We start from the raw sequence: 115,343 nt of genomic DNA on the forward strand, positions 1-115,343 counted from the left end.
CCACCGCGTGCAGCTGCGGCCCGAGGCCGAGCTGGAGGGCGTGACGGCCGAGAGCGTGCTCGACACCGTGCTCGCGTCCGTCCCCGTCCCCCGCTGAGGCGTCGCTCGTGGCCCTGACGTGGCGCGCCGTCGTGCTGGCGGCGCTCGGGATCGTCCCCGTGCTGCTCGTCCCCGTGCCGGGGACGGTGCTCGTGTGGACGCTGCTCGTCGTCGCGCTGTGCGTGCTCGACGCGGCCCTCGCGGCGTCCCCGCGGCGCGTCGCGATCGAGCGGCGCGTCGCGGGCTCCGTGCGGCTGACCGACGCGACGGCGTCCCGGCTCACGCTGACGAACCTCGCCCCGCGGCGGCTGCGCGCGCTCGTGCGCGACGCGTGGCCGCCGTCCGCGGGGACGCAGGTCAACCGGCACGCCGTCGACCTGACGCCGGGCGAGGCGACGCGCGTGACGACCGTGCTCGTCCCGACGCGCCGCGGCGAGCGCGTCGCGGACCGCGTGACGATCCGCTCGTTCGGCCCGCTGCGGCTCGCCGCGCGCCAGGCCTCGATCCCCGTGCCCGGGCGGCTGCGCGTGCTCCCCGAGTTCGCGTCGCGACGCCACCTCCCGAGCCGCCTCGCGCGCCTGCGCGAGATGGACGGGCGCGCCGCGGTGCAGGTGCGCGGCGAGGGCACCGAGTTCGACTCGCTGCGCGAGTACGTGCTCGGCGACGACGTCCGCTCGATCGACTGGCGCGCGTCGGCGCGCGGCCGGGACATGGTCGTGCGCACGTGGCGGCCCGAGCGCGACCGCCGCGTGCTCATCGTCGTCGACACGTCCCGCACGTCGGCGGCGCGCGTCGGGGACGCGCCGCGCCTCGACGCGAGCATCGAGGCGGCGCTGCTGCTCGCCGCTCTTGCGGGGCGCGCCGGGGACCGCGTCGAGCTCGTCGCGTACGACCGCACCGTGCGCTCGCGCGTCGCAGGGGCCGCCGGGCCGCGCCTCATGCCCGCCATGGCGGACGCCCTCGCGCCGCTCGAGCCCGCGCTCCTCGAGACCGACTGGCCCGGCCTCGTCGGCACCGTCCACGAGCGCCTGTCGCAGCGCGCGCTCGTCGTGCTCCTGTCGACGCTCGACGCCGCCGCCGTCGAGTCCGGGCTGCTGCCCGTCGTCGGGCAGCTCACGGCCAAGCACCAGGTCGTGCTCGCCGCGGCGGGCGACCCCGAGGTCGCCGCCCTGCGCGACGACCGCACCGGGACCGCCGAGGTGTACGACGCCGCGGCCGCCGCGCGCGGCGAGATCGAGCGCGCCGCCGTGACGACGGTCCTGCGCCAGCGCGGGGTCGAGGTCGTCGACGCCCTCCCCGACGACCTCGCCCCCCGCCTCGCCGACACCTACCTGGCGCTCAAGGCGGCCGGCCGCCTCTGAGCCCCCGCCGGGGGGCAACCGAGCCGGAGCCGGTGGTCGCGCGAGGTAGAGCCGCGGTCGCACGAGGTAGAGGCCCGGTCCCACGAGGTAGAGCCGAGGCCGCGCGAGGTAGAGGCCTGGTCTCACGAGTTGAGGTTCCCCGGGTTCGCCGAGCAGGGATCCCGGCTCCGTCTGCGGCGCCGGGCCACCTGAAGCGCCCGGTCGGGCGCCACGACCATCCGGTCGGCGCGCAACCCGTCTGAGGTGGCACGACGTCGTCGTCCCTTCGAGCGTGGGCAGGCCCACCCCGGGCGACCACGGCTCTACCTGGCGGAACCACCGCTCTACCTCGCGGAACCACCGCGCTACCTCGCGCAACCCACGCCTCTACCTCGCGCAACCACCGCTCTACCTCGCGCAAACCACGCCTCTAACTCGCGGAGCTACGGCTCTACATCGGGAGACCAGGCCTCTACCTCGCGGGAGGTGGTTCCGGGGCCCTCTCCCCCGACCGTCAGGGGCGGGAGGTAGGGTCGTCCAGCACGTCCATCCCGACCTCAGGAGACTCCCGTGGCCTGGCAGCCGACCGACCCCCGGCAGCGCGTCCGGCGCAACCGTCGCGTCGCGATCATCGTCGTGGTGGCGCTGCTCGCGACGTTCCTCGTCCCGGCGCTCGCGATCGTCCTGTCCTGACGGGCCGATGGCCGACGAGCGGTTCGGGCCGCGGCTGAGCCACGACGACCTCAACCGGGCGCTGCTCGCGCGCCAGCACCTCGCGGCCCCGCGCGACGCGACCGTGCTGGACGAGGTGCGCCACCTCGTCGGCCTGCAGTCGCAGGTCCCGTCGTCGCCGTACCCGGCGCTCTGGTCGCGCCTGGCGGGCTTCGCGCCGGACGACCTGGGCGACCGCCTGCTCGACCACCAGGTGGTGCGCGTCGCGACGCTGCGTGGCACGGTGCACCTCGTCGCGGCCGACGACGCGCTCGAGCTGACGGCGCTCGCCCGCCCCGGTCTGGCGACCTACCTGCGGTCGCGGAACCAGCACGGGACGGCGCTCGCCCATGTCGACCTCGACGACCTCGAGCGCGCGGCGCGCGACCTGCTCGCGGACCCGCTGACGTCGGTCGAGCTGGGGCTGCGCCTCGCGGAGCGCTGGCCCGACGTCGACCCGAAGCACCTCGCGTACGCGGCCCGCTGCCTGCTCCCGCTCGTGCAGGTCCCGCCCCGCGGCCTGTGGGGCGCGAGCGGCACGGGCACGACGACCACCTGGACGACGGCGCAGGCCTGGCTCGGGCGGTCCGACGACGCCCTCGACGCCGTCGCGCACGGCACGGACCCGGACGCGACGCTCGCGGCGCGCGTCCGGCTCGTGCGCCGGTACCTCGCGGCGTTCGGCCCGGCGTCGGTGGCGGACGCGCAGCGCTGGGCGGGCCTGACCCGGCTGCGCGCCGCGGTCGACGTGCTGCGACCGGAGCTCGTGACGTTCACCGGCCCGGCCGGCACCGAGCTCCTCGACCTGCCCGACGCGCCGCGCCCACCGGGCGACGAGCCCGTGCCCGTGGTCCTCGCGGGCGACTTCGACAACCTGCTCCTGTCCCACGACGACCGCACGCGCGTCCTCGGGGACCTGCCGGTCACGAGCGTCGTGAGCGTCAACGGTCAGGTCGCGGCGGCGGTCCTCGTCGACGGCCGCGTCGCGGGCGCCTGGACGGCCCGCCCGGCGGCACCGGCGGCGCGCAGCGCCCGAGCAGCGACCGCGAACACCCCTAGCGCCCGAGCAGCGGCCCCGGCCGACGGGACGCGCCCGGTCGACGGGACGGACGTCGTCGTGCACGTCGAGGTGCGGCCCCTGCGCGCACGGAGCGGCCCCGGCGCGTCCGGCGGCGAGGCGCCGAGCCTCGCCGACCGACTGCGCGACCCCGCGGTGCGCGACGAGGTCGTCGCGCGCGCCGAGGACTGGGTGCGGTGCGGGTGGCCGGACGCGCGGGCGCGCGTCGTCGTCGACGGCTGAGGCATCGTCGGTCAGGCCGCGACGGGGGCCGTGTCGCCCGCGTGGTCGGCCGTGAGGTCGCCCGTCTCCCCGGCCCGGACCGCGCGGCGACCGAGCACGATCGTGTAGACCCAGAACGCCGCGAGCGCGACCGCCCCGATCACGATCTTGAGCCACCACGGCAGCTCCGACCCGGTGACGAACCCCTCGATGACGCCGGAGACCGCGAGCGCGATCGCGAGGCCGATCGCGACGGTGACGAGCGCCCGGCCCTCCTGCGCGAGGGCGCGCGAGCGCGGCAGGGGCCCGGGGTCGATCCACGCCCAGAAGATCCGCAGCCCGGCGGCGCCGGCGACGAAGATCGACATGAGCTCGAGCAGCCCGTGCGGCGCGATGAGCTGGAGGAAGAGCGCGAGCTCGCCGTGCGCGGCCATCATGCCGCCGATCGAGCCGATGCCGACCGCGTTCTGGAACAGGACCCACACGGGGAACACCCCCGTGATCCCGAGGCCCACGCAGAAGGCCGCGATCCGCGCGTTGTTCGTCCACACGACGGCGGCGAAGTCGACGCCCGGGTCGTAGTAGGACGCGAACGCGTCGTTCACGTACTCCTCCTGGACGCTGGGCGGGCCCATGGAGGCGAGGCCCTCGGGCGTGGTCGCGACCCAGACGCCCGCGACGAGCGCGACGAGGAGGCACGCGGCGGTCACGCCGACCGACCACCACCGGATCCGGTAGAGCGCGGCCGGGAGGGACACCGTGAGGAACCGCACGACGTCGCGCCACGCGGGTTCGTGCGCCCCCGCGATGCGCGTGCGGGCGCGCCCGAGGAGCACGGACAGGCGCGAGATGAGCACCGGGTCCGGCGCGACGGAGCGCACGGTCGACAGGTGCGTCGCGACGGACTGGTAGAGCCGGACGAGCTCGTCGGCCTCCGCGCCGTCGAGCGTGCGGCGGCGGACGAGCGCGTCGAGGCGGTCCCACTCCGCGCCGTGCACGTCGGTGAAGGCGTCGAGGTCCACGACCGATACCCTGCCACACGGGGCGTGCCGCCGGTGCGCCGACCGACCGGCGGGCAGGACCCGCGACGGCGAGGACGGGAGCGGGCGTGCGCGAGGGCATCGTGATCGGCGAGGGCGTGGTCCTGGACGCGCGACCGGCGTCGTTCGTGACGCGCGGGCTCGCGCTCGCGCTCGACCTGCTCGTCGTGCTCGTGTTCTTCGTCGCGACGCTCTTCGTACTCGGCGCCTCGCTGGGCTCGCTCGAGCTCGACCTGGTCACCGCGATCCTCATCGCGTTCTCGGTCCTCGTCATGGTCGTCATCCCGACGACGGTCGAGACGCTCTCGCGCGGCCGCTCGCTCGGCAAGCTCGCGCTCGGCATCCGGGTCGTGCGCGACGACGGCGGCCCGGTCCGGTTCCGGCACGCGTTCCTGCGGGCGCTCGTCGGGGTCGGCGAGATCTGGCTGACGTTCGGCTCGGTCGCGCTCGTCGCGTCGCTGACGAACGACAAGGGCAAGCGGCTCGGCGACATGGCGGCGGGCACGTACGCGATCCGGGTGCGGGGCGGGCGACCGACGCTCGCCCCGCTCGCGATGCCGCCCTACCTCGCCGCGTGGGCCGCGCACGCCGACATGCGCCGGCTGCCGGACGGCCTCGCGCTGGCCGCCCGGCAGTTCCTCGGGCGCGCCGACCGCCTGCACCCGGCGTCGCGCGCGCGGCTGGGCCAGGAGCTCGCGGGGCAGGTCGAGCGGTACGTCGCTCCGGGCCCGCCGCCCGGCACCCACCCCGAGACGTTCCTGCTCGCCGTGCTCACCGAACGCCGCGACCGGGACCGCGCGACGGCCCACCGTGCGCAGGCCGCCGCGCGGGAGCAGGCCGAGCTGCTCCACCGGCTCCCCTACTCGGTGCCCGACCCGACGCGCTGACGCGCGCGGCGCCCCGTCGGGGCGTCCTCGAACCGCCCGACGGCGCGCGCGATCCCGACGAGCACGAGGGCGAACGCGCCGAACCACACGGGCCGGCTCGCCCACCAGTCGGCGCCGCCGACGGCCGGGAGCTCCTGCCCGAGCACCACGAGGACGACCCCGACCACGACCACCATCGCGGTGAGGTGCCACAGGTACACGGTCATCGAGCGTCGCGCGAGACCGCGCACGACGGACCGCCCCCGGCCGTCGGCCCAGCGCACGAGCGGTCCCCGCGCGGCGAGCGCGAGCGCGACGAGCGCGACGGCGTGCAGCACGACGGGCGCGGTCGGCGGCCCGAGGTTGGAGATGGCGTCGCCCGGCATGCCGATGAGCGAGACCGGGTAGGGCCCGACGGCGACGAGCAGGGCGGCGAGGGAAGCCGCGGCGAGCCCGACGGCCACGAGCACGCGGGGCCGCGGCACGACGGCGACGGGGACGACGCGGCCCCGGCGCACGACCCGCAGGCCCGAGCGGGCGTCGGCATAGAGGAGCCCGACCGCGTAGGGCACGGCCCACACGAGCACCACGTTGACGAGCGCGAGCCGCTCGAGCCCGGCGCCGAACCGCAGGGCCTCGACCGCGAGCGGGGCCGCGGCGAGCCCGGCGACGGCCCACCAGCCGGCGGCGTGCAGCGCGCGACGCAGGAGCGGCGTGAGGACGACGAGACCGAGGTAGACCGCGAGGAACCACAGGAGCTGCGGCGCGAGCGTCGCGAGCGAGCGGACGGCGTCGGCCGGGAGCCCGACGGCCAGCAGGACGCCGACGGCGACCACCCACGCCCCGACGAAGACGGCCACCGGCCGCAGCAGGCGCGGCAGCCGGGCGCCCGCGAGGCGGACGCCGTCGGCCAGGTCGGCGACGGCGCTCGGGCGGGTCACGACCCGGCCCCGGGCCGCGGTCCCACCAGGGCCGCCGGCACGCCGCAGCCCGTACGCCGCCGAGGCGCCCGCCGCGAAGAACAGCAGGGCGAGCACCTGGAGCACCCACGTCACGGCCCACCCGGCGCCGTGCGCGAGGGCGTTCCCGATCCGGAGCTGCTCGCCGTCCCACGTCGCGTCCGCCATGAGCCAGTGCACCGTGAGGACGCTGAGGGTCGCGACGGCGCGCACGGCGTCGACGAACACGTCGCGCGACGGGCGACGCGGTCCCTCGCCCGCCGCGGCCGCCGCGCCGGGCCGGTCCGGGCGCGGGGCCGGCGGGCCGCCGTCCCGGGTCCGGCGCGAGGCCGGGAGGACGGGCGACGACGCGCGGGGTCGGGCGGGGGGTGGCGACAGGACGGCCACGGGATGCTCCTCGGTCGGCAGGCCCGGGAGGTCTCCCGGTGCTCACCAGTCTGGAAACATCCCGTTCGTCCCGGTACGGGACGGTCCCCCGACCGCGTCGCGGTCGTCCACCGAGGTTCCGGGGGGTTGTCCCCCGCCGCTCGGACCTGGAGTCGCTGAGACCTGGAGGCGCTGAGAGCCGCTCAGACCTTGAGGTAGCGCAGCACCGCGAGGACGCGGCGGTGGTCGCCGGCGTCCTGCGGCAGCCCGAGCTTGCCGAAGATCGAGGTGACGTTCTTCTCGACCGCGCCGTAGGAGAGGAACAGGGCCTCCGCGATGGCGGAGTTCGACCGGCCCTGCGCCATGAGCTCGAGCACCTCGGTCTCGCGCGGCGTGAGGCGCGCGAGACCGTCGTCGGACCGCGACGCGCCCATGAGCTGGCTCACGACCTCCGGGTCGAGGACGGTCTGGCCCGCGGCGATGCGCGTGAGCGCGTCGACGAACTCGCCGACGTCCGCGACCCGGTCCTTGAGGAGGTAGCCGACGCCGCGCGCCCCGCCCGTGAGCAGCTCGCTCGCGAACCGCGTCTCGACGTACTGGGAGAACAGCAGCACCCCGAGATCGGGGTGCGCCGCGCGCAGCGCCAGGGCCGCGCGCAGCCCCTCGTCCGTGAACGTCGGGGGCATGCGGATGTCGACGACGGCGACGTCCGGCAGCGCGTCCTGCGCCGCGAGCCGCGCGACCTGCGCGACGAGCTCGTCGCCGTCCGCGACCGCCGCCGCGACCTCGTGGCCGCGGCGGGTGACGAGCGCGACGAGACCGTCGCGCAGGATGGCGGAGTCCTCGGCGATGACGAGCCGCATGGTGTCCTTCCGGTCGGGCGGGCCGGGCGGCCCGGGCGGGCGCGGTGCCCCGGGGACATCCTGCCCGACGCCGTCCCGCCACCCGGGCAGGACCGTCCCGTCCGTGCGCAGCACGTCAGACCCGGACGGGCAGGAGGACCGTGACCACCGTGGGCCCGCCGACGGGGCTCGTGAGCTCGAGCGAGCCGTCCACGGAGCGCACGCGCTCCGCGAGGCCCGCGAGCCCCGAGCGGTGACCGTCGGAGCCCGGCTGCACGACGCGCGCGCCGCCCTGGCCGTCGTCGCGCACCCGCAGGCGCAGGCGCGCCCCGCGGCCGCTGCCCTGGCGCTCCACGAGCACGTACACCCCTGTCGCGCGCGCGTGCTTGACGGCGTTGGTGACGAGCTCGGCGACGCAGAAGTACGCGATCGACTCGACCGCGGGGGCGAGCCGGCCGGACGCCTCGACGGCCGGGTCGACGTCGACCGTCACCGGCAGCGGCGAGCGCGCCGCGAGGGTCTCGAGCGCGACCGCGAGACCGTTGTCGAGCGCCGGCGGGTGGATGCCGCGCGCGAGCTCGCGCAGCTCGACCAGCGCCTCCTTGGTCGACGAGTGCGCGAGGTCGACGAGCTCGAGCGCGTCGCCCGCGTCACCGCCCGCCGCGAGCTGCTCCTTGGCCTCGCCGAGCTGCATCGCGACGGCGACGAGGCGCGCCTGGGTGCCGTCGTGCAGGTCGCGCTCGATGCGGCGCAGCTTCGCGTCGGCGTCCTCGACCGTGCGGCCGCGCGACTCCTCGAGGTCGGCGACGCGCAGGCTGGACAGCGTGGGGCCGAGCAGCGCCACCGTGAGCACGCGGAAGAGGTGGGCGAACGCGCGCGTGACGTGGGGCCAGACCCAGAGGAAGAGCGCCCCGACGAGCACGAGGCCGAGCTGGCGCGCCGGGGTGTCGACGTACCAGTCGACGCCGATCTGCGCCCCGCGGTGCCACGTCCCGTCGGCGGCCTGCTGCAGCGGGAGCCAGCGCGACCAGATCCAGTGCGTCGTGCCGCCCAGCCCGACGGCGAGGAAGACCGTGCTCACGACGAAGGACAGGATGGCGAGCGGGAACGTCACGAGGAGGAAGAGCACGGCCCGCCACCCCGTGCCGTCACCGATCCCGCTCCACAGCGTGCTCCAGAAGCCGCGGCGGCGCGTGTACGGGGCGGGGGCGGCGACGTCGACCCCGAGCAGGGACCGCGCGAGCGACCGGTACATCGAGCCCCAGCCGCGCCCGCCGACCACGACCCACCCCGCGACGACGAGGCCCAGGACGGGCACGATCATCGCGACGAGGAAGACCACGGAGAACAGCCCGTAGGAGAACGCGAAGGGCGCCAGCAGGAGCGCGAGCGAGAGGTACCCGTACTCGCGCCACGTGCGCCCCGCGAACGGCGCGCGCGCGAAGCCGACCCGCTCGCGGTGGTCCACGTACCGCGGGTCGGGCTGCGAGCCCGCGAACGCGCCCGGGACCCCGGGCGCGGCGGCCACGGCGGACGCCGAGGGGTCCGACGACGTGGCGGGCGTCGACGGCACCGCGGAGGGGTGCGGCGTCGGCACGACCGCGTCGGGCGCGCCCGGCGAGGGCTCGCCCGCGGGCACGACGCTCGGCTGGTCAGGGGTCACGGCAGTCATGGTGCCAGTCTGGGCGCGCGCGTGCGGCGACGACAGGGTGGCGTCCGCCGCACCCGGGTGGGGACAACCCCCGTGCCTGCCGTCAGTGCAGCAGGTACTTGACCGCGATGACCACGCCGCCGAACGCCGCGGCGAGCAGCGTCTCTCCCACCAGCAGGCCTCCGCGCGCCCCCGCGCGGTACGCGGCGAGGAACCCCACCACACCGAGCAGGACGACGGTGAACCACACCGCGACGAGGGCGGCGCCCTCGGCGTCGAGCCCGGCCGCGAGCGCCACGAGGTACACGACGATCCCGGGGAGCGCGCCGAGGAGCACCCCGACGTTGGACCGCAGCGCGACGACCGTGCGGCCCCACAGCGAGTGCCCGGTGTCGTGGAAGCGTCCGCTCACCGCGTCCACGTAGCAGTGCGCGAGCCAGTAGCCCACCGCCACGAGGGTCGTCGCGAGCACGACGCGGTCGCCCGTCGGCGCGTGCACGCTGGAGACCGCCATGACGAACCCCGCGACGATCGCGCCGTACAGGAGGTCGTGCGGGGGCTCGCGCTCCCAGCGGTCGCCCACGCGGTGCCACAGCGGCCGCACCCGGCCGGGCGGCGGCTCGTCGCGCACCTCGTCGGCCGGCCCCGACGTGCCCTCGCCCGCGGGGGGCGAGGGCACGACCGGCGTGCGCTCGTCGGACGACGGGTCCATACGACCTCCTCGGCGCGTGCCGGACGACTCGGGTCGGTGCTCAGTAGCGGTAGTGCTCCGGCTTGTACGGCCCCTCGACGCGGACGCCCAGGTAGTCCGCCTGAGACGGCGAGAGCTCGGTGAGCCGGACGCCGAGCGCGTCGAGGTGCAGGCGCGCGACCTTCTCGTCGAGCACCTTGGGCAGCCGGTAGACCTGGCGCGCGTAGGCGCGCTCGCGCCCCTCGCGCGCGGCGGCCGTCGCGTCCTGGTAGAGCTCGATCTGGCCGATCACCTGGTTCGAGAACGAGTTGCTCATGACGAACGACGGGTGGCCCGTCGCGTTCCCCAGGTTGAGCAGGCGGCCCTCGGAGAGCACGACGACCGAGCGGCCCGCGGGCTGGCCGTCGGGGCCCGGCTCCGCGAACGTCCACTCGTGGACCTGGGGCTTGATCTCGGTGCGCGACACCCCGGGCACCTCGGCGAGGCCGGCCATGTCGATCTCGTTGTCGAAGTGGCCGATGTTGCCGACGACGGCCTTGTCCTTCATCGCGACGAGGTGCTCGGCGCGGATGACGTCCTTGTTGCCCGTGGTCGTGATGAAGAAGTCGGCCTCGCCGAGCACGTCCTCGATCCGGGCGACCTGGTAGCCGTCCATCGCGGCCTGGAGCGCGCAGATCGGGTCGACCTCGGACACGATGACACGCGCGCCCTGGCCGCGGAACGCCTCGGCCGCGCCCTTGCCGACGTCGCCGTAGCCCGCGACGAACGCGACCTTGCCGCCCATGAGGACGTCGGTCGCGCGGTTGATGCCGTCGGGCAGAGAGTGGCGGATGCCGTACTTGTTGTCGAACTTCGACTTGGTGACCGAGTCGTTGACGTTGATCGCCGGGAAGAGCAGCTCGCCCGACTCGGCGAGCTGGTAGAGGCGGTGCACGCCCGTCGTCGTCTCCTCGGTGACGCCCTGGATCTCCTGCGCGATCGTCGTCCAGCGCAGCGGGTCGGCCTCGAGCGCGCGGCGCAGCACCCCGCGCACGACGTTCATCTCGTGGGTGTGGTCGGGCTCGCCCGGGAGCGTGTCCGGCGGGACGACGCCCGCGCGCTCGTACTGCAGGCCCAGGTGGACGAGCATCGTGGCGTCGCCGCCGTCGTCGAGGATGAGGTTGGGCGACTCGTCTCCCGGCCACACGAGGATCTGCTCGGTGCAGTCCCAGTACTCCTCGAGGCTCTCGCCCTTCCACGCGAACACCGGGACGCCCTGCGGGTCCTCGGGCGTCCCGTGCGGCCCGACGACGACGGCGGCCGCCGCCTCGTCCTGCGTCGAGAAGATGTTGCAGCTCGCCCAGCGCACCTGCGCGCCGAGCGCGACGAGCGTCTCGATGAGGACGGCCGTCTGCACGGTCATGTGCAGGGAGCCGGCGATGCGGGCGCCCGCGAGCGGCTGCGAGTCCCCGTACTCGGCGCGCAGCGCCATGAGGCCGGGCATCTCGTGCTCGGCGAGGCGGAGCTGGTGGCGGCCCGCCTCGGCCAGGGACAGGTCGCGGACCTTGTACCGGCCGGGGATCTCGTCGAAGCCGGGGGTGGCGCCGGAGGTCGGGGCCTGCGCTGTGGTGGACATGGTTCTCCTGTGCGTTCTCGGTGCCGGCGGAGCCGGTGGTACCGGCTCCGCGGTGGCTCCCGATGACTGGTCGGTTGCTGCGCTGGGGGCTCCCGTCCGCGCGGGACGGGACCGCGGCCCGCCCGGCACCAGCGTACCGAGGACGACGCCGTCCGGCCGGGGCGCGGACCACCCGCGCCCGCAGCTCCACCGTTCGTCCGGCGCGCGCGCCCGGGCGCGCGCGTAACACGAACGCTTGACCATCTCAAGATCACGAAGGGATAACGATCCCGGTTCCGCCGTCATCCGCGCCATTCCAACGATGCTCGGTCAAGAATCGTCCTGGAATCGCCCCTGGCGCGGGGGTCCTGGGTAGAAGTTGAACCTCGAATCAGGCAGGGTGGGCGCGAACCGATTGACATCGGATCAGCGTGAGGCCCTGTGTGCGCCGGCCCCTGCGGGGGCAACCGGCCGGACGCGCCACCCCAGGGAGGACGTCCTCGCACCCGGGGCCTCCTGCCGTGCCCTCTCGTCGAGCGCCCGCACCCGGGTGCTCCGGAGGGGCGTGACGCTGGTCCACGACCGGAAGGTGGCGACACCCACCGCATGACAGCTCTCAGCACACCCGTGCCGACCGACCCGGCCGCGCACGCCGGCGCCGCGACCGTCGGCACCGACGAGCGCGCGACCGCGCTCTCGGTCCGCGACGTCTACAAGGTCTTCGGGCGCCGCCCCGTCGAGGCGATCCGCCGCCTCGAGCAGGGCGCGAGCCGCGACGACGTCAAGCCGCTCGGCACCGCCGCGGTCATCGACGCGTCGTTCGACGTGAAGCAGGGCGAGATCTTCGTCGTCATGGGCCTCTCGGGCTCCGGCAAGTCGACGCTCATCCGCATGCTCAACGGGCTGTGGAAGCCGACGTCCGGGCACGTGCTGCTCGGCGGCACCGACCTCGCCCAGGCCGACGCCAAGCAGATGCGCGCGCTGCGCCGCAAGCACGTGTCGATGGTCTTCCAGCACTTCGCGCTCCTGCCCCACCGCACCGTGCTCGACAACGCCGCCTACCCCCTGGAGATCCAGGGCGTCGGCAAGGCGGAGCGCCGCGAGAAGGCCCGCACCGCGCTCGGCCTCGTCGGGCTCGGCGGCTGGGAGGACTCCCTGCCCTCGCAGCTCTCCGGAGGCATGCGCCAGCGCGTCGGGCTCGCCCGCGCGCTCGCCGCCGACACCGACGTCCTGCTCATGGACGAGGCGTTCTCCGCGCTCGACCCGCTCATCCGGCGCGAGATGCAGGAGCAGCTCCTCGAGCTCCAGCAGACGCTCGGCAAGACGATCGTCTTCATCACGCACGACCTCAACGAGGCGATGCACCTCGGGGACCGGATCGCCGTCATGCGCGACGGCCGGATCGTGCAGATCGGCACCGCCGAGCAGATCCTGTCCGACCCCGCGAACGACTACGTCGCCCAGTTCGTCGCCGACGTGGACCGCACGCGCGTCCTCACGGCCTCGTCCGTCATGGTGCGCCCCGCCGTCGTCGTCCCGCTCTCCGGCGGTCCCCGCCAGGCGAGCCGCACGATGCGCGAGGCGCAGGTCTCGGCCGCGTACGTCGTCGACCGCCAGCGCCGCCTCCAGGGCGTCGTGCGCGACGAGGACGCGGTCGCCGCCCTGAAGAAGGGCCAGGACAGCCTCGACGGGCTCGTGCGCCAGGGCGTCGCGCCCGTCTCTCCCGACACCCCGCTCGCGGAGGTCTTCGCCCCCGCCGCGGAGTCGCCGCTGCCCGTCGCGGTCACGGACGAGCAGGGCCGCCTCGTCGGCGTCGTCCCCCGCGTCACGCTCCTCGAGGCCATGGTCCCCGGCGACCAGCCGAAGACCGGCGAGATCGACCTCGGGCAGACGCCCGTCGTCCAGGACGCGGCGGCGGAGGGCTCCGCCCCGCTCGCGGCCGCCCCGACGGAAGGCGGTGCCGCGTGAACGACACCCTCGTCCCCCGCATCCCGCTCGGCGAGTGGGTCGACGCCTTCGTCGGCTGGGTCACCACCACGTTCCGCCCGCTCTTCCGGTTCATCAAGGACGTCCTCGTGGGCGTCTACGACGGGCTCGACGCCGTGCTGTCCGGCCCGCCGTTCTGGGTCGTCGCGATCGCCCTCGCCGCGCTGGCGTTCTTCGTCAAGGGCTGGCGGCTCGCGGTCGGCACGCTCGTCGGCTTCGTCCTCATCGCGGGCGTGAACCAGTGGGACAACGCGATGGACACCCTCGCGCTCGTCCTGCTGTCCGCCGTCCTCGCGATCGCGATCGCGATCCCGCTCGGCATCTGGGCCGCGCGCAACGACCGCGTCTCCGCCGTCGTGCGGCCCGTGCTCGACTTCATGCAGACCATGCCGGCGTTCGTCTACCTCATCCCGACGGTCGTCATCTTCCTCACCGGGCCCGTGCCCGGGATCATCGCGACGATCGTCTTCGCCATGGCGCCCGGCGTCCGGTTCACCGAGCTGGGCATCCGGCAGGTCGACAAGGAGGTGGTCGAGGCCGGCCAGGCGTTCGGCTCGACCCCCGGCCGCATCCTGCGCCAGATCCAGCTCCCGCTCGCCCTGCCCACGATCATGGCGGGCGTCAACCAGGTCATCATGCTCTCGCTCTCCATGGTCGTCATCGCCGGCATGGTCGGCGCCGGCGGCCTGGGCGAGGACGTCGTCGCCGCGCTCCAGCGCGTCGACGTGGCGCTCGGGTTCGAGGCAGGCCTCGCCGTCGTCATCCTCGCGATGTTCCTCGACCGCGTAACCTCCGCGCTCGGCGACCGCGCCCCCGTGGCGCGTGCCCTCGCCGCGGCGCGCGTCTGACCGCGCCACCCACCGTCCCCGGCCGCATGCCGGGACCCCCTCCCACGCACCGTCGTGGGGCACCCCGACCGGGCCTCACGGCCCACGGAAGGAACGCATGACCCCCGCACGCAAGCGCACCACCCGCACCGCCGCCGTCGCCGCGACCGCCGTCCTCGGTCTCGCGCTCACCGGCTGCGCGTCCGACTCCGGCTCGGGCGGCTCCGGCGACGGCGCCTCCTCCACCGGCGAGGACGAGACGTCGGTCTCCATCGGCATCCCGTCCGGCTGGGACGAGGGCATCGCCGTCTCCCACCTGTGGACCACCATCCTCGAGGACGAGGGCTACGACGTGTCGACGCAGACCGCCGACGTCGGCGTCGTGTACACCGGCCTCGTCGGCGGGGACTTCGACCTCACGCTCGACGTCTGGCTGCCCTACACGCACGCGTCGTACGAGAAGAAGTACGGCGGCGAGATCACCGACCTCGGCTACTGGTACGACGACGCCAAGCTCACCATCGCGGTGAACGAGGACTCGCCCGCGCAGTCCCTCGAGGACCTCGCGGCCATGTCCGACGAGTACGGCAACAAGCTCGTCGGCATCGAGGCGGGCGCCGGCCTGACCGAGATCACCCAGGACCAGGTCATCCCAACCTACGGCCTCGAGGACATGGACTACTCCATCTCCTCCACCCCCGCGATGCTCGCCGAGCTCAAGGGCGCGACCGACGCCGGCGAGAACATCGCGGTCACGCTGTGGCGCCCGCACTGGGCCTACGACGAGTTCCCCGTCCGCGACCTCGAGGACCCCGAGGGCGCTCTCGGCGAGGCGGAGAAGATCCACATGTGGGGCTCGGCCGACTTCGAGGAGCGCTACCCGACGCTGACGAAGCTGCTCGGCGCGTTCTCCCTCGACGACGAGCAGCTGTTCTCGCTCGAGAACATGATGTTCAACTCCGACGAGTACGCCGACGAGCAGGCCGCCGTCGAGGCGTGGCTCGAGGAGAACCCGACGTTCGTCGACGACCTCAAGGAGGCCGCGGGCGTCTGACGCCTCGACCACCCGCGCTCCGACGGACCCGGCAGGGCCCGTCCCGGACGGGCTGCGGTCCCGGTTCGCCGCAGCCGTGCGGGCACCCTCGGTGCCCGACGCCGAAGGCCGGCTCCCTCGCGGGGGCCGGCCTTCGGTCGTGCGGCGGGACGCGGCGCCCTCAGAGCTCGCGCGCGTCGTCCTCCAGCAGCACCGGGATACCGTCGCGCACGGGGTACGCGAGCGGACGCGCCGGGTCGGTCGAGTGCAGCTCCGGCTCGCCGGAGGGGCTCGTCCCGTCCACGAGGCGGGCGCCCGTCACCGGGCACCGCAGCGCCTCGCGCACCCAGGGGTCGATCTGCAGGCTCATGCTCGCTCCTCGTCGTCGTCCGTGCGCACGAGCGACAGGACGTCGTCGCGCACCTTCTCCATGATGTCCTCGTCAGCGGCCTCGACGTTGAGCCGCAGGAGCGGCTCCGTGTTGGACGCCCGCAGGTTGAACCACCACTGCGGGTGGGAGCCCCAGTGCGAGACCGTCAGGCCGTCGAGCTCGTCGACCTCGACGGGGCCGGCCCCCTGCTGCGTCACGTACGCCTCGACGACGCGCGCACGCGCCGCCGGGACGTCCGCCACGGTCGAGTTGATCTCCCCCGAGGCGACGTAGGGCTCGTACATCTCCGCGAGGTCGGACAGCGCGTGCGGCTGCGACCCGAGGGCGGCCAGGACGTGCATCGCCGCCAGCATCCCGGTGTCCGCGAAGAAGAAGTCGCGGAAGTAGTAGTGGGCGCTGTGCTCGCCCCCGAACACGGCGTCGTGCTCCGCCATCTGCGCCTTGATGAACGAGTGGCCCACGCGCGTGCGGACCGTGCGCGCGCCGGCCGCCCCGAGGAAGTCGGGGACGGCGCGCGAGGTGATGAGGTTGTGGATCACGGTGGGGGTGCGCCCGGCCTCGAGCTCCTTCGCGACCTCCCGCAGGCCGACCAGCGCCGTGACGGCGGACGGGGAGACCGGCTCGCCGCGCTCGTCCACGACGAAGCAGCGGTCGGCGTCGCCGTCGAACGCGAGCCCGAGGTCGGCCCCGTGCTCGACCACGGCCGCCTGCAGGTCCACGAGGTTCTTCGGGTCCAGCGGGTTCGCCTCGTGGTTCGGGAACGTGCCGTCGAGCTCGAAGTAGAGCGGGACGACGTCGAGCGGCAGGGCGGGCAGTCCCGCCCCCGTGCCCAGCACGGCCGGCACGGTGTGCCCGCCCATCCCGTTGCCGGCGTCGACGACGACCTTGAGCGGCCGGATCCCCGACAGGTCGACGAGACCGCGCAGGAACGCCGCGTACTCCGCGAGCATGTCGCGGTCCGTGACGGTGCCGGGCTCCTCGGCGGCGGGCGGGAGGCCGTCGTCCAGGTACCCCTCCGCGAGGGTCCGTACGTCGATCAGGCCCGAGTCCTGGCCGACCGGGCGCGCGCCCGCGCGGCACAGCTTGATGCCGTTGTAGACGGCGGGGTTGTGGCTCGCGGTGAACATGGCCCCGGGGACGCCCAGCACCCCGGACGCGTGGTAGAGACCGTCCGTCGAGCACAGCCCGATGCGCGTCACGTCGACCCCCGCGGCCGTGAGCCCCGCGGCGAACGCGTCGACGAGCTCCGGGCCCGAGTCGCGCATGTCGTGCCCCAGCACGGCGCTGGCCCGCGTGCCCGCCGGGGCCTCCGGCAGCACCACGGCCCGCGCGAACGCCGCGCCGACGGCCCGGGCCACCTCCGGGTTCAGCTGGTCCGGGACGGTACCGCGGACGTCGTACGCCTTGATGAGGTGGGAGAGGTCGGTGCTCACGCGACCCACCCTATCCGCGGGTGCACCGCGTGCGACGGCGACGGCTGCTGCGCGGGCTACTGCCCGGCCGCCGCGTACCGCTCCTCGGTCCGCGCCTTCGCCGGGCGCCACCACTCCTCGTGCTCGCGGTACCAGTCCACCGTCCGGGAGAGACCGTCGCCGAACGAGGTGAAGGCGGGCTCCCACCCCAGCTCGGTCCGCAGTCGCGTGGCGTCGATCGCGTAGCGCAGGTCGTGCCCCGCACGGTCGGCGACGAGCTCGTAGTCGTCGCGGTCGCGGCCGAAGATCTCGAGCAGGTCCTGGACGACCTGCAGGTTGGACCGCTCGCCGTCCGCCCCGACGAGGTAGGTCTCGCCCACGGCACCCCGCTCGACGATCGCCCACACCGCGTCGTTGTGGTCGTCGACGTGGATCCAGTCCCGCACGTTCGCACCCGCCCCGTAGACCTTGGGACGCCCACCGTCGAGCAGGTTGGTGATCTGCCGCGGGATGAACTTCTCGACGTGCTGGTACGGCCCGTAGTTGTTGGAGCAGTTCGAGATCGTCGCGCGCACGCCGAACGAGCGCACCCACGCCCGCACCAGGAGGTCGCTCGACGCCTTCGTCGAGGAGTAGGGCGACGACGGGTTGTACGGGGTCGTCTCGGTGAAGCGCGCGCCGTCGTCGAGCTCGAGGTCGCCGTACACCTCGTCCGTCGAGACGTGGTGCAGCCGCACGTCGTGGCGGCGCACCGCCTCGAGCAGGGTGAACGTGCCGAGCACGTTGGTCCGGACGAACGGGGACGGGTCCCGCAGGGAGTTGTCGTTGTGCGACTCCGCGGCGAAGTGGACCACGAGGTCGGCCTCGCCCACGAGCCGGTCCACCAGGTCGGCGTCCGCGACGTCGCCCTCGACGAGCTCGACGCGGTCGCGCACCGGGTCGAGGGACCGCGCGTCCCCCGCATACGTCAGGGCGTCGAGCACGACCACCGCGGCGTCGGGCCGCGTCTCGACCGTGCGATGCACGAAGTTCGCCCCGATGAAGCCGGCGCCGCCGGTCACGAGCACCCGCACAGCCGACCTCCTCGATCCGTCCTCCTGGCGCGGCGAGTCTATCGACGGCGGGCCCCGGCCCCGGGGTCCGCGGCGGCATTTCACCCGCCGCGGCACGGGGCTGTCGTGAGAGCCTGCCGGGATGAAGGGGATCGTCCTGGCAGGAGGAGCGGGCACGCGCCTGCACCCGATCACGCTCGGGGTGAGCAAGCAGCTCCTGCCCGTCTACGACAAGCCGATGGTGTACTACCCGCTCTCCACGCTGCTGCTGGCCGGGGTGCGGGACGTGCTCGTCATCACGACGCCGCACGACGCCGCCGCGTTCACGCGCCTGCTCGGCGACGGCTCGCAGTTCGGCATCTCCATCTCCTACGCGGTGCAGGCGGAGCCGAACGGGCTCGCCCAGGCGTTCGTGCTCGGCGCGGACTTCCTCGACGGGGACTCCGCCGCGCTCGTCCTCGGCGACAACATCTTCTACGGGCCCGGCCTCGGCGACCGGCTCCAGCGGTTCGCCGCGATCGACGGCGGCGCCGTCTTCGCCTACCGCGTCTCGGACCCGACGGCGTACGGCGTGGTCGAGTTCGACGGGTCGGGACGCGCCCTGAGCATCGAGGAGAAGCCCGCGCACCCGCGGAGCAGCTACGCGGTGCCGGGCCTGTACTTCTACTCGGCGGACGTCGTCGACGTCGCCCGCTCGCTGCGGCCCTCGGCGCGCGGCGAGTACGAGATCACGGACGTGAACCTGCACTACCTGCGCGAGGGCCGGCTCCAGGTCGAGGTCCTGCCGCGCGGGACCGCCTGGCTCGACACCGGGACGGTCGACTCGCTCCTCGACGCGAGCGACTTCGTCCGCACGATCGAGAACCGGCAGGGCCTGAAGATCGGGGCCCCCGAGGAGGTCGCGTGGCGCCGCGGGTTCCTCGACGACGACGGCCTGCGCGAGCGTGCGGCCGCGCTGGGCCGGTCGCGCTACGGCACCTACCTGCTGTCGCTGCTCGACGCGTGAGCGCCCGGGGACGAGGCTCCGGCGAGCACGCCGGCCGCTGCGACGACCCAGCGCTCGCGCCAGTCGCCGACGGGCTCGACGCCGGCCCGGCGCAGCGCCTCGTGACCGAGCACGGACCACGCCGGCCGCGGCGCGGGGCGCGCGGACGCGGCGCTGGGGACGGGGCGGACGATCGCCGGGTCGAGCCCGGCCGCGGCGACGACCTCGCGGGCGAGGTCCCACCAGGACGCCCGGCCCTGCGCCGTGCCGTGGTAGACGCCGCCCGGGGCGGAGGACCGCACGAGCCGCACGAGGAGGTCGGCGAGGTCGCGGGCCCACGTCGGCTGCCCCACCTGGTCGTCGACGACCTCGAGCGCTCCGCGCTCGCGCGCCACCCGGGCGATCGTCCGCGGGAAGCACGCGCCGTGCGCGCCGTAGAGCCACGCCGTGCGGACCACGAGGGCGTCCGGGTGCTCGGTCCGCACGGCCCACTCCCCGGCGGCCTTCGTCCGGCCGTAGGCGGACCGGGGCGCCAGCGGCGCGTCCTCGGCGTACGGCACCCCGACGGCGGCGGGCCCGCCGTCGAAGACGTAGTCCGTCGACACGTGCACGAGCCGGGCCCCGTGGCGAGCCGCCGCGCGGGCGACGTGCTGGGCCCCGACGGCGTTGACGGCGAAGGCCGTCGCCTCGTCCGCCTCGGCGGCGTCGACGGCCGTGTACGCCGCGCAGCTCACCACGACGTCCGCACCGGCGAGCGCGCGCGTGACGGCGTCCCCGTCCGTGACGTCGAGCGCCGCGCGGTCGAGCGCGCGCACGGGCTCCCCGCCGGCGCGCAGCAGCGCCACCACCTCGGTCCCGAGCATCCCGCCGGCCCCTGTCACCGCCCACCGCACCACGACCACCTCCGCACGGCACCCTACCGAGGAGCACCATGAACGTCCGTGAGCTCACCGTCCCCGGCGCGTGGGAGCTGCTGCCGCGTCAGCACGCCGACGACCGAGGGGTCTTCCTCGAGTGGTTCACGGCCGCAGCCCTGCGCGAGGCGACAGGGCGCGACCTCGACCTCGCCCAGGCGAACGCCTCGGTCTCGAGGGCGGGCGTCGTGCGCGGGATCCACTACGCCGACGTCCCGCCCGGGCAGGCGAAGTACGTGACGTGCGTCGCGGGGTCCGTCCTCGACGTCGTGGTCGACCTCCGCGTCGGGTCGCCCGCCTTCGGGCGCTGGGACGCGGTCCTGCTGGACGCCCACGAGCGCCGCGCCGTGTTCCTCCCCGAGGGCGTCGGGCACGCGTTCATGGCGCTCGAGGACGGTGCGACCGTCGTCTACCTGTGCTCGAGCGGGTACGCCCCCGAGCGGGAGCACGGCGTCGACCCGACCGACCCCGAGCTCGCCATCGAGTGGCCGGCCACCGGCCCGGACGGGCGCGCCCTCGTGCCGTCGTTCTCCGCCAAGGACGCGGCGGCGCCGTCCCTACGGGAGGCGCTCTCGGCGGGAGCCCTCCCCCGTGCGGACGAGGTCGACGCGTTCGTCCGGACGCTGCAGGCGTAGGTCAGTCGGCCTCGGCGCGCAGGACCCGCAGGTGCCCGCGGCGCCCGACCTCGGTGACGTCCGGCGGCTCCGGCTCGGTGCGGACCTTGCCCGCCTCCCGGACGGCGTCGGCGAGCGCCGAGAGGTCGTCGTCGCTGGGACCGGTCTCGACGAACTGCGGCGACAGGCGCACGACCTCCCAGCCGCGCGGGGCGGTGAGCCGCTCCGCGTGCTCGGCGCACAGGTCGTAGCTGTGCGGCTCGGCGAGGTGCGCGAGCGGGCCCAGGACCGCCGTGGAGTCGGCGTAGACGTAGGTGAGGGTCGCGACGGCGGCACGGACGCACGCCGTGCGCGAGCACTGCCTGACGGATCTCACGGCCTGACTTTACGCCTTCCGGAGGGGTCCTGGGGACGGCACACGCCGCCCGCCTCCGGCGGAGGCCGACTAGAGTCGGGGTGTGCGTGGCAACTCTTCGTCCCCCGGCTCGCGCCCCGACCCGGCCGGCGCCGGGCGCCGGGCCCGCGACCGCTGGTCGCGTCGCAGCGCCGTCACCCCTCCCCCGGTCTCGTTCGACGAGCTCCTCATCCCGCCGCGCGCCCCCGGGCCGGGCGGCCACGGACCGGTGCCACGACGGCGCGACCGCCGGGGACGCGGCATCCGAGGTCCTCTCCTCCCGCCGACCGCGCCCGCGAGCCGCACCCGCGCGGAGAAGTTCGACGACGTCGTGCTCGACGTCGTGGAGCGCGTGCAGCGCTCGTGGGCGAAGCAGCTGCGCGGTACGGAGTTCGCGGTGGAGGACGTCCCGCCGTCGGACCCGGCGCCCTGGGAGGACGGCGGCGTGCCGCTCGGCCGGTGCTTCCCGGCCGAGTCGGGCCAGCCCGCCCGCATCGTGGTCTACCGGCGGCCCGTCGAGGCGCGCGCGTTCGACGCCGAGGACCTCGAGGACCTCGTCCGCGACGTGCTCGTCGAGCAGGTCGCGCACCTGCTGGCCCGCACCCCCGAGGAGATCGACCCGCGCTACAGGGGCGACCGCTGACCGTCGCCTAGCGTCCCAGCCCGGCCGTGTCCGACGCGCGGACCGCGACCTCGTGCGCGGCGGGCGCGTCCGTGACCGGCAGGAGCACCGACACGAGGCTCGGCAGGCCGTCGCCCTCGTCGCCGCTCGTCGGGCCGGCGCTCGCCGTGAGCGACCAGACGGGGAGCAGGCCGTCGTCCTCCCCGACGACGTCGACCGTCACCGCCGCGGGGACGGCCTCGGACCCCTCCGCCCACACCGTCGCCGGGTCGAGAGTCTGCGTCGTGCCCGCGCGGAGGGTCAGGGTCGTCGTGCCCGCCTCCGCGCCGCTCTCGTCGTAGACGCGCACGAGGAGCTCGAGCGAGCCCGTCGGCTCGTCCTCGTCGGCACGCGCCGCAGGGACGGCGGCGAGCGTGAGCGCGGAGGACGTGCCCGGGACGAGCGCCACCTGACCGGCGGGAGACGTGTCGTCGGTGGACCCGGCGCTCTCGTCGGCGCCCTCCGCGTCCGTCAGGGACGGCAGCGGTCGCGCCGCGACCCAGGCGCGGTCGTACTGCCGCTCCTCGTGGAGCAGGTCGGGATCCGGCTCACCGCGGCGGTCGACGGACGCACCGCCGACGACGGGGACGTCGGCGTGCACGGAGACGGCGTACGCGCCCGCGGGCAGGCCGCCGAGCGACACGTCCGTGACGACGCCGGGCGCGAGCGCGACCTCCTCGGCCCCGCGCAGGGGCACGGCGCCGTCCTCCCCGTACACCGTGACGCGCGCGGTCCCGGCCTGCTCGCCGGGGGCGAGCAGGCGCAGCTGCGGCGCGTGCGGGTCGTCGACCGCCTCCCCGACGCTCGTGACGCCGGCCAGCGCGAGGTCCGTCGTCGGCTCCCCGCCCGGGACGACATGGTCGACGCCGAGCGGCACCAGGCCGTCGAGCGTCGAGTGCTGCAGGTACGCCGACACGAGTCCGCCCGACGCGGCCACGTGGACGACGAGGCGGCGCTGCTCGGGAGCCGCTGCCTCGACCAGGGTCACGACCTCCTGCCCCGGACCGACCAGCTGCTGCCCGCCCCCGGAGAGCGCGACCTCGCCCCCCTGCCCCCAGACCTGCACCTGGACGACCGCGGGCGTGAGGCCGGGGTTCTGGAGCACGAGCTGGGAGCTGCTGCCGATCTCGGTGCTCCCGCCGACGAGCCACTGGCTGATGCCCGGCCGCGTGCAGCTCGCCGCGGCGAGCCCGCGCAGGTCGCCGTCGGTCGTCACGGAGCCGACGGACGCGGCCACGCGCGGCGACGAGTCCTGGGCGGGGCGCACGGTCAGGACGGTGCCGTGCGCGGGGTCCTGGACATCGCCCACGGTGACGTCGGCGCCCGACCCGGGCGCGAGCTCCTGCTCCTCGAGGTCGCCGCCGTCGAGAACGCCGAGCCCGGCGGCCCCCTCGCCCTCGACCACCGCGCGCAGCCGGCTGGACGTGCCGACCGGGGCGGGACCGAACTGCGCGTCACCCACCGTCTCCGGGTCGGTGAGCCGCGCCGGTCCCGGGCAGACCGAGACCTCTCGGGCGGGCTCGACCGTGACCTCCTCGACCGCGTCCGCCGGGGCCGGGGCCGCGGGCAGGAGCGCCGCGCCCGTGCCCCCGAGCACGACGACCGCACCCACCGCCAGGATGCCGACCAGCCCGGCGCCCGTCGTCGTGACGCGGCGCACCACCGCCCGGGCGCGCCCGGGGCGCGCGTCCGTCTCCGGAGCCTCGTCGGGGCTCGTCCCGTTCGTCGTCGTCACCGTTCCTACCTCGTTCCCGCGCGACGGCGCCGGACCGGCACCGCGAGCAGCACGTACACGACCAGGGTCACGCCCGCCGCCGCCATCCAGCCCGACCGGTGGTCCGCGGCGTGGTACACCTCGAGCCGCCCGGCGTCGGCCCCGAGGGCGAAAGCCTGCAGCCCGCCGGTCGTCGCCGGGTCGACCGCCGCCAGCGGGCGGCCGTCGAGCGTGGCGCGCCACCCGGACGACGCGTCCTCCGCGAGCACGACCTGCCGGTCCTCGGCCCCCTCCGGCACGGTCGCGACGACCGGGCGCAGCGCCTCGCGGTCCGCGGCCAGCGGCTCGACCCCCGCAGCGGACTCGACGCGCGCCCACGACGGCTCGCCGCCCTCGGGCACGACGCGCCAGAGCAGCGCTGCCCGGCCCTCCGTCATGCGCTCGAGCCCGGGCACCATGTCGAGCCGGGCGACGAGCTCGGCCCGCGCCTGGTCCTCCGGCGCGGACGCCGGCAGGAGCACCGCCCCGACGCCCAGACGGCCCAGGCCGCCGGCGACGTCCGCCGAGGTCCCGGAGACGAGCTCCGCGACGAGCCGGGGCAGCTCTCCCTCGGTCACCGCGGGGTCGGCCGCCTGCCACGCGTGCACGACGGCCGACGAGTCGACCGTCTGCGGACCGTCCGAGCGCAGCGCCGCGTACTCGACGACGCCACCCGGCCCGTGCTCCAGGGTGAGCACGCGCGCCTGGCGCGGCGAGGACTGCATCTGGCGGCCGACCGGCGGCACGACCGGCTCGGTCGTGGCCACGACCGAGCCGACCCGGGCGTCGTCCCGGTCGAGCACGCCCACGGTCCACGACGCGGCGCCCCCCAGGGGCAGCAGGGTGACGACCAGGGCGAGCGCGACGACGGCGCCCGAGCGCCAGGCCGGGGCGCCGGCACCGGGCCACCGCGGGACGCCGACGAGGGCGGCGCCAAGCAGGGCGAGCAGCGCGAGCGACAGCCCGGCGCCGGGCCACCCCGTGACCGGGGCGTCGGGCGACACCCCGGCGGCCACGACGGTCGACCCGGCGAGGACGGCGGCGGCCAGCCCGAGCGCCGCGACGAACCACGCCCCCACGGCCAGACGCCGGCCGCGCAGCACGGCGAGCACGGCGAGCACCACGACGACCGCGCCGGCGGCGAACGGAGCCCAGCGCGCGAGGAGCTCGCCCGCGCCGCTCCCGTCGAGCCCGAACCACGCCTCGGGCGCGGTCGGCAGCCCCAGGAGCTGCTGCCACGGCGCGGCGGGCGTGGCCGCGACCGGCGCGCCCGGGTCGGCGAGCAGCAGCCGCCACCCGCCGTCGCCCGCGGTGCGGGCCACGTGCACGAGGAACGGGGCGAAGAGCACGAGGGCCGGCACGGGGACGAGGGCGAGGTAGCGGCGGTGCGCCCGGACCCCGAGCGCCACGACGACGAGCACGACCACGCCGACGGGCAGGAGCACGGGCGCCCCGGCGACGGCGACCGCGAACAGCAGGCCCGCGGTGGCGGCGGCCGCGAGCGACCCCGGCTCGCGGCGCGCAGCCCGGCGGACGACGTCCTTCGTCGGGGGCGCGACGACGTCGAGCCGCTGGAGACCGAGCGCGCGGACGACCGCGAGCGCGAGCCACGGGAGCGTCGCGTGCACGAGGACGGCGCCGACCCGGCCGGCACCCACGGCGGTGAGGAGCGCGGGAGCGGCGACCCAGACGAGCGTCGCCCAGGCGCGGAGCGGCACGGAGCGCGTGACCGCGCCCGCGGCGAACCACGCGCCCAGGCCGGCCGCGAGGAAGCACGCGGGGACGAGCAGGTTCACGGCGGTCTGCGTGGCGCCGCCGGCGAGCAGGGACGCCGGGACCAGCGCGGACACGAACGGGTCCGCCGGCGCGGGTGCGCCGAGCCCCGTGGTGACCCAGCCGGTCGTCGCCGCGCGCCACACGTCCCCGAGCGTCCCGGTGGCCGGGAGCAGCGAGCCGCCCACGAGCCGACCGCCCGCGAGGAGAGCCCCTGCCAGCGGCCCGAACACGACGGCGGTGAACCCCGCCAGCCCCACGGCGGCTCCGGCGAGCCCGGCCCGACGCCGCACCGCGAGGGCGCGCAGCTCGCGCCGCTCGATGTCGGTCGGCGCCCACGCGGTGCGCCGCTGCTCGGCACGCGCGAGGCGGCGGTCGCGCCGCTCGACGAGCACCTCGCGCCACGTGCCGCGCAGCGGGCGCAGCGCCCGGCGCGGGAGCGTCCGGGTCCGGCGCGCCACGCGGCGCGCCCGCACGACGGGCCCGACCCGCACGAGTGCCCACAGCGGCGCGAGCAGCTCGTCCCGGGCCTGCCCCGGCTGCTTGACGAGCAGACGGAACGCGGCGTGGAAGGGTGCGCCGACGACCATCGCGAGCGCGACGAACGGGAGCCACGGCGCCGCGACGCCGACGAGCCGCGCGTGGAGCTGGGAGTGACGGCGGGCCGCCGAGGACGCGTCGGGGTCCGGGGCGGGGAGCGCCGTCGTCCCGCGCCGACGCTCGCGCAGGCCGAGCAGGGACGCCTGCGCGTGCCGCACCACGGCCGACGGCACGACGACGACCCGGTGCCCCGCGAGGCGCGCCCGCCGGCACAGGTCCAGGCCGTCGCCGAACGGGCCGAGCTCGGGGTCCGTGCCGCCGAGCTCCTGCCACACGGCCCGCCGCACGAGCGCCCCGGCGAGCCCGACGGCGAGCACGTCCTCGCGCACGTCGTGCTGCCCCTGGTCGACCTCGTCCTCGTCGATGCCGGTCAGGCGGCGCCCGAGCGGCGTCGTGGTCACGCCCACCTCGACGAGGCGGCTGACCGTACCCGGCTCGAACGGCGCCGCGACCTGCGCGTCGGTGCCGGGCACCCAGCGCTCCTGCTTGGGGCCGGCCACCGCGACCGCGCTCGAGTGCTCGACGGCCCGCAGCAGCTCGGCGAGCGCGTCGGGCGCGGGCGCGGAGTCGTCGTGCAGGAGCCAGAGCCACGTGCCCGGCTCGACGTTCGCGAGCGCCGCGTCGACCGCGTCGCCGAACGAGCGGGCGCGCGGGGCCGCGACGAAGCGTGCGTCCCCGAGCTGCAGGCCCTGGTGCTCGCTGCTGGCGTCGCCGATCGCGGCGTCGACGACGACGACCTCGTGCGGGCTCGTCGTCTGGGCGCGCAGCGCCTCCAGCGTGTGGGCGAGGAACGGGGTGCGGCCGCGCGTCACGACGACCGCCGTGACCGTGGTCACGACGGGGAGCGCGCCGGTCACGGCGGCGACGATCCCGGGTGCCGCGACGACGCCCGGCACGGCGGCGGCGCGCGCGGCGGCCCCCGGCGTGACGTCGCCGGGACGGGCGCTGCGCGCGGACGTGGTGAGGTCGGAGGAAGTCATGTCCCGTCGATCATGCGACGGACACGGCTCCAGGCGCGGCATTTGCGCGCCCCGGTGTGGCGGGTGTCGGCCACCCGTCACGACGCTGCTCGTCGGCGACGCCGACGAACCCTCCGGGCCGGGGCCCGGTCGTCAGACGACGCGGCGCTTGAGCTTGCGGCGCTCCCGCTCGGAGAGCCCGCCCCAGATGCCGAAGCGCTCGTCGTGCTCGAGCGCGTACTCCAGGCACTCGGCCCGGACCTCGCAGCCCGTGCAGACCTTCTTCGCCTCGCGCGTGGACCCGCCCTTCTCCGGGAAGAAGGCCTCCGGGTCCGTCTGGGCGCACAGCGCGCGCTCCTGCCACCCCATGAGCGAGTCGTCGACCGGCTCACCGAAGAGCGGCAGCACCGGTGCCACGCGCTCCACCTCTCGCTCAGCGTCGGAGGGGAAGACCCCGCCCGTCCCGTCCAGCATGTTCCACATTGCTCGCCCCTTCATGCCGTTCGCCGGGCCTCGAGCGAGAACCAGGCAGGAAACTGCATTGAAGAAATTACACGCGTGTCATCCGCGGGCGTCAAGCCGAAATGTGATAGCCCCGCGGAGGCGGCGGGTGAAACCATCACATCTCGGGTGTCGATATCAGCACCCTAGGGTGGTGTCCATGGTGTCCGCTCCCCACGCCCCCGCCCCTCGCGGCGACCGCCCCACCCACGTCGCTGACCTGCTCCGACTCGTCACGCGCGACCCCGGTCGGCCCCGGCTCACGTGGTACGGGGACGACGGCGAGCGCGTCGAGCTCTCCGGCGCGGTGCTCGAGAACTGGGTGAACAAGACGACGAACCTGCTCGTCGAGGAATTCGACGCCGGTCCTCGAACGCAGGTCGTTCTCGATCTTCCCGTGCATTGGCGGACCGTCGTCTGGGCGTTCGCTGCATGGCGCGTGGGAGCGACCGTGGTCCTGACGGACGAGAATGCCACCGGTGCGAGCACGCCGCACGCCGACGTGGTCGTCACCGACCGCCCGGACCGGTGGACGGCGTCCGGCGCGGAGCTCGTCGCCGTCGCGCTTCCTGCCCTCGCCCGTGCGTTCGACGGCGCGCTCCCGGCCGGTGCGATCGACGCTGCGTCGGCGGTGATGACGTACGGCGACCAGGTCGGGTGGGTCCCGCAGGTCGAGCCCGCAGCACCGGCGTGGGTCTCCGGCGCCGGCAGCGCGGCGCACGAGGAGCTCGTGCCGCGCACCGGGACCGCGCCCGGGGCGCGGACGCTGGTCACTCCGGGCGCGGGCTCCGCTACCCTGGGGGCGTGCCTCGCGGTCCTGGCCGACGACGGGTCGGTCGTCCTGGTCTCCCCGAGGTACGCGCGACGGCTCCGCACGGACGAGGACGCGGCGCGGCGCCTCGCCACGGGCGAACGGATCGACGCCGAAGCGCACGTCGACAGGGACGCCCCCCAGCCGGACCGACCCCGGTCCCCGACGACCTCGACCTGAAGCAGGGGAGCATCATGCCCGTCCGTCGGATCGGCCCTCGGGCTGCCGAACTCCTCACCAGTCTCGGTGTCGCCGTCGGCGTCATCGTCGCCGCCGTCCTCGTCAAGGCGTTCGACCGGATGTTCGGGTTCTGGGGGGACAACGCAGAGTCGTTCGCCCCCCTGTGGCACCACCTCGGGACGGAGCTCCGCGCCGGCCGCTGGCTGCCGATGGACCCCGCCGGCTGGGCCGGGGGCAACTACGTCGCCGAGGCGGCCTACGGCGTGCTCAACCCCGTGAGCCTCGCCAACTTCGTCCTGCTGTCCGGCTTCGACGACCTCGCTCGAGGGATCTTCGTCGTCATGACGGAGTTCCTCGCGCTCCTGGGCGTTGCCACCTACCTGCTCGCACGGTCCTACGGTGCGGCGCGGGGCCCGGCGGTGAGCGTCGGTCTGGCCATGCCGCTCGCCGGCTTCACGCTGTTCTACGGTGCCGGCAACTGGGCGTCCGGCCTCATGGCCACGACCTGGGTGGTGTGGTTCTGGTGGGCCGCGCACCGGTACTCCCGCGGCACCCTGAACCCGCTCGTCGCGTTCGCGTTCGGCGGGCTGGCCGTGACGGTCGGCAACCCCTACGCGATCCTCGGCATCCTCGTGGTCCTGGCGGCCCTGGCGGCGGACCTCGTCGTGCGGCGGCGGTGGTCGACGCTCGGGCGTCTGGTGGTCCTCGGAGCGAGCGTCGGGGCGCTTGCCGCCGTCGTGTACCTGCCCCTGGTGGGGACGCTCGGGGTGACCGTGCGTCAGGCTCCCGAGGCCGTCTCCAACGACGGGTACATGGTCCCCGACCTCCAGGACCTCGCGGGCATGAGCAGCCCCTCCTACCTGCCGTCCATGCTGGCGTGGTACTCCCGCTCGGACTACGTGCCCTCGACGTACCTCGCGTGGTTCGTCCTCCCGCTCCTCCCCTGGCTCCGCTGGGGAGCGGCGCGAGCACTCGGCAAGCGTCTCGTAGGACCGCTCGTCTTCACCTCGCTCATGCTCCTCCTCACCGTCGGACCCGCCCAGATCTGGCTTTTCCGGTGGCCCATCCGGTTGGTCGAGTACACGTACGTCGGGGTCTGCGTGCTCTTCGCAGCGCTGCTCTCCCTCGGTCTCGCGCGCTCCCACCGGGGTCTCCGCGCCGCGCTCAGCGCGACCGTGGTCGCCTTCGGTTTCTTCAACGCCTGGGCCGTCACGCCGCAGGACTGGACCGTGCACCTCGCGTTCGCCGGCACGGTGCTCGCGCTCGTCGCGGCCGCCGTGCTGGTCGCACGCCGCTTCGGGGCGCGCTGGGTCGTGGTGCCCCTCGTCGCAGGGTGCCTCGTCGTGGCGCCGGCGCAGGCGTCGCTGTTCGGGTGGAGCCACCAGCAGCTCGGCGTCGCCGCCGACCGCGGGGCGGCGCACGACCTCACCGAGCTGCGCGCCGCGACCGCGCCCTACCGAGGAGCGGTGCTGCAGCTCGGCTCGATCGAGGCGCTGGAGCCCGGTTCCAGCGCCGTGCGGGAGGGCCACCTCGTGTTCGGTCATCAGGGCGCGGCGGCGGGACTGGAGACGCTCGGCCGCTACACCGGCATCGACTTCCCGTCCTTCACGTCGCCGCTGTGCATGGACTACCGCGGCGGCACGGGCTGCGCGAGCCTCGCGGAGCGCCTGCAGGACCCGGTCGAGGGCGGCTACGACGCCACGCTGCTCGATGCGCTCGGCGTGGACACGCTCGTCTACAGCAAGGCCTCGTTCGAGCCGGAGGAGATCGTGCGGCCCAGCGGCTGGCGCGAGGTCGTGGACGACGCCGACCGTGTCGTCTTCGTCCGTCCCACGCCCGCACCCGACGTCACGGCCACCCCGTCGGAGGAAGTCGTCTCGGCCGAGGCGACGACGGCCGAGGACGGCTCCGTGCACGTGCGCGTCGTCGCCGACAGAGACGGGACGGTGCTCCTCGACCGGCTCGCGTGGCCGGGGTACGGCGCTCAGGACGGCGAGGGTCGTGCGCTCGCCGTCCGCGAGGGGCCGTACGGACTCCTCGAGGTGAGCGTCCCCGCCGGGACCACGGACGTCACCCTGTCGTTCCGCAGTCCCGGGCTGACGACCGGAGCGGCGATCGCCGCCGGCGGGCTCCTGGCGGCTCTCGTGCTGGCCGTCGTCCACGTGCTGGGCGGCCGACGCCGGGCCCGCCCCTTCCCGCCCGAGGACGACCGGGTCGTGCCCCCTCAGGCGGTGACCGAGTCCAGCTCGTCGACGATGTGACCGGCGATCTCGAGGGCGCACGTCGCGGCGGGTGACGGGGCGTTCAGCACGTGCACCTGGCGCGACGTGCCCTGGACGAGGAAGTCGTCGACCATCGTGCCGTCCCGGCGCAGCGCCTGCGCGCGGACCCCGGCCTCCGCCGGGCTCAGGTCGTCGACACCGATGCCAGGGACGAGCTCGGAGAGGCTGCGCGCGAAGGCGCGCCCCGAGACGGACCGCAGACCCTCCTTCACGCCGGCGGCGACGTTGCGCGCCGCGAGCCTCCACAGTCCCGGCCACGCGAGGGACCCGGCGAGCTCCTTGACGTCCACGTCACGCCAGCGGTATCCCTCGCGCGCGAGCGCGAAGACCGCGTTCGGGCCCGCGTGCACGGACCCGTCGACCATCTTCGTCAGGTGCACGCCGAGGAACGGGAACGCCGGGTCGGGCACCGGGTAGATGAGTCCGTTGACGAGGTAGCGACGCTCGGGGACGAGCTCGAAGTACTCGCCTCGGAACGGGACGATGCGCGCCTCGGGCTCGAGCCCGGAGGCCGCCGCGACACGGTCGCTGTAGAGGCCCGCGCACGCGACGAGCGAGTCTGCGCGGACCTCGCCCCGGGTCGTCTCGACCACGACGCCGTTCGGCTCCGTCCGCGCGGAGACGAACTCCGCGCCGTAGCGGATCTCGCCGCCCCGCTCGAGGACGAGGTCGAGCATCGCCCGGCACACGCCGACGTAGTCCACGATCCCGGTGCTCTCGACCCGGAGGGCGCGCACCGCGCGGACGTACGGCTCGTACTCGCGTGCCTCCTCGGCCGAGACCACGCGAGCGGGGACGCCGTTCTCCACCGCCCGCGCGGCCAGACGATCGAGCTGGGCGACCTGGTCGTCCGAGGTCGCGACGACGAGCTTGCCGCAGATGTCGACCGTCACCCCGTGCTCGCGCGCGAAGGCCGTCATGGACTTCGCGCCCGCCACCGACATCCGCGCCTTGTGCGAGCCCGGCGTGTAGTAGAGACCGGAGTGGATCACGCCGGAGTTGCGCCCGGTCTGGTGCGCCGCGGGCCGCTCCTCCTTCTCGAGGACGACGACCTCGTCCCCACGCCGCGAGAGCCTCTCGGCGACGGCAAGACCGACGATTCCCGCACCTACCACTACGACTCGCGACATGACGACCCTTCACCGACGTGACTGACGCGGCGACGGGGGCGGGACGGAGTTCCGTCAGCCCGTGACAACTCCGTCGCGCACGGTCAGGGTACCCCCTTCGAACCGCTGGGTCGTCGTCCCGCCGGTCGTCACGGCCTCGGCGACCGGAACTCCGAGACGACCCGCGTAGCCTCCCCGGTCCGACCAGCCGCGAGCGACCGCCGCCGGCACGAGGAGAGCGCCCGTCGTCGGCGTCCACGCGACCTGCGCACCTGACGAGAACGAGCTGTACCCACCGGCGCGCCCGGCGTAGTTGACCGGCTCGGAGACCGGGTAGCCCGGCCCGCGGGTCCCTCCGGCAGCACGCCACCGGTCACGGATCGCCCCCCACACGGTGTAGGTCGCGCCCGACGGGGCGGAGACCGTCGTCACGCCGGCGGCCAGGTCGATCTCCCACCCGCTGCCGTCCGCGGTCCGCTTCTGGTCCGTGGTGGGGTAGCCGAGGCCGTTCACGCCGCCGCGCCCGTACCAGTAGTGCCGTACCGGGCCGTGGATCACGTGCGCACCGGTCGACGCCGTGGCGAGGATGGTGCCGCCGCCCTCGAACTCGGCGAACGTCCCGACGCCGTCCCCCACCGGTCCCTCGGACCGCGTGGGGTAGCCGAGGAGACCCGTGGCTCCCCCGCTGCGCCACCACGCGGCGCGGACACCGCCGGTCAGCGTCCTGGCCCCGGTGGTCGGGGTCCACAGGACGGAGCCCCCCTTCTCGAACTCCACGAAGAGACCTCTGCCGTCCCCGACCGGGGACTGCGTCCGGTTCGGGTACCCGAGGGTTCCCGTCGCACCGCCCGTCCGCCACCACTCCGAGCGGAGCGCCCCCGAGATCGCGGCGGTGCCCGTGGTCGGCGTCGACAGGAGCGAGCCGGTGCTCTCGAACTCGATGAAGACTCCGCGGCCGTCCCCGACGAACCGCTGGGAGGTCGTGGGGTAGCCGAGCCAGCCCGTCGCGCCGCCCTCGCGCCACCAGCCCCGGCGGAGGTCACCGCCGATGGCCTGGCTCCCGGTCTGCGGGCTCCAGACGACGCTCGCGTCGGCGCTGAACTCCTGCGCGCGCCCTCGCCGGTCGCCGACGTCGAACTCGAAGCTCCGCGGGAACCCCATGCCGGTGAACCCCGACCCGGCGAGCCAGCCCGGTCGGATGCGCGGCGAGATCGAGTGCACCCCCACGCCGGGCTCGTACGTCGCGCTGAACCCGTTCGTGAAGTACGCGGCCGACCCCGTACCGACGTCGGACTCGAGCTGGCCCACGTCGCCCCACGTGCGGCCGAGCGCCTGCCAGTTGCTCCAGATCTGCGTCTTGGCCGCGCCGGTCAGCTCGCCGACCCGATTCCGGAGCCACGGGAGGATCGAGTACCCGGCGTTGCCCGGGCAGGACGTGTACGCGACGTCCCGGTGCGCCAGGATCCGGTAGATCCGCACCCCCGTACCCGGTGAGAAGCGGGAGGTGGAGTGCCCAGGGGTCACGTAGGTCGAGACCTCCCACGGGTCGAACAGGTAGGACCCGCCCAGCCGCCACGCGATGATCCGGGCGACCGACTCGCGCAGCGCAGCCGACGGCGCGACGGAGGAGTAGTCGCCCATCATCGAGACGCCGAACGTGCCGGAGTTGAACCCGCCCGCGTGCGCGGCGACCGTCGCCATCGTCAGTCCGCCGAAGCGGCCCTCGAAGATCTGCCCGTACTGGTCGACGAGCACGTTGTAGCCGATGTCGCCCCAGCCTCGCGACTGGGCGTGGTAGGCGTAGATCCCGCGCACGATCCCCGGCGACTGGGCAGGGGTGTAGCTGTTGGACCCGGCGGTGTGGTGCAGGACGGCGGCCACCGTCGTCTGCGCGTACTGGGGGGTCCACGTCATGAGTGCCGGGTCGGCGCCCCACTGGGCCCGCGAGATCACGGTCGGGGGCGCAGGCGCGGTCCCCGTCCGCAGCGGGCCTGCCAGGGCGGCCGAGCGGCCTGCGCTGCTCCCCCGGGACCCGACCAGCTGCACGCCGGGAGCCTGGGCACCGAGCTGCTTGTCGACGTCGGTGACGTCGGTCGAGATCGCCGCGACGTCGAGGCCTTCCGCCATCGGGCCGTCAGGCCCCCACGCGCGCACCTCGACGCGAGCGGCCCCGCCGGTGAACCACGGGTCGGTGCCGCCGCCGTCGCCGTCGGGGTCCTGCTCCGGCTCCAGCGCCGTCCACTCCGACCACTCGTCGTCCGCACCCTGGGCCCGGACCTCGACCCGGTCCGGCGACACGGTGCCCTTCCACGTCACCCCGACGATGGTCGCGCCGTCGACGTCGACCGCCCGTGCGGGGACCGCTCCGAGCACCGGTGCGTCCTGTGCCGCGGCCACCTCGGCCGAGACCTGCGCGTCCGGTGCGGCAGGCTCGTCGGCCGGCACGACCGGCGCGTCGCCGAGGTCGAACGCCGCGACGTCGGTGCTCGCGTCCTGCTGCGCGTCGACCGCGGGGTGCGTCACGTCACCCGGGACGGCCACGGTGACGTTCGGTGCCGGGCCCTGCGCCGTCGGCGCCGCCGACGCGGCGCCAGCCGTCGTGGGTACGCACAACGCGGCGCACAGCACCGCCCCTGCCGTCCTTGCTGCCAGCATTCCGTTACCTGCCCCTTCGGCGGACGCCGTGTCCTGCCCCTCGGCAGTCTAGGCAGCGCCCCGCGTCTCCGCAGGTCGGGAGCGGTGCCGGTCAGTCGATGCCCGGATCCCCGTGGTAGTGGCCGAGACGACGCTTGGCGACGACCGCGAGGCCGGCCGCACCCCCGGCGGTCATCAGGTCGGCCACGGTGAAGAGCAGCCGGGATACCGTCGCGTAGGCCACCGCGGCGGGCGTCCCGACGAGGGGTGCCAGCGCGGCCACGATGACCAGCTCCCTGACGCCGGCACCGGAGGGCAGGATGAACGCGAACAGGCCGGCGAGCATCGCGAGCGCCATCACGCCGGCGCACAGCAACCACACCGACGGACCCACCTCGGCGCTCGAGCGCGCCAGGAGCCAGAGGTGGGCACCGCTGCACAGGTACGAGCCGAGAGCCCAGGCCAGGGAGGCCAGCACGGTGCGGTAGGAGACCGGGTGGTCGGGGCGCGGGCGGCGCAGGATCTTGAACCCGAAGCGCGCGGCGGCCGTGAGGATGCGCGGGTGCAGGCAGATCAGCGCGACCGGCAGCATGAGGTAGAGCCAGTAGAGCCAGGAGAGGTCGCCGTTCTCGCGCACGATCTCCGGGACGGCGAGGGCTCCCGCGAGCAGGGCCGCCACGATCGTCACGGCGATCGAGAAGAGCGTCCCCGCGAAGACGCGCGCCCGCGCCAGCCCGGCCTTGCGGCCCAGCTCGAGCTGGAGCACGTAGGCCCAGACGGATCCCGGCAGGTACTTGCCGAGCTGCCCCACGAGGAAGACCTGAGCGCCGCGCCCGGGTCCGATCGGCTTGCCCAGGTCGTCGACGAGGACCTGCCAGCTCATCGTCGCGCACCCGATCGACGCGACGACAGCGACCAGCGAGAGGACGATGGACCAGGGAGAGATGTCGCGCAGGTACGGCAGCACCTCGTCCCAGTTGGTCCACAGGTAGAAGACGGCCGCCCCGACCACCGTCGCCAGGAGCACGTACCGCGCGACGTTGAGGATCTTGTCGCGCGCCCGCGGCTCGGCGGCGGGCGCGCCGTCCTGCGCGGGTGCGGCCGGCGGGGCCGGCTCCGTCGACGGGTTCTCCGGCGCGAGCTCGGACACGTGCTCGCGGTCCAGGGCGTCCTCCATCAGACCGCCTCCCGAATCTCGCGGGCCGCCCGCTCGAGCGACGACCGCACCGGTCGGGTCGGCGCCGCCGCACGCCATGCCGCGCGGTCCGCGGCGATCGCGTCGAGGCCTGCCGCGTCGTCCAGCAGGAGGTCGCCGTCCGCGTAGCGCGACGCGAGGAGGTCCGCCACCTCGGGCGCGGCTCCAGCCCTGCTCAGGCCGACGGCGTTCACCCCGTGCAGGCGCGGCGGCACGCCGAACACCTTCGTCCACGGGGGGACGTCCCCCGTCAGCGCCGTGCCCATGCCGACCATCGCACCGGGGCCGATCACGCGGCGCTGGTGCACGACCGCGTTCATCCCCAGGGTCGCGCGGGACCCGATCGTGCAGTGACCACCCACGCTCACGCCCGCGGAGACGGTCACGTCGTCGCCGAGCTGGACGTCGTGGGCGAGGTACGCGCCGTTGAGGAGCCAGCACCGGGCGCCGACGACAGTGCGCCGCGCGCTGCCCTGGTGGATCACGACGCGCTCGCGCAGGACCGAGTCCGCACCGATCTCGACACCCTGGTGCTCGAGGTCGCCCGTCCAGGCGGTGTTCTGTCGCAGGGACGCGATCTCCGGCGGCGCACCCACGCTCGCCCCCGCCCCGATCCACACCCTGTCGCCCACGCGCAGCGGGCCGAACAGGGTGACGTACGGGCCGAGCGCCACGTCGGCGCCGAGCTCCACGCCTGGTCCGACGTACGCCGTCGGATGGATGCGGGGATGTCCCTGGTGGGTGGTCACGGTACTCCTTCAGAACGAGGTCGCCGACGAGAATCCCCCTGGCGCCTCAGGACTCGTGCACTGCGTCGAGGGGCCGTTGGTCCGTCCCCAGCAGCGTCGTACGGGTGACTAGGATGGGGCGGACGGCAACTGACCCGGGTGATTCTACCCAGGAGCCGGGGGGCACCGACGTAGGCGCCCCACGCATCGCGCACCCGGTGACGTCTGAGCGTCGACGCCCGTAGAGGACCGTGGAAAGTAGGCATGATCGATGATTCCGATTTCCGTCGTGCGGCTCAGCCCCCAGGCAGAGGAGCTCGCCGTCGACGTCATCCGCTCGGGCACGATCGCCCAGGGCCCCAAGGTCGCCGAGTTCGAGCGGCGCTTCGCCGAGCTCGTCGGGGCTGAGCACGCCGTCGCCGTGAACAACGGGACGACCTCGCTCGTGGCCTCGCTGCAGGTCCTCGACCTGCAGCCGGGGGACGAGGTCGTCACGAGCCCGTTCACCTTCGTCGCGACGCTCAACGCGATCCTCGAGGCCGGGGCGACGGCGCGGTTCGGCGACATCTCCACGGACGACTTCAACCTGACCCCCGAGTCGGCGCGCGCCGCGGTGACGGACCGCACCAAGGTCCTCATGCCGGTGCACCTGTACGGCCAGACGGCGGACATGACCGGTCTGGGCGCGCTCGCCGAGGAGCGCGGGCTGCGCATCGTGGAGGACGCGGCGCAGGCGCACGGCGCGACGTTCGAGGGCCGCGGGGCCGGGACGTTCGGCCTGGGCAGCTTCTCGTTCTACGCCACCAAGAACCTCACCACCGGTGAGGGCGGGATGATCACGACGAACGACGCGGACCTCGCCGACCGGCTGCGGGTCCTGCGCAACCAGGGGATGCGCCAGCGCTACCAGTACGAGGTCGCCGGCCACAACTACCGCATGACCGACCTGCAGGCGGCGCTCGTCCTGCCGCAGCTCGACTCCTACGGCGACAACCTCACCAAGCGGCGGGCGAACGCGGCACGGCTCACCGAGCTGCTCGGCGACGTCGACGGGCTCGTCCTGCCCCAGCAGCTCCCGGGGCGCGAGCACGTGTGGCACCAGTACACCGTCCTGCTCCCCGAGGAGCGCGCGGAGCACCGCGAGAGCATCATCGAGCGCCTGCGCGACGAGCACGGCGTGGGCAGCGGCGTGTACTACCCGAAGACGGTCTACGACTACGACTGCTACCGCGACCGCGAGGACGTCGTCATCGGTGACGCCCCCGTGGCGGACGCCGTCGTCCGTCGTTGTCTCTCGATCCCGGTGCACGCGTACCTCTCCTCGGAGGACGTCGAGACGATCGCCGACTCGCTCCGGAAGGTCCTCGCCTGATGGCGGCGCCGAAGCTCGCCCTCGTAGGCGCGGGCTCGATGGGGCAGAACCACGCCCGCGTGATCGCCGCCTCTCCGCGTGCCGAGCTCGCGCTGGTGGTCGACCCGCACGAGCAGACGGGCCGCGCCGTCGCGGAGCGCTTCGGGGCCCGCTGGGCGCCGGACACCGACGGCCTCGCCGGCGTGGACGCGGTGGTGGTCGCCGCCTCGACGGAGTACCACTACGACATCGCCAAGAACGTCATCGAGGCGGGCCGTCCGCTCCTCGTGGAGAAGCCCGTCTGCCCCTCGCTGGAGCAGACCGAGGAGATCCTCGCGGCCTCCCTCGCGGCCGACGTCCCCCTGATGTGCGGCCTCCTCGAGCGGTACAACGCCGCCGTGATGGTCGCGCTGTCGATGGTCGAGCAGCCGCACCTGATCCGCGCCGAGCGGCACTCGCCGTACGCGCCCCGGATCAAGACCGGTGTGGCGTGGGACCTCCTCGTGCACGACGTCGACCTGGTGTCGCGGTTCTTCGGGAACGCCGATCCTCGGTCCCTCTCGGTCGAGGTGGGCCACTTCAGCCCGCAGTCGGCGCCGGGTGCGGAGGACGTGATCGAGACGTCCATGCGGTTCGACGGCGGCGGGATCGCGACGGTCTCCGCGAGCCGGATCGGCCAGCGCAAGGTCCGGACGCTCGTCATCCAGGAGCTCGACCGCATGATCGAGGTCGACCTGCTGCGGCGCGGAGTCACCGCGTACCGCCACACCACGATCGAGGAGGCGCGGGACGGCGGCCCCGGGTTCCGTCAGGCGACGGAGATGGAGGTGCCGGAGATCGTCGGTGCCGAGCCCCTGGTCACCCAGCTCAACCGTTTCCTCGACCTCGTCGAGGGCACGGCCGACGCCGAGGAGGAGCGCCGCTCGATCCTGCCCTCGCACCGGATCGTCTCCCGGGCGCTGCAGGCGAAGGCGGACGCCGCCACCGAGGCGGCACTTCAGGCCTGACCGGTCTCCTGACGCGCGAGAGGGGCGCACTCACACGCGGTGTGAGTGCGCCCCTCTCGTGTACGCAGGCCCGTGTCGCGTCAGCCCTGCGTGAACTCCGGGACGCCGTCAGGGCCGAACGCGACCGAGGCGACGCGACGCGCCGGGACGCCCGCGACCACGGTCCGGGCAGGGACGTCCTTGGTGACCACCGCTCCCGCGCCGATCACCGCCTCGTCCCCGATCGTGACTCCCATGTTGATGACCGCCCCCGCGCCGACGAAGACGCGGTCCCCGATCGTCACGGGCGCCCGGTCCACGGTCGGGTGGCGACGTCCGCTGACGCAGCGCCGTGCCGACGAGTGGGTGTAGATCTGGACGCCCGACGAGATGTCGCAGCCCTCCCCGATGGTGAGCCCACCGGAGCCGTCGATCACCGTGAACGCGCCGATCCACGTGCCCTGGCCGATGGTCGGCTCCCCGACGATCCACGCGAGCGGGTTGTACGGGTTGGCGGGCAGGCCGGCCCGGTCCTCGGCCAAGGTCAGCCCCCGATGCGGATGAGCTCGGTCATGCCGTCCTTGACGTTGATGGTCGGCTCGAAGCCGAGCACGTCCTTCGCGCGCGTGGTGTCTGCGGCACGGCGGCTCACGAGGACGTCGCGCGGGTTGAAGATCGGCTCCACGTCGGCGCCGACAGCGTCGATCAGGATGCGGGCGAGGTCCGCGATGGACGTGTCGATGCCCGTCCCGACGTTCACCGGCACGTTGTCCTTCTCCGCCTCCATGGCGAGCACCACGGACCGCGCGATGTCGTGGACGTGGATGAAGTCCATCGACTGCTCGCCCTTGCCGTCGATGACGGGCGGCTCGCCGTTGCGGATGCGGTTCACGAAGTGGTTGATCACCGACGTGTAGTAGGCGGTGGTCTTCTGGCCCGGTCCGTAGACGTTGAAGAACCGGAGCGCGATCCACGACAGCCCCGCGCGGCGCTGGTAGTACCCGAGCAGGTCCTCACCGGTGCGCTTCGAGATGCAGTAGGGCGTGAGCGGCGAGAGCGTGTCGTCCTCGTGCATGGGGAGCTTCTCGGGGTCGCCGTAGACCGACGCGCTCGACGCGAAGACGAGCCGCTTCACGCCGTGGTCGGCCGCCGCAGCGAAGACGTTGTGCTCGCCGATGGTGTTGATCTCCATCGACTCGTACGGGTCGGCCTGGCTCTTGTTGATCGAGACGGCGGCGAGGTGCACCACGTGGCTCGCACCCTTCATCGCCGCGTGGACCGCCCCGCCGTAGCGGATGTCCTGGTCGATGAGCTCGACGTTGCCCCGCTCGGCGAGACGCGCGACCGCGTCGCGGTCGCCGCGGAACATGTTGTCGAAGATGCGCACGTCGTAGCCCTTGTCGAGAAGCTGCGAGACGACGTGCAGGCCGATGAACCCGGCACCGCCGGTGACGAAGGCCGTGCGGTTTTCAGACATGGATGAAGAGCTCCCTCAGTGGCGGTGGTTCGGTGGGCTTCTGGTCAGCGACGAGTCGTCGCGGCCGTCGAGACGACCTCGCGGACGACCTGCGCGACGTACTCGACGTCGTCGTCCGTGAGGTTGGCGTGCATCGGGATGGCGATGTGCCGGGCGAACAGGTCGGCCGACACGGGGCACGCCTCCGTGGCGCCGTAGAGCGGCTGGACGTGGCTCGCATAGGTGCCGAAGTTGCAGCCCACACCACGCGAGCGCAGCGCGAGCGCGACGGCACCCCGGTCCAGCCCCGGGTCGAGCGTGAGCACGTACGACTGCCACGGGTGGGTCCGGTCCTCGAGCTCCACCGGCAGGGTCACCTGCTCCAGGTCACCGAGCAGCGTGGCGTAGCCCGCGGCCGCCTTCGTCCGGTTCTCGAGCAGCTGGGGCAGGCGTCGGACCTGCACGCGCATGATGGCCGCGCTGATGTCGGACAGGCGGTAGTTGTAGCCGAGCTCGTCGAAGGACGGCACCGGGAGCTCGGTCGAGGCGTCGCGCACGATCGCCGGCGCGATCCCGTAGGTGTGGAGCTTGCGCGCGTGGTCGACGAGGTCGGCGCGGGCGCTCACGAGCGCGCCGCCCTCCCCCGCCGTGATGCCCTTGCGGCCGTGGAAGCTGAAGGCGGCGACGTCGGCGAGGCTCCCGGCCGGGCGGCCCTTGTACGTCGCGCCCGCGGCGCACGCCGCGTCCTCGACGAGCCACAGGCCGTGCTTGTCGGCGATCGCACGGAGCTCGTCGTAGTCGGCCGGCTGCCCGAAGACGTCGACCGCGACGATCCCGACCGTGCGCGGCGTGATCGCCGCCTCGACGGCTGCGGGGTCCATCGACCAGATGTCCGGACGAACGTCCGCGAAGACCGGCTTGGCGCCGGTCCACATGACCGAGTGCCCGGTCGCGGGGAAGGTGTAGTCGCCGACGATGACCTCGTCACCCGGCCCGGCCCCGAGGGCGAGGAGCGCGAGGTGGAGGGCCGACCCGCAGTTCGACGTCGCGAGGACGTGGGGCACCCCGGCGACCTGGGCGAAGTCCGCCTCGAGCCCGAGGCAGGCGGGCCCGGCTCCTGAGAGCCATCCGGACTCGAAGACGCCTGCGACCGCGGCAAGCTCCTCCTCTCCGACGGTGGGCTGGCCGAGTGCGACGTTCCGTGTCATGTTCCTCCTAGGTCCGTCGAAGTCTACCAACGCCCACGCCGCGCAGCGGCCCGCGACGGCGCCAGGGCGTGTCAAGGAAGGTTGCTCATGGTCGTGGGTCGTCTGACGAGGGCGCTCGTCGTGCTCGTCGCCAGCATCGCGTTGCTCCTCCCCCTCTCCGGACCGGCCGCGGCGGACGAGACCGCGGTGCCCGACGCCGGTGGGAACTTCGAGCTGTGGGGGCACGGTTACGGCCACGGTCGAGGGCTGTCCCAGTGGGGCGCGCGCGGCGCCGCCTCGCTCGGGCAGTCGTCGGCGCAGATCCTCGGGTTCTACTACCCGGGGACGATTCTCACGGGGCAGCCGGACGAGCCGATCGTGGTCCGGCTGTCGACCGGCAGGTCCGGGGAGGTCGTCGTCGACGGCGAACCAGGGCTGGTGCTGCGCTGGGGCGGAGGCGACCTCCCGCTCCCGACGGTGTCTCCCCGGGGCAGCGCCGTGCTCAGCTGGCGCCTGGTCCGCCAGGGCTCCTCGGACCTCGTGCTCGACTACGTCGACGCATCCCGCGCGACGTGGGAGCGGTACAGCCTGGTCCCGGGCGTTTGGGGCACCTTCTACGCGGCGGACGGCGCCGTGCGGCTCGTCCGGCCGTCGTACGACCGGCGCGAGTACCGCGGCGGGGTCGGTGCCACCGTCGACAAGGGGGCGCTCGTCACCGTCAACATCGTCCCCCTGGAGAGCTACCTCCTGTCGGTCGTCCCTGCCGAGATGCCGTCGAGCTGGCCGGCCGCGGCGCTCGGGGCGCAGGCGGTGGCCGCCAGGACCTACGCGAGCCACCAGCGTCAGAACGCCGGGGGCCAGATCGACACGTGCGACACCACGGCGTGCCAGGTCTACTCCGGCAGGGCGTCGTACACGATGAACGGCACCCTGACGGCGACGCACGAGGCCGCCGCGACGACCGCCGCCATCGCGGCGACGTCGGGCAACGTGCTCATCACCGGGGGTCCTCGCAGCTACGCCTTCACGCAGTTCTCGGCGGCGAACGGAGGGTGGACGGCCGCGGGCTCGTTCCCGTACCTCTCCGCCCGCCCCGACCCGTACGACGGCGTCGTGCCGAGCACCGCGAACGCGTGGACGGCCGTCGTCTCCTCCGCCTCGGTCCGGTCGGCCTACCCGACCGTCGGCACTCCCACGCGCCTGACCGTGCTCGGGCGGTCGGGCAACGGCCGCTGGGGCGGTCGCGTCACGCAGGTGCGCGTCGAGGGGACGGCCGGGTCGGTCACCGTCACCGGTGACGCGTTCCGGTCGGCGTTCGGGCTGCGCTCCACGTGGTGGGCGGTGGCGGGCGGCACGCAGGGCAGCGGCGGGGTCGTCGCCGACGTCACCGGCGACGGCGTCCCCGACGCCTACGGCCGCGACGCCACGTCGGGCACGCTGTCGTTCTACCCCGGCCGCGCCGACGGGACGTTCTCGCCGCCGCGGGTGGTCGGCTCCGGATGGGGGATGCACGACTGGATCGGCTCGCCCGGCGACGTCGACAAGGACGGTGTGCCCGACCTGTACGCGCGGGAGCGCAGCACCGGCACGCTCTGGCTCTACGGACAGGCCCGCGACGGCCGGTCCACGTCCCGGCGTGCTGTCGGCACGGGCTGGCACACGGTCGACATGATCGTCGCCGCGGGCGACGTCACCGGCGACGGACGGCCCGACCTGTACGCGCGGACCACCATGCTCGGTGACCTGCTGCTGTACGCGGGCCGCGCCGACGGGACGTTCGACCCTCCGCGGACCGTCAACTCCGGGTGGCACGCGCTGGACGCCGTGGTCTCCGTGGGCGACGTGACGGGCGACGGACGACCGGACCTCCTGGGGCGGCTGCGCTCGAACGGGTCGCTCGTGCTCTACCGCACCGGGCCCGGCGGGACCATCCTCGACGCGAAGGTCGTCAACTCCGGCTGGGGAGGGTTCGACCTGCTCGCGGGGTCGGCCGGCTCGGGCGGCTCCGCGCTCCTCGCTCGGGAGCCTGGGACCTCAGGCGGCCTGCTGCGCCGCTACCCGGTCGGTCCGGGCGGGACGATCCTCCCCGCCGGGCTCGTGGGCAGCGGGTGGGACCTGCACTCCGCGATCTCCTGATCAGGCCTGCGGGGCGCCGTCGCGGACGGCTGCGGCGCGCCCCGCACGCACGACGTCGCGCACGACGAAGACCGGACGCCGACGCGCGTCGTCGCCGGCGCGCCAGACGTACTCCCCCACCACACCCAGGGCGACCATGTTCGCGCCGCCCACGGCGAGGACCAGACCCGCCACGAGGGCGATCCCGGCGGGCGCCCCCGGGAAGAAGGCCAGCACGAGGGACGTGAGGAGCGTCAGCGCCCCCAGGGCGCCGAGCGCCAGCCCCGCCGTGGTGAGCCAGCGGACGGGCGCGAAGGAGAACTCGACGAACGAGTCGACGACCAGCTTCACCTTCTTGGACGAGGTCCACTTGCTCACGCCGTGGGGGCGCGGGAGCTGCTCGAAGAACACGCGGCGCTGCTCGAAGCCGGACCAGGCGATCATCGCGAGGACGTTGCGGTTGTTCTCCGGCATGCGGGTGATGACGTCGATCACGCGACGCGTGACGAGGATCTGGGACGGGCCCTCGGCCGGGTAGGTCGGGACCGTCGACGAGCGGTTGAAGACCTTGGAGAAGGTCTGCGCGAACGTCTCGGACGGGCCGCGACGCGTCGCGCGGACCGAGCGCAGCCCCCACACGACGTCGGCACCCGACCGCCACTCCTCCACGAAGCTCGCCACCGCCGAGAGCGGCTCCTGCCGGTCGGCGCTGAGCGTCAGCGCCGCGTCGCCCGTGCAGTGCGTGAGGCCCGCCGTGATCGCGGCGTGCGAGCCGAAGTTCCGGGAGAGCGACACCACGAGCGCCAGGTCGTCGTCGCGCAGGTGTGCGCGCACGGCGTCCGCGGTGCCGTCGGTCGACCCGTCGTCGACGAGCACGAGCTCGATCTCCAGGTCGTCGTGCGCAGCAACGATGTCTCGGTAGAAGTCGACGATCTCGCCCGCGCTCTCGTACTCGTTGAGCGCGGGGATGATCAGGCTCAGTCGGCCTGCCGTCGGGTTCATGGTTCTCCGTCCTCGTGTCACGCTCCGCCTCGGGCGCCGTGCCATGGTAGCGATCGTCGCCGGTGCTCGACGACGGCCCGACGGGCCGGGACGCCCTCGCCCGGAGGCTAGACTGTCCGACCGAGCCCGTGCCAGACCGCCCCCGGCGGTGGAACCGCTTCCTGGAGGATGTGCTGGAATGAGCGTCGTCGCGCGCCCTGGACGACTTCGACAGTCCCTGCCGGCGGTGCTGACGCCGCTCGTCACCGTTCTGCTCGGGGTGGTGGCCGCGTGGCGGGGCAACGACTTCTTCTACGACGGCGACGCGCCGGAGTCGTTCGTCCCGCTCTGGCACCACTTCGGCGAGCAGCTGCGTGCCGGTGTCTGGCCGCAGATGGACCCGGCCGGGTGGATGGGCGGGAACTACGCCGCCGAGGCCGCCTACAGCCAGTGGAACCCGGTGATCCTGGGGAACTACGTCCTCACGTCGTTCTTCGACGACCTCGCGCTCGCCGGCGCGGTCGTCGCCATCGAGATGCTCGTGCTGCTCGCGGTGTGCACCTATCTGCTCGCCCGGTCCTACGGGGCCGGGTCATGGCCGGCCTTCGCCGTCGCGACCGCCCTCCCGGTGTCCGGGTTCACCCTCTTCTACGAGGCGGCGGGGTGGCCGGCGGGCCTCGCCGCGTTCGTGGGCGTCACCGCCTTCTGGTGGGTCGCCCACCGACAGGTCACCCGCGGCGGCTCGCCGCTCTTCACGTTCGTCGTCGGCTTCCTCGCGATGACCACGGGCAACCCCTACGCAGCCCTCGGGCTGGTCGTCGTGCTGGCTGCTCTCGGCGTGGAGCTCCTGATCGCGCGCCGCTGGCAGGGGCTGGTCTCGCTGGTCGTCACCGGCGCGCTCGTGGGCATGACCGCGTGGCTCGTCTTCGGTCCCCTGCTCGGCACGCAGGACGTGACGTCGCGACAGGAGCTGGCACGGATCGCCAACGACACCTTCATGGTCCCGGACCTGGGTGACATCGCCGGGTCGAGCACCGCCTCCTACCTGCCGTCCATCACGAACTGGGGCGGCGCCCTCGTGGAGCAGCTGCCCTCCGTGTACCTGGCATGGTTCGTCCTGCCGCTCCTCCCGTGGCTGCGCTGGGGGGCGCTCGGAGCGCGCCTGCGCACCGCGCCGAGCCTGGCCGTGTTCGGCCTCGTCTTCGCGGTCATGGCGCTCGGGCCCTCGAACTTCTGGCTCTTCCGCTGGCCGCTGCGCGTCATCGAGTACCTGTACCTCGGTGTCCTCGTGGGCCTCGCCGTGGCGCTCACCGCGGGGCTGGCGACGTCGCACGCCCGCGCCCGTGCGCTGGGCAGCCTCTCCCTGGTGCTCCTGGGCGCCTACCTCGCCTTCGCGGTCCGGCCCGAGGACCAGCTGCGCCACGTCGCGGTCCTGGTCGTCACGCTCGGCCTGGTCGCCCTCGCCCTCCGTGTCGGCCGCCGCTCGACCGAGCAGCTCGCCGGTGTCCTGGCCGCGGGCACGCTCGTCTTCACCTTCTTCCAGACGTCGGTGTTCCCCAGCGACGGGAACCTCGGCACCTATCCCCCGTCGTCCGTGAGCGCGATCCGTGCGCAGGCGGACGGGTTCCGGGGCACGGTGCTCCAGCTGGCGAACCAGGGGCAGGCGACGTCCGAGTCGATCGAGTCGGCCCAGGTGCTGTTCGGCAACCTGCCCGTGGTCTCCGGCCACGAGTCCGTCAACCGCTACACGGGCATCGGCTACCGCGACTTCGCGAACGCGCTGTGCATCGACTACAAGGGCTCCGTCTGCCCCGAGGCGCTCGAGAAGGCTCTGCGCCCGGTCCGCGGCACGGAGGGGAACCTCCTCGACGCCCTGCGGGTCGAGACCCTCGTCCTCCAGCAGACGCAGTTCGAGGAGCAGATCGCGGACGGTCCGCCGGACGGCTGGCGCGTCGTGGAGGAGGACGACGAGCGTGCCGTGTGGGAGCGGATCGACCCCCTGACCCTCCCCGGGCGCGTCTCGGGCACGACGGGCGACCTCGAGGTCACCTCCTCGGACTCCTCGTTCGCCACCGAGACGGTCTCCGTCAGCGGCTCCGGGACGCTGACCTTCGCCCGCCTGGCCTGGCCCGGCTACACCGCGACCGCGGACGGCGACGTGATCCCGATGAAGGTGAGCCCGGAGGGGCTGCTGCAGGTCGACGTCCCCGACGGCGCCGACCAGGTGACGGTCCAGTACACGACGCCTGCGGTGCGTTCGGGCGCGATCCTGGCAGGGCTCGCTCTCGTGCTCGCGCTGGGTCAGTCGGTGGCCCTGGGCATGGTCCGGCGCCGCCGCCGCGTCGCGCCGTCCTCGGTCCCCTCCTGAGTCGTCCTTGGTCGTCCTGAGTCCTCCCGCGTCGGCCCGCGTCGACCCCTGAGCGGGGGGGCGTGGACGACGGGCGCTCCTCGGTCCGCGCCACCCGCCGCGCCGAGGGCTTCCCGGAGCGGACCGTCGCGTCCTGTCGCCAGCGTCCGGCTGCGCCCGAGGCGGGTGGTCGAGGGCGGCCCCGGGCCTCAGCCCGTCGCACGGGGAAGCCAGGTCCCCGAGCCCAGGCGCCGCGAAGGGGCGCAGCTCGTCGTCCACGCGCCGACGGGAGCGCACGGCTCGACGCGTGTCGGGGATCGCACGGCGACGAGCGACGGGGCCCCGCGCGTGGCGGGTGTCGACCCGGCGGCGCGCAGCACGACGACGCCGAGCGGCCCACCCGTAGGCGGACCGCTCGGCGTCCTCTGCCGGCGTCGTCCCCGGCGTCACTCCGTCAGTGCGACGACCTCATGCGCTCGACGATCTCCACCGTCGGCCCGTCCCCGGTCAGCACCCCGCCCTCGAGGAGGACGCCCCGGTCGCACAGCTTGGCGACCATGTCGAGGTCGTGGCTGACGATCACCAGCGTGCGTCCCTCGTCGCGCAGCGAACGCACGCGGTCGAGGCACTTGCGCTGGAACGGCTCGTCGCCCACCGCGAGGATCTCGTCGATGAGGAACACCTCGGGGTCGCTGTGCACCGCCACCGCGAAGGCGAGCCGGAGGAACATGCCCGAGGAGTAGAACTTCACCTCGGTGTCGATGAACCGCTCGATCTCGCTGAACGCGACGATGTCGTCGAACCGTCGGGTGATGTCCTCCTCGGACATGCCGAGGATCGCACCGTTCAGGTAGACGTTCTCCCGCCCGCTGAGGTCCGGGTGGAAGCCCGCACCGACCTCGATGAGCCCGGCGACCCGGCCGCGGGTCCGCACGGTGCCCCGGTCGGGCTTCAGCACACCGGAGATGAGCTTGAGCAGCGTCGACTTGCCTGACCCGTTGAAGCCCAGGAGCGCGACCGTCTCGCCCTCGTCGATGGTCAGGTCCAGCGTGCTGAGCGCGACGAACTCGTCCGCCAGACGCTGGCGCCGGATCGACGACATCGCGAGCTCCTTGAGGGAGCGGTTGTGCCGGAGCGTGAACGTCTTCTCGACGCCTCGCACCTCGATGCTTGACACCATGTCCTACAGCTCCTGTGCGAAGCGCCCCTCGAGACGCTTGAAGACGGACTGCCCGGCGAACAGCACCAGGAGCGAGATGACGAGCCCTGCGACCGCGAACAGCCACAGGTGCGGCGGCATCTCGACCGTGCCGCTCGTGGTCCCCGGGTACCAGAACGCGTAGTGGAACAGCTCGACCGCCGCGGTGAGAGGGTTGAGCTGGTAGACGACGAACAACCACTCGGGCACGACGTCGCGCACCGCCTGCCACGGGTACAGCACCGGGCTGAGCCAGGTCGCGACCATGACGATGAGGTCGACGAAGTTCTCGGCGTCGCGGTAGAACACGTTGACCGCGCCGAACAGCAGTCCGAGACCCAGGGCGAGCACCGCGACGATGCAGAAGCCCAGCAGCCCCGCGCCCAGCTCGGCGGCGTTGGGACGCCAGCCGAACAAGATCGCCCCGACGAGGAGCACGAGCAGCTGCGGGAAGAAGTGCACCGCGGAGACCCACAGCGACGAGACCGGGAACAGCTCGCGCGGGAGGTAGATCTTCCGCACGAGCGCGGCGTTGCCGACGACCGAGCGCGTGGCGTTCGAGAATCCCTCGCCGAAGAAGTTGACGACGACGATCCCCGAGAAGAGGTAGACGGCGTAGTCCTCGACCCCCTTGCTCAGGCCGAGGAACAGCCCGAGCGCGAGGTAGAAGACGATGAACTGGACCGCCGGCTTGACGTAGGACCAGAGCATCCCGAGGACCGAGCCCCGGTAGCGGACACGCAGCTCCTTCTTGACGACGAGACGCAGGAGGAACCTGTGCCTGACGACGTCGAGGAGCCCGTGCCCGCGACCGGGCTCGACCAGAGGGCGCTCTTCTGCGGCGGCCGTGCTCACCGCTGTGCAGGGGGGTTGGCCGCGAACGTGCGCTCCCACTCCTCCACCGAGGTGATCACGGGAAGCGCGTCACGGTAGGCGCTGCGGAGCTCGGCCCATCGTGCGAAGAGCTGCGCGTGCAGCTTCAGACCCTCCGTGAGCATCTCGCGGACGACCCGGGGGTCCCGGCGGTGCCAGGACGCACCCGTGCCCTCGGCGTTGGACACGATGGCGCTGTCGTACTGCGACAGCCGCCACCAGCGCGCGTCCTGGTGGGACACGAGGGTCTGCGGGCGGTCGGCCCGCTCGTCGTCGACGGGCACGACGATCTGGCGCACCATCGTCTTGGCCGCCCACGGCACGAGCGCCACCCGGCTCGGCATCTGGACCCCACGGCCCTTGTTGCGCGGCTTGCTCGGCGCCGGCGCCGGGAAGGCGTCCGCGTCGGGCGCGTACCGCGCGTCGCTGAAGTCCTGCACCATGCCACGGATCTCGGGCAGCTTGGAGCCGATGATCCCGTGCAGCTGCTCCGGCCCGGCGAGCACGTCGCGCATCGCCATGAGTCGTCCGCGCTCGGAGAAGTACTGCATGGAGATGAGGTGCTTGACGTCCATGTACGTCGACTCGCGGAGGACGCGCCCACCGCGCTCGTACAGGGAGTACAGGAGGGTCGTGATGAGGCGGTTGCGCTCGTGGAAGTACGCCTGCCACCCGACGAGGTCGTCCTTGTCCGCCCACGAGACGTGCCAGACGGCCGCACCCGGCAGAGAGACGGTCGGGTAGCCGTGCGCACGAGCGCGCAGACCATACTCCGCGTCGTCCCACTTGATGAAGACCGGCAGCGAGAGCCCGATCTCGCGGATCACCTCGACCGGGATCAGGCACATCCACCAGCCGTTGTAGTCCACGTCGACACGGCGGTGGAGCCATGGCGTCGCACGCAGGCCCGAGGATCCGAAGTCGTGGCCGTTCTCCATGTCCGCGTGCGGGAGCCCCGGCTGGATGCGCCACGGCTCGACGACCTCGCCGAAGGTGTGCAGCACCGACCGGTTGTACATGTCGAACATGTGCCCGCCGACGATGGTCGGCTTGCGCGTGAAGTCCGCGAAGCTCACCAGCCGAAGGATGCTCTCGGGCTCGAGCACGATGTCGTCGTCGAGCAGGATGACGTAGTCGCTCTTCCCCGACTGCAGCGTCTCGTACATGCCGCGGGAGAAGCCGCCCGAGCCGCCGATGTTGCCCTGCTCGACGAGCTTGAGCTGCGGGCCCATCTCGGCCTCGAGCTCCGGGAAGCCGTCCTGGTCGCGCACGCGCTGGGTGCCCTGGTCGACGACGATCAGCTCGTCGAGGATCTCGCGCACCTCGGGGCTCTCCGCCACCGTCCGGATGGTCTCGAGGCAGTAGTCCGCGCGGTTGAACGTGGTGATGCCGACGCTCGTCGTGCCCTCGCGGCGGGCGGCCGCGTCCACGGACCACTCGGCGTGGGAGAGGAGCAACGGCTCCGCCCCCCCGATCAGGTCGAACCAGTACCAGCCGCCGTCGCCGAACTGGGCGAGCGAGAGGTCGAGGTCCGTCGTCGTGTCGCCGGACACCTGGACCGACGTGACGCGCTGCTGGACCCCGCGGGCGTTCGAGCGGTACACCGTCACGGAGCCGGGACCCGAGGTGGCCACGGTGAGGCGGACGGACTCCACGACGGTCCAGCGGCGCCAGTAGCTGGCCGGGAAGGCGTTGAAGTAGGTCGCGAAGGAGATGCGGCGGCCGGGGCGGACGAGCATGGAGAAACGCCCGTTGATGTCCTGCGACCGGACCTGCTCGCTCGAGCGGGAGAACGAGTCGCTCTGCTGCGACCGGCTCCACAGGGACTCGAGGTCGGTCTGGATCTGCCGAGCCCGCATCTCGCCCGCCTCGACGTACAGCGGGAGGCTGTCGGAGTCGGCCTCGATCGGGAGGATCACGCGCTGGACGATCCGGTGCTCGACGCTCTCGGCCGCTTCGTCCGTCGCGGTCTGCTGGGTCTGGGTGCTCATGCGTCAACGCCCCCGCTCTCGATGCTCGTCCCGCGGGCGAAGTGCGGAGCGAGCTTGTTGTCGACCATCGACAGTGCCGAACCGATGGCCATGTGCATGTCCAGGTACTTGTACGTGCCGAGCCGGCCGCCGAAGAGGACGTCCTTCTCACCGGCCGCGAGGTCGCGGTACGCGAGCAGGCGCGCACGGTCCGCCGCCGTGTTCACGGGGTAGTACGGCTCGTCCGCCTTCTCCGCGAAGCGGGAGAACTCCCGCATGATCACGGTCTTGTCCGTGGGGTAGTCCCGCTCGGGGTGGAAGTGCCGGAACTCGTGGATGCGGGTGTACGGCACGTCGGCGTCGGCGTAGTTCATCACCGGGGTGCCCTGGAAGTCGCCGACGGGGAGCACCTCTTCCTCGAAGTCGAGCGTGCGCCACGAGAGGTCGCCCTCGGCGTAGTCGAAGTAGCGGTCGACCGGACCCGTGTAGACGACCGGCACGTTGCCGACGACGTTGCCCTTGCTCACCGGCTGGGACTCGTCGAAGAAGTCCACGCCGAGCCGGACCTCGATGTTCTTGTGGTCCGCCATGCGCTCGATCCACGCCGTGTAGCCGTCGACCGGCAGACCCTCGTGCGTGTCGTTGAAGTAGCGGTTGTCGTACGTGTAACGCACGGGCAGCCGGGAGATGATCGACGCCGGGAGGTCGCGGGGGTCGGTCTGCCACTGCTTGGCGGTGTACTCCCGGATGAACGCCTCGTACAGCGGTCGGCCGATGAGGGACACGCCCTGCTCGTCGAGGTTCTCCGGCTTCTTGTCCCCCAGCTCCGCCGAGAGCTCCTTGACCAGCGCCCGCGCGGCGTCCGGTCCGTGCGCCGACCGGAAGAACTGGTTGATCGTGCCGAGGTTGATCGGCATCGGGAAGACCTCGCCCCGGTGCGTGGTGTACACGCGGTGGACGTAGCTCGTGAACGCCGTGAAGCGGTTCACGTACTCCCACACCCGCTCGTTGGAGGTGTGGAAGAGGTGGGCGCCGTACCGGTGGACCTCGATCCCCGTCGACTGCTCCGGCTCGCTGTAGGCGTTGCCGCCGATGTGGCTCCGCCGATCGATGACCAGGACCTTCCGGCCGTGCTCCTCGGCGATCCGCTCAGCGACGGTCAAGCCGAAGAAGCCTGAACCCACGACGACAAGATCCGCGTCCACACACACTCCTCAGTTGGTTTTGCAGCCACCAAAGCCTAGCGTGCAGGCGGCGCGCGCTCGGACGCCGGGGTCGGGGGCCGGCTTCCCTCACCGAACCTTCACCTCGGGCGCCCGCTCGGGCGGTGCACCGGGCCCGCAGGTGCCGTCGCGCCGGTGGCCGGGGCGTCGGTCCTCGGACGACGCCCCTGCTCGCTCTCATCCCCCGCCGTGCTTGCGGTGGGTGTAGGCCCCGTAGGCACGACGACGCACGGCCTCCGGCACGAGCCGGTAGCCCCCGCGGACGACCGAGTTCCGCAGCTCCTGGGCCGGGGTCGTGATCCCGATGCTCCGCAGCCGACGCTGGAGCTCGAGCTCCGAGCGCAGCAGCCGTGTCCCCCCGCGACGGGAGTACGACCCGGCACCCACCCGGTAGAGGACGAGCGGCTCCGGGACGTTGGCCGTGGCAGCACCGCCCGCGATCATGCGGGCGAACAGCCAGTAGTCCTCCATGAGCGGGAGGTCCTCGTAGCCTCCGGCCGCGGCGACGGCCGACCGGCGGTAGACGACCGACGGGTGGTTGAACGGCGAGCGGAAGCGGACGGCGCGCTCGATCTCCGCACCGGTGAGCGGCGGGACCCGCACCAGGTGGCCCTCGGCGACGCCCTCGTCCTCCGACTCGTCCTCGAACTCCTCGATCGCCGATCCGACGATGTCCAGCCCCGACTCGACGAGGGGAATCTGCCGCTCGAACCGGGCCGGACGGCTGATGTCGTCGGCGTCCTGCCGGGCGACGATCTCGTGCGCGCAGCGCTCGAGGCCCGCCTCGAGCGCGAGCGCGAGCCCGACGTTCCGCTCGAGCTCGACCAGCTCCACCGGGACCGGCGACCGGGCGGGCAGGGCCGCGAGGAGTGCGCGGAGCTCGGGGCCGACGGGACCGTCACGCACGATGACCACCTGCGCCGGCTGCCGGGTCTGCTCCGCGGTGACCGACTCGAAGGAGCGGCGGAGCTGCGCGACGACGTCCCCGCGGTAGACCGGGAGCAGCACCGAGAACGGGGCGCTCACCGTCCCCCCGTCCGCACGCCGTCCTCGATCGCGACGACCTCGTCTCCCCAGGGCGTCGCGCCCGCCAGCACCTGCGACGTCGGACGCGGGCCGCGCACGAGGCCGTCCCGGAGGCCGCGCGCGGCCGAGCGCACCAGGACCGAGCGCCGCGACGACCGGGCGAAGGTACGAGCCCACCGCCGCGCGGACGACCCCGCGTACAGCACGCGCTCCTCGGGTGCGAGAGCGGGCGAGCGAAGCAGCATCCAGAGCTTGTTGCGCACCTCGTAGTAGAAGCGCTCGCCCGGGTCGACGTCGGTCGCGCCGAAGGTCCGTGTCCGGTGCTCCACGACGGAGCCGGGGACGTACAGGCCGGTCCCGTGCCGCAGGAGGCGGCACGAGAACTCGAAGTCGTCGTTCCAGATGAAGTAGTCGGCGACGGGCAGCCCGTGGTGCCGGACGGCCCGGGCGTCGACCAGCATCGAGACGAAGGACGACGACCGCACCGGGAGCGAGCCGGCCTCCGCCGCGCGCGACAGGGCGCGGGGCGAGGCTCCGGGCCTCGTGCGGGGAGTGTTCATCGGGTGCTCGCGGCCGTCGTGCCAGACGACGCGGCTGCCCAGGAGCGCGACGGGCCCCGGGTAGGCAGCCCTCGCCTCGAGGAGCGCCTCGAGCGCACCGGGCAAGGGGATCGTGTCGTCGTCCATGAGCCAGACCAGGTCCGCGTCCATCGACTCGACGGCGTGCGCTATCCCGGCCGCGAAGCCGCCCGCGCCGCCCGTGTTGCGCGACATCTCGAGGACGGTCGCGCCGACGGGGTGCTCGCTGGCGACGACGGCGGAGTCGTCGTCCGAGCGGTTGTCCACCACGAGCACCGCGTCGACGGCGCGCGTCTGCCCCGCGAGGGCGTCGAGCGACTCGACGAGCAGGTCGCGCCGGTTGTACGCCACGACCACCGCGACCACCCGGGGCTCGGCGGACACCCCACCCGTTCTCGACACGACGAGCAGGCTACCGGACCGCGACCGGGCTCCAGCGCCGCCCCGGGGCGCCGGGCCGTCCGCCTGCACAAGTCCTCCACCACCCGCGCTCCGCGCGGGCGCCGCGCCGTTGCAGGGGCGGCCTATGCTCGACTCCCGTGACATCCCGCACCCGAGCCCAGGACCGCGCCGCGGCAGCCTCCGCGCCGCCGCGCGGGCCCGCGCACGCGCGGACGCTGCGCACCCACCGGGTGGCACGCACCGTCGGCATGGTGGCGACGGCGGTGCTCGCGTTCGGGGCCGTCGGGGGGGCGACGGCGCTGACGAGCATCCAGGGCAACATCACGTCGTCGAACGCGCTGGAGCTGGTGGAGGACCGGCCGGAGCAGACCGTCCCCGACCCCAGCGACCCCAACGCCGGCAAGCCGCTCAACGTCCTGGTCATGGGCTCCGACGCACGCGGAGGGGAGAACGGCCACGAGGTCGAGGGCGTCGAGGGCATGCGCTCGGACACCACGATCCTCGTGCACGTCTCTGCCGACCGCTCGCGCGTGGAGATGATCTCGATCCCGCGCGACTCGCGCGTCGACGTGCCGGCGTGCACCACGACGAACGGGAAGAAGACCGCGCCGGCGAACACGCGCTTCAACGCCGCGTTCGCCGACGGGGCGACGGTCGGCGGGGACGTCGACTCCGCCGCGGCGTGCACGGTGCAGACCGTCGAGAGCCTCACCGACGTGTACGTCGACGGCTTCGTCGTCGTGGACTTCGCGGGCTTCCAGAACATGGTGACCGCGATCGGCGGCGTTCCCATCTGCATCCCCGAGGCGATCGACTCCCCCAAGGCCGACCTGCAGCTCGCCGCCGGGTGGCAGACGCTCGACGGCGCCCAGGCGCTCGGGTTCGCCCGGGCACGCTACGGGGTCGGAGACGGGTCGGACCTCAGCCGCATCGGCCGCCAGCAGCAGCTCCTCGCCGCGACGGTCAACCAGGTGCTGTCGAAGAACCTGCTCTCGGACCTCGGGCAGATCTACGGGTTCGTGGACGCGGGCACCAAGTCGCTGACGATGAGCGACAACCTCTCGTCGATCCCGAGCCTCGCCGGGCTCGCCTTCAGCCTCCAGGGCGCGACCAGTGGCAACATCACCTTCATGACCGTTCCGAACGCGCCGGACCCGCGGGACCCCGACGCGAAGGTCGTCTGGACCTCGGAGGCCGACGAGCTGTGGGCGAAGGTGCGCGCCGACGAGCCGATCGTCGCGCCCGCTGCACCGGCCTCCCCGCCGGCGGACGACAGCGTGACCGACGCCCCGCCGGTCACGGAGGGAGACGACGCCCCCGCGCCGGACCCGGCCGCCACCGACCCGGCGCCGGTGCAGTCGAAGGAAGCCGGCAAGGAGGCGTTCTCCGCCGCCGACCAGACCTCGCAGTGCGGGTGACCCCATGACCGACCCACGCGACCCCCGGTCCTTGCCGCCGAGCTTCACGCCCCAGGGCGGTCGCTCGCCCCGGCCCTCGTCGGCCGACGACGCGATCGCCGTCGGGAACAGCGGTCGCCCCCGGCCGCCGGCGCGGTCGGTTCCCGACGACGCCGTCCGGGCCGAGCCGCGCATCCGACGTCAGTCGTCGCGAGAGATCCCGGTGACCCCGGCTCGCAAGGGGACGCCGCCGCCTGTGCCGCCCGCCGGACGCACGCGCTCCCGGAGCGAGCCCGCCGCGACGGCGCTGCCTCCGTCCGTCGCACCGGCGCGCTCTGCCGAGCGCTCGGCACCCGCTCGCGTCTCGTCGTCCCCGCACGCGAGCGCACGCGCCGCGACCGCGAGCCCGGGCCGTTCCACGGCGGCCTCTCGTCCGCGCCCGGCCGGGCCCGGCGGTCCGGGCGGCGGGCGGCCCCCGTCGGCCCTCGGGCCCTCTCGTCGCGGCGGCTTCCGCGTCCGCAAGGGCCGCGTCGTCGGCCTCGTCGCCGGCGTCGTCATCGTCGCGATCCTCGCGTGGCCCGTCGGCCTGCTCATCTGGGCCAACGGCAAGATCCAGCACGTGGAGGCGCTCTCCGGCGCTCCCGGCACCGCCGGCAACACCTACCTGCTCGCCGGGTCGGACGCGCGGGGCGACGGCATCAGCGAGGACGGCACCGAGGGCGCGCGCACCGACACGATCATGGTCCTCCACGCACCCCCGAGCGGCCCGGTCGCGCTCATCAGCCTGCCGCGCGACACGTACGCGGAGATCCCGGGGAACGGGTCGAGCAAGCTGAACTCGGCGTACTCCTGGGGCGGCCCGGCGCTGCTGGTGCAGACCGTCGAGCAGCTCACCGGTCTCACGGTGGACCACTACGTCGAGGTGGGGTTCGGCGGTGTCGAGGGGATCGTGGACGCCGTCGGCGGGGTCGAGCTGTGCCTCGACTACGACGTGGACGACCCGAAGAGCGAGCTCGTCTGGACAGCGGGCTGCCACGTCGCCGACGGGCACACGGCGCTCGCGTTCTCGCGGATGCGGTACTCCGACCCGAAGGGCGACATCGGGCGGGCCGAGCGCCAGCGCCAGGTCATCGGCGCGATCAGCTCGCAGGCCGCGAACCCCAGCATCCTCTTCCGCCCGGGCGACCAGGTCTCGCTCCTCGACTCCGGGCTGGGGGCGCTCACCGTCGACGAGAAGACCGGCGTCGTGGACCTGGGCAAGCTCGCGCTCGCGTTCCGCAAGGCCAACGGGCCGGACGGCATCACCGGCACCCCACCGATCTCGAACCCCGACTTCCGCCCCGGCGGCAACCTGGGGGCGACCGTGCAGCTCGACCCCGAGACGGTCGGCCAGTTCTGGGTCGACATCCGCGACGGCAACCTCGCACCCGGCCAGGTGGGCGGGCTGCCGCAGTAGCGGACCACGGACGGGGTCAGAAGACCGGCAGCACGTCCCGCACGCGTTCCTCGAGCACCGGGGCGATGGAGCGGACGTACGCCTGCGTCAGGTGGTTGTTGTCCCGATAGACCATGCGATTGCCCTGCACGTAGGGACACACCCCGTCGAAGCACACGATGTCGTTGAGATCGACGAGCGCGACGTTGGCGGGCAGCTCCATGTCGTCGGCCGGGCTCCGCACGTCGAGCACGCTGGTCGCCTCGACGGCGCAGACCGTCGGGTCGTTGCTGACGGCGACGCAGTCCGGAGCCGACTCCAGCAGCCACGGCGTGTCGCGGAGGGCGACCACCTGGACGCCCACGGCGTCGAGGGCCTCCCAGGCCCGCACGTACCCCGGCGGCACGAACTCGTTGCCCGGGATGCTGTCGTCGTTCCACGAGTACCGCGTCCCGATGGTGAAGACCGCGTCGGGCGGCGACTCGACGAGCTCCTCGACCACCTCGGTGTTCCAGTCCCGGCAGGACTGCCACGGGTTCTCCTCCGGGGTGTCCAGCGAGAACGGGCACCCGCCCTTGAGGTAGGTCACGACCCGGAACCCCGACACGGAGCCGATCCCGGACAGGGCGTCGACCCACTGCTCCGCGTGGGAGTTGCCGACGACCGCGACGACCGTCCGCGCCGTCTCGTCGCCGTAGGTGCACCGCACCACGGTCGTGTCCTCGTTGTAGGTGACGCACTCGTCCCGTGTCGGCAGCGCCACGTCGAACGGTGCGGTCACGGGGTCGGGGACCGGCGTGGCGTCCTTCTCGACGGAGAAGACCCCTGGCGCGGCCACCTCCATCGCCCCCGGGAACCCCTCGAAGCTCGCGGTGTCCACGGTGCTGAACGACCGCCGTTGGATCTCGAGCTGGCCGAACCACCCCAGCGGCAGCGCGACGGCGAGCGCGGCCGCGACCGCGACCGCGACTCGCAGGCCGCGCAGCCCGTCGGTCCGGGGACGTGGCGTGGCCGAACGGAGCGGGACCTCGACCCAGCGCCGGGTCGCGTAGGCGAGCGCCCCGGCGACGAGCAGCACCGCGGTGCCCGCGAGCCACCCCACGGGCCGGTCGCGCACGACGATCGCGAACACGAGCACCGGCCAGTGCCACAGGTAGAAGGTGTAGGCGTAGCCGCCCGCCCGCGCGACGGGCGTCGACGCGAGGAGGCGGGAGACGGAGCCCCGCGGGAGCCGTCCGTCGGACGTCGCACCGGCGAGCACGACGAGCGCGGCACCGGCGACGGGCACGAGCGCCGCGGGGCCGGGGAAGGACGAGCCGCCGTCCACGACGAGACCGGCGGCGAGCAGGACCGCGACGCCGACCCACCCGCCGACGACGCTCCACCCGCGCGAGACCCGCGCGCGCACGACCGCGAGCGCGAGCAGCGTCCCCGTGAGGTACTCCCACAACCGGGCGAAGGTGTCGTAGTACGCGAACGACTGGTCGAGACGCACGGAGACGAGGGCGTAGAAGAACGACGCGACGGCGAGGACGACCACCGTCGCGTGCACCGCCGAGAGCCGAGCGGGCGACGCCCACCGACGGGTGCACCACCAGACCGCGAGCAGCAGGAGCGGGACCCCGACGAAGACCTGGCCCTGGACCGACAGCGACCACACGTGCTGGAGCGGGCTCTGCATCGCGTCCGCGGCACCGTAGGTGTGCTCGCCGACGGCCAGCCGCCAGTTCTCCACGTAGAGGAGCGAGGCGAGGGTCTCTCCCGAGACGTCGCCCCACCGGGTACGCGGCAGCCACACCATGCTGGCGACGAGCACCGCCGCGAGCACGACGACGAGAGCCGGCAGCAGGCGCCGGGCAAGCCGGGGTAGATAGTCGCGCAGGCGGACGGGCGCCCCCCGGGCGAAGCTCCGGAGCAGTCCCCCGCCGACGAAGAACCCCGAGAGCATGAGGAAGACGTCCACGCCGCCGGAGACGCGGTGCACCCACACGTGGTAGACGGCGACCAGCAGCACGGCCACGGCGCGCAGGCCGTCCAGGTCGTGACGGTACCCGGCCGTCGCGGGCGCACCGGCCCCGCGAGGCCGCGCGTGCCGGCGCACCGGCGCGACCGCACCGCTGGCGCGGGCCTCCGAGAGGCCGGCGGCCCAGGGGGGTGGGGTCATGCTGGTCATCCTTGTCGAGGGGGCGGCGGCCTCGCCGACGCGTTCCCCCGGCGGGCGCACCGCACCCGCTCCTCGCGTCGCCGAGGATCCGTTCGAGGCTACCCGGTCGGCGCGCGTGCCCCGAAACGGACCACGCCGGTGGCGCCCGAGGCTTCAGAGGCCGGAGCGCGCCGCCCGCAGTCGCGCACCCTTGGCACGAGCCTGCTCCCCCAGGTCTGCCTGGAAGGCCACCATGCGCTCGCGCAGCCGCGCGGCGTCGTCGTCGGTGCCCGCGGCGAGGATGCGCGCGGCGAGCAGGCCCGCGTTGCGCGCGCCGCCGACGGACACCGTCGCGACGGGGACGCCCGCGGGCATCTGGACGATCGACAGCAGCGAGTCCATGCCGTCGAGGTGGCGCAGCGGCACCGGGACGCCGATGACGGGCAGGGGCGTGACGGCGGCGAGCATGCCCGGCAGGTGGGCCGCTCCCCCGGCGCCCGCGACGATCACGCGCAGGCCGCGCTCCGCGGCGGTGCGGCCGTAGTCGATCATCTCGACGGGCATCCGGTGGGCGGAGACGACGTCGACCTCGACGGGCACGTCGAACTCGGCCAGCGCGTCGGCGGCGGCCTCCATGACGGGCCAGTCGGAGTCCGACCCCATGACGATGCCGACGACGGGGTTCTGGCTCATGCGCGCTCCTCGCTCGGGTCGGTCGCGGGGCGCTCGCCCCGCAGGGTCGCGGCGGCGGCCAGCGCCCGGCGCCGGACGTCGTCCAGGTCGTCGCCGCTCACGTTGACGTGGCCGAGCTTGCGCCCGCGGCGCACGCCCTTGCCGTAGAGGTTGACCCGGGCGTCGGGGAACGCGGCGAGGACGTCGGGCAGCGCGTCGGTGAGCTCGTCGAAAGTCGAGCCGAGGACGTTCGCCATCACGGTCCAGCGCGCGGTCGCCGCGGTGTCGCCGAGCGGGAGGTCCAGGACGGCCCGCAGGTGCTGCTCGAACTGGCTCGTCATCGCGCCGTCGATCGTCCAGTGGCCGGAGTTGTGGGGACGCATCGCGAGCTCGTTCACGAGCACGCGCGGGCCGTCCTCCCCCGCGACCTCGAACATCTCGACCGCGAGCACCCCCGTGACGCCGAGCCCCTCGGCGATCCGCACGGCGGCGTCGCGCGCACGCTGCGCCTCGCCGTCGGTCAGACCGGGCGCGGGCGCGATCACCTCGGCGCACACGCCGTCGCGCTGGATCGACTCCACGACGGGCCACGTGCGCACCTCGCCCCGCCCGTCCGCGCCGCCGCTCGGGCGCCGGGCGACGAGCACGGCGAGCTCGCGCGCGAACGGGACCTTCTCCTCGACGAGGAGCTCGGGGCCGTCCGTTGCGGCGGCCTCGATCCACTCCGCCACCTGCTCGGGGCCGCCCTCCGCGGCCGAGACCACGCGGACGCCCTTGCCGTCGTACCCGCCGCGCGCCGTCTTCACCACGGCCTCGCCCCCGACCTCGGCGAGGAAGCCGGTGAGCGCTGCCCGCGCCGCCGTCGGGTCCGTGGGGAGCGCGGCCCAGCGCGGGCACGGCACGCCGAGCTCGGTGAGCCGGCGCCGCATGACGATCTTGTCCTGGGCGTGGACGAGCGCGTCCGGGCCCGGGCGCACGGGCGTGCCGTGCTCGAGGAGGTCGGTGAGCAGCGCGTTCGGGACGTGCTCGTGCTCGAACGTCAGGACGTCCGCCGGGGCGGCGCCCGCGGGGGCGATGAGGGAGCGGACCGCGGCCTCGTCGGACGCGACGCCGACGGGCGCGTCCACGACGACCTGGGCCGCGGACGAGTCCGCGGCCTCCACGAGCACGCGAAGGTGCACGCCGAGCTCTCCGGCCGCGGGGGCCATCATGCGTGCGAGCTGTCCTCCGCCGACCACGGCGATCACTGGGGCTGCCACGTGCACCCACCCTAGTGCCTGGCCGCGGGGCGGCCCTCCTCGGACCGCCCGTCGGACGGAGGACCGACAGCACCCGGGCAAGGCCCAGGACCGGCCGGTAGCCTCGAGGGGTGGTGAGCGACCTGGACCGGCGAGCGGAGACGTCCGCGACGTCCGGGTCGCGCCGCGAGCGCGTCCTCGCCCGGGTCCGCGAGCTCGCGAAGTTCGGGTCGGTCGGCGCGCTCGCGTACGTCGTCGACCTGGGCCTGTTCAACCTGCTCAGCTTCGGCCCGGGCGAGCTCCTCGGGCACAAGCCGCTCACCGCGAAGATCGTCTCCGTCGCCGTCGCGACGCTCGTGGCGTGGGTCGGCAACCGGTACTGGACGTTCTCGGACCGGCGCACGCAGTCGCGCGGGCGCGAGCTCGCGGCGTTCGTCGTCGTCAACGTGGGCGGCATGCTCATCGCCGTGGGGTGCCTCGCGATCTCGACGTACGCGCTCGGGCTGACGTCGCCGCTCGCCAAGAACGTCTCGGCGAACGTCGTGGGGCTCGCCCTGGGCACGGCGTTCCGCTACGTGGCGTACCGCCACCTCGTCTTCACGGGAGACCGCCCCGACGCCGCGACCCCGGCGAAGACCGCCGACGACGCGGCCCGCCCACCAGCGGACGTGCGGGCCGACTGAGCCGCCCACGTCCCGGACGCGTCAGCCGCGTCGACGCCGACGCCGACCGCCGGCCGCGACCACCGTCCCCGTCGGCAGCACGACGCGCGGGTCGAGGCGCCGCGGCACCCCCGCGAGGAAGAGCGCGAAGACCGCGGGCCGACGCTGCGCGAGCTCCAGGCGGCCGCCGTCGGACGCGGCGAGGTCCCGGGCGAGCGCGAGGCCGAGGCCGGTCCCCGCGCCCGAGGTGACCTCGCGCTCGAAGATGCGCGGCGCGAGGTCGTCGGGGACGCCCGCGCCCTCGTCGGACACCTCGGTGACGATGGCGCCGCTCGTGCCGGACGGGCGCGCGCGGACGGTCGTCGTGCCGCCGCCGTGCTTGAGGGAGTTCTCGATGAGCGTGGCCAGCACCTGCGCGAGCGCGCCGGGCGTCGCGAGCACCTGGTACTCGGGCGGCACGTCGACGACGAGCCGGCGCCCCGCCTTCGCGAACGTCGGCACCCACTCCTCCTCCTGCTGGTGCACGACGTCGAGCAGGCTCACCGCCTCCGTCGTCCCGCCCTGCGCGCGCCGCGACGACGCGAGGAGGTCGTCGACGACGCCGACGAGGCGCTCGACCTGCTCGAGAGAGATCCGCGCCTCCTCCTGGACGGCCGGGTCGTCGGACGCGAGGGAGATCTCCTCGAGCCGCATGCTCAGGGCCGTGAGGGGCGTGCGGAGCTGGTGCGACGCGTCCGCCGCGAACTGGCGCTCCGCGGCGAGCCGGCCCGCGAGCCGGTCGGAGCTGCGCGCGAGCTCGGCGGCGACGAGGTCGATCTCCTCGACGCCCGAGGGTTCGAGCCGTGGGCGCACCTGCCCCGAGCCGAGCTGCTCCGCCGACGCCGCGAGATACACGAGCGGCGCGGCGATGCGGTTCGCCTGCCACACGGCCATCCCGATGCCCGCCGCGAACGCGACGATCGCCGCGGCCACGACGAGCAGCACGACCTGCGCGGCCCGGAGGTAGGCGTCCCAGTAGGAGACGGTGAGGGTCACGAGCGCGCCGGAGTCGGAGTGCAGGGGCTGCTCGATCTCGCGGCCCGTGACCTCGTCGCCCGCCGTGAGCACCGTGCCGTCGGGCAGCGCGACGTAGACGTGCGCCGGGGGGTCGCTCGCGCGGGGCTGGACCGCGTCCTCGATGACGTGGTCCGGGATCTCGTCACCCGTCGCGAGGCGCGCGTCGATGGACCGGGAGAGGCGCTCGACGCGCGAGGAGAGGTCGTCGACCTCGCCCTGGAGCACGAACCGGGCGCCGTAGAAGGCGAGGGGGAACCCGAGGAGGATCACGGCGACGGCCACGGCCGCCACCGTCGCCTGCAGCATCCGACGCCGCACGCTGCTCCTCGCTCCCCGTGTCCCTCGTCCCGTCAGGGGACGGTCAGCTCTCGCCGGTCTCGAAGCGGAAGCCGAGGCCCCGGACGGTCGAGATGTAGCGCGGCGCGTTGGCGTCGTCGCCGAGCTTGCGGCGCAGCCACGACACGTGCATGTCGAGCGTCTTCGTCGAGCCGACGGGCTCCGAGCCCCACACGTCGCGCATCAGGGCGTCGCGGACGACGACCGAGCCCGCGCTCGCGACGAGCACGCGCAGCAGCTCGAACTCCTTGGTGGTCAGGTGGAGCTCCCGCTCGCCCTGGAACGCCCGGTGCGCGGAGACGTCGATGCGGACGTCCTGCGCCGCGAGCTCCTCCTCGTCGACCTGCTCGCCGTGCGAGCGGCGCAGGAGCGCCCGGACCCGGGCGAGGAGCTCCGCGAGGCGGAACGGCTTGGTGACGTAGTCGTCGGCGCCCGCGTCGAGCCCCACGACGAGGTCGACCTCGTCGGCGCGCGCGGTGAGCACGAGCACGGGCGTGGTCAGGCCCTTGTGACGGATCTCGCGTGCGACGTCGAGGCCGTCCATGTCCGGAAGGCCCAGATCGAGCACCACGATGTCCGCACCGCTGGCCGAGTCGATCGCCCCTTGACCAGTTCCTTGGACGACGACGTTGTAACCCTCACGTGTCAGTGCGCGCGCCAAAGGTTCGGCAATCGCCGGGTCGTCCTCCGCTAGCAGTACGTGGGTCATTCGCTCATGCTAGGGCATCAGTACGACTTCGGTCCCATCGTGCCCGGTGAACTCTGCGACCCTGGTCGGACGTCGCGCGACCGCCCGCTGCCTAGGCTGGACGCATGGGTTGGTACGAGCGCCTCGGGCAGTGGTCCGACGAGCACCGCTTCGGTGTGGACCTCACCGTCACGCTCGTCCTCGCGGTGGTGTTCGTGCCCGCGTCGGCGGCGTTCTCCGCGTCGGGCGCGAGCGGCGTCGGCACGAGCGGCGGCTGGGCCGCGTTCTGGGCCGTGCTGCTCCTCACGCCGCTCCCCTGGCGACGCTCGCACCCGCTCGCGTCGGCGGTCACGGTGTACTCGGTCGCGCTCGTGCACCTGCTCGCGGGCTACCTCCTCATCTTCCCCGCCGACTTCGCCGTCCTCGTCGCGCTCTACTCGGTCACGGTCTACGGGCCGCGCTGGGCCCACCGCACCGCGATCGTCGCCTCGCTCGTCGGCGCGGTGGTCCTGGGCGTCGCGCTCGGGCTGCTCTCGGGCCGGCTCCAGGACCTCGCGCTCATGGTGTTCCTCACGTCCGCGTTCGGCGGCATGACGTTCCTCGCCGTCTGGGCGTTCGGCCTCGTGCGGCGGTCGCGGCGCGAGACGATCGCCGCGCTCGTCGACCGCGCCGAGCGCCTCGAGGTCGAGCGCGACCAGCAGGCCCAGATCGCGACCGCCGCCGAGCGGGCGCGCATCGCCCGCGAGATGCACGACATCGTGGCCCACTCGCTGTCCGTCATCATCGCCCAGGCCGACGGCGGTCGGTACGCCGCCGCCAACGACCCCGACGCCGCGGCCCGCGCGCTCGCGACCGTCTCCGAGACGGGACGCACCGCCCTGGCCGACATGCGTCGTCTGCTCGGCGTGCTGCGGTCCGAGCCGCCGCGCCCGCCCGCGCCGGGGGCCGCCGTCGGGCCCGCGGGCACCCTGGCGCTGCCCGCGGGGCGCGGCGGTGCCCCCGGCCCGGGCTCGCCGTCCGGACCCGGTGCGGCCACGCAGCAGCTCCCGGGGAACCCGCCGCCGGCCGCGCTCGAGCGTGCGCCGCAGCCCGACGCCGCCGACCTCGAGAGCCTCGTGGCCCAGGTGCGCGACAGCGGGATGCGCGTGTCGTTCGTGCGCGTGGGCGAGGCGCGCACCCTGCCGCCCGGGGCCGGGCTCACGGTCTACCGCGTCTGCCAGGAGGCGCTCACCAACGTCCTCAAGCACGCGGGGCCGGACCCGGAGGTCACGGTCGTCGTGCGCTGGGGCGCCACGACCCTCGACCTCGAGGTCGAGGACGACGGCCGGGGCGCCTCCAGCGCGGCGGAGGCCCGGCAGGACGCCCGCTCCGGCGGCTACGGCGTGCTCGGCATGCGTGAGCGGGCCGCGCTCTTCGGCGGGTCCGTCCAGGTGGGGCCGCGCGCGGGCGGCGGCTTCCGCGTGCACCTGCGCCTGCCCGTGCCGCCGGTCCCCGGTCGCTCGCCCGCGCCGCCCGGCCCCGCGCCGTCGGGCCCCGTGCCGCCGGGGACCGTGCCGCCGGGGACCGTGCCGTCGGGGCCCGCGCTGCCGGGCAGGTCGGGACCGTCGGGCAGGATGGGACCGGGCAGGACGGCCGCGGGACCGGCTCCGGGCCTGTTCGCCCCGCCCCCGCCGCCCCCCTGACCCGCGCGCGAGCCCTCCGACCGGACCGACCGACAGGACACCATGACCGACGCCCTCCCCGTGCCCGGCGACGCGTACGCCACCGAGCCGCACGCTCCCGTGCGCATCGCGCTCGTCGACGACCAGCAGCTCGTGCGCGCGGGATTCCGCATGGTGATCGACTCCCAGCCCGACCTCACGGTCGCCGTCGAGGCGGGCGACGGGCTCCAGGCGCTGCGCCTGCTCGCGGACCACCCGGTCGACGTCGTGCTCATGGACGTGCGCATGCCGCACCTCGACGGGCTCCAGACGACGGCCCGCCTCACCGCGGCGGCGGCCGACGGCGCGCACGCCCCGAAGGTCATCGTCCTCACGACGTTCGACCTCGACGAGTACGTGCTCGAGGCCATCCGCTCGGGCGCGAGCGGCTTCCTGCTCAAGGACGCACCGCCGGAGGAGATGCTGGCCGCGATCCGGACGGTGCACCGCGGCGACGCGGTCATCGCGCCGTCGTCCACGCGGCGCCTGCTCGAGCACCTCGTGACGGCGCTGCCCGCCGAGCAGGTCCAGGACTCGCCCGCGCACGCGGCCGTCGAGGGCCTCACCGAGCGCGAGCGCGAGGTGCTCGTGCTCATGGCGCGCGGCCGCTCCAACACCGAGATCGCGAGCGACCTGTTCGTCGCCGAGGCGACGGTCAAGACCCACGTCGGGCGCATCCTCGCCAAGCTCGGCGCGCGCGACCGCGTGCAGGCCGTCGTGACGGCCTACGAGACGGGGCTCGTGCGCCCCGGCGCCTGACCCGCTCCGCCCGCGCCCCACCGGTCGCCGACCGGTGGGGCGCCGTCGTGTCCACCCTGGGCGGGGGACGTCTACGACCAGAGGATGACCCCGCCCGCGGCCATGACCCGACCATCGCCGGACGCGGTGGGCCGGGCCCCCTCCGTAGCGTCGTCCACGATCCCGACGCACGCCCGTGACCACCGGTCCGCGTGCGGCACGACGAACCAGGAGACGACGTGGACACGACCGTGTACCGACCCACCGACCCGGCCCCCGCCGGCCCGCCCGCGGTGCGGGCCCGCACGCTGCGCAAGACCTACGGCACGGGCGAGGCGGCGGTGCACGCGCTCGACGGCGTCGACGTGGACTTCGAGCGCGGGCACTTCACGGCCATCATGGGGCCGTCGGGCTCGGGCAAGTCGACGCTCATGCACCTGCTCGCGGGCCTCGACACCGCGACGAGCGGGCACGCCTTCATCGGGGACACTGAAGTCACGGGGCTCAACGACAACGCGCTCACGCAGCTGCGCCGCGACCGCGTGGGCTTCGTGTTCCAGTCGTTCAACCTCCTGCCGATGTTCACGGCGGAGCAGAACATCACGCTCCCCGTCGAGCTCGCGGGCGGCAAGGTCGACCGTGCGTGGTTCGAGACGCTCGTGCGCACGCTCGGCCTCGAGGCGCGCCTGAGCCACCGCCCGAGCGAGCTGTCCGGCGGGCAGCAGCAGCGCGTCGCCATCGCGCGCGCCCTCATCGCCGGCCCGGAGGTCGTGTTCGCCGACGAGCCGACGGGCAACCTCGACTCGCGCTCGGGCGCGGAGGTGCTGAGCTTCCTGCGCCGCTCGGTGCGCGAGCTCGGCCGCACCATCATCATGGTCACGCACGACCCGACGGCCGCGGCGTACGCGGACCGCGTCGTGCTCATCGCCGACGGGCGCATCGCGGGCGACATCACCGACCCGACGCCCGAGTCGGTGCTCGCGGGGCTCGACGCGCTCCGCACGCTCGACGCCGGCACCGACGGTCCCGCCCCGACGGCGTCGCAGGCGGTGCGCGCCTGATGTTCCGGCTCACCCTGGCGCAGATGCGCCGCAGCATCGGCCGCCTCGTCGCGGCCGGCGTCGCGATCGTCATCGGGACGGCCTTCGTCACGGCGACGCTCATCGCGGGCAACGTCATCACCCAGACCACGAACGACTCGATCGCCGCACAGTACGCGGACGCCGACCTCGTCGTGTCCGCCCCGGACGACCTCACGGCGCCCGACGTCGAGGCCTTGCGCTCCGTGCCCGGCGTCGAGGCCGTCGACGCCACGTCGTTCACCTACCTCGACCTCTCGCACGGCGCGAAGCGCGTGTTCCAGCTCGGCGTCCCGGCGCCGTCCGACCCGCGCTTCGAGGCGCTCGAGGTCGTCGAGGGCTCGATGCCCACCGCGTCTGGCCAGGTCTCGCTGCCCACCGCCGTGGCCGAGCGCCTCGGCGTCGGGATCGGCGACACCGTCACGAGCTCGCGCAACGTGTGGGACGACACCGCGCCCGACGGCGGCGACTACACGGAGGTCCGCGACGAGCTGACCGTCGTCGGGACGACCGACGACCCGTACGGCGCGTACGCCCAGATGGGCGGCGCCGTGGTCGTCCCGGCCGTGGACGTCGCCGCCTGGGAGGCCGCGCAGGCCACGCCCGACGACCCGGCCCGCACCTACTCGTCGGCGATGGTGGCCCTCGCGCCCGGCACGGACCTCGAGACCGCGCGCGCCGAGCTCGTCGCCGCCTCTCCGGACGGGGCGAAGGCCGTCACGCCGGACGAGCACGCGCAGGAGCAGGCGCGGAAGATGACCGGCGACCAGGACGTCTTCACGTACGTCATCCTCTCGTTCGCCGCCGTCGCGCTGCTCGTCGCCGCGCTCGTCATCGCGAACACGTTCCAGGTCCTCGTCGCGCAGCGCACGCGCACCCTCGCGCTCCTGCGGGCGGTCGGCGCGAACAAGGCGCAGCTCGCCCGGTCCGTGCTCACCGAGGCGACGATCCTCGGCATCGTGTCGTCGCTCGCCGGCATCGTCCTGGGCGGCCTGCTCACGCAGATCGCGCTCCTCGTCGCGCGCGGCGCCGACCTGGGCGTCCCGGTCCCCGCGACCATCACCGTCACGCCCGTGGTGGTGCTCGTGCCGCTCGTGGTCGGCACGCTCGTGACGGTCGTCGCGTCGCTCGCGCCCGCCCGCGCCGCGACCCGCGTCGCCCCGCTCGAGGCGCTGCGCCCGGCCGACGCGCCGAACATCCTGCGCGGGGGCGGCCGCGCGCGGCTCGTCGTCGCGTCCCTGCTCACGCTGGGCGGCGTCGCCGTCCTCGCGGGCGGGATCTGGCTCGGGCTCACCGACAAGCCCGAGATCGGGCTCCTCGCCGGGGTCGTCGGCGGCGCGCTGTCGTTCGTGGGCGTCCTCGTCGGAGCGGTCTACTGGCTGCCCGCCGTCGTGTCGTTCGTCGGCCGCCTGCTCGCGGGCACCGGGTCGACGGCGCGCCTCGCCACCGCGAACACGCTGCGCAACCCGCGCCGCACCACAGCGACGAGCACCGCGCTGCTCATCGGCGTCACGCTCGTCGCGATGATGTCGACCGGCGCCGCGAGCGCCCGCACCTCGCTCGACGCGGCGCTCGACGACCAGTACCCCGTCGACGTCATGGTCGCGACGGACGCGTACGGGTCGACCGGTGAGCCCGTGCCGTCCGACGTCGTGCGCGCCGTGTCCGGCACCGAGGGCGTGTCCCGCGTCGTCGAGCTGTACGCCGCGACGGTGACCATGCCGGACGGCACCGAGACGTCGTTCCACGGCGCCGACCCCGACGCCGCGCGCTCCGTGGTGCGGACGCCGGACGACCTCGCGGCCTTCGGGCCCGGGACGCTCCTGCTCTCGGAGGGCGAGGCGGAGAACTACGGCCTCGCGGACGGCGAGACCGCCGAGCTCACGGGCCCGACGGGCGAGACGCTCGACCTGACGGTCCGCACCGGGGGGATCGGCTCCGGCGGGCTGCTCACCGTCGACGACGCGCGTGCCGTCGACCCGACGAGCGTCATGTCCCGGCTGTGGGTCGGCCTCGACGACACCGGCGCCGCCGCGCAGGTGGTCCCTGCGATCCAGGACGCCGTCGTGGAGTCGGACACGCCCGTGGAGGTCGCCGGGATCGCCGTCGAGCGCGCGGCGATGCAGAGCGTCATCGACACGATCCTCGGGGTCATCATCGGGCTGCTCGCGGTCGCGGTCGTCATCGCGCTCATCGGCGTGGCGAACACGCTGTCGCTCTCGGTCATCGAGCGGCGACGCGAGTCCGCGACGCTCCGGGCGATCGGCCTGAGCCGCTCCCAGCTGCGCTGGATGCTCGCGATCGAGGGCATGCTCATCGCGGGCGTCGGGGCCGTCCTCGGGATCGTGCTGGGCGTCCTCTACGGGTGGGCCGGAGCTGCCACGGCGCTGAGCGTCATGGGCGACGTGTCGCTCGCCGTGCCGTGGCGCGACATCGCGCTCGTGCTCGTGGTCGCGCTCGTCGCGGGGCTCGTCGCCTCCGTCGTCCCCGGCCGCACCGCGGCCCGGACGTCGCCCGTCGCGGCGCTCGCCGTGGACTGAGCGAGACGCCCCACCGGCCGTCGGCCGACGCGCGCCCCTGTGGACGGACCCCCGTCCACAGGGGCGCGGTCGTGCCCGACTCGTGCTGACCGCCGTCGGGCACGATCGCCGGGTGTTCTCCCCCGCCCCGCCCCTCGCTCCCGGTGCACCGCCGGGCGGCACTCCCGCGCCCCCGTCCGACGGCGGGGTGTGGGTGCGCGTGACGGTCCACCCGGGCACGGACGTCCTGCTCGCCGCGGGCACGCGCCTGGGCGACGCGCGACCCGCTCTCGCCGACCTCGGGTGCCGCCCCGAGCTGCGCACGGCACCGCTCGCCGTGGACGGCGTCCCCGTCGACGACGACCAGCGCTGCGGCACGCGCCCGCTGCTCCCCGGGGCGACGGTCACGGTCGTGCGGGCGGGGTCGGACCCGCGCAGTCGCGACGACGGGCCGGTGCCCGAGGACGTGCTCGCGGCGCCCCGGCACGTCGCGGTCCTGGGCGGCCCGGACGCCGGGCGGCTCGTCGCCGTCGGGCACGGCGACCGGGGACGCACCCGCGTCGACCGGCTCGACGTCCGCTGGCGCACCACGCGGCGCGGGCCCCGAGTGCGGGTCCGCGTGCCGCGCGGCACGCACCGGGTGCCCGACGACGCTGCCCTCCTGCGTGCGCGCCCGGCCCGGGCCGGTCGGCGGGTGGGCTCGTGGCGCGCGATGCGCTGGCGCGTCGGCCGCGCCCTGGTGACGCCCGACGGCGCGTATGCCCTGCGCGCGCGGCCCGCGCTCGTGCACGGTCCCCGGTCGGGACCGGCCGTGGGTCCGGACCGTCCCACCGAGGCCGGCCGCCTCGGGACGGCGCAGCTCGCGACCGCGCTCGTGCCGGCCGTCGCGTCGGTCGGGCTCGCGATGGCGCTGCGCCAGCCGCTCCTCGCCCTGCTGGCGCTCGTGGGGCCGCTCGCGGTCCTCGGTCCCGCGCTCGTCGAGGCACGCCGTCGCCGCGCCGCGCAGCGCGCCGCACCGCCCGGGGCCCCGCCGGACGTCGGGGCCGCCCCCGGCACCGTGCCGGTGGACCCGCTGCACCCCCGGCCCGCCGACGTTCTGCTCTGGGCGACGATCGCCCGGCTCGCCCCGGACGCCGACCTGGCGGGGGCGGGAGCAGCGGGGGCGGCGGGCGCTCTCTCGGCGCACGCCGGGTCGTCAGGGGCGGCGCCGGGAACGACCGTCGGCACGACGTCGGGCGGGTCCGTGGGCGCGACCGGTGGCGGGACGGCGGTCGCGGCGTCGGGTGGGACGAGCCCGTCGCGGGTCCGGCTGCCGGACGGGTGCGTGGCCGTCGTCGGGCCCCGGGACGTCGCGCTCGCCGCGGCCCGGGCCCTGCTCGTGGAGGTACTCGCCTCGGGGGCGCCACTGACGGTGCGGCCCGCGGCGCAGGACGCGCCCGCGTGGTCGTGGTGGCGCTGGCTGCCGCACGCCCGCGCCGTCCGGACGCTCGACGCCGTGGCCGCCGCCGACCCGCCCGGCCTCGTCGTCGTCGACGGCCCGGTGCCTGCGGGCGAGCTCGCCCGGGCGTGGGAGCGGTGCGCACCCGTGGGCACGGACGTGCTGCTGGTGCTCGGGGACCGGGCGCAGGTCCCGGCGTGGTGCCGGACGCTCGTCGACGTCTCGGGAGCCGTCGCCGTCGTCACGGGTCCCGACGGCGCCCGGACGCCGCGCGAGCACGTCGGCGTGAGCGCCGGGTGGGCGCTCGGCCTCGCGCGGCGGCTCGCCGCGGCCGAGCACCTCGGCCGGCTGGGCACCGGGGACGGGGACCGTGCGGGTGAGCCCGACCCGGGCGACCCCACGGCGCGGTCGCTGCCGTCGGCGGTCGCGCTCGGTCCCCTGCTGGGCGCACCGCGAGCGCCGGACCGGCTCGCGACGTGGGTCGCCGAGCGCTGGCAGGACGCGGCCCGCCGGGACGGGCACGGCCTGCGGACCGTGCTCGGCGTCGGGCCCGGGGGCGCGCCCGTCGCCGTCGACCTCGTCCGCGAGGGGCCGCACGCGCTCGTCGCCGGCACGACGGGCGCCGGGAAGTCCGAGCTCCTGCAGTCCCTGGTCGCCGGGCTTGCGCTCGGACGCTCGCCCGACGAGCTGTCGTTCGCGCTCGTCGACTTCAAGGGTGGCGCGAGCTTCGGGGCGTGCGGCCGGCTGCCGCACGTCGTGGGCCAGGTGACCGACCTCGACCCGGGGCTCGCGGGACGGGCGCTGGCCGGGCTCCGGGCCGAGCTGCACCGGCGCGAGCGGATCCTCGCCGCGGCGGAGGTCGCGAGCATCGACGCCCTCCCTCGCGGACGGCTCGCGCGGCTCGTGGTCGTGGTGGACGAGTTCCGCGCGCTCGCCGACGACCTGCCCGACCTCGTGCCCGGGCTGCTGCGGGTCGCCGCGCAGGGCCGGTCGCTCGGCGTGCACCTGGTCCTCGCGACGCAGCGGCCCGCGGGCGCGGTCAGCGCCGACGTGCGGGCGAACGTCACGCTGCGGATCGCGCTCCGGGTCGTGGACGTCGCCGACTCGCGCGACGTCGTCGACTCGCCGCACGCGGCCCGCGTCCCCGCGGCGACGCCCGGGCGCCTGGTCCTGCGCCGTGGTGCCGAGCCACCGGTGGCCGTGCAGTGCGCACGAGCCGGCGGGCCGCTCGCCCTGCCGGAGACGCGCGTGCGGCTCGCGGACCCGTGGGGCGCTGGACGCGGCCCGGGCGGGCCTGCGCCGGGCTCCTCGGACGACCACCTGCCGCTCCTCGTCGCGGCGGCGCACGAGGTCGCGGCGCGCTCGGGACTGCGCCCCCACCCCGCGCCGTGGCTCCCCGCCCTGCCCGCTCGCGTCGGACCCGGCGAGCTCGCCGGGGTCGACGGGGTGGACGGGATCGACGGGACCGACGGGACCGACGGGATCGACGGCGAGGCGGTGCGCTCCGACGACCGCGCGCTGCCCGTCGCGCTCGGTGACCTGCCGGCCCTGCAGCGCCGCACGGTGGTCCGCTGGGACCCGCGCGACGGTCATCTCGCGGTCCAGGGCCGGCCCCGGTCGGGCCGCACCACGGCCCTGCGCACCGTCGGGCTGGCCGCGCTCGACCGCGGCTGGGCGGTCCACGCGATCGGGTCGGGGCTCGCGGACCTCGCGGCGCACCCCGGCACCGGCACGGTCGTGGACCGGAGCGACCCGCGCCGTGTCGTCCGCCTTCTCCGGCTCCTGGCCGGTCACGACGACGGTCAGTCCCGACCCGCGGGGCTCGACCGCACGACCGGGCGCACCCTCCTCCTCGTGGACGACGTCGAGGCCGTGCGCGGCGTGCTCGCCGGCGTCGCGGGCGGGGCCGGCGCCGACGCCCTCGCGGACGTGCTCGCCGACTCCCCCACGGCGGTCGCCGTGAGCGCGAGCGGGCCGACGGTCGGCGGCCTGGCGTCGCTCGTCGGCGTCAGAGCGGTGCTGGCCTCGCGCGACCGCCACGACGACGTGTCGCTGGGCGTGCCAGCAGCGCTCGCCGGGCAGGGCGGACCGCCCGGCCGGGCGGTGTGGCTCGGGCCGGGCGACCCGCTCGTGTGCCAGGTCGCGCTGCCACCGATCGTCGCGCGAGGACGAGCACGGCGCCCGGCACCACCCCGCCGGGGCGCGTTCCGGCTGCACCCGCTGCCCGACGACGTCGACTCCGTCGATCTCGACGTAGCCGGGCACGCGCCGGGCGGGGGCTACCCGAGCTCCGCCGCCGTCGTGGCGGAGCCGGACAGCCGAGCCGTCGCAGAGGTCGCGGTCGGCCGGGGCGGCGACGACGGGCGGACGCTGTGGATGGACGTCGGGCGCGGCGCGCTCGTCGTCGGGCCGCCCGGGAGCGGCCGCACGAGCACGCTCGCGCTGCTCGCCCGGCACGCGGCCGCCACCGGCCGGCTCCGCGCGGTCGTGACCCGCGACGACGCGCTGGCGGGCGCCGTGATGGCCGCCCACGGACGCACGACGCGCACCACCAACCGGACCAGGAGCGCTAGCAGGACGGCCGTCGGGAGAGCGAGCGGCAAGAGCGACAGCAACAGCAACGAGAACGGGAACGGGGCGATCGTCGTGCGGCGGTACACGCCGACGGACGTCGCGCGCCTCCTCGACACGCTGGAAGCAGGTCAGGGCGCTGCGACGTTCCCGAGCAGGGCGACGGCGCCGCGGGTCGTGGTGGTCGACGACCTGGACGTGCTGACCCAGCTCTGCGTGCTGGAGGCCGACCGGCTCGCGGCGCTGTGCCGTGACGGGCTCGTGCTGCTCGCGTCGGCGACCACGGGTGCCGCGGCCTCAGCCTTGCGCGGTCCGCTCGCGGACCTGCGCGGGGCGCGCAGCGGGATCGTCCTCGCGCCGCGCGAACGCGGGAGCGCCGAGGTGTTCGGGCACGGGCTGGAGTGGCTCGCCGAACCCGGCCGGCCCCGACCGGGTCGCGGGGTGCTGGTCCAGGGCGCGCGGCTGGCGCCGCTCCAGGTCGCCCGACCGTGACGGCCGAGTCAGGACCCGGGAGTCAGGCGGCCGGGCGGACGTCGCGCGTGGTCGCCTCGACGACGGGACGCAGCATGAGGAGGACGAGCACCACGACGGCGAGCACGAGCGCCACGACGACCCACGGGGTCACGCCCACCTGGAGCGAGCTGACCGCGACGACCCCCTGGAGGATCTGCCAGGTCGCGACGGGCGACCGCGCCCAGCGCTGCCCGCGCAGCAGCCCGCGCACGCTCGCGGCGAGCACGGCCCCCACGCCCAGGGCGAAGACGACGAGGAAGACGCTCACCCCGAACGACTGCGAACCACCGCGGAGGAGCTCGACGAGGATCAGCACGGCGCCCACCGCGAGCGCGGCGATCTCGATGCCGACCCCGGCGACGAGCGCCGTCAGCGCGGGCGGCCGCGACCCCCCGTCGGACGACGGTCCCGGGGGCGTCGGGCGGGGCTCGGGCGGGGTTCCGGAGGGCTCGCGGGAGGGCACGATCACCCAGCGTACGCGCCGACCTGCGGCTTCACACCCGTGTGACGAAAGCCTCACGATTCATGCGACGGAAACTTTCTCGTAACCCCTTGTGCTGTGCTTCACGAGGTGTGAACCTGGTTCAAGCATCAATCACCCCCCGCCTCGAGCCCTTGGCCCGGGCAGCCCCCTGCCGGGTCGCCCAGCGACGAGTCATCACCTCGCGACCAGGCTCCCCTCTGCCCGAAGGAGACGACGAACATGGACTGGCGCCACCGCGCAGCCTGCCTCGACGAAGACCCCGAGCTGTTCTTCCCCATCGGGAACACCGGCCCTGCTCTCCTCCAGATCGAGGAGGCGAAGGCCGTCTGCCGCCGCTGCGACGTCGTCGACACGTGCCTCAAGTGGGCCATCGAGTCCGGCCAGGACGCCGGCGTCTGGGGCGGTCTCTCCGAGGACGAGCGCCGCGCCCTCAAGCGCCGCACCGCGCGCGCACGCCGCGCCGGCTGACACGCCGCTCCGCCTCCGGGCGTCGAGCAGCACGACGGGCCGTCACCCTCCGGGGTGGCGGCCCGTCGTCGTGCGGTGCCTCCGCTCCACGACCCGTGCCGTGCGCGCCTCCGCGCGGCGGCCGCCGTCGTGCCGGCCGGTCAGCCCTGGCGGTTGCCGTCGCGCAGCACGAGCGCGAGCACGACCTGGGTGCCCCCGCCGGGCCGCGGCGACCACTCGATGGTGCCGCCGAGCTCGTTCGTCACGAGGGTCTGCACGATCTGCGACCCCAGGCCGCTCTTGGCGGCCTTGCCCGCCCGGGCGACGTCGCCGTCGGGCATGCCGACCCCGTCGTCCGCCACGACGATCCGCAGGGCCGAGCCCTCGCGCTCGACCGCGACCTCGACCGTGCCGGTCTCCTGCTTCGCGAGGCCGTGCTCGACGGCGTTCGTGACGAGCTCGGTGAGGATGAGCGCGAGGGGGGTCGCGTCCTCCGCGGGCACGAGCCCGAAGCTCCCCGTGCGGACGGTGCGCACGCTCGTGTCGGCGGAGGCGACGTCGGCCGCGAGGCGCAGCGCGCGACCGACCATGTCGTCGAACTCCACCTCCTCGTCGAGCGTCTGCGACAGGCTCTCGTGCACGAGCGCGATCGTCGCGACGCGGCGCATCGCCTCCTCCAGCGCGGCGCGCGCCTCGGGGACGTCCATGCGCCGGGCCTGGAGCCGCAGGAGCGCCGCGACGGTCTGGAGGTTGTTCTTCACGCGGTGGTGGATCTCGCGGATCGTCGCGTCCTTGGTGATGAGCTCGCGCTCCCGGCGGCGCAGCTCCGACACGTCGCGGCACAGCAGGACGGCGCCGATGCGCTGCCCGGACTCGGTGAGCGGGAGCGCGCGGAGCGACAGCGCGACGCGCTGCGCCTCGATCTCGGTGCGCCAGGGCGCGCGGCCCATGACGACGAGCGGGAGCGACTCGTCCACGGGAGTCTGGTGCTCGATGAGGTCGGCCGTCACCTCGGCGAGCGACCGCCCGACGAGCGGACCGATGACCCCCAGGCGGTGGAAGCAGCTCAGCGCGTTGGGGCTCGCGTAAAGGACCTCGCCCTCGGAGTTCAGCCGGATGAGGCCGTCGCCGACGCGCGGCGCGCCGCGACGCGGCCCGGTCGCGGCGTTCGGGAAGGGGAACTCCCCGCGCGAGATCATCGCGATGAGGTCGTCCGCGGCCTCGACGTAGTTGAGCTCGAGGCGGCTGGGCGTGCGCCCGCTCCCGAGGTTGGTCTGCCGCGCGACGACGGCGATCGCCTTCCCGGAGTGCAGCACCGGGATGGCCTCCTCGCGCACGGCGTACGCACCGAACCAGCGCGGCTCGCGCGAGCGCTGCGACCGCACCTCGGTGAGCGCGCGCTCGAGCTGCGGGCGCTGGCCCTCCGGGGCGAACGAGCCGACGATGTCGTCGTAGTGGACGGTCGCGCCCGTCGACGGCCGGCACTGGGAGACGGCGACGAAGTTGCCGTCGCTCGTGGGCAGCCACAGCACGAGGTCGGCGAACGCGAGGTCGGAGATCACCTGCCAGTCGCCCACGAGCAGGTGCAACCACTCGTTGTCCGCCGGGCTGAGGTCGGCGTGGCGGGAGATGAGGTCACTCATGGCAGACACGGACCCCAGCGTAGAGGGGCGCGACCGGTAGAGTCCCCTCAGCGCCCGCGTGCGCGGTCGCCCGAACCGTCAGCCGTCCCGTCGGCCGGCCCGTCACGGGCCGGCGCAGGGCCCGAGGAGGTCCCGTGCACCTGAGCGTCGAGCTCCGCTACCCCGCCCCCGTCCACGCCGTCGGGGCGATGCTCGCGGACGAGGAGTTCGTCCGCTGGTGCGCCGCCCGCTCGGGCGGCGAGGGCGCCCACGTCGAGCAGGTGGACGTCACCGGCGGGCCGGACGAGGGGTTCACCGTCACGGTGCGGCGGACGCTGCCCACGGACCAGATCCCGGCGCACGTCCGCTCGTTCGTCGGGGGTCGTCTCGAGATCCGGCAGGCGGAGGCCTGGGAGCCGGAGCGCGACGGCGAGCGGTCGGGCACGGTGTCGCTCGAGATCACGGGCGCACCGGTGCGCCTCACGGGCACCGTGACGCTCTCCCCGGAGGGGGACGGCACCGTCGAGCGCTACGACGGCGAGGTCAAGGCCAACGTGCCGCTCTTCGGCGGGGCGATCGAGCAGGCCGCGGCCGAGGCCGTGCGGACGGCGCTCGCCGCGGAGGAGTCCGCCGGTCTCGCGTGGCTGTCGCGCTGACCACCGACCGAGCGGCGCCCGGCCGCACCTGACCGGCGACCCGGCGACGCCCGCCCGGCGACCGGTCTCGAACCGGTAACGATTTCCACAGAACCCGACCAACTGGTAGGTCACCGCAACGCCCTGACCTGCGGCGATACCCCGGTGGGAGCGCGACCACACCCGCGCCGATCTGACCCAGGCTTGACACGGGTTCGGGCGGGAACGCACGATCAGGCCGTTGTGTGGAAGCGCTACCACATTGGAGGTGGGAGCGCTGCCACGACCCGCCCCACCGACAAGGGAGTCACCGTGCTGAGCAGCACCCGTACGACCCGCCGGCCCCGCAAGGCGATCGCCGCCGTCGCAGGCCTCGCGGCCATCACCCTCACCCTGACCGCGTGCTCGAGCGGCTCCGGCTCGGACGACGACGCGACGGGCTCCGGCGACGGAGACAAGATCACGCTCACCGTCGCGACGTTCAACGACTTCGGCTACACGGACGAGCTCCTCGCCGCGTACACCGCGGAGCACCCGAACGTCACCGTCAAGCAGACGAAGGCCGCCAAGTCCGAGGACGCGCGGACCAACCTCACCACGAAGCTCGCCGCCGGCGGCGAGGGCCTCGCGGACATCGAGGCCATCGAGGTCGACTGGCTCCCGGAGCTCATGCAGTACCCGGACCTCTTCACCGACCTCACCGACTCGTCGCTCGACGGCCGCTGGGTGGACTGGAAGGTCCAGCAGGCGACGACGACCGACGGCAAGCTCATCGGCTACGGCACCGACATCGGCCCGAGCGCGATCTGCTACCGCCAGGACCTCTTCGAGGCCGCGGGCCTCCCGAGCGACCCGGCCGGCGTGGCGGAGCTCCTCGGTGGCGAGGACGCCACGTGGGACGACTACTTCGCCGCGGGCAAGACCTTCGTCGCCGCGAGCGACGCGGCCTGGTACGACTCCGCGATGTCCATCTCGCAGGCGATGGTCAACCAGATCGACAACGCCTACGAGGAGTCCGACGGCACGCCCAAGGACCTCGCGTCCAACCAGCCGATCATCGACATCTACGACACGGTGCTCGAGCAGTCGACGACGAACGAGCTCTCCGCCGGCCTCGAGCAGTGGTCGGGCGACTGGGACGCCGCGTTCCAGAACGACGGCTTCGCGACGATGATCTGCCCCGCGTGGATGACCGGCCCGGTCGAGGAGCGCTCGGGCGGCGTCACCGGCTGGAACGTCGCGGACGTCTTCCCCGGCGGCGGCCTCAACTGGGGCGGCTCGTTCCTCACGGTGCCGGCCTCCGGCCCGAACGCCGAGGCGGCCAAGGAGCTCGCCGCGTGGCTGACCGACCCGGCGCAGCAGACGACGGCCTTCGAGAACGCGGGCACGTTCCCGTCGCAGCTCGAGGCGCAGGAGTCCGACGCCGTGCAGTCCTTCACGAACGACTTCTTCAACGACGCCCCGGTCGGCACGATCTTCGTCAACCGCGCGCTCGCGATCGACAGCGCGCCGTTCAAGGGCGCGAACTACTTCTCGATCCACACGACCGTCCAGGACGGCATCAAGCGCGTGGACGTCGAGAAGACGGACGACGCCGCCTCCTCGTGGCAGAAGACGCTCCAGTCCTTCCAGGACCTGGGCCTGTGACCTGACGGGGCCGGGGGCGGCACGACCTGCCGCCCCCGGCCCCGCGCGCGTCCGCCCGCGGACGACGCCCCGCACCCGCAGCCACCCAGCGCCACCGAGCAGCCCAGGAATCCCACATGGCCGTCCTCACGCCCACCCAGCCCTCGCCGGGGCTCAGCGGGCCGCCGCCGCGCACGCCGCGCCGCGTCGGCTTCTCCCAGCGCCTCAGCCGCTGGGACGTCAAGGTCTCGCCCTACCTCTACATCTCGCCCTTCTTCATCCTGTTCGCGATCACGGGGCTCTTCCCGCTCGTGTACACCGCCGTGGTGTCGGTCTACGACTGGAACCTGCTCGGCGGCCAGGGCGACTTCGTCGGTCTCCAGAACTACACGGACGTCCTCGCGCAGCCGACGTTCTGGAAGTCCCTGCGCAACACCGTCTCGATCTTCGTGCTCTCGTCCGTGCCGCAGGTCGTCGCCGCGATCGCGATCGCGGCCCTGCTCGACCAGAACCTGCGCGCCGCGACGTTCTGGCGCATGGGCGTCCTGCTGCCGTACGTCGTCGCGCCCGTCGCGGTCTCGATGATCTTCGGCCGCCTGTTCGCCGACCAGTACGGGCTCATCAACGAGCTGCTCGGCCTCGTCGGCGTCGACCCGATCCGCTGGCACGCCGACGCCCTCGCGAGCCACGTCGCCATCGCGTCGATGGTGAACTTCCGCTGGACCGGCTACAACGCGCTGATCTTCCTCGCCGCGATGCAGGCCGTGCCGCGCGAGCTCTACGAGGCCGCGATCATCGACGGCGCCGGGCGCGTGCGCCAGTTCTTCTCCGTGACCGTCCCCCAGATCCGCGCCACGATCATCTTCGTCGTCATCACGTCGACGATCGGCGGCCTGCAGATCTTCGACGAGCCGCGCATGTTCGACGCGCAGGGTCTCGGCGGCGCCGACCGGCAGTGGATGACGACCGTGCTCTACCTCTACGACGTCGCGTGGGGCAACCAGAAGAACTTCGGCCGAGCGGCCGCCGTCGCGTGGCTGCTGTTCCTGCTCATCATCCTCGTGGGCATCGTCAACTTCCTCGTCACCCGGCGGATCGCCACGTCGAACGCGCAGCCGCGCCCGCCACGCTGGGTGCGTCGCCGCCAGGAGGCGCGCAAGCGCCTGCGCGCCGAGGACGCCATGTCCGCGCAGCGTTCCGCCGCGGGGACCGAGGCGTCCGTCCCGACCGCCGCCAGCCCGACCGACCGGAGGAAGCGATGAGCTCCGTCCCCGTCATCGCCCAGACCGCCGGCCCGGGCGCGGCCCGCGCCGCGTCCCGCCGCCGGAGCGCCGGGAAGAACGTCGGCGGCACGCAGCGCCGCCCGCGCTGGGTCACGTACACCATCCTCGGGATCGTCCTGCTGATCTCGGTGTTCCCGCTGTACTTCACCCTGATCCTCGGCTCCTCGACGCCCGAGGAGATCTCGCGCAGCGCGCTGCCCCAGCTCCTGCCCGACGCGAGCCTGTTCGACCGGTTCGCCGACGTCATGAGCTCGGACGCGATCAACTTCTGGAAGGCCGCCTGGAACTCGGTGGTCGTCGCTGTCCTCACGTCCCTCTCGGTCGTGCTGTTCTCGACGCTCGCCGGCTTCTCGTTCTCGAAGCTCCGGTTCCGCGGCCGCGGCCCGCTGCTCGTGTTCGTCATCGCGACGATGGCGGTGCCCACGCAGCTCGGCGTCATCCCGATGTACATCCTCATGTCGGACCTCGGGTGGATCGGCAAGCTCCAGGCCGTCATCGTGCCCGCGCTCGTCACGGCGTTCGGCGTCTTCTGGATGACGCAGTACCTCGGCGAGGCGCTCCCGTACGAGCTCATCGAGGCGGCCCGGGTCGACGGCGCGTCCATGATCCGCACGTTCTGGTCCATCGCGCTGCCGGCGGCCCGCCCGGCCGCCGCGATGCTGGGCCTGTTCACGTTCGTGCAGCAGTGGACGAACTTCTTCTGGCCGTCCATCGTGCTCAACCAGAACAACCCGACGCTGCCGCTCGTGGTGCGGTCCCTGCAGTCGAACTTCTTCGTCGACTACTCGCTCGTCATGGCCGGGATCTTCCTCGTCACGCTGCCGCTCATCGTCATCTTCATCTTCACCGGCCGCCAGCTCGTGGCGGGCATCATGCAGGGCGCCGTCAAGGGCTGACGCCCGACGCCCCGCGCCGCACGACCCGCCCACCACCCGGTGGGCGCGGTCCGTGCTGCGCGCCGACCGTCGCGCGGGCGGGCCCGACCGGCCCGCCCGCGTGCCATCCCGCGACTTCTCGAAGGACAATCGACCATGACCAGCTTCGTCCCGTCCGCGCCCCTCCCCCCGAACCCGGCGACCGCGACCGGACGCGTCGAGATGCCCCCCGGCTTCCTCTGGGGCGCCGCGACGGCCGCGTTCCAGATCGAGGGCGCGGGGCACACCGACGGACGCACGGACTCCGTGTGGGACGCGTTCGCCCGCGTGCCGGGCGCCGTCGTGAACGGTGACGACGGCATGGTCGCGTGCGACCACTACCACCGGTACCGCGAGGACGTCGCGCTCCTGCGCGACCTCAACCTGGGGACGTACCGGTTCTCGACGTCGTGGGCCCGCGTGCGCCCCGACGGCGGCGCGGTGAACCCCGCCGGGCTCGCGTTCTACGACCGCCTCGTCGACGAGCTGCTCGCCGCGGACGTCCTGCCGTGGCTCACGCTGTACCACTGGGACCTCCCGCAGGCGCTCGAGGACAAGGGCGGCTGGACGTCGCGCGACACGGCGTACCTCTTCGCCGAGTACGCGGTGACGATGCACGAGGCGCTGGGCGACCGCGTCGGCGTGTGGACGACGCTCAACGAGCCGTGGTGCTCCGCGTTCCTCGGCTACACCGCGGGCGTGCACGCGCCCGGCCGGCAGTCGCGCGAGGACGGCCTCGCGGCCGCGCACCACCTGCTGCTCGGGCACGGCCTCGCGGTCCAGGCGCTGCGCGAGCGCGCGCCGGAGGCGAACCTCGGGCTCACGCTGAACTTCACGGTGTCCGACCCGGTCGACCCCCAGGACCCGGCCGACGTCGACGCCGCGCGCCGGATCGACGGCCAGTTCAACCGGATCTTCCTCGACCCCGTCTTCCACGGCGAGTACCCGGCCGACGTCCTCGAGGACGTCGCGCCCTACGGTCTGCTCGACCACGTCAAGGACGGGGACCTCGAGATCATCTCGACCCCGATCGACACGCTCGGGGTCAACTACTACAACGGCGGGGCGGTCTCGGCCCGCCCGCAGACGACGGCGCCCGGCACCGGGAGCGACGGCGGCGGGGGCACCCGCCCCGAGGGCGTCCGCGACGAGGAGGCCGACGCCGCGCCGGTGCGCCCGACGTCGTCCCCCTACCCCGCCGCGGACGGCGTGCACGCCCACTCGCGCGGCCTGCCGCGCACGGACATGGGCTGGGAGGTCCAGCCCGAGGGGCTGACGCGCCTCCTCACGCGCCTGCAGCGCGACTTCACCGGCCCGCGCGGCGTCGCGATGTACATCACCGAGAACGGCGCCGCCTACCCGGACCAGGTGGGCCCGGACGGCTCGGTCGACGACCAGGACCGGCTCGAGTTCCTCGACGCGCACCTGCGCGCGACGCGCGACGCGATCGACGCGGGGGCGGACGTGCGCGGCTACTTCGCGTGGTCCCTCATGGACAACTTCGAGTGGGCGCTCGGCTACACGAAGCGCTTCGGCATCGTCCGCGTCGACTACGAGACGCAGGAGCGCACCGTCAAGGCGAGCGGCGCCTGGTACGCCCAGGTCGCACGCGACAACGCGATCCCAGCGCGCGAGACGCCGGCCGCGGACGCCGCCCCGGCCGAGTGAGGACGACGGTGAGGACACGGTGAGCGGGGCGGTGCGGACCGGGGAGCGCGCGCGCCATACTGTCCCGATGAACAGCCTGCGCTCCGCGCCGACCCTGGACGAGGTGGCCCAGACGGCGGGTGTCTCGCGCTCGACGGCGTCGCGCGCCATCAACGGCGGCCTGCGGGTGTCGCCCGAGGCGCAGGCGGCGGTCGACGCCGCCGTCGCGCAGCTCGGCTACACGCCCAACCGCGCCGCCCGCTCGCTCGTGACGCGCCGCACGGACTCGATCGCCCTCGTGGTCCCCGAGCCCGACGAGCGCATCCTCACCGACCCGTTCCTCGCGGGCACGATGCGCGGCGTGAGCGCCGCGCTCGGCGGCACGGACCTGCAGCTCGTGCTGCTGTTCGCGCGTCCCGACGAGCAGCCGGGCCGCATCGTGCGGTACCTCAGCAGCGGCCACGTCGACGGCGCGATCGTCGCGTCGCACCACCGCGACGACGACCTCGAGGAGGCGCTCCTCGCGGCGCGCCTGCCCGCCGTGTTCGTGGGGCGGCCGTTCCACCCGACGCCGGACCTCCTGTACGTCGACGTGGACAACGTCGAGGGCGGCCGCCTCGCGGCGCGGCGTCTCGTCGAGGCGGGCCGGCGCCGTATCGCGACGATCGCCGGCCCGCAGGACATGACGGCGGGCGTGGACCGGCTCACGGGGTTCCGCGAGGTGCTGCGCGACGCCGGCCTGCCGGACGACGCCGTCGAGATCGGCGACTTCGCCGTCGCGGGCGGCGCGGCGGCCATGGAACGCCTCCTCGCCGCGCACCCCGACCTCGACGGCCTGTTCGTCGCGTCCGACCTCATGGCCGAGGGCGCGCTGCGCGTGCTCGCGGCCCACGGCCGCGACGTGCCGCGCGACGTGTCCGTCGTCGGCTTCGACAACCTCGCCACCGCCGCCACGACGTCGCCCCCGCTCACCACGGTCCAGAACCCCATGGTCGAGATGGTGCGCGGCGCGACCGACCTCCTGCTCGACCTCGTGGGCGGCCGCGGCGACGAGATCGCGTCGCAGGTCCTCGCGCCGGAGCTCGTCGAGCGCGACTCCGTCTGACCCCCGCGCCGCCCGCGGCGCCGCGCGGCACCCGAGGCGTGGGGGCGAGACGCTGTGGGCGGTCGCTCGTAGCCTGGCGTCGTGCACCCGTCCACGGAACCGGCGGTGGCCACGCTCTCGCGGGCCGACGTCCTCGCCGCACGCTGGCACGCCCACGAGCTCGACCGGGCGCCGGGCGCGGCCGCCGCGGTGACGGACGTCGCCGTCCTCGACCTGGGCGTCCAGGACACGGGGTCCGACGGCGCCGCGTGGGCGCTCGCCGTCCGGGGCGCCCCGCCCGTCGCGCCCAGCACCCTGCCGCCCGACCTCGTGCTCGCGTGGACGCTGCGCGGCGCCCCGCACGTCTACCGCCGCGCGGACCTCGCCGACGTCGCGACCGCGACGGCGCCGTTCTCCGAGGCCGACGCCGCCAAGCGGGTCTACGACGCGAGCCGACCGCTCCGCGCGGCGGGTGTCGCCGTGCTCGACGCCCTGCGCACCGAGGCGCGGCTCGAGCGCGAGCTCGTCGAGACCCCGGCCGTCAAGGGCGACCTCTCGACGCGGCTCACCGCGCGGCTCCCGGAGCCGCACCTGCGCTGGTGCGGGCCGTGCGGCGCCACCCACAGCTACGAGCAGACGTTCCGCCTCGCGGCCCTGCAGGCCGGGCTCGAGCTCGAACCGGGCTCGTCCCCGCCCGTGCTGCGGCGCGTCCCCGGCCTCGAGCCGCCGCTCTACGGGCGCCTCGGCGGCGACGCCCTGCCGCGCCTGGACGTCGTCCGCGGCTACCTGCGCTTCTTCCCCGCCGCCAGCGTCCAGGACGTCGCCGCGTTCCTCGACGCCCCGGTCAAGGACGTCCGGAACCGGTGGCCCGACGACGCGGTCCGCGTCGAGGTCGCCGACGTCGAGCCGGGTCCACGGCCGGCCGAGCGCTGGGTGCTCGCCGAGGACCTCGGTCGCGTCACGGGCGCCGCCGCGCGCGAGCGCGACGCGCGACCCGCGCCCGGCGCCCCGGTCGTGCGCCTCGTGGGCCCCTACGACCTGTTCCTGCAGCTGCGCGACCGCGCGACGCTCGTCCCGGACGTGGCGCGTGCCAAGGACCTGTGGCGGGTCCTCGGCCGGCCCGGGGCCGTGCTCGCGGGCGGCGAGGTCGTGGGCACGTGGCGGCCCCGCGCGTCGGGCCGGCGCCTCACGGTCCTCACCGACCCCTGGGTCCCGTGGGACGCCGGGCTCGCCGACGCCGTCGCCGAGCAGGCGGAGCGCCTGCGCGCGTCCCGCGACGCGGCGTCCGTGACCGTCTCGCCGGTGCCGGACGCGCGGTAGCGACCGGGGTGCCGCGCGGTCGTCGCGGGAGGGGCCCGGCGGTGGCCGAGCCCCTCCCGCGCGCCGGGAGCGGTCAGCGCTTCACGTGGCCGTACCGGTGCGTCGTGCGGCTGACGGCCTGCTCGTGGAGCACGGTGAGCAGCTCGCGGCGCCCGCTCGCGACGACGGGGTGGTCGAGCACCGTGACCTCGCCGACGCGCTCGGCCGCGGCCTCGTGCAGCCCCGGCGCGGAGCCGACGACGCGGACCCGGCCCCGGACGGCACCCGACGCGACGCGGCGCGCGAAGTCGTCGTCGCTCACCGCGGCGTCGCCCGTGCTCGGCACCACGACGGCCGGCACGCCCGCGGTGCGCGCGGCGTGCAGGACGCGCTCGACCTCGACGGGGAGCGCGTCCGCGCCGACGCGCACGGTGAGCACGTCGACCGGGCGGTAGCGGAAGACGTTCGCCTCGACGTGCAGGCCCGAGGGGTCGTGGCCCACGGAGAACTCCCGCTCCCACCAGCGCACGTCGTCGGCCTTCGCCCACGCGAGCCACGCCTCGGGCGCGGTCTCGCGCGCGGGCGGCACCGCGTCGTGCGTGCCGTCGGTGCCCGACGCCGACGCGCTCGTCGAGGTGCCGGGCGCGTCGCTCCAGCGCCCGAGCTGCGCGACGTAGTTCGGCCCGCCCGCCTTGGCGCCCGGCCCGACGGCCGACTGCTTCCAGCCGCCGAACGACTGCCGCTGCACGATCGCGCCGGTGATGTGCCGGTTGACGTAGGCGTTGCCCACCTGGACGGCGTCGAGCCAGCGCTCGACCTCGGCGTCGTCCAGGCTGTGGATGCCGCCGGTGAGGCCGAACGGGACCGCGTTCTGCAGCGCGATCGCCTCGTCGAGGGTCGCGGCCGTCATGATCCCGAGGACCGGCCCGAAGTACTCGGTGAGGTGGAACGGCGACCCGGGCGCGACGCCCTCCTTGAGACCCGGCGTCCAGAGGCGGCCCTCCAGCTCGGGCCCGCCGTCCAGCAGCCGCGGTCGCACGAGCCAGGACTCCCCCGGCTCGAGCGTCGTCAGGGCGTGCAGCAGCTTGCCCGACGCGGGCTCGGTGAGCGGGCCCATGGTCGTCGCGACGTCCGTCGCCGGACCGACGGCGAGCGAGCGCACCGCGTCCACGAGCTGGCGCCGCACCCGGCGGCCCGTCTCCGTCCGCGGGTCGCCCGCCGAGCCGACGAGGATCGCGAGCGACGCGGCCGAGCACTTCTGCCCCGCGTGCCCGAACGCCGACCGCACGAGGTCCGCGACCGCGAGGTCGAGGTCCGCCGACGGCGTGACGACGAGCGCGTTCTTGCCCGACGTCTCGGCGAGCACCGGGCGCGACGGCTTCCACCGCGCGAAGAGCTGCGCGGTCTCGATCGAGCCCGTGAGCACGACGCGCGCGACGTCGTCGTGCGTGACGAGGCGGGTGCCGAGCTCGTCGTCGGGCACGCGGACGTACTGCACGACCTCGGTCACCGAGCCCGCGTCCAGCCCCGCGAAGTCACCGGGCGCCGCGGCCACCGCGTCGCGCAGGCCCGCGTGGACCGCCTCGACGGCGACCTCGAGGCAGCGCGGCGTCGGCGGCGCGGGCTTGGCGAGCACGGCCGACCCGGCCGCGAGCGCCGCGAGGACCCCGCCCACGGGGATCGCGACGGGGAAGTTCCACGGCGGCGTGACGAGCGTGACGCCGTCGGGCGCGAACCGGGCGCCGGGCACGTGGTCCAGCTCCTCGGCGGAGCGCGCGTAGTAGCGCGCGAAGTCGACGGCCTCGCTCACCTCGGGGTCGGCCTCGGCGACGGTCTTGCCGGGCTCGTGCACCATCGCGGCGACGAGGTCGGTGCGTGCCTCCTCCAGGCGCCGGGCGACGGCGCGCAGCGCGGCGGCGCGGGCCGCCGGGGCGACCTGCGACCACGCGGCGGTCGCGCGCACGGCGGTCGCGACGGCGTCGTCCACCTGGGCGGTCGTCGTGAGCTCGGGCGTGCGGACGGGGACGTACCCGGAGCCGGCCCCGGTGACGTGGCGGGCCCAGTCGCGCGAGGCGGCGACGGCGGGGTCGGTGTCGGGGGCGTTCGCGAACCCGGCGCCGGTCCCGCCGCCGACGGCGGGCCGGGGCGTGCGGCGCGGCGCGACGTCGGTCTCGGCGTAGTGCACGCCGTGGCGCACGGACGCGCGGAACACGGCCTCCTGGCGCTCCATGGGGCTGCCCGCGGTCGGCGACCCGTCGGGCGCGAACATGGCGTGCAGGAAGTTCTGCTCGGCGGCGTTCTCCTCGAGACGGCGCACGAGGTAGGAGATCGCGACGTCGAAGTCCTCGTCGCGCACGACGGGCGTGTACAGCACGACGCGGCCGCCGCGCCCGGCGTGCGGGCCGCTCTCGACGCGGTCGGCCGCGACCTCGTCGCGCACGGCGCGCGCCTCGCCGGGGGCCATGCCCTGGAGCATCTCGACGTCGAGCGCGTGGCTCACGCCGCGGGCCCGGCCGAGGAGGACGGCGAGCGCGACGTGGAAGAGGTTGTGGCTCGCGACGCCGATGCGCACGGCGTCGGTCCGCGGCGCGCGCAGGGCGTGGTCGAGGAGGCGGAGGTAGTTCGCGTCGACGTCGGGCTTCGTGGGGTAGGGCGCCTGCGGCCAGCCGTGCAGCTCGGCCTCGACGGCCTCCATCGCGAGGTTCGCGCCCTTGACGAGGCGCACCTTGATCGGCGCTCCCCCGGCGGCGACGCGCTCGGTCGCGAAGCGGGTGAGCCCGTCGAGCGCGCCGAGCGCGTCGGGCAGGTACGCCTGGAGCACGATCCCGGCCTCGAGGTCGTGCAGGTCGTCGTGCGCGAGGATCTCGCGGAAGACCGCGGTCGTGAGCGCGAGGTCCTTGTACTCCTCCATGTCGAGGTTGAGGAAGACGCCGTGGTCGCGCGCCGCCCGGTACAGCGGCAGCAGCCGCTCGACGACGCGCGCGCACGACCCGTCGAGGTCCCACGTGACGAGCTGCGACGCGACGGACGACACCTTGACCGACACGTAGTCCACGTCGGGGCGCCGCACGAGCGCGAGCGTGCGCTCGAGGCGCGCGTCCGCCTCGGCCTCGCCGAGCACGGCCTCGCCGAGGAGGTTGACGTTGAGCGCGTAGCCCTCCGCGCGGGTCCGGGCGAGGTGCGGGCCGAGGCCGCGGCCGGCGTCGGCCACGAGGTGGCCCACGAGCTGGCGCAGGCGCACGCGCGCGGCCGGCACGACGACGCGCGGCAGCACCGGCGCGACGCCCGCCCCGACGCGCAGGAGGGACCGGTCGACCGGCCCGAGGAACGACCCCGCGCTACCCGCGAGCTCGCCGAGGCGGCCGAGCGCCCGCGCGGCGACGTGCACGTCCTGGGGACGCGCGACGTCGTCGACGAACCGGACCGCGAGCTCGAGGCCCGCGGGGTCGGACACGAGCGCGCCGAGCCGCTCGGCGGTCCTGCGGGCGCGCGCGTCGCCCGCCCCCTCGCTCGCGGCGAGCCAGCGGCGGGCCAGCGTGACGGCCTCCTCGACGAGGTCGTCCGGGGAGGTGAGGCTCGTGTCGCCGACGGCTCCGGGGGTGGGGAGCGGCCGGGCGGGCGCGTCGTTGCTCATCCCTCCAGGGTGCCTCGGGTCGCGGTGGCTCGTCTTGTACGATCCGGGGCGACATGACACCCGTCCGCGACAACCTGTGGCCCGAGGGCATGGCGCTCCTCGCCGCCCTCAGCCCCGCCATGGTCGCGCTCATGGACGAGCTGCCGGACACCATGTTCTGCGCGAAGGACGTCACGGGCCGGTACGTCGCGGTCAACCCGGTGTTCGTCGCGCGGACGAACGAGCGCTCGCGCCGAGCGGTGCTGGGCCGACGCGCGCGCGACCTGTTCGTCGCGCAGCTCGCCGAGCGCTACGAGCAGCAGGACGCCGAGGTGCTGCGCGGGCGCGCGCTGCGCGGCGAGCTCGAGCGCATCCGGCGGCTCGGCGGCACGTCGGGCTGGTTCCTCACGTCCAAGCTCCCCGTGCACGACGACGCCGGTCACCTCGTGGGGATCGTCTCGGTCTCGCACGACCTGCGCGCGGGCGCGGCGGACGACGCGACGATGGACTCCCTCGCCGCGCTCGTCGCCGCGGTCGAGGCGGACCTCGGGGCGCGCTGGACGACGGCGCGGCTCGCCGAGGCGGCGGGGTGCACGCCCGCGGTGCTCGACCGGCGCGTGCGGCGCGTGTACGGCGTGACGCCGCGCCAGCTCGTGCTGCGCACCCGGGTCGACCACGCGACACGCCTGCTCGCGGGGAGCGCCGTGTCGATCGGCGACGTCGCGGCGGCGAGCGGGTTCTACGACCAGCCGTCGTTCACGCGCACGTTCGCGCGCCTCGCGGGCGAGACCCCGGCCCAGTACCGGCGCCGCACCCGCCGCTGACCTCCGCCCGCTCGACGGCGAGGGCGCCCGCGGTGGCGAGAGACGGCGTCGGGCACGGAGACTGACGGCATGACCTCCGCAGACCTTGCCCCCGTCCCCGCGGTCGAGCTGCCCGGCGGCACGATGCCCCTGCTCGGCCTCGGCACCTGGCAGTCCGAGGGCGACGACGCCTACCGCGCCGTGCGCCACGCGCTCGACGTGGGCTACCGGCACGTCGACACCGCGACGGGCTACGGCAACGAGGCGCAGGTGGGGCGCGCGCTCGCCGACTCGTCCGTCGACCGCGCCGACGTGTTCGTCACGACCAAGCTCCCGCCGGACGCCGCGGGCCGCGAGCGCGAGACGCTCGGAGCGTCGCTGCGCGACCTCGGCACGGACCACGTCGACCTGTGGCTCATCCACTGGCCGCCGGCGGGCGAGGCGTCGCCGTGGGTGTGGGAGCGGTTCGTCGAGCTGCGCGACGAGGGCAAGGTGCGTTCGATCGGGGTGAGCAACTACTCCGTCGAGCAGGTCGACGTGCTGTCCGAGCAGGTCGGCGAGACGCCCGCCGTCGACCAGATCCCGTGGAGCCCGGCCGACTACGACCACCGGGTCGTGCACGAGCTCGCGCAGCGCGGCGTCGTGCTCGAGGGGTACAGCCCGTTCAAGCGCACCGACCTCGACGCGCCGGTCCTGGCGGAGGTCGCGGCGGCGCACGGCGTCACCCCCGCGCAGGTCGTGCTGCGCTGGCACCTCGACCACGGGTTCGTCGTCATCCCGAAGTCCGTGACGCCGGAGCGCATCGAGGCGAACTTCCGGGTCACCGGGTTCTCCCTCACCGCCGACGAGCTCGCGGCGGTCGACGCCCTCGGGCACCGCCGGGGCGCGTGAGGGGCGAGCGACCGCGCCGGGGGTAGCGTGACCCTCGGTGCCGCACACCCCCGCGGCACCGAGGAGAACCTCGAACCGGAGGAACCGTGACGACGACGTCCGTGCCGCCCGCCACCACGAGCGACGGCCCCACCCCCACCGACAGCACCGATCTCCCCCGCGGCACGCGCCGCTCCCCCGACGCCGGCGCCCCGGCGTCCGCGCTCGACACCGCGCACGCGCAGCTCGCCGGCGCGGTCCGCTTCCTCGGCTACGACGACGGCCTGCACGAGATGCTCGCGACCCCGCGCCGCGAGGTGAACGTGGCCGTGCCGCTGCGGCGCGACGACGGCCGCACCGTCCTGTTCCACGGCTACCGCGTGCAGCACAACGTGTCGCGCGGTCCGGGCAAGGGCGGCCTGCGGTACGCGCCGAGCGTCGACATCGACGAGGTCCGCGCGCTCGCCATGTGGATGACGTGGAAGTGCGCCCTCGTGGACCTGCCGTACGGCGGCGCGAAGGGCGGCGTCGCGATCGACCCGCGCTCCTACTCCGACGCGGAGCTCGAGCGCGTGACGCGCCGCTACACGTCGGAGATCATGCCGGTCATCGGGCCCGAGCGGGACATCATGGCGCCCGACATGGGCACGAGCGAGCGGACCATGGCCTGGGTCATGGACACCTACTCCGTCAACCAGGGCTACACGATCCCGGCGGTCGTGACCGGCAAGCCCATCACCGTGGGCGGGTCGCTCGGTCGGACGACGGCGACGAGCGCCGGGGTCGTGCACGTCACCGCCGCGGCGCTCGAGGAGGCGGGCGTGCCGCTGTCCGACGTGCGCGTCGCCATCCAGGGCTTCGGCAAGGTCGGGTCGCACGCGGCCGCGATCTTCGCGGCCCGCGGTGCCCGCGTCGTGGCGGTGTCCGACCAGTACGGCGGGGTGCACGCCCCGGACGGGCTCGACGTGCGGGCGCTGGTCGAGCACGTCGCCGCGTCCGGCAGCGTCGTGGGCTTCGACCGGGCCGACCCGGTGGACAACGACGCGCTGCTCGCGCTCGACGTCGACGTGCTCGTGCCGGCCGCGGTCGAGGGCGTGCTCGACGGCGACACCGCCCGGACCGTGCGCGCGCGCTGGGTCGTCGAGGGCGCCAACGGCCCGACGACCGCCGAGGGCGACCGCGTGCTCGCGAAGAACGGCGTGACCGTGGTGCCGGACGTGCTCGCGAACGCGGGCGGCGTCGTCGTCTCCTACTTCGAGTGGGTCCAGGCGAACCAGGCGTACTGGTGGACCGCGGAGGAGATCGGCGACAAGCTCGAGCACCGCATGCTGCACGCGTACGAGGAGGTCGCCGCGCTCGCGCGCCGCGAGGACCTGAGCCTGCGCGACGCGGCGCTCGTCATCGGCGTCCAGCGCGTGGCGGAGGCGCACCAGATCCGCGGCCTCTACCCCTGACGGACGACGCTCCGCCCCGCCGAGCACGGGGTCCGCGACCGTCCTGGGCTCGATCCGGTCGCGGGTCCCGTGCTCGGCGGGTGCTCAGGGGCGTGCGGGGCGGGTTGCCGCCAGGAGCGCCGCTGTCAGCGCGATCGCGGATGCTCCGACGGCGGCCCAGGCGACGGTGGTGTCGAGGAGCTCGCCCTGGAACCGTCCGACGGCGATCCACGCGAGGCCCCACGACATCGCGAGGCCGATGCCGAGGGCGACCGCGCGGCGCCCGGCGGCGAACGCCGCCCACGCGACGGACAGCGCCGCGGCGAGCACCACGAGCACGACGGACCAGCCCGTCGCGCCGAGGCCGAGCTCGCCGACGCCCGCGTCCGTGAGCGCCGCGGCGACGTTCGCGAGCGTCGCGACGCTCACCCACCCGGTGTACAGGCCCATCGTCCCGTCGAGCACGACGGCCTGCGCCGTCGACTCGGGCCGACGGCGCACGAGCCGCACGACGACCACCGCGTTGACGGCGAGCAGCGCCGCGATGACGACGACGCTCAGCGGGACCCACCCGGCCTGCACGACGCCGATCCACGCGGCGTTGAGGACCATGGACACGAGGACCCACCACGCGGTCGCGCGCAGGCGCGGGCTCGCGGCGTGCCGAGGCAGCACCTGGTAGACGGCGAACACGAAGAGCCCGAGGTAGATCACCGACCAGATGCGGAACGCCGGGTTGTCCGGCGCGACGGGCGTCGCGGTCGAGGACAACGCACCCCCGGCGGTCTGCTCGACGGACGTGCCGCCGAAGGCGCCCGCGCCGTACGCCGCGGCACCGGCGGCGACGAGCGAGCCCACGAGGACGACGACCTGACGAACCCGGTCGGAGGGGGCGGGGGCGCGCACGCTTCCCGCGGGGACGGCGGCTGCGGTGGTCATGCCTCCAGCCTGACATCACTCAGCATGCTGAGCATCTCGGAGCGCCCCGCCGCTCCCCGGCCGCCGAGAACGACGCCGCTCGCCGCCGAGAACGACCCTGGTGTCGATATCGCGGGGATATCGACACCAGGGTCGTTCTCGGCCGCGGGCCTGGGCGGAGCCGGGTGGGCGAGCCGGGCGGGCGGGAGCGAGGGGCGGGGCTCAGGCCAGGGGCTGGCGGTCCGCCCAGTCGGCGAGCGTCGTGCGCGGGCCCGTGAAGAACGGGACCTCCTCGCGCACGTGGCGGCGCGCCTCGGTCGCGCGCAGCTCGCGCATGAGGTCGACGATGCGGTGCAGCTCGTCGGCCTCGAACGCGAGGATCCACTCGTAGTCGCCGAGCGCGAACGACGCGACCGTGTTGGCCCGCACGTCCGGGTAGTCCTTCGCCGCGAGGCCGTGGTCGCGCAGCATGGTGCGGCGCTCGGCGTCGGGCAGGAGGTACCAGTCGTACGAGCGCACGAACGGGTAGACCGACAGGTAGTCGCGCGGCTCCTCGCCCGCGAGGAACGCGGGCACGTGCCCCCGGTTGAACTCCGCCGGACGGTGCAGCGCCACGTTCGACCACACGGGCTCGAGGTGCGCGCCCAGGCCGCTCGCGCGCAGGTGCTGGTAGGCACGCTGCACCGACTCGACCGTCGGGCCGTGCCACCACACCATGAGGTCGGCGTCCGAGCGCAGGCCCGCGACGTCGTACCAGCCGCGCACGACGAGGTCGCCGTCCGTCGCGGACGGGTCGTCACCGCCGCCGACGGCGGCCAGCGCGTCGGCCACGAGGCCCGCGCGCTCGTCCGCGTCGGCGGGCAGGGGCGCCGCCGTCGCGAAGACGGACCACATCGCGTAGCGGATGGTGGTGTTGATCTGCTCGTGGTCCGCGGGTACGCGCGCGGCGTCGTTCATCGGGGTTCCTCTCGGGTCCGTGCGGGGGTGTCCGCCGGGGTTCAGCTGTGGATGTCCGTGCTGCACAGCGCCGGGACGCCGCTCGGCTCGCCGTCGCGGCGCAGGCAGCAGCCCGGCGCGCACACCGAGCGGAACGCGGGCAGCGCGCCGACCGTGGCCTGCTCGACTTCCTCGCCGCGCGCGAGCGCCGCGCGCTCGACGAGCAGGTCGACGAGACCGCGCACGAACGGCTCGCGCGTGCTCACGGTGCCCGCGCGGACCGCGGTCATCCCGAGCTCCGTCGCCGTCTCCATCGCCTCGGTGTCGAGGTCGTACGCGACCTCCATGTGGTCGGAGACGAAGCCGATCGGCGACAGCACGACGTCGCGGACGCCGTCCTGCGCGAGGGCCTCCAGGTGGTCGTTCACGTCGGGCTCGAGCCACGGCTGGCTCGGCGGGCCGGACCGCGAGCAGTACGCGAGGTCCCACGCGACGTCGTGGCCCAGGCGCGCCGAGACCTCCGCGGCGATGACGCGCGCGAGGTCGAGGTGCTGCTCGGAGTACGTCGCGAACGAGATGCGCGACGCCGCCTCCATCGTGTCCGGGATGGAGTGCGTGACGAACACGAGCCGCGCGGCAGCGCCGTCGCCGCCCTTGTCCGCGAGCGCCGCGTAGCCGTCGAGCACCGCGTCGACGTTCGCCTGCGCGAAGCCCGGGTGGTTGAAGTACGAGCGCACCTTGTCGAACTGCACGCCCGTCGAGCCGTCGGGACCGAGCTGGCCGCGCCCGTCGAGGACGACCGCGAGGTCCTCGCGGTACTGGCGGCAGCCCGAGTACGACGAGTACGCGGACGTCACGAGCGCGACGGCGTTCTTCGCGCCCAGCGCCTCGAGCTCGTCGATCGCGTCGGTCGTGTACGGCTCCCAGTTGCGGTTGCCCCACACGACGGGCAGCTCGACGCCGCGGCGCGCGAGCTCGGCCTCGATCGCCGCCTTGAGCGCGAGGTTCTGCTCGTTGATAGGGCTCTTGCCGCCGAAGCCGTAGTAGTGCTCGCCGACCTCCTCGAGGCGCGAGTCCGGGATGCCCTTGCCCGCGGTGACGTTGCGCAGGAACGGCACGACGTCCTCGGGCTTGTTGGGCCCGCCGAACGAGTACAGCAGCAGCGCGTCGTACGGGCGCAGGTCGGGCGCAGGGCCGGGGTCGACGGCGCTCGCGGGGGTGGCGGCGGGCTCGACGGGCTCAGCGGCCCGGCCCGTGTCGGCAGTGACGTCCTGGGGGGAGAACGGGGGCATGCTCCCGATCATGGCACCCGCTCCTGAGCCCGTTCGTCCGGAAGCGGGCACCTCGGACGTGACATTGACGGGACAGAGTGTCACCTCGTCCCTCGCGTGGCCGGTCGCACCCTAGACTCGGGCCGCTCGTCCCTCGGGCCGCGCCGTGGGCACCGACGCCCGCGCACGAGCCGCCCGAGCCGACCACGTGGAGGTGGAGCCGTGCCGCTCCCGGAGATCACCGAGCGCGTGCCGCTCACGCGCCCCGACGGCCGCCTCGACCGCCGGGCCGTCGGCTGGGCCCGCCGGCCTCTCGTCGACACCGACGCGATCGGGCGGCGCGGCGCGGGCGGCCCGCGCCGGTTCGGCCGGAACAAGCGCTGGGAGTACTGGGGCGTGACCACCCCGACGCACGTCCTCGCCCTCACCGTCTCCTCGATCGACTACGCCGCGGTGCACGAGGTGTGGGTCCTGGACCGGGAGTCGGGCCGGACGTGGGGTGCCGGCGCGACCGTGGTGCCGGCGCGCGGCGTCGAGCTCCCCGGCACGCTGGGCGACGGCCCGGCGCGCGCCCGGGCGAGGAACCTCGCGATCGACCTCGACGAGGTCGACGGCGGCACGCGCCTGCGGGCGCGCACGCGCGACGTCTCGTTCGACGTCGTCGCCACGCTGCCGCCGGGTCACGAGCGGCTCGCGGTGGTGGTCCCGTGGAGCGACACGCGGTTCCAGTACACGGTCAAGGACGTGGCCCGCCCGGCGCACGGAACGCTGTGGGTCGACGGCCGGACGGTCGACGTGCCGGCCGGGTCGTCGTGGGCCGTGCTCGACCACGGGCGCGGCCGCTGGCCGTACGACGTCCGGTGGAACTGGGGCGCGGGCTCGGGCGAGAGCCACGGCCGGGTCGTCGGGATCCAGGTGGGCGGCCGCTGGACGGTCGGCACGGGCTCGACCGAGAACGCGGTCCTCGTCGACGGGCGCCTCCACCACCTCCCCGACGAGCTCGTGTGGGACTACGACCTCGCCGACCCGGACCGGCCGTGGCGCGTCAGCGGCGGCGGCCTGGACGCGACGTTCGTGCCCTTCCACACCAAGGTCACGCGCACGCACCTCGGCGTCGTCTCGTCGTCGACCGACCAGTGCTTCGGGCACTGGTCGGGCACGTTCACCCCGCCGGCCGCGCCGGGAGCGGGCGGTACCCCGCCCGCGCCGGTGCGGTTCGACGGGCTCGTCGGCTGGGCCGAGGAGGTCCACAACCGCTGGTGACCGCCCCGCACCCCGGCCCGGCTTGCCAGTCCCCCGCCCCTGCCTAGCGTGGGGAGCGTCCCGACGGCACCGACGCCGTCGGGCGTGCCCCGCGACGACGGCGACCCGTCCGCGGCGGCCGTGCCGGCACCGGAGCCGGCGCCGGTGGGAAAGGGGAGTCTCATGCAGGCACGACGAGGACGGTTCAGCGCGGGGACGACGGGGGTCGCGGCCGCCGCGGCGCTCGTGATGCTCCTGCCGCTCGGCGGCGGAGGCGAGCGCGGCGACGACCGGGGCGGCGACCGCGGCGGCGGCCAGGGCCACGGGAACGACCGCGCCCGCAACGTCATCTTCATCCAGGGCGACGGGCTCGGGCTCTCGCACCGCGAGCTCATCCGGCTCGCGACGGTCGGCAAGGACGGGCAGCTCGCGATGGACTCGCTCGAGCACGCCGGGTGGACCACGACGGACTCGGCCGACCCCGAGGAGGCCGTCACGGACTCCGCGGCGGGCGCCACGGCGTTCGCGTCCGGGGTCCGGACGTACAACGGGGCGGTGGGCGTCGACGTCGACGGCAACCCGGTCCCGACGCTCCTCGAGGCGGCCCGGGGCGCGGGCAAGGCCACCGGGCTCGTCACGACGGCGCAGGTCACCGACGCGACGCCCGCGGCGTTCGGCGCGCACGTGCCCGACCGCGGCGACCAGAGCGAGATCGCGCGCCAGCTCCTGGAGGGCTCGCGGCCCGACGTCGTCCTCGGCGGCGGCGAGGACTGGTGGTACCCGGCGGGCGACCCCGGCGCGTGGGAGGACAACCCCGCGAAGGACCCGACCGAGCAGAGCAAGGGGACGAAGGGGAACCTGGTCGAGCGCGCGCAGGACCTCGGCTACACGTACGTGAGCGACGCCGAGGGGCTCGCGGACGCGCGCGGGCGCAAGCTGCTCGGCCTGTTCGCGAACGAGGAGATGTTCGAGCAGCGCAACGAGGGCGAGGGCGACCTGTACGAGCCGGAGGTGCCGCTCGTCGACATGACGGCCAAGGCGCTCGACGTGCTGTCGCGCGACCGCGACGGGTTCTTCCTGCTCGTCGAGGAGGAGGGCGTGGACGAGTTCGCGCACCGCTCCAACGCGACGCGCACGATCCAGGCCGGGCAGGCGCTCGACGAGACCGTCGCGCTGGCGCTGGAGTTCCAGAAGCGGAACCGGGACACGCTCGTGCTGGTCGTGGGCGACCACGCGACGGGCGGGCTCGCCATCGAGAACGTCGATTCCGCGGACGAGGGCGGCGAGGGCGCGACGGCCGAGGACGGCCCGTTCGACCTCGCGGGCTCCGACCTGCAGCTCACGGTCGACTGGACGACGGGCGGCCACACGGGCGAGGCGACGCCGATCACCGCGCAGGGCCCGGGCGCCGCACGCCTCGCGGGCGCGCAGCGCAACACCGACGTCCACGACGCCGTCCTGCGCGCGCTGCAGCCCCGCGGTCGCGGCTGAGCCCCGGGGAGCCGCCCGGCCCCGCGCCGCCGTCCACGGGCCTGGCGCCGCCGAGCACGGGGTCGGCGACCGGATCGAGACGATTCCGGTCGCCGACCCCGTGTTCGACGGAGGGGTGGGGGCGGAGAAGGGGGGTGCGGAGAGGGGGTGGGGGGCCGAGCGCTGGGGTCAGCCCTTGACCGCTCCTCCGAGGCCGGCGCCCTGGAGGAACATGCGCTGGAAGACGAGGAACAGGCCGACGGGGATGAGGGTCGAGATCGCGAGCGCGGCGAGGAAGACGCCAAGGTCGGTCGACGCCTCGATGGACGGCAGGCGCACGGACAGCGGCTGGATCGCCGGGTCCTTGAGGACGAGCAGCGGCCAGAGGAAGTCCTTCCAGGCCGCGATGACCGCGAACACCGAGACGACGCCGACGATCGGGCGCGACATCGGCAGCACGACCGACCAGAACAGCCGGTACGGCCCGGCGCCGTCCATGCGCGCGGCCTCGAACACCTCGCGAGGGAGGCTGTCGAAGAACCGCTGGACGAGCAGCACGTTGAACGCGCTCGCGCCTGCGGGCAGCCACACGGCCCAGAAGCTGTTGATGAGCGAGCGCCCCAGCAGCGGCGGGTCGAGGATCGTCAGGTACAGCGGGACGAGCAGGACGATCGCGGGCACGAACATCGTCGACAGCACGAGCGCCTGCACGACCTTCCCGTACCGCGGGCGCAGCACGGACAGCGCGTAGCCGCCCGTCGTCGCGACGAGGATCTGCGACGCCCACGACCCGACCGCGAGCCAGATCGTGTTGAGGAAGTACCGGCTGACCTGGACGTCGTTCCACGCCTTGTCGAGGTTGTCCCACGCGATGCCGTTCGGGAAGACGGCCATCGGCGTGCGGAGGATGTCCTGCGTCGGGGTGACGGCGTACTTCGCGAGCAGCAGCATCGGGCCGAGGCCCGCGACGACGAGGACCACGAGCAGCAGGACGTGAGTCGTGCCCATCCCCCACCGCACGGACGGGCGGCGCCAGTCCGCCTCGGAGAGCGCGCCGCGGTCCTCGACGCCGTCGAGCGCCTTGCGGCGGCGCGCGCGCAGCCGTCGGCGGTCCGCCTCACGACGGGTGCGGCTCGCCTCCGCGGCGCGGCGAGCGGTGCCCGCCGGGTCGTCGGCGGCGTCCGTCGCCGCCGCGGAGTCCTGCGAGACGACGCCGATCTCGCTCGGGTTGTCGGTGGGCGAGAGGGTCATGACGTGCTCCAGGACCGGGTGAGCCGGAAGTAGAGGACCGAGAAGACGGCGAGGACGGCGGCGAGCATGATCGACAGCGCGGTCGCGGCCCCGTAGTCGCCGCCCAGGCTGTTCTGGAAGGCGTAGCGGTAGATGAGCAGCAGGATCGTCAGGGTCGCGTTGTTCGGCCCGCCGCCGGTGAAGAGGTAGGGCTCGAGGAAGACCTGCGCCGTGCCGATCACCTGGAGGATCAGGGTGATGAACAGGACGCCGCGCAGCGCGGGCAGCGTGACGTGCCAGATCTTGCGCCACAGCCCGGCGCCGTCGACCTCGGACGCGTCGTAGAGCTCGGGCGGCACGCTCGTGAGCGCCGCGAGGTAGATGATGATCGTCCCGCCCGCGCCGGCCCACGTGGCCGCGAGCACGAGCGAGGGCATCGCGGTCGAGGCGTCCTGGAGCCACGGGTACGGGCCGAGCCCGACCCAGCCGAGGATCGTGTTGAACACGCCCGTCGGGCTGCCGTTGTAGAAGAACTTCCACAGCAGCACCGCGACGACCGGCGGCACGACGACCGGCAGGTACGCGAGCGCGGAGTACAGCCCGCGCGCCCGGCGGACCTCGCGCATGAGCACCGCGGCGACGAGCGGGATCGGGTAGCCGAACAGCAGCGCGAGGAACGCGAAGTAGAGCGTGTTCTTCACGGCCTTGCCCAGGAGCGGGTCGCTGAGCACCTGGCGGAAGTTGTCGAGCCCGACGAACGTCGGGTCGCTCACGAGGTTCGTCTCCTGGAAGCTCATGATCACCGCGCGCACGATCGGGAACCACGAGAAGACGCCGAAGATGAGGATCAGCGGGAGCAGGAACACGAGGTTGCTCAGGCCGCCGCCGCGGAACCACGTCACGGGGCTGCGGCGTCGGCCGCCGCGGTCGGCCCGCGCGTGCGAGGCGGGTCCCCGTCGCGGCGGGGCGGTGGTGGCGGTCACGGGCGGACGTCCTTCGGTGCGGTGGGAGGTGCCCGACGACGCGAGGTGCGTCGCGCCGTCGGGCACCGGCGGGGTACGGATCGGCCGGCGGGGGGCGCCGCCGGCCGACCCGGGTCTGCGAGCCGGGACGCGCGGACGGTGTGCCCGCCCGCCCCGACGGGCGTCAGCCCTGGTCGAGCAGGGCCTGCGCCTCGGTGTTCGCCTGCTCCAGCAGCGCGTCCACGTCGGCGCTCTCGTCGGTGAGGACGGCCTGGACGACGGGGTCGAGCAGGGCGTAGATCTCCTGCGTCTTCTGCGACGGCTCACCCACGAGCGGCAGGTCGAACATCGTGTCCGTGTAGCTCGTCATCTGGTCGAGCGGGACGTTGATGTAGTCCTTGATCCACTCCTGGTTCTGCTGGTACTGCTCCGGGGAGAACATCGGCAGGACCGGGGTGCCGACGGGCTGGTCGTTCGCGACGAGCGTCTCGGCGTCGGCGACGGCGCGCTTCTCGTCGACGAGCTTGCCGAGGTAGAAGAAGTCGATCCACTTGATCGCGGCCTCCTTCTTCGCCTCGTCCACGTCCGCCGGCATCGCGGCGAGCGTGCCGCCGGTGAGGACGCCCGCGTCGTCGCCCTCGAGCGGGAGCGCCGCGAGGCCGTAGGTGGCAGGGTCGATCGCGTTCGTCTGGACGAGCGACGTGAAGACGTCCGAGCCCGACGTGTACATGGCGACCTGGCCCGCGGCGAACGCCTGGTTCATGGTCCCCCAGTCGAGGAGGAAGTTGCTCCCGAGGGAGTTGTCCTCCCAGCGCATGGCCTGGAGCCACTCGAGCGCTTCCTTGGTGCCGTCGTTCGTGAGCGTCGAGGTGGCGGTGCCGTCGTCGGCGACCTCCTGCGTCCGACCGCCGCGCGCGAACGTGTTGACCGTGAGCTGCCAGCCGCCCGTGTTGTTCTGCGACATCTGCATGTAGCCCGCGACGCCCGGGTTGGCGTCCGCGATCTTCTTCGCGTCCTCGCGGACCTCGTCCCACGTGGTCGGCGGCTGGTCGGGGTCGAGGCCGGCGGACTCGAACAGCTCCCGGTTGTAGTGCAGGCCCACGCCGTACACGTTCTTCGCGGGGATCGCATAGACGTGGCCGTCGGAGCCCGTCCCGGCCTCGAGGATCGCCGGGTTGAACTTGTCGGCGTACGGCAGGGTCCGGAACTGCTCGTCGAGGTCGGCGAGCTGACCGTTCTCGACGAGCGTCTTGGCGTCGGTGAAGGGGATCTCGAAGACGTCGGGCAGCGTGCCGCCGGCGAGCTGCGGGGCGAACGTCGTCGCCTTCCACTCGTACTCCTCCGGCTGCACGTCGATGTCCGGGTTCGCGGCCTCGAACTCCTCGACCTGCGCGTTGAAGGCGTCGATCGCCTCCTGCTCGGAGCCCGGCAGGAGGGACACCACCTTGAGGGTGACCTTCCCGTCGCCGCCCGAGCCGCTGCTCTCGTCGTCGCTGCCCGAGCCGCCGCTCGAGCACGCGGCGAGCGTGCTGAACGCGAGCGCCCCCGCGAGGGTGAGGGCGGTCGCCTGACGTGTGGACTTCATCGTCGCTCCTGGGTTCCGGTGGTGCTGGGTGGGTTACGGGGTGCTGGGTAGCGGGTGCGGGTCGGGGGCCGGGGCCCCGCGGCCCGGGTTCTCGTGGCGGTCGCCGCGGTCAGGCCCGGAGCCAGACGGCGGTGTCGGTGGGCAGGCGCGCCGCGCCCGGCGCGTCGCTCGCGCGGGGCGCGCTCCCGGGCGCGTCGCTGCGCAGGAGGACCTCGGCGTCCGCGGGGAGCGGGACGTCGTCGGGCCCGAGGTTGACGACGCACGCGACCGCGCGTCCGTCGCCGTCGCGGGGGGCCTCGCGGACGAAGGCGAGCACGTCGTCGCCGAGCACGACCCCGCCGAGCGAGTCGAGCCAGCGGAACCCGCCGGCCCGGAGCGCGGGCTCGGCCCGGCGGGTCGCGAGGACGCGCCGGTAGAGCGTGAGCACCGAGGTCTCGTCGCCGGTCTGCGCCTCGACGGAGAGCTCGCCCCAGCCGTGCGGCTGGGGCAGCCAGGGCGGCGCCCCGCCGTCGGGCCCGAAGCCGTGGCTCGTGCCGCCACGCGTCCACGGGAGCGGGACGCGGCAGCCGTCGCGGCCCGGGTCGACGCCGCCGGACCGCGCGTGCATCGGGTCCTGGATCGCGTCGAGCGGGAGGTCCTCCACCTCGGGCAGCCCGAGCTCGTCGCCCTGGTAGAGGTACAGCGAGCCGGGCAGCGCGGCGGAGAGCAGCGCGGCCGCGCGGGCCCGACGCCGCCCGGTCGCGAGGTCCGTCGGCGTGCCGAACCGCTTGGTGGCGAACGCGAACGAGCTGTCCTCGCGCCCGTAGCGCGTCACGGGTCGGGTCACGTCGTGGTTGGACAGGACCCAGGTCGCGGGGGCGGCGACCGGCGCGTGCGCGTCGAGCGTGGTCTGGACCGACTCGCGCAGCGCCTTCGCGTCCCACGGGCGGGCCATGAAGTCGAAGTTGAACGCCGTGTGCATCTCGTCCGGGCGCAGGTACCGGGCGAACCGCTCCCGGTCCGCGAGCCAGACCTCGCCCACGAGCACGCGCGGCTCGTCGTACGCGTCGGCGACAGCGCGCCACCCGCGGTAGATGTCGTGGAGCTCGTCGCGGTCGACGTGCGGGTGCTCGCCCGGGCCGGGGTGGTCCGGGACCTCGGGCAGCGCCGGGTCCTTGACGAGCTGCGCCGCCGAGTCGATGCGGATGCCCGCGGCGCCGCGGTCGAACCAGAACCGCAGGATGTCCTCGTGCTCGCGGCGCACGTCGGGGTGGTCCCAGTTGAGGTCGGGCTGCTCGGGCGCGAACACGTGGAGGTACCACTCGCCGGGCGTGCCGTCGGGGTTCGTCGTGCGCGTCCACGTGCCGCCCTGGAACTCCGAGACCCAGTGCGTCGGGACCTGCGAGCCGTCCTCGCCCCGGCCCGGGTGGAACCAGAAGCGCTCGCGCTCGGGCGACCCGGGGCCGGCCGCGAGGGCCGCGCGGAACCACTCGTGCTCGGACGAGACGTGGTTCGGGACGACGTCGACGATCGTGCGGATGCCGAGCGCGCGGGCCTCGGCGATGAGCTGCTCGGCCTCGGCGAGCGTGCCGAACTGCGGGTCGATCGCGCGGTAGTCGGCGACGTCGTAGCCGCCGTCCGCGAGCGGGGACACGTACCAGGGGGTGAACCAGATCGCGTCGACGCCGAGGTCGCGCAGGTAGCCGAGGCGCTGGCGCACGCCCGCGAGGTCGCCCGTCCCGTCGCCGTTCCCGTCCGCGAAGCTGCGCACGTACACCTGGTAGATCACGGCGCTGCGCCACCAGTCGGGCGACGAGGCCCCCGGCCGTGCCGCCGCCGCGGGGGCCGCGTCGGGGGTGGGCGCGCCGTCGGCGGCTCGGGGGTGGTTGTTGCTCACCGCGTCCTCTTCCGTGAGTGCGTGGCCGGGTGGTCGGGGTGGTCGCCCCGTCAGGTCGGCGCACGGCGTTCGATGCCGTCCGGGATGGTCCCGGGACGGCCGTCGTGCACCGGGTGCCGACCGCGCCGTCGAGCATGACAGTAACTAGTCGACAGCATCCGCGCAAGAACCCGACAGCAGCGTTATCGAAACGCTATCTCGGCTCGTTCAGACCGCGACGCCCGTCAGCCGGAGACGGGGCGGCTCCCGCCCCAGGGCAGACGACGAGAGCCCCGGTCCGGCGCGCACGAGGCGGCCGGGCCGGGGCCCAGGAGGAACGGGGTGCGGTCAGGCGACCGTCGCGTCACGACCCGTCGTGCGCGCGGCGGCTGTCGAGCCGCGCACGACGAGCTCCGGCTCGAAGAGCAGCTCGTCGCGGGAGACGTCGGCGCCCGCGATCATGCCGGCGAGCAGGTCGACGGCCGCGCGGCCCATCGGCTCGATCGGCTGGCGCACGGTCGTCAGCGCGGGGTCCGTCGAGTTCATGAGGTTCGAGTCGTCGTAGCCGACGACGGAGACGTCGGCAGGCACGTCGAGCCCCGCGCGGCGGACGGCGCGGACCGCGCCGAGCGCGAGGGGGTCGCTCGCGCACACGATCGCCGTCGCGCCGGCCTCGAGGAGCCGGTTCGCGGCGGCCTGACCGCTCTCGAGCGAGTACTGGCTGTGCACGACGAGCGCCGGGTCCAGCGCGTGGCCGTGCCGCTCGGCGAAGGCCTGCGCGGCGGCGAGCTTGCGCTCGGACGGTACGTGGTCGGCGGGGCCGAGGAGCAGGCCGACCCTCTCGTGGCCGAGGGACAGCACGTGGCCGAGCGCCTGGTTCATGGCGACGAGGTCGTCGCACGAGACGCGCGGGAAGTCGAGGTCCTCGACGGACGCGTTCATCAGCACGACGGGCAGGCCGAGCTTCTCGAGCCGGCGGAAGTGCGCGTGGTCGGCCTGGCGCTCGGCGTAGAAGCCGCCCGCGAAGATCACGCCCGACACGTGCTGCCCCAGGAGCAGGTCGATGTACTCGGCCTCCGTCACGCCGCCCGCCGTGCGCGTGCACAGCACCGGGGTGAACCCCTGCTGCGCGAGCGCGCCCCCGATGACCTCGGCGAACGCCGGGAAGATGGGGTTGACGAGCTCCGGGAGCACGAGCCCCACGAGGCGGCCGCGCTCCCCGCGCAGCTTGGTGGGCCGCTCGTAGCCGAGCACGTCGAGCGCCGTGAGAACCGCGTCCCGCGTGGCCTGCGAGACGCCGGGCTTCCCGTTGAGCACGCGGCTCACGGTGGCCTCGCTGACACCGACCTTGGTGGCGACCTCCGCCAGACGTCTCGACATGCCGTCGACTATACGTCCGGCTGCAAGCGGCTTGCGTGATCCTCCCTGCGGTCAACGCACGTTTGCGGCAGCGCCGCCCGTCCGTCCACAGCCTGGTAGGACCACACGGCGCGGGCCCGATAGGCTCGTTCGGTGTCCTTCCAAAAGGTGCCCACCTCGTCCACGGCGGACCCCGCCGGGATCCTCCCCGCCCCGGTGACGCTCGAGCCCGGCGCCGGGACGACCGTCGTCGCGGACGGGACGTCCGTCGTCGCGGACCCCGCCCTGCGCCCCGCGGCGCGCTGGTGGCGGCGCGTCACCGAGGACGCGTTCGGCCTCGACCTCGTGCCCGCCCCGGCGGGCACCGCGCCGGCCGACGGCACCCCGCCCGTGGTCTTCGCGGTCGACGACGACCTCCCGCCGTCGGGCTACCGCCTCGTCGTCGGCGACGACGGCGTCCGGGTCGGTGCGGCCGACCTCGACGGCGCGCACGCCGCGGCCCAGACCCTGCGCCAGCTCGCCGGCCCCGCCGCGTTCCGCCGCGCCCCCACCGTGACGGGCGCGGCCCAGACCCTGCGCCAGCTCGCCGGCCCCGCCGCGTTCCGCCGCGCCCCCACCGTGACGGGCGCGGGCGGTCGCGCGACGCTCGCGCTCCCCCACGTCGCGGTCACCGACCACCCGCGGTTCGCTTGGCGTGGGGTGCTGCTCGACGTCGCGCGCCACTTCCTGCCGAAGGCCGACGTCCTGCGGTTCGTCGACCTCGCCGCCGCGCACCGGCTCAACGTGCTCCAGCTCCACCTCACGGACGACCAGGGGTGGCGCGTCGAGATCGCGCGCTACCCCCGGCTCACCGAGGTGGGCGCGTGGCGGCGCGAGTCCGGGCTCGGCACCTGGCGCGCCGGCGTCGCCGACGGCCGTCCGCACGGCGGCTTCTACACGCAGGACGACCTGCGCGAGATCGTCGCGCACGCGCGCGAGCGCGGCGTCACCGTGGTCCCGGAGATCGACGCGCCGGGGCACGTGGAGGCCGCCGTCGCCGCGTACCCGGAGCTCGGCACGCGCAAGCGGCCGCACGAGGTCCGCACCACGTGGGGCGTGAGCACCGAGGTGCTCGACCCGTCGGAGGAGTCGCTGACCTTCTTCCGGCACGTGCTCGACGAGGTGCTGGAGATCTTCGACGCGCCGTTCGTCGCGATCGGCGGCGACGAGGTGCCCACGACGCTGTGGCGCGAGAACCCCGCGATCGTCGCGCGCGCGCAGGCGCTCGGGCTCGACGACGTCGGCGGGCTGCACGGCTGGTTCCTCGCGCGGCTCGCCGAGCACGTCGCGTCCCGCGGTCGGCGGGCGGTCGTGTGGGACGAGGCGTTCGGCCCCGCGCTCCCGCGCGACGTCGTCGTGACGTCGTGGCGCGGCTGGGCCGTGGGCGCGGACGCGCTCGCGGCGGGCCACGACGTCGTCATGGCGCCCGAGCAGGTCGTGTACCTCGACCACCGCGGCGGCGACACCCCGGACGAGCCCGTGCCGGTCGGTTTCCTCACCACGCTCGACGACGTGTACGCGTTCGAGCCCCTGCCGGCCGAGCTCGCGGGTGCCGCGGACGGCACGGCGGCCGGTCCCGCCACCGCTCCCGCGCCGGGCGCGCTGCTCGGCGGGCAGGCGGAGCTCTGGTCCGAGCACCTCGAGTCCGCGCGCCGCGTCGACTACGCCGCGTTCCCGCGCCTCGCGGCGTTCGCCGAGGTCATGTGGTCGCCCGAGGCCGACCGCTCCCCCGGGTCCCCCGCGGCGCGCGCGTTCCACGAGCGCCTCGTCACGCACCACCTGCCGCGCCTCGACGCGGCCGGCGTGGAGTACCGGCCGCTCGACGGGCCGCACCCGTGGCAGACCCGGCCCGGGGTCGCGGGCTGGCCGCGCGACCGCGCCGAGGAGCTCGCCGCGGGTGGCCTGCGCGGCGTCGGCGGCTGGGTCGAAGGTCGCGACGAGGACGCGGGCGGCCCGGCATGAGCGCCCTCGTGGTGCGCGGGGCGCGCCTCGTCGTGCCCGACGGCGGCCCCTCCGCCCCCGTCGACGTCACCGTGCGCGCGGGCCGGGTCGAGGGTGTCGCGCCCGCGGCCGGGACCGCTCCGGCGGACGCCGACGTGCTGGACGCGGACGGCCGCCTCCTGCTGCCCGGGTTCGTCGACGCGCACGTGCACGGGGAGGCCGCCGTGCTCGACGACGACGTGCAGCTCGCGATGCTGCGCCAGGGCGTGACGAGCGTCGTCGTCGGGCAGGACGGGGTGTCCTACGCACCCTCGCCGCGCCCGGGCGCCGACGGCGGGCCCGCGGCGTCGGGCCTGCACGACGCCGCCGCGTGGGCGAGCGGGTACTTCGCGGCGATCAACGGCGAGCACCCGACGTTCCGGGGCGGGTCCGTCGCCGACCTCCTCGCCACGTACGACGGCACGACCCGCGTCAACGTGGGCTACCTCGCCCCGCACGGCACGATCCGCTACGCGGTGCTCGGCGCCGCCGCGCGCCCCGCGACGCCCGCCGAGACGGACCGGATGCTCGCGCTGCTCGCCTCGGCGCTCGACGACGGCGCGCTCGGCCTGTCGACCGGCCTGGAGTACGTCCCCGCGACGTACGCCGACGAGGCCGAGCTCGTCGCGCTCGCGCGCGTGCTCGCGGCCCGCGGCGTGCCGCACGTGTCGCACATGCGCGGCTACGAGGACCGGGCCGGCCCGGCGTTCGCGGAGCTCGTGCGCGTCGCACGCGCGTCCGGGGTCGCGACCCACGTCTCGCACTACCACGGCCCGGCCGCGGAGCTGCTGGGGTACGTCGACGACGCGCACGCCGCGGGCCTGGACGTCACGTTCGACTCGTACCCGTACCTGCGCGGCTGCTCGATCCTGTCGATGGTGTCGCTGCCGACGTGGCTCCCCATCGCGGACGTCGACGCGACCGTCGCGGCGCTCGCCGACCCTGCGGTGCTCGAGCGCCTGCACCGCGAGCACTTCCCGCACCTGGCCGACCTGTGGCCGCGCGTGACGATGGCGGCGGTCCCGACCGGCCCCGCCGCCGGGGCCGCGCCGGGCTCGGTCGAGGACCTGTCGTGGACCGAGGGCATGACGTTGCCCGACGTCGCCGCGCGCCTGGGGCTGTCCCCCGCCGAGACCGCGGTGCGGCTGCTCGTCGCGACGCGGCTGCGCGCGTCGTGCGTCTTCGCCCAGCCGCCCACGAACTCCCCGGAGTCCGTCCGCGCCCTGCTGCGCCACCGGGCGCACGTCGGCGGGTCCGACGCGATCTACGCGCCGGTCGGGGGCGGCGGCCGCCCCCACCCGCGTGGCTGGGGCGCGTTCGCGCGCTTCCTCGCCGAGCACGTGCGTACGCTCGGGGACTGGACGTGGCACGACGCCGTCACGCACCTGTCCGCGCGGCCCGCCGCGCGCTTCGGGCTCGCCGGGCGCGGCGCGGTCGTCCCGGGGGCGGTCGCGGACCTCGCGCTCGTCGACCCCGACCGCGTGCGCGACGAGGCGACGTACGAGGACCCGCGCCGCCCGGCGTCGGGCGTGGACGACGTGCTCGTCGCGGGCGTGCGCGTCCTGCGCGACGGCGCGCTCACCGACGCGCTCCCGGGCCGCCCGCTGCGCCCGGGCGCCCCGGCGGCGTGAGCCTCCCCCCTGCACCCGTCCACGAGAGCCCCGTCCCCGAGGAGGACCCCATGACCGGCACGACGCACGACGCCGCGCGGCCCGCACCCGACCGCCCCTGGGCGCGCGACGTCGTCGGGCCCCGGACCAAGGGCCTGCGGCTCCCGGCCGGGACCACCGTCGCGGACGTGCTCGCGGGCTCGCCGCGCGTCACCGACGCCGCGTTCTCCTGGCCGCTGCTCACGCTCGACGACGCGGCGCTCGACCACAACGTCGGCACCGTCGCGCGCGTGTGCGCCGAGCGCGGGGTCGAGCACGCGCCGCACGTGAAGACGACGATGTCGCGCGCGCTTTACGCGCGCCAGGCCGCGGCCGGGGCGTGGGGCGCGACGGTCGCGACGCCGTCCCAGCTGCGCACGGTGCGCGACTGGGGCGTGCCGCGCGTGCTGCTCGCCAACGAGCTGCTCGACCCGCGCGAGATCGCGTGGCTGCGCGACGACCTGGCGCGCGCCGAGGCCGCGGGCGGCGACGACGAGGTGTGGCTGTGCGTCGACTCGCCGCACGGGGTCGACCTGCTCGCCCGCGGGTTCGCCGACGCCCCGGCCGGCGTCCGCGCGCGCCTCGGCGTGCTCGTCGAGCTCGGCGTCCCCGGCGGGCGCACCGGCGTCCGCAGCACCGCCGCGGCGCTCGACCTCGCGCGCGCGGTCCGCGCGTCGGGCCTGCGCCTGCTCGGCGCGACGGGGTACGAGGGCTCGGTCGCGGGCGGCACGACCGACGACGAGCTCGCCGCCGTCGGCGCCTGGTGCGACGGGCTGCGCGCGCTCGGCGCCGCGTTCGTGCGCGAAGGTCTCGCGGGCGTCGCCGAGCCGCTCGTGCTGTCGGCGGGCGGCAGCTCGTTCCTCGACGTCGTGCTCGCCGGGCTGCCCGGCCCCGTCCCCGGCGCGGACGGGCGCGAGGTCGAGGTCCGCGTCGTCGTGCGCTCGGGCGCGTACGTGACGCACGACCACGGCTTCTACTCGCGCACCGACCCGTGGAGCCGCATCCCCGGCGCGGAGCCGCTGCGCGCCGCCGCGACCGTCTGGGGCCAGGTGCTCTCCGTCCCGGAGCCCGGGCTCGCGGTCTGCGGCATCGGGCGCCGCGACGTCTCGTTCGACATCGACCTGCCCGTCGCGCTCTGGCTGCGCTCGCAGTCCGAGGACGGCTGGCTCGCCCCCCGCGAGCTCGCCGGCACCCGTGTCACCGCGCTCAACGACCAGCACCTCTACCTCGCGCTGGACGCGGACGAGGCCGGCGCCGGGCAGGTCGGCGGCCCCGCCACCGCCCAGGTCCGCCCGGGCGACGTCGTCGGCTTCGGCATCTCCCACCCCTGCACGACGTTCGACCGGTGGCGCGTCGCCGCCGTCGTGCGGGGCGACGAGGTCGTGGACCTCGCGACGATCGACCTCTGACCCAGCGCTGACCCACCCCGAACCCGCACGACACCCGGACACCCCGAGAGGACCCCGCATGACCACCGAGAAGACCGCGATCTCCACCCCCGACGCCCCCGCCCCCGCGCACACGTTCCACCAGGGCGTGCGCAAGGGACCGTTCGTCCAGGTCTCGGGCCAGGGGCCCGTCGACCCGGCGACGAACGAGTACCTCTACCCCGGCGACGTCGCCGCGCAGACCACGCGCACGCTCGAGAACGTGCGCGCGATCGTCGAGGCGTCCGGCGCCACGTTCGACGACGTCGTCATGCTCCGCGTGTACCTCACGAAGCGCGAGGACTTCCCGATCATGAACGACGCCTACGGCGCGTTCGTCGCGCAGCACACCACGAAGGGCGTGCTCCCCAGCCGCACCACGGTGTTCACGGGTCTGCCGCGCGAGGAGATGCTCGTCGAGATCGACGCGTTCGCGATCACCGACTGACGCGCCACGCGGCCCGACGCCGCCTCGCCGCGCACCGCGCCGGGTCCCCGCGCCGCCGCGTGGGACCCGGCGCGTAGCGTGCCGGGCGGGAGGTGACCGATGCTCGCGACGATCGCGGTGGAGGGCTACCGCTCGCTGCGGAGCCTCGTGCTGCCGCTCGGGCGGCTCACGGTCGTGACCGGGGCGAACGGGACCGGCAAGTCGAGCCTGTACCGCGCGCTGCGCCTGCTGTCCGGGTGCGCGCTGGGCGGCGCCGTCGGGGCGGTGGCCCGCGAGGGCGGGCTGCGGTCGACGCTCTGGGCCGGGCCCGAGCAAGGCGGGCGGGCCGCGCGCGGGGGCGGCGCGGTCCAGGGCATGCGCCGCACGGCGCCCGTCGCGCTGCGCCTCGGCTTCGCAGGGGCCAACCCGGACGACCTCGGCTACGCGGTGGACCTCGGCCTGCCGCAGCACCCGGGCTCGGCGTTCGCCCTCGACCCGGAGATCAAGGTCGAGACCGTCTGGTCGGGGCCCGTCCCGCGGCCCGCGACGCTCCAGGTCGAGCGGCGCGGACCGGCCGTCCGCGTGCGCGACGACGCCGGCCGCTGGCAGTCCTCACCCGCGCGCCTGCGCCCCTTCGACAGCGTGCTCACCGAGCTCGTCGACCCGGTGGGCGCGCCGGAGGTCGTCGCGGTGCGCGAGCGCCTGCGGTCGTGGCGCTTCTACGACCAGCTGCGCACCGACGCCGACGCCCCGGCGCGCTCGCCGCAGCTCGGCACCCGCACGCCCGTCCTCGCGCACGACGGCGCGGACCTCGCCGCGGCGCTGGAGACGGTGCGCGACCTGGGCCGCGGGGACGAGCTCGACGACGCCGTCGCCCGGGCTTTCCCCGGCAGCCGGCTCGCGGTGCACGCCGACGACGGCAGGTTCGAGGTCGCCTTCCACCAGGACGGGCTGCTCCGGCCGCTCACCGGCGCCGAGCTGAGCGACGGGACGCTGCGCTACCTGTTCCTCGTCGCCGCGCTGCTCTCGCCGCGACCGCCCGAGCTCCTCGTGCTCAACGAGCCGGAGACGAGCCTGCACCCCGACCTCCTGCCCGCGCTCGGCGCGCTCGTGCACGCGGCGGGCCGCGAGACGCAGGTCGTGGTCGTCACGCACGCGCCGCCGCTCGTCGAGGCGCTGCGCGACGCCGCCGCGTCGGGCCCGGCGGACCTGCCCGGCGCGGACGAGCTCGTGGAGGTCGAGCTCGTGCGGTCACCGTTCGGCGAGACGACGGTCGCCGGGCGCGAGGGACTCCTCGACCAGCCCGCGTGGGGCTGGCCGAAGCGCTGACGGCGGCACCGTCCCCCGGGTCGGCCCCCGGGAGCCGGCCCGGTGCGCGGCGCCCGTCAGCGCCGCGACGCGACGTGCAGGCTCGTGACGGTCGCCGCGAGGTCGACGAGGCGGGACGCCGTGCGGTCGAGCAGCTCGTCGAGCGCGATGGGCCCGGGCGCGATGCTGAACGCCGCGGCGATCCCGGCCTCGCGCGCCTGGTGCGCGGGCAGCAGCACCCGGCCCGCGAGCACGACGACCGGAGGCCGGTGCGGCGCCTCCGCCGCGAGGGCGCCCATCGCGTCCGCGACCTTCCCGTTGACGGACTGCGAGTCGAACGACCCCTCGCCCGTGACGACGAGGTCGGCAGCGCGGACGGCAGCGGGCAGCCCGACCGCCTCGGCGACGAGGCGCGCGCCCGGCTCGAGCTCGGCGCCGAGGACGCCGACCATGCCCGCGGGCACGCCGCCCGCGGCGCCCGCACCCGCGAGCTCCGCCACGTCGACGCCGGTCTCCTGCACGAGGACTCCCGCCCAGCGCCGCAGCGCGTCGTCGAGGAACGCCACGTCCGCCGGCTGGGCGCCCTTCTGCGGTCCGAACACGTGCGCCGCGCCCCGCTCGCCGTGCAGGGGGTTGGTGACGTCGACCGCGAGGCGCCAGCGGACCTCGCGCGCCCGCGGGTGCAGGCCGGACAGGTCGAGCCGCGCGACCCGTGCGAGGCCCTCCCCGCCGTCGGGAACGGGTGCGCCGTCGGCGTCGAGGAGCCGCGCGCCGAGGCCGGTGAGGATGCCCGCGCCGCCGTCGGTGGACGCCGAGCCGCCGAGGCACACGATCACCTCGTCGACGCCCGCGTCGAGCACGGCGGCCGCCGCGGCGCCCGTGCCGCGGGTGTGCGCGTGCAGGGGCTGGAGCGCGACGTCGCTCACCTGGGGCAGCCCGCTCGCCTCGGCGAGCTCGACCACGCCGAGGCGGCCGTCGGCCGAGACCCCGTACCGCGCGGTGCGGGGACGGCCGATCGCGTCGACCGTGGAGACCTCGCGGGCCGGGACGCCCCACACGGCGAGCAGGGCCTCGAGCGTGCCCTCGCCGCCGTCGGCCATGGGGAGCTCGACGACCTCCGCGTCGGGGACGACGCTGCGCACGCCCGTCGCGACGGCGCGCGCGACGTCGGCGGCGCTCAGGCTGCCCTTGAACGAGTCGGGCGCGACGACGACGCGCAGCGGGCCGTCGGCACGGGGTCCGGGGACGGAGTTCGGGGTGGTGCTCGGCGTTGAGGACACGCTCGCATCCTAGGCAGGCCGACGCGCGACGGCCCGTAGCGGAAGGGACGGACCGGACGTGTTCCGCGCCACAGCGCCGAGCCCGCGAGGCCGGTGCCCAGACGGCCGGGGCGGCCGCGTCGTCCGTGGGCGCGCGCTCAGGCGCCCGGGGCGCCCGCTGCGCGTCCCGGCGCGGCGTCCGGGATGTCCGGCTGCGCGGCGCGCAGCCGCTCGAGCAGCTCGCCGAGCGTCGCGAGGTCGGCGTCGTCGAGCGCGCCGCCCACGTACGTCGCGATGGCCCGGGCGTGCGCGCGGCCGGTCGCGCGCTGGAGGTCGCGGCCCGTCGAGGTGAGCCGGACGAGCGTGCCCCGCGCGTCGTCCGGCGGGGTCGCCCGGTCGACGAGGCCGCGCGCCGCGAGCCGGTCCACCATGCGGCTCAGCGAGGGCTGGCTGAGCAGGATGTACGCGTTGAGGTCGCGCAGCCGCATCCCGTCCTCGGGGCCCTTCGTCAGCGAGAACAGCACGTCGTACTCGCGCAGGGTCAGGCCGTCCCAGACCGGGTCGGACTGCAGCCGCCGCATGATCGCGACCTGGGCCCGGAAGAGGGACTCCCACGTCTCGACGGCGAGGCGCGCGCTCCCGGGGCCCGGCTCGGGGCCCGCGTCGTCGGCGTGCTGCTGCGTCATGTCGCCCCCGGACGGCTCGGTCGATGCGTTCGCATCGACCCTACCCGCCGGGTGGCCGGTCAGCGGCCCAGGCGGCGTTCGCGCTGCGAGTACGCGCGCAGCGCGCGCAGGTAGTCGACGCGACGGAAGTCGGGCCAGTACGCCTCGCAGAAGTAGAACTCCGAGTGCGCGCTCTGCCAGAGCAGGAAGCCGCCGAGGCGCTGCTCGCCCGACGTGCGGATGACGAGCTCCGGGTCCGGCTGGCCCTTGGTGTAGAGGTGCTCCTCGATGTGCTCGACGTCGAGGTTCTCCGCGAGGTCCTGCAGGCGCGCGCCCGCGGCGGCCTGCTCGCGCAGGTACGACCGCACGGCGTCGGCGATCTCGTGGCGCCCGCCGTAGCCGATCGCGACGTTGACCTGGAGCCCGTCGACGGCGGCCGTGCGCTGCTGGGCGTCGCGCAGCGCCGCCGTGAGCCGCTCGGGCAGCAGGTCGAGCCGGCCCATGACCCGCAGGCGCCAGCGGCCCGTCTCGGCGAGGTCGCGCACGGCGTCCTCGATGATGTCGAGCAGCGCCGACAGCTCCTCCTGCGACCGCGACAGGTTGTCGGTCGAGAGCATCCACAGCGTGACGACCTCGACGCCGAGGTCCTCGCTCCAGCCCAGGAACTCCGTGATCTTGTCGGCGCCCCGGCGGTGCCCGGTCGCCGTCGACTCCCCGAACGAGCGCGCCCACCGCCGGTTGCCGTCGAGGATGACGCCCACGTGGCGCGGGACGCTCTCGCGCGAGAGGGTCGCCGCGAGGCGACGCTCGTAGAGTCCGTAGACGGGGCGGGGCAGGCGCACGCTGGTTCCTCGGCGATGGGCGGACGGGGACGCCCGGCGGGCACGCCCCCGGTACGGGGCGCTCGGGCCGAACCCGCACACGCTACCGCTCGTCCGTGCCCGGTCCGGCGGGCCCGGACCGCTCCGCGCGCCCCTGCCCAGGATCTTCACACCGCGAGGCGGGGACCGGTCGCGAACCTACGTTGGCGTAACTTACGATGGCGTAGGTTGGCGTGGGAGCCCCGCGCCGGCCTCTTCCGTGCCCGGACACACCACCGAGGAGACGTCGTGGACCGACCGACCGACCGCGACCGCACCCCGAGCGCGCCGCCCGCCGACCCGGGCCCGGCGCACGCACCCGGCACCGACGCGCTCGACTCCGTCCGCGAGAACGTGGGCGACGCGGTCGCGAAGGTCGCCGAGGTCGTCAAGCCGCGCCTGCGCGGCTGGATCCACGCGGGGACGTTCCCCCTCGCGCTCGTCGCGAGCATCGTCCTCGTCGTCGTCGCGCCGCCCGTCGCCGGCAAGGTCGCGACCGCGGTCTTCGGCCTCAGCGCGTGCCTGCTGTTCGGCACGAGCGCCGTGTACCACCGCGGCACGTGGTCGCCCCGCGTCGCGGGCGTGCTCCGCCGCGCCGACCACTCGAACATCTTCCTCATCATCGCGGGCACCTACACGCCCCTCGCCGTGCTCCTGCTCCCCCAGCGGACAGCGACGATCCTGCTCGCGATCGTGTGGAGCGGGGCCCTGCTCGGCCTCCTCGCCCGGATCCTGTGGCTCGACGCCCCGCGGTGGGTGTACGTCCCGATCTACGTCGCGCTCGGGTGGGTCGCGGTGGGCTACATGCCGCAGTTCTGGACGACGACGAACGGCCCGGCGATCGTCTGGCTCGTCGCCGTCGGCGGCCTCGCCTACACGCTGGGCGCCGTCGTCTACGGCATCAAGAAGCCCAACCCCAGCCCGCGCTGGTTCGGCTTCCACGAGATCTTCCACGTGCTCACCGTCGTCGGCTACGGGTGCCACTACGCCGCGATCCTCATCGCGGCGCTCGCCGCGCGCTGAGCGCCCGCCGCGGGCGGAGTGCCCACCCGGGCGCCCCGCGCCGGCTCAGTCCTTCGGGACGACGACGT

At 74.7% G+C, this 115,343-nt stretch carries 92 protein-coding genes (2 of these 92 running past the window's edge); 44 read left to right on the top strand and 48 right to left on the bottom strand.

Annotated elements, in window-relative coordinates:
- From E1O70_RS12990 to E1O70_RS13000, 4 genes are all read left to right on the top strand, one after another.
- Nucleotides 1-97, top strand: the final stretch of a protein-coding gene (locus E1O70_RS12990; protein ID WP_034656053.1) for an AAA family ATPase. It extends 878 nt beyond the left edge of the window; only the last 97 of its 975 coding nucleotides appear in the window; its start codon lies off the left edge, out of view; the stop codon is at nucleotides 95-97.
- Between the two features lie 10 nt (nucleotides 98-107).
- Nucleotides 108-1,400: a DUF58 domain-containing protein gene (locus E1O70_RS12995; RefSeq protein WP_061267513.1), complete on the top strand. Its 1,293-nt coding sequence runs from the start codon at nucleotides 108-110 to the stop codon at nucleotides 1,398-1,400.
- Between the two features lie 549 nt (nucleotides 1,401-1,949).
- A complete protein-coding gene (locus E1O70_RS20590) occupies nucleotides 1,950-2,072 on the top strand; it encodes a hypothetical protein (RefSeq protein WP_255179365.1) in 123 nt (40 codons plus the stop codon).
- Between the two features lie 7 nt (nucleotides 2,073-2,079).
- Complete coding sequence (locus E1O70_RS13000) at nucleotides 2,080-3,390, top strand: winged helix DNA-binding domain-containing protein (protein ID WP_061267512.1); 1,311 nt, start codon at nucleotides 2,080-2,082, stop codon at nucleotides 3,388-3,390.
- Nucleotides 3,391-3,401: 11 nt separating this feature from the next.
- Here the strand turns inward: E1O70_RS13000 and E1O70_RS13005 are convergent, their stop codons facing one another.
- Nucleotides 3,402-4,391: a stage II sporulation protein M gene (locus E1O70_RS13005; RefSeq protein ID WP_061267511.1), complete on the bottom strand. Its 990-nt coding sequence runs from the start codon at nucleotides 4,389-4,391 to the stop codon at nucleotides 3,402-3,404.
- Between the two features lie 86 nt (nucleotides 4,392-4,477).
- Between E1O70_RS13005 and E1O70_RS13010 the strand changes: the two genes are divergently transcribed.
- A complete protein-coding gene (locus E1O70_RS13010) occupies nucleotides 4,478-5,296 on the top strand; it encodes an RDD family protein (protein WP_034654446.1) in 819 nt (272 codons plus the stop codon).
- On the opposite strand, the gene E1O70_RS13015 is transcribed toward E1O70_RS13010, so the two are convergent.
- From E1O70_RS13015 to ahcY, 5 genes are all read right to left on the bottom strand, one after another.
- Nucleotides 5,269-6,621, bottom strand: coding sequence for an acyltransferase family protein (locus E1O70_RS13015; RefSeq protein WP_061267510.1), 1,353 nt, complete (start codon nucleotides 6,619-6,621; stop codon nucleotides 5,269-5,271). The two genes, E1O70_RS13010 and E1O70_RS13015, sit on opposite strands and share 28 nt — an antisense overlap.
- A gap of 182 nt (nucleotides 6,622-6,803) precedes the next feature.
- Entirely contained in the window at nucleotides 6,804-7,463 is a 660-nt protein-coding gene (locus tag E1O70_RS13020) for a response regulator transcription factor (RefSeq protein WP_034651737.1), read from the bottom strand.
- A gap of 115 nt (nucleotides 7,464-7,578) precedes the next feature.
- Nucleotides 7,579-9,114, bottom strand: coding sequence for a sensor histidine kinase (locus E1O70_RS13025; protein ID WP_082774390.1), 1,536 nt, complete (start codon nucleotides 9,112-9,114; stop codon nucleotides 7,579-7,581).
- Nucleotides 9,115-9,196: 82 nt separating this feature from the next.
- Complete coding sequence (locus tag E1O70_RS13030) at nucleotides 9,197-9,805, bottom strand: hypothetical protein (protein WP_061267509.1); 609 nt, start codon at nucleotides 9,803-9,805, stop codon at nucleotides 9,197-9,199.
- Nucleotides 9,806-9,845: 40 nt separating this feature from the next.
- On the bottom strand, nucleotides 9,846-11,399 hold the full coding sequence (gene ahcY / locus E1O70_RS13035; protein ID WP_082774389.1) for an adenosylhomocysteinase: 1,554 nt from the start codon (nucleotides 11,397-11,399) through the stop codon (nucleotides 9,846-9,848).
- A gap of 585 nt (nucleotides 11,400-11,984) precedes the next feature.
- On the opposite strand from ahcY, the gene E1O70_RS13040 reads away from it, so the two are divergent.
- From E1O70_RS13040 to E1O70_RS13050, 3 genes are all read left to right on the top strand, one after another.
- Complete coding sequence (locus E1O70_RS13040) at nucleotides 11,985-13,346, top strand: quaternary amine ABC transporter ATP-binding protein (protein ID WP_082774388.1); 1,362 nt, start codon at nucleotides 11,985-11,987, stop codon at nucleotides 13,344-13,346.
- Complete coding sequence (locus E1O70_RS13045; protein ID WP_061267508.1) at nucleotides 13,343-14,212, top strand: ABC transporter permease; 870 nt, start codon at nucleotides 13,343-13,345, stop codon at nucleotides 14,210-14,212. The genes E1O70_RS13040 and E1O70_RS13045 overlap by 4 nt, the downstream gene beginning before the upstream one ends.
- Before the next feature lie 97 nt (nucleotides 14,213-14,309).
- Nucleotides 14,310-15,245 (top strand): glycine betaine ABC transporter substrate-binding protein, encoded by a 936-nt coding sequence (locus tag E1O70_RS13050; RefSeq protein WP_061267507.1) that lies wholly within the window; start codon nucleotides 14,310-14,312, stop codon nucleotides 15,243-15,245.
- A 160-nt stretch (nucleotides 15,246-15,405) separates the two neighbouring features.
- On the opposite strand, the gene E1O70_RS13055 is transcribed toward E1O70_RS13050, so the two are convergent.
- From E1O70_RS13055 to rfbB, 3 genes are read right to left on the bottom strand one after another with little or no spacing between them, the layout of a single operon-like run.
- Entirely contained in the window at nucleotides 15,406-15,594 is a 189-nt protein-coding gene (locus E1O70_RS13055) for a Trm112 family protein (RefSeq protein ID WP_061267506.1), read from the bottom strand.
- Nucleotides 15,591-17,048: a phosphomannomutase/phosphoglucomutase gene (locus E1O70_RS13060; protein ID WP_061267531.1), complete on the bottom strand. Its 1,458-nt coding sequence runs from the start codon at nucleotides 17,046-17,048 to the stop codon at nucleotides 15,591-15,593. Before E1O70_RS13060 ends, E1O70_RS13055 begins: the two co-directional genes overlap by 4 nt.
- Nucleotides 17,049-17,104: 56 nt before the next feature.
- Nucleotides 17,105-18,100, bottom strand: coding sequence for a dTDP-glucose 4,6-dehydratase (rfbB, locus tag E1O70_RS13065; RefSeq protein ID WP_061267505.1), 996 nt, complete (start codon nucleotides 18,098-18,100; stop codon nucleotides 17,105-17,107).
- Between the two features lie 121 nt (nucleotides 18,101-18,221).
- Between rfbB and rfbA the strand changes: the two genes are divergently transcribed.
- Nucleotides 18,222-19,085 (top strand): glucose-1-phosphate thymidylyltransferase RfbA, encoded by an 864-nt coding sequence (gene rfbA / locus E1O70_RS13070; RefSeq protein WP_061267504.1) that lies wholly within the window; start codon nucleotides 18,222-18,224, stop codon nucleotides 19,083-19,085.
- Here the strand turns inward: rfbA and rfbD are convergent.
- Entirely contained in the window at nucleotides 19,058-19,957 is a 900-nt protein-coding gene (gene rfbD / locus E1O70_RS13075; RefSeq protein ID WP_061267530.1) for a dTDP-4-dehydrorhamnose reductase, read from the bottom strand. The two genes, rfbA and rfbD, sit on opposite strands and share 28 nt — an antisense overlap.
- A gap of 38 nt (nucleotides 19,958-19,995) precedes the next feature.
- On the opposite strand from rfbD, the gene E1O70_RS13080 reads away from it, so the two are divergent.
- Nucleotides 19,996-20,613, top strand: coding sequence for a dTDP-4-dehydrorhamnose 3,5-epimerase family protein (locus E1O70_RS13080; protein ID WP_061267503.1), 618 nt, complete (start codon nucleotides 19,996-19,998; stop codon nucleotides 20,611-20,613).
- 1 nt (nucleotide 20,614) lies between these two features.
- Here E1O70_RS13080 and E1O70_RS13085 read toward each other — a convergent pair whose 3' ends face one another.
- Entirely contained in the window at nucleotides 20,615-20,968 is a 354-nt protein-coding gene (locus tag E1O70_RS13085; protein ID WP_009863301.1) for a DUF3499 domain-containing protein, read from the bottom strand.
- Between the two features lie 82 nt (nucleotides 20,969-21,050).
- On the opposite strand from E1O70_RS13085, the gene E1O70_RS13090 reads away from it, so the two are divergent.
- Nucleotides 21,051-21,629 (top strand): metallopeptidase family protein, encoded by a 579-nt coding sequence (locus tag E1O70_RS13090; protein WP_082774387.1) that lies wholly within the window; start codon nucleotides 21,051-21,053, stop codon nucleotides 21,627-21,629.
- Nucleotides 21,630-21,636: 7 nt separating this feature from the next.
- On the opposite strand, the gene E1O70_RS13095 is transcribed toward E1O70_RS13090, so the two are convergent.
- The 3 genes from E1O70_RS13095 to E1O70_RS13105 form a co-directional block, all read right to left on the bottom strand.
- Nucleotides 21,637-23,382, bottom strand: a complete 1,746-nt coding sequence (locus E1O70_RS13095) for a DUF5719 family protein (protein ID WP_061267502.1) — start codon at nucleotides 23,380-23,382, stop codon at nucleotides 21,637-21,639.
- A gap of 5 nt (nucleotides 23,383-23,387) precedes the next feature.
- Complete coding sequence (locus E1O70_RS13100) at nucleotides 23,388-26,753, bottom strand: glycosyltransferase (protein ID WP_061267501.1); 3,366 nt, start codon at nucleotides 26,751-26,753, stop codon at nucleotides 23,388-23,390.
- Between the two features lie 132 nt (nucleotides 26,754-26,885).
- Nucleotides 26,886-27,215, bottom strand: coding sequence for a WhiB family transcriptional regulator (locus tag E1O70_RS13105; protein ID WP_021482334.1), 330 nt, complete (start codon nucleotides 27,213-27,215; stop codon nucleotides 26,886-26,888).
- Nucleotides 27,216-27,393: 178 nt separating this feature from the next.
- Between E1O70_RS13105 and E1O70_RS13110 the strand changes: the two genes are divergently transcribed.
- The gene (locus E1O70_RS13110; RefSeq protein WP_076405931.1) at nucleotides 27,394-28,224 is read left to right on the top strand and encodes a TIGR03089 family protein; all 831 of its coding nucleotides are present in this window, start codon (nucleotides 27,394-27,396) and stop codon (nucleotides 28,222-28,224) included.
- 14 nt (nucleotides 28,225-28,238) lie between these two features.
- Nucleotides 28,239-30,485, top strand: coding sequence for a glycosyltransferase family protein (locus E1O70_RS13115; protein ID WP_061267500.1), 2,247 nt, complete (start codon nucleotides 28,239-28,241; stop codon nucleotides 30,483-30,485).
- Here E1O70_RS13115 and lhgO read toward each other — a convergent pair.
- The 4 genes from lhgO to E1O70_RS13135 form a co-directional block, all read right to left on the bottom strand.
- Complete coding sequence (gene lhgO / locus E1O70_RS13120; RefSeq protein WP_061267499.1) at nucleotides 30,449-31,636, bottom strand: L-2-hydroxyglutarate oxidase; 1,188 nt, start codon at nucleotides 31,634-31,636, stop codon at nucleotides 30,449-30,451. The two genes, E1O70_RS13115 and lhgO, sit on opposite strands and share 37 nt — an antisense overlap.
- A 54-nt stretch (nucleotides 31,637-31,690) precedes the next feature.
- Nucleotides 31,691-34,270 carry an N-acetylmuramoyl-L-alanine amidase gene (locus E1O70_RS13125; protein ID WP_082774386.1) on the bottom strand — a complete coding sequence of 860 codons (2,580 nt, stop codon included), beginning with the start codon at nucleotides 34,268-34,270 and terminating at the stop codon, nucleotides 31,691-31,693.
- A gap of 91 nt (nucleotides 34,271-34,361) precedes the next feature.
- Nucleotides 34,362-35,426, bottom strand: a complete 1,065-nt coding sequence (locus E1O70_RS13130) for a lysylphosphatidylglycerol synthase transmembrane domain-containing protein (protein WP_082774385.1) — start codon at nucleotides 35,424-35,426, stop codon at nucleotides 34,362-34,364.
- Nucleotides 35,426-36,193 carry a DapH/DapD/GlmU-related protein gene (locus tag E1O70_RS13135; RefSeq protein WP_061267497.1) on the bottom strand — a complete coding sequence of 256 codons (768 nt, stop codon included), beginning with the start codon at nucleotides 36,191-36,193 and terminating at the stop codon, nucleotides 35,426-35,428. Before E1O70_RS13135 ends, E1O70_RS13130 begins: the two co-directional genes overlap by 1 nt.
- A 250-nt stretch (nucleotides 36,194-36,443) precedes the next feature.
- Here E1O70_RS13135 and E1O70_RS13140 point away from each other — a divergent pair, with 250 nt between their 5' ends.
- Nucleotides 36,444-37,544 (top strand): DegT/DnrJ/EryC1/StrS family aminotransferase, encoded by a 1,101-nt coding sequence (locus E1O70_RS13140; RefSeq protein ID WP_061267496.1) that lies wholly within the window; start codon nucleotides 36,444-36,446, stop codon nucleotides 37,542-37,544.
- Complete coding sequence (locus tag E1O70_RS13145) at nucleotides 37,544-38,530, top strand: Gfo/Idh/MocA family protein (RefSeq protein ID WP_061267495.1); 987 nt, start codon at nucleotides 37,544-37,546, stop codon at nucleotides 38,528-38,530. The genes E1O70_RS13140 and E1O70_RS13145 overlap by 1 nt, the downstream gene beginning before the upstream one ends.
- An 80-nt stretch (nucleotides 38,531-38,610) precedes the next feature.
- On the opposite strand, the gene E1O70_RS20595 is transcribed toward E1O70_RS13145, so the two are convergent.
- Genes E1O70_RS20595 through E1O70_RS13160 form a run of 3 tightly spaced genes read right to left on the bottom strand, consistent with a single transcriptional unit; the run spans nucleotide 38,611 to nucleotide 41,173 of the window.
- Nucleotides 38,611-39,051: an acyltransferase gene (locus E1O70_RS20595; protein WP_061267494.1), complete on the bottom strand. Its 441-nt coding sequence runs from the start codon at nucleotides 39,049-39,051 to the stop codon at nucleotides 38,611-38,613.
- Nucleotides 39,052-39,053: 2 nt separating this feature from the next.
- Nucleotides 39,054-39,986: an NAD-dependent epimerase/dehydratase family protein gene (locus tag E1O70_RS13155; protein ID WP_061267493.1), complete on the bottom strand. Its 933-nt coding sequence runs from the start codon at nucleotides 39,984-39,986 to the stop codon at nucleotides 39,054-39,056.
- A 44-nt stretch (nucleotides 39,987-40,030) separates the two neighbouring features.
- Nucleotides 40,031-41,173: a DegT/DnrJ/EryC1/StrS family aminotransferase gene (locus E1O70_RS13160; RefSeq protein WP_061267492.1), complete on the bottom strand. Its 1,143-nt coding sequence runs from the start codon at nucleotides 41,171-41,173 to the stop codon at nucleotides 40,031-40,033.
- 87 nt (nucleotides 41,174-41,260) lie between these two features.
- On the opposite strand from E1O70_RS13160, the gene E1O70_RS13165 reads away from it, so the two are divergent.
- Nucleotides 41,261-43,288, top strand: coding sequence for a SpoIID/LytB domain-containing protein (locus E1O70_RS13165; protein ID WP_061267491.1), 2,028 nt, complete (start codon nucleotides 41,261-41,263; stop codon nucleotides 43,286-43,288).
- Here the strand turns inward: E1O70_RS13165 and E1O70_RS13170 are convergent, their stop codons facing one another.
- Nucleotides 43,289-44,269 carry a glycosyltransferase family 2 protein gene (locus E1O70_RS13170; protein ID WP_061267490.1) on the bottom strand — a complete coding sequence of 327 codons (981 nt, stop codon included), beginning with the start codon at nucleotides 44,267-44,269 and terminating at the stop codon, nucleotides 43,289-43,291.
- 178 nt (nucleotides 44,270-44,447) lie between these two features.
- Here E1O70_RS13170 and E1O70_RS13175 point away from each other — a divergent pair, with 178 nt between their 5' ends.
- Nucleotides 44,448-46,616 carry a hypothetical protein gene (locus E1O70_RS13175; protein ID WP_128957445.1) on the top strand — a complete coding sequence of 723 codons (2,169 nt, stop codon included), beginning with the start codon at nucleotides 44,448-44,450 and terminating at the stop codon, nucleotides 46,614-46,616.
- Nucleotides 46,617-47,049: 433 nt separating this feature from the next.
- On the opposite strand, the gene E1O70_RS13180 is transcribed toward E1O70_RS13175, so the two are convergent.
- The 6 genes from E1O70_RS13180 to E1O70_RS13205 all read right to left on the bottom strand — a co-directional run bounded on the left by E1O70_RS13180 (nucleotide 47,050) and on the right by E1O70_RS13205 (nucleotide 53,865).
- Complete coding sequence (locus tag E1O70_RS13180) at nucleotides 47,050-47,775, bottom strand: ABC transporter ATP-binding protein (RefSeq protein ID WP_061267488.1); 726 nt, start codon at nucleotides 47,773-47,775, stop codon at nucleotides 47,050-47,052.
- 3 nt (nucleotides 47,776-47,778) lie between these two features.
- Nucleotides 47,779-48,648, bottom strand: a complete 870-nt coding sequence (locus E1O70_RS13185; RefSeq protein WP_061267487.1) for an ABC transporter permease — start codon at nucleotides 48,646-48,648, stop codon at nucleotides 47,779-47,781.
- On the bottom strand, nucleotides 48,645-50,657 hold the full coding sequence (locus tag E1O70_RS13190) for a glycosyltransferase (RefSeq protein ID WP_061267486.1): 2,013 nt from the start codon (nucleotides 50,655-50,657) through the stop codon (nucleotides 48,645-48,647). The genes E1O70_RS13185 and E1O70_RS13190 overlap by 4 nt, the downstream gene beginning before the upstream one ends.
- The gene (gene glf / locus E1O70_RS13195; RefSeq protein ID WP_061267485.1) at nucleotides 50,654-51,841 is read right to left on the bottom strand and encodes a UDP-galactopyranose mutase; all 1,188 of its coding nucleotides are present in this window, start codon (nucleotides 51,839-51,841) and stop codon (nucleotides 50,654-50,656) included. Before glf ends, E1O70_RS13190 begins: the two co-directional genes overlap by 4 nt.
- A 195-nt stretch (nucleotides 51,842-52,036) precedes the next feature.
- Nucleotides 52,037-52,885, bottom strand: coding sequence for a glycosyltransferase (locus tag E1O70_RS13200; protein ID WP_061267484.1), 849 nt, complete (start codon nucleotides 52,883-52,885; stop codon nucleotides 52,037-52,039).
- Nucleotides 52,882-53,865 carry a glycosyltransferase gene (locus E1O70_RS13205; RefSeq protein WP_240696695.1) on the bottom strand — a complete coding sequence of 328 codons (984 nt, stop codon included), beginning with the start codon at nucleotides 53,863-53,865 and terminating at the stop codon, nucleotides 52,882-52,884. The genes E1O70_RS13200 and E1O70_RS13205 overlap by 4 nt, the downstream gene beginning before the upstream one ends.
- Before the next feature lie 137 nt (nucleotides 53,866-54,002).
- On the opposite strand from E1O70_RS13205, the gene E1O70_RS13210 reads away from it, so the two are divergent.
- Both E1O70_RS13210 and E1O70_RS13215 read left to right on the top strand, forming a co-directional pair.
- A complete protein-coding gene (locus E1O70_RS13210) occupies nucleotides 54,003-55,283 on the top strand; it encodes an LCP family protein (protein WP_240696696.1) in 1,281 nt (426 codons plus the stop codon).
- 4 nt (nucleotides 55,284-55,287) lie between these two features.
- The gene (locus E1O70_RS13215; protein ID WP_082774383.1) at nucleotides 55,288-56,718 is read left to right on the top strand and encodes an LCP family protein; all 1,431 of its coding nucleotides are present in this window, start codon (nucleotides 55,288-55,290) and stop codon (nucleotides 56,716-56,718) included.
- 16 nt (nucleotides 56,719-56,734) lie between these two features.
- Here E1O70_RS13215 and E1O70_RS13220 read toward each other — a convergent pair whose 3' ends face one another.
- The 3 genes from E1O70_RS13220 to E1O70_RS13230 all read right to left on the bottom strand — a co-directional run bounded on the left by E1O70_RS13220 (nucleotide 56,735) and on the right by E1O70_RS13230 (nucleotide 60,771).
- On the bottom strand, nucleotides 56,735-58,861 hold the full coding sequence (locus E1O70_RS13220; RefSeq protein WP_061267483.1) for an acyltransferase family protein: 2,127 nt from the start codon (nucleotides 58,859-58,861) through the stop codon (nucleotides 56,735-56,737).
- A 153-nt stretch (nucleotides 58,862-59,014) separates the two neighbouring features.
- Nucleotides 59,015-59,533 (bottom strand): 5-(carboxyamino)imidazole ribonucleotide mutase, encoded by a 519-nt coding sequence (gene purE, locus E1O70_RS13225; RefSeq protein WP_061267482.1) that lies wholly within the window; start codon nucleotides 59,531-59,533, stop codon nucleotides 59,015-59,017.
- Complete coding sequence (locus E1O70_RS13230) at nucleotides 59,530-60,771, bottom strand: 5-(carboxyamino)imidazole ribonucleotide synthase (RefSeq protein ID WP_061267525.1); 1,242 nt, start codon at nucleotides 60,769-60,771, stop codon at nucleotides 59,530-59,532. The genes purE and E1O70_RS13230 overlap by 4 nt, the downstream gene beginning before the upstream one ends.
- A gap of 110 nt (nucleotides 60,772-60,881) precedes the next feature.
- Here E1O70_RS13230 and E1O70_RS13235 point away from each other — a divergent pair, with 110 nt between their 5' ends.
- Nucleotides 60,882-61,433: a GtrA family protein gene (locus E1O70_RS13235; RefSeq protein ID WP_061267481.1), complete on the top strand. Its 552-nt coding sequence runs from the start codon at nucleotides 60,882-60,884 to the stop codon at nucleotides 61,431-61,433.
- Nucleotides 61,434-61,454: 21 nt separating this feature from the next.
- On the opposite strand, the gene E1O70_RS13240 is transcribed toward E1O70_RS13235, so the two are convergent.
- Both E1O70_RS13240 and E1O70_RS13245 read right to left on the bottom strand, forming a co-directional pair.
- Nucleotides 61,455-62,786, bottom strand: a complete 1,332-nt coding sequence (locus E1O70_RS13240) for an ATP-binding protein (RefSeq protein WP_061267480.1) — start codon at nucleotides 62,784-62,786, stop codon at nucleotides 61,455-61,457.
- Nucleotides 62,787-62,829: 43 nt separating this feature from the next.
- Complete coding sequence (locus E1O70_RS13245) at nucleotides 62,830-63,513, bottom strand: response regulator transcription factor (protein ID WP_031316534.1); 684 nt, start codon at nucleotides 63,511-63,513, stop codon at nucleotides 62,830-62,832.
- A 104-nt stretch (nucleotides 63,514-63,617) separates the two neighbouring features.
- Here E1O70_RS13245 and E1O70_RS13250 point away from each other — a divergent pair, with 104 nt between their 5' ends.
- The 5 genes from E1O70_RS13250 to E1O70_RS13270 all read left to right on the top strand — a co-directional run bounded on the left by E1O70_RS13250 (nucleotide 63,618) and on the right by E1O70_RS13270 (nucleotide 74,029).
- Complete coding sequence (locus E1O70_RS13250; RefSeq protein ID WP_082774381.1) at nucleotides 63,618-65,174, top strand: sensor histidine kinase; 1,557 nt, start codon at nucleotides 63,618-63,620, stop codon at nucleotides 65,172-65,174.
- A gap of 42 nt (nucleotides 65,175-65,216) precedes the next feature.
- The gene (locus E1O70_RS13255; protein WP_051876517.1) at nucleotides 65,217-65,951 is read left to right on the top strand and encodes a response regulator; all 735 of its coding nucleotides are present in this window, start codon (nucleotides 65,217-65,219) and stop codon (nucleotides 65,949-65,951) included.
- 218 nt (nucleotides 65,952-66,169) lie between these two features.
- Entirely contained in the window at nucleotides 66,170-66,991 is an 822-nt protein-coding gene (locus tag E1O70_RS13260; protein WP_021482458.1) for an ABC transporter ATP-binding protein, read from the top strand.
- A 23-nt stretch (nucleotides 66,992-67,014) separates the two neighbouring features.
- Nucleotides 67,015-69,549 carry an ABC transporter permease gene (locus E1O70_RS13265; protein ID WP_240696697.1) on the top strand — a complete coding sequence of 845 codons (2,535 nt, stop codon included), beginning with the start codon at nucleotides 67,015-67,017 and terminating at the stop codon, nucleotides 69,547-69,549.
- 112 nt (nucleotides 69,550-69,661) lie between these two features.
- Nucleotides 69,662-74,029: an FtsK/SpoIIIE domain-containing protein gene (locus E1O70_RS13270; RefSeq protein WP_128957444.1), complete on the top strand. Its 4,368-nt coding sequence runs from the start codon at nucleotides 69,662-69,664 to the stop codon at nucleotides 74,027-74,029.
- A 22-nt stretch (nucleotides 74,030-74,051) separates the two neighbouring features.
- Here the strand turns inward: E1O70_RS13270 and E1O70_RS13275 are convergent, their stop codons facing one another.
- The gene (locus tag E1O70_RS13275; RefSeq protein WP_228485038.1) at nucleotides 74,052-74,513 is read right to left on the bottom strand and encodes a hypothetical protein; all 462 of its coding nucleotides are present in this window, start codon (nucleotides 74,511-74,513) and stop codon (nucleotides 74,052-74,054) included.
- A 240-nt stretch (nucleotides 74,514-74,753) separates the two neighbouring features.
- Here E1O70_RS13275 and E1O70_RS13280 point away from each other — a divergent pair, with 240 nt between their 5' ends.
- Complete coding sequence (locus E1O70_RS13280) at nucleotides 74,754-75,002, top strand: WhiB family transcriptional regulator (RefSeq protein ID WP_021481972.1); 249 nt, start codon at nucleotides 74,754-74,756, stop codon at nucleotides 75,000-75,002.
- Between the two features lie 140 nt (nucleotides 75,003-75,142).
- Here the strand turns inward: E1O70_RS13280 and E1O70_RS13285 are convergent, their stop codons facing one another.
- Nucleotides 75,143-76,624: a sensor histidine kinase gene (locus tag E1O70_RS13285; protein ID WP_043653374.1), complete on the bottom strand. Its 1,482-nt coding sequence runs from the start codon at nucleotides 76,622-76,624 to the stop codon at nucleotides 75,143-75,145.
- 134 nt (nucleotides 76,625-76,758) lie between these two features.
- Between E1O70_RS13285 and E1O70_RS13290 the strand changes: the two genes are divergently transcribed.
- The 7 genes from E1O70_RS13290 to E1O70_RS13320 all read left to right on the top strand — a co-directional run bounded on the left by E1O70_RS13290 (nucleotide 76,759) and on the right by E1O70_RS13320 (nucleotide 85,112).
- Complete coding sequence (locus E1O70_RS13290; RefSeq protein WP_061267477.1) at nucleotides 76,759-77,259, top strand: DUF2505 domain-containing protein; 501 nt, start codon at nucleotides 76,759-76,761, stop codon at nucleotides 77,257-77,259.
- 291 nt (nucleotides 77,260-77,550) lie between these two features.
- Entirely contained in the window at nucleotides 77,551-78,885 is a 1,335-nt protein-coding gene (locus E1O70_RS13295) for an ABC transporter substrate-binding protein (RefSeq protein ID WP_034651856.1), read from the top strand.
- A 116-nt stretch (nucleotides 78,886-79,001) separates the two neighbouring features.
- Nucleotides 79,002-80,126 (top strand): carbohydrate ABC transporter permease, encoded by a 1,125-nt coding sequence (locus E1O70_RS13300; protein ID WP_061267476.1) that lies wholly within the window; start codon nucleotides 79,002-79,004, stop codon nucleotides 80,124-80,126.
- Nucleotides 80,123-81,043 (top strand): carbohydrate ABC transporter permease, encoded by a 921-nt coding sequence (locus E1O70_RS13305; RefSeq protein WP_061267475.1) that lies wholly within the window; start codon nucleotides 80,123-80,125, stop codon nucleotides 81,041-81,043. The genes E1O70_RS13300 and E1O70_RS13305 overlap by 4 nt, the downstream gene beginning before the upstream one ends.
- Before the next feature lie 135 nt (nucleotides 81,044-81,178).
- Nucleotides 81,179-82,729, top strand: a complete 1,551-nt coding sequence (locus E1O70_RS13310) for a glycoside hydrolase family 1 protein (protein WP_061267474.1) — start codon at nucleotides 81,179-81,181, stop codon at nucleotides 82,727-82,729.
- Nucleotides 82,730-82,796: 67 nt separating this feature from the next.
- Nucleotides 82,797-83,813, top strand: coding sequence for a LacI family DNA-binding transcriptional regulator (locus tag E1O70_RS13315; protein WP_061267473.1), 1,017 nt, complete (start codon nucleotides 82,797-82,799; stop codon nucleotides 83,811-83,813).
- 81 nt (nucleotides 83,814-83,894) lie between these two features.
- Nucleotides 83,895-85,112 carry a DNA glycosylase AlkZ-like family protein gene (locus E1O70_RS13320; protein ID WP_205688653.1) on the top strand — a complete coding sequence of 406 codons (1,218 nt, stop codon included), beginning with the start codon at nucleotides 83,895-83,897 and terminating at the stop codon, nucleotides 85,110-85,112.
- A gap of 73 nt (nucleotides 85,113-85,185) precedes the next feature.
- Here the strand turns inward: E1O70_RS13320 and E1O70_RS13325 are convergent, their stop codons facing one another.
- Entirely contained in the window at nucleotides 85,186-88,725 is a 3,540-nt protein-coding gene (locus E1O70_RS13325; RefSeq protein ID WP_061267471.1) for a bifunctional proline dehydrogenase/L-glutamate gamma-semialdehyde dehydrogenase, read from the bottom strand.
- Between the two features lie 53 nt (nucleotides 88,726-88,778).
- Here E1O70_RS13325 and E1O70_RS13330 point away from each other — a divergent pair, with 53 nt between their 5' ends.
- The 3 genes from E1O70_RS13330 to E1O70_RS13340 all read left to right on the top strand — a co-directional run bounded on the left by E1O70_RS13330 (nucleotide 88,779) and on the right by E1O70_RS13340 (nucleotide 91,831).
- Entirely contained in the window at nucleotides 88,779-89,528 is a 750-nt protein-coding gene (locus E1O70_RS13330; RefSeq protein WP_061267470.1) for a helix-turn-helix transcriptional regulator, read from the top strand.
- A 69-nt stretch (nucleotides 89,529-89,597) separates the two neighbouring features.
- Complete coding sequence (locus tag E1O70_RS13335; protein ID WP_061267469.1) at nucleotides 89,598-90,398, top strand: aldo/keto reductase; 801 nt, start codon at nucleotides 89,598-89,600, stop codon at nucleotides 90,396-90,398.
- Between the two features lie 86 nt (nucleotides 90,399-90,484).
- The gene (locus E1O70_RS13340) at nucleotides 90,485-91,831 is read left to right on the top strand and encodes a Glu/Leu/Phe/Val family dehydrogenase (RefSeq protein WP_240696698.1); all 1,347 of its coding nucleotides are present in this window, start codon (nucleotides 90,485-90,487) and stop codon (nucleotides 91,829-91,831) included.
- Between the two features lie 84 nt (nucleotides 91,832-91,915).
- On the opposite strand, the gene E1O70_RS13345 is transcribed toward E1O70_RS13340, so the two are convergent.
- The 3 genes from E1O70_RS13345 to E1O70_RS13355 all read right to left on the bottom strand — a co-directional run bounded on the left by E1O70_RS13345 (nucleotide 91,916) and on the right by E1O70_RS13355 (nucleotide 94,956).
- Nucleotides 91,916-92,749 carry a tryptophan-rich sensory protein gene (locus tag E1O70_RS13345; RefSeq protein WP_061267468.1) on the bottom strand — a complete coding sequence of 278 codons (834 nt, stop codon included), beginning with the start codon at nucleotides 92,747-92,749 and terminating at the stop codon, nucleotides 91,916-91,918.
- 201 nt (nucleotides 92,750-92,950) lie between these two features.
- On the bottom strand, nucleotides 92,951-93,685 hold the full coding sequence (gene hemQ / locus E1O70_RS13350; RefSeq protein ID WP_061267467.1) for a hydrogen peroxide-dependent heme synthase: 735 nt from the start codon (nucleotides 93,683-93,685) through the stop codon (nucleotides 92,951-92,953).
- A gap of 41 nt (nucleotides 93,686-93,726) precedes the next feature.
- Entirely contained in the window at nucleotides 93,727-94,956 is a 1,230-nt protein-coding gene (locus E1O70_RS13355) for a ferrochelatase (RefSeq protein ID WP_128957443.1), read from the bottom strand.
- Between the two features lie 201 nt (nucleotides 94,957-95,157).
- Here E1O70_RS13355 and E1O70_RS13360 point away from each other — a divergent pair, with 201 nt between their 5' ends.
- Together E1O70_RS13360 and E1O70_RS13365 are read left to right on the top strand one after the other, a co-directional pair.
- Nucleotides 95,158-96,198 carry a DUF2804 domain-containing protein gene (locus E1O70_RS13360; RefSeq protein WP_061267466.1) on the top strand — a complete coding sequence of 347 codons (1,041 nt, stop codon included), beginning with the start codon at nucleotides 95,158-95,160 and terminating at the stop codon, nucleotides 96,196-96,198.
- A gap of 162 nt (nucleotides 96,199-96,360) precedes the next feature.
- On the top strand, nucleotides 96,361-97,668 hold the full coding sequence (locus E1O70_RS13365; protein ID WP_240696699.1) for an alkaline phosphatase: 1,308 nt from the start codon (nucleotides 96,361-96,363) through the stop codon (nucleotides 97,666-97,668).
- Between the two features lie 168 nt (nucleotides 97,669-97,836).
- On the opposite strand, the gene E1O70_RS13370 is transcribed toward E1O70_RS13365, so the two are convergent.
- The 5 genes from E1O70_RS13370 to E1O70_RS13390 all read right to left on the bottom strand — a co-directional run bounded on the left by E1O70_RS13370 (nucleotide 97,837) and on the right by E1O70_RS13390 (nucleotide 104,659).
- Nucleotides 97,837-98,898 carry a carbohydrate ABC transporter permease gene (locus E1O70_RS13370; RefSeq protein WP_081599886.1) on the bottom strand — a complete coding sequence of 354 codons (1,062 nt, stop codon included), beginning with the start codon at nucleotides 98,896-98,898 and terminating at the stop codon, nucleotides 97,837-97,839.
- Nucleotides 98,895-99,860 (bottom strand): carbohydrate ABC transporter permease, encoded by a 966-nt coding sequence (locus E1O70_RS13375; protein ID WP_082774394.1) that lies wholly within the window; start codon nucleotides 99,858-99,860, stop codon nucleotides 98,895-98,897. Before E1O70_RS13375 ends, E1O70_RS13370 begins: the two co-directional genes overlap by 4 nt.
- Before the next feature lie 163 nt (nucleotides 99,861-100,023).
- Nucleotides 100,024-101,424: an ABC transporter substrate-binding protein gene (locus tag E1O70_RS13380; RefSeq protein WP_061267465.1), complete on the bottom strand. Its 1,401-nt coding sequence runs from the start codon at nucleotides 101,422-101,424 to the stop codon at nucleotides 100,024-100,026.
- 109 nt (nucleotides 101,425-101,533) lie between these two features.
- The gene (locus E1O70_RS13385; protein WP_082774379.1) at nucleotides 101,534-103,300 is read right to left on the bottom strand and encodes a glycoside hydrolase family 13 protein; all 1,767 of its coding nucleotides are present in this window, start codon (nucleotides 103,298-103,300) and stop codon (nucleotides 101,534-101,536) included.
- A 327-nt stretch (nucleotides 103,301-103,627) separates the two neighbouring features.
- Nucleotides 103,628-104,659 carry a LacI family DNA-binding transcriptional regulator gene (locus E1O70_RS13390; protein ID WP_043658239.1) on the bottom strand — a complete coding sequence of 344 codons (1,032 nt, stop codon included), beginning with the start codon at nucleotides 104,657-104,659 and terminating at the stop codon, nucleotides 103,628-103,630.
- Between the two features lie 132 nt (nucleotides 104,660-104,791).
- Here E1O70_RS13390 and E1O70_RS13395 point away from each other — a divergent pair, with 132 nt between their 5' ends.
- The 5 genes from E1O70_RS13395 to E1O70_RS13415 all read left to right on the top strand — a co-directional run bounded on the left by E1O70_RS13395 (nucleotide 104,792) and on the right by E1O70_RS13415 (nucleotide 111,489).
- Nucleotides 104,792-106,639: a beta-N-acetylhexosaminidase gene (locus tag E1O70_RS13395; protein WP_240696700.1), complete on the top strand. Its 1,848-nt coding sequence runs from the start codon at nucleotides 104,792-104,794 to the stop codon at nucleotides 106,637-106,639.
- Nucleotides 106,636-108,288, top strand: coding sequence for an N-acyl-D-amino-acid deacylase family protein (locus E1O70_RS13400; protein WP_061267460.1), 1,653 nt, complete (start codon nucleotides 106,636-106,638; stop codon nucleotides 108,286-108,288). Before E1O70_RS13395 ends, E1O70_RS13400 begins: the two co-directional genes overlap by 4 nt.
- A 50-nt stretch (nucleotides 108,289-108,338) precedes the next feature.
- Nucleotides 108,339-109,715, top strand: coding sequence for an alanine racemase (locus E1O70_RS13405; RefSeq protein WP_082774378.1), 1,377 nt, complete (start codon nucleotides 108,339-108,341; stop codon nucleotides 109,713-109,715).
- 58 nt (nucleotides 109,716-109,773) lie between these two features.
- The gene (locus E1O70_RS13410) at nucleotides 109,774-110,181 is read left to right on the top strand and encodes a RidA family protein (RefSeq protein ID WP_021483739.1); all 408 of its coding nucleotides are present in this window, start codon (nucleotides 109,774-109,776) and stop codon (nucleotides 110,179-110,181) included.
- A gap of 99 nt (nucleotides 110,182-110,280) precedes the next feature.
- Nucleotides 110,281-111,489 carry an AAA family ATPase gene (locus E1O70_RS13415; RefSeq protein WP_061267459.1) on the top strand — a complete coding sequence of 403 codons (1,209 nt, stop codon included), beginning with the start codon at nucleotides 110,281-110,283 and terminating at the stop codon, nucleotides 111,487-111,489.
- A gap of 56 nt (nucleotides 111,490-111,545) precedes the next feature.
- Here E1O70_RS13415 and E1O70_RS13420 read toward each other — a convergent pair whose 3' ends face one another.
- From E1O70_RS13420 to E1O70_RS13430, 3 genes are all read right to left on the bottom strand, one after another.
- Nucleotides 111,546-112,748, bottom strand: a complete 1,203-nt coding sequence (locus tag E1O70_RS13420; RefSeq protein ID WP_128957442.1) for a glycerate kinase — start codon at nucleotides 112,746-112,748, stop codon at nucleotides 111,546-111,548.
- 137 nt (nucleotides 112,749-112,885) lie between these two features.
- The gene (locus tag E1O70_RS13425) at nucleotides 112,886-113,413 is read right to left on the bottom strand and encodes a MarR family winged helix-turn-helix transcriptional regulator (RefSeq protein ID WP_061267458.1); all 528 of its coding nucleotides are present in this window, start codon (nucleotides 113,411-113,413) and stop codon (nucleotides 112,886-112,888) included.
- A gap of 59 nt (nucleotides 113,414-113,472) precedes the next feature.
- Nucleotides 113,473-114,234: an isoprenyl transferase gene (locus E1O70_RS13430; protein WP_043655243.1), complete on the bottom strand. Its 762-nt coding sequence runs from the start codon at nucleotides 114,232-114,234 to the stop codon at nucleotides 113,473-113,475.
- A gap of 267 nt (nucleotides 114,235-114,501) precedes the next feature.
- Here E1O70_RS13430 and trhA point away from each other — a divergent pair, with 267 nt between their 5' ends.
- Nucleotides 114,502-115,275, top strand: coding sequence for a PAQR family membrane homeostasis protein TrhA (trhA, locus tag E1O70_RS13435; RefSeq protein ID WP_083711929.1), 774 nt, complete (start codon nucleotides 114,502-114,504; stop codon nucleotides 115,273-115,275).
- A gap of 45 nt (nucleotides 115,276-115,320) precedes the next feature.
- Here the strand turns inward: trhA and E1O70_RS13440 are convergent, their stop codons facing one another.
- Nucleotides 115,321-115,343, bottom strand: partial view of a carbon-nitrogen hydrolase family protein gene (locus tag E1O70_RS13440; protein WP_061267457.1) — the end only. 784 nt of this gene lie beyond the right edge of the window; 23 of the gene's 807 nt are visible here — the last part of the coding sequence; its start codon lies off the right edge, out of view; the stop codon is at nucleotides 115,321-115,323.

Source organism: Cellulosimicrobium funkei, assembly GCF_004519295.1.
GTDB lineage: Bacteria > Actinomycetota > Actinomycetes > Actinomycetales > Cellulomonadaceae > Cellulosimicrobium > Cellulosimicrobium funkei.

Bases quoted from the DNA above. Each gene is read 5' to 3' on its own strand.
- E1O70_RS13345 (WP_061267468.1), bottom strand. From the start codon at position 92,749: ATGACCACCGCAGCCGCCGTCCCCGCGGGAAGCGTGCGCGCCCCCGCC.
- E1O70_RS13110 (WP_076405931.1), top strand. From the start codon at position 27,394: ATGGTGTCCGCTCCCCACGCCCCCGCCCCTCGCGGCGACCGCCCCACC.
- E1O70_RS13370 (WP_081599886.1), bottom strand. From the start codon at position 98,898: ATGACCCTCTCGCCCACCGACAACCCGAGCGAGATCGGCGTCGTCTCG.
- E1O70_RS13215 (WP_082774383.1), top strand. From the start codon at position 55,288: ATGACCGACCCACGCGACCCCCGGTCCTTGCCGCCGAGCTTCACGCCC.
- E1O70_RS13100 (WP_061267501.1), bottom strand. From the start codon at position 26,753: ATGACTTCCTCCGACCTCACCACGTCCGCGCGCAGCGCCCGTCCCGGC.
- E1O70_RS13335 (WP_061267469.1), top strand. From the start codon at position 89,598: ATGACCTCCGCAGACCTTGCCCCCGTCCCCGCGGTCGAGCTGCCCGGC.
- ahcY (WP_082774389.1), bottom strand. From the start codon at position 11,399: ATGTCCACCACAGCGCAGGCCCCGACCTCCGGCGCCACCCCCGGCTTC.
- E1O70_RS13115 (WP_061267500.1), top strand. From the start codon at position 28,239: ATGCCCGTCCGTCGGATCGGCCCTCGGGCTGCCGAACTCCTCACCAGT.
- E1O70_RS13250 (WP_082774381.1), top strand. From the start codon at position 63,618: ATGGGTTGGTACGAGCGCCTCGGGCAGTGGTCCGACGAGCACCGCTTC.
- E1O70_RS13390 (WP_043658239.1), bottom strand. From the start codon at position 104,659: ATGTCGAGACGTCTGGCGGAGGTCGCCACCAAGGTCGGTGTCAGCGAG.
- lhgO (WP_061267499.1), bottom strand. From the start codon at position 31,636: ATGTCGCGAGTCGTAGTGGTAGGTGCGGGAATCGTCGGTCTTGCCGTC.
- E1O70_RS13000 (WP_061267512.1), top strand. From the start codon at position 2,080: ATGGCCGACGAGCGGTTCGGGCCGCGGCTGAGCCACGACGACCTCAAC.
- E1O70_RS13025 (WP_082774390.1), bottom strand. From the start codon at position 9,114: ATGACTGCCGTGACCCCTGACCAGCCGAGCGTCGTGCCCGCGGGCGAG.
- E1O70_RS13315 (WP_061267473.1), top strand. From the start codon at position 82,797: ATGAACAGCCTGCGCTCCGCGCCGACCCTGGACGAGGTGGCCCAGACG.
- E1O70_RS13305 (WP_061267475.1), top strand. From the start codon at position 80,123: ATGAGCTCCGTCCCCGTCATCGCCCAGACCGCCGGCCCGGGCGCGGCC.
- E1O70_RS13280 (WP_021481972.1), top strand. From the start codon at position 74,754: ATGGACTGGCGCCACCGCGCAGCCTGCCTCGACGAAGACCCCGAGCTG.
- E1O70_RS13355 (WP_128957443.1), bottom strand. From the start codon at position 94,956: ATGCCCCCGTTCTCCCCCCAGGACGTCACTGCCGACACGGGCCGGGCC.
- E1O70_RS13265 (WP_240696697.1), top strand. From the start codon at position 67,015: ATGCGCCGCAGCATCGGCCGCCTCGTCGCGGCCGGCGTCGCGATCGTC.
- E1O70_RS13300 (WP_061267476.1), top strand. From the start codon at position 79,002: ATGGCCGTCCTCACGCCCACCCAGCCCTCGCCGGGGCTCAGCGGGCCG.
- E1O70_RS13245 (WP_031316534.1), bottom strand. From the start codon at position 63,513: ATGACCCACGTACTGCTAGCGGAGGACGACCCGGCGATTGCCGAACCT.
- rfbA (WP_061267504.1), top strand. From the start codon at position 18,222: ATGAAGGGGATCGTCCTGGCAGGAGGAGCGGGCACGCGCCTGCACCCG.
- E1O70_RS13175 (WP_128957445.1), top strand. From the start codon at position 44,448: ATGAGCGTCGTCGCGCGCCCTGGACGACTTCGACAGTCCCTGCCGGCG.
- E1O70_RS13130 (WP_082774385.1), bottom strand. From the start codon at position 35,426: ATGGAGGACGCCCTGGACCGCGAGCACGTGTCCGAGCTCGCGCCGGAG.
- E1O70_RS13160 (WP_061267492.1), bottom strand. From the start codon at position 41,173: ATGACACGGAACGTCGCACTCGGCCAGCCCACCGTCGGAGAGGAGGAG.
- E1O70_RS13425 (WP_061267458.1), bottom strand. From the start codon at position 113,413: ATGACGCAGCAGCACGCCGACGACGCGGGCCCCGAGCCGGGCCCCGGG.
- E1O70_RS13310 (WP_061267474.1), top strand. From the start codon at position 81,179: ATGACCAGCTTCGTCCCGTCCGCGCCCCTCCCCCCGAACCCGGCGACC.
- E1O70_RS13050 (WP_061267507.1), top strand. From the start codon at position 14,310: ATGACCCCCGCACGCAAGCGCACCACCCGCACCGCCGCCGTCGCCGCG.
- E1O70_RS13190 (WP_061267486.1), bottom strand. From the start codon at position 50,657: ATGAGCACCCAGACCCAGCAGACCGCGACGGACGAAGCGGCCGAGAGC.
- E1O70_RS13165 (WP_061267491.1), top strand. From the start codon at position 41,261: ATGGTCGTGGGTCGTCTGACGAGGGCGCTCGTCGTGCTCGTCGCCAGC.
- E1O70_RS13145 (WP_061267495.1), top strand. From the start codon at position 37,544: ATGGCGGCGCCGAAGCTCGCCCTCGTAGGCGCGGGCTCGATGGGGCAG.
- E1O70_RS13380 (WP_061267465.1), bottom strand. From the start codon at position 101,424: ATGAAGTCCACACGTCAGGCGACCGCCCTCACCCTCGCGGGGGCGCTC.
- E1O70_RS13255 (WP_051876517.1), top strand. From the start codon at position 65,217: ATGACCGACGCCCTCCCCGTGCCCGGCGACGCGTACGCCACCGAGCCG.
- E1O70_RS13365 (WP_240696699.1), top strand. From the start codon at position 96,361: ATGCAGGCACGACGAGGACGGTTCAGCGCGGGGACGACGGGGGTCGCG.
- E1O70_RS13330 (WP_061267470.1), top strand. From the start codon at position 88,779: ATGACACCCGTCCGCGACAACCTGTGGCCCGAGGGCATGGCGCTCCTC.
- E1O70_RS13125 (WP_082774386.1), bottom strand. From the start codon at position 34,270: ATGCTGGCAGCAAGGACGGCAGGGGCGGTGCTGTGCGCCGCGTTGTGC.
- E1O70_RS13220 (WP_061267483.1), bottom strand. From the start codon at position 58,861: ATGACCCCACCCCCCTGGGCCGCCGGCCTCTCGGAGGCCCGCGCCAGC.
- E1O70_RS13140 (WP_061267496.1), top strand. From the start codon at position 36,444: ATGATTCCGATTTCCGTCGTGCGGCTCAGCCCCCAGGCAGAGGAGCTC.
- E1O70_RS13400 (WP_061267460.1), top strand. From the start codon at position 106,636: ATGAGCGCCCTCGTGGTGCGCGGGGCGCGCCTCGTCGTGCCCGACGGC.
- E1O70_RS13105 (WP_021482334.1), bottom strand. From the start codon at position 27,215: ATGTGGAACATGCTGGACGGGACGGGCGGGGTCTTCCCCTCCGACGCT.
- E1O70_RS13405 (WP_082774378.1), top strand. From the start codon at position 108,339: ATGACCGGCACGACGCACGACGCCGCGCGGCCCGCACCCGACCGCCCC.
- E1O70_RS13155 (WP_061267493.1), bottom strand. From the start codon at position 39,986: ATGTCTGAAAACCGCACGGCCTTCGTCACCGGCGGTGCCGGGTTCATC.
- E1O70_RS13325 (WP_061267471.1), bottom strand. From the start codon at position 88,725: ATGAGCAACGACGCGCCCGCCCGGCCGCTCCCCACCCCCGGAGCCGTC.
- E1O70_RS13020 (WP_034651737.1), bottom strand. From the start codon at position 7,463: ATGCGGCTCGTCATCGCCGAGGACTCCGCCATCCTGCGCGACGGTCTC.
- E1O70_RS13285 (WP_043653374.1), bottom strand. From the start codon at position 76,624: ATGAGTGACCTCATCTCCCGCCACGCCGACCTCAGCCCGGCGGACAAC.
- E1O70_RS13410 (WP_021483739.1), top strand. From the start codon at position 109,774: ATGACCACCGAGAAGACCGCGATCTCCACCCCCGACGCCCCCGCCCCC.
- E1O70_RS13040 (WP_082774388.1), top strand. From the start codon at position 11,985: ATGACAGCTCTCAGCACACCCGTGCCGACCGACCCGGCCGCGCACGCC.
- E1O70_RS13080 (WP_061267503.1), top strand. From the start codon at position 19,996: ATGAACGTCCGTGAGCTCACCGTCCCCGGCGCGTGGGAGCTGCTGCCG.
- purE (WP_061267482.1), bottom strand. From the start codon at position 59,533: ATGAGCCAGAACCCCGTCGTCGGCATCGTCATGGGGTCGGACTCCGAC.
- E1O70_RS13030 (WP_061267509.1), bottom strand. From the start codon at position 9,805: ATGGACCCGTCGTCCGACGAGCGCACGCCGGTCGTGCCCTCGCCCCCC.
- E1O70_RS13055 (WP_061267506.1), bottom strand. From the start codon at position 15,594: ATGAGCCTGCAGATCGACCCCTGGGTGCGCGAGGCGCTGCGGTGCCCG.
- E1O70_RS13170 (WP_061267490.1), bottom strand. From the start codon at position 44,269: ATGAACCCGACGGCAGGCCGACTGAGCCTGATCATCCCCGCGCTCAAC.
- E1O70_RS13180 (WP_061267488.1), bottom strand. From the start codon at position 47,775: ATGGTGTCAAGCATCGAGGTGCGAGGCGTCGAGAAGACGTTCACGCTC.
- hemQ (WP_061267467.1), bottom strand. From the start codon at position 93,685: ATGAACGACGCCGCGCGCGTACCCGCGGACCACGAGCAGATCAACACC.
- E1O70_RS13415 (WP_061267459.1), top strand. From the start codon at position 110,281: ATGCTCGCGACGATCGCGGTGGAGGGCTACCGCTCGCTGCGGAGCCTC.